Source organism: Ensifer sp. ENS11 (genome assembly GCF_014851895.1).
Taxonomy (GTDB): domain Bacteria; phylum Pseudomonadota; class Alphaproteobacteria; order Rhizobiales; family Rhizobiaceae; genus Ensifer; species Ensifer canadensis.
Window position 1 is genome coordinate 56,627 of record NZ_JACVAN010000014.1, and the last position, 108,048, is coordinate 164,674.

Annotated in this window: 110 protein-coding genes and 1 pseudogene (1 of these 111 running past the window's edge); 48 read left to right on the forward strand and 63 right to left on the reverse strand. The window is 62.2% G+C overall.

Annotated features, from left to right (window positions below):
• The 6 genes from IB264_RS23220 to IB264_RS23245 form a co-directional block, all read right to left on the reverse strand.
• A protein-coding gene (locus IB264_RS23220; protein WP_025427992.1) for a Gfo/Idh/MocA family protein crosses the window boundary here: on the reverse strand, window positions 1-911 show its 5' portion. It extends 136 nt beyond the left edge of the window; 911 of the gene's 1,047 nt are visible here — the first part of the coding sequence; the start codon lies at window positions 909-911; its stop codon lies off the left edge, out of view.
• Window positions 912-1,208: 297 nt separating this feature from the next.
• A complete protein-coding gene (locus IB264_RS23225) occupies window positions 1,209-1,553 on the reverse strand; it encodes a helix-turn-helix transcriptional regulator (RefSeq protein ID WP_025427991.1) in 345 nt (114 codons plus the stop codon).
• A 119-nt stretch (window positions 1,554-1,672) separates the two neighbouring features.
• Window positions 1,673-2,416, reverse strand: a complete 744-nt coding sequence (locus tag IB264_RS23230; protein WP_192434227.1) for a HugZ family protein — start codon at window positions 2,414-2,416, stop codon at window positions 1,673-1,675.
• Between the two features lie 90 nt (window positions 2,417-2,506).
• Window positions 2,507-3,556, reverse strand: a complete 1,050-nt coding sequence (choV, locus tag IB264_RS23235; RefSeq protein ID WP_025427989.1) for a choline ABC transporter ATP-binding protein — start codon at window positions 3,554-3,556, stop codon at window positions 2,507-2,509.
• Window positions 3,553-4,398 (reverse strand): choline ABC transporter permease subunit, encoded by an 846-nt coding sequence (gene choW / locus IB264_RS23240; protein WP_025427988.1) that lies wholly within the window; start codon window positions 4,396-4,398, stop codon window positions 3,553-3,555. The genes choV and choW overlap by 4 nt, the downstream gene beginning before the upstream one ends.
• A gap of 81 nt (window positions 4,399-4,479) precedes the next feature.
• Window positions 4,480-5,436: a choline ABC transporter substrate-binding protein gene (locus IB264_RS23245; RefSeq protein WP_025427987.1), complete on the reverse strand. Its 957-nt coding sequence runs from the start codon at window positions 5,434-5,436 to the stop codon at window positions 4,480-4,482.
• Between the two features lie 270 nt (window positions 5,437-5,706).
• On the opposite strand from IB264_RS23245, the gene IB264_RS23250 reads away from it, so the two are divergent.
• From IB264_RS23250 to IB264_RS23285, 8 genes are all read left to right on the forward strand, one after another.
• Window positions 5,707-6,300: a thymidine kinase gene (locus IB264_RS23250; protein ID WP_025427986.1), complete on the forward strand. Its 594-nt coding sequence runs from the start codon at window positions 5,707-5,709 to the stop codon at window positions 6,298-6,300.
• A 158-nt stretch (window positions 6,301-6,458) separates the two neighbouring features.
• The gene (locus IB264_RS23255; RefSeq protein WP_371412300.1) at window positions 6,459-6,857 is read left to right on the forward strand and encodes a cytochrome c family protein; all 399 of its coding nucleotides are present in this window, start codon (window positions 6,459-6,461) and stop codon (window positions 6,855-6,857) included.
• A gap of 165 nt (window positions 6,858-7,022) precedes the next feature.
• The gene (locus tag IB264_RS23260; RefSeq protein ID WP_025427984.1) at window positions 7,023-8,111 is read left to right on the forward strand and encodes a hypothetical protein; all 1,089 of its coding nucleotides are present in this window, start codon (window positions 7,023-7,025) and stop codon (window positions 8,109-8,111) included.
• 72 nt (window positions 8,112-8,183) lie between these two features.
• Window positions 8,184-9,332 carry a hypothetical protein gene (locus tag IB264_RS23265; RefSeq protein ID WP_025427983.1) on the forward strand — a complete coding sequence of 383 codons (1,149 nt, stop codon included), beginning with the start codon at window positions 8,184-8,186 and terminating at the stop codon, window positions 9,330-9,332.
• Window positions 9,333-9,334: 2 nt separating this feature from the next.
• Window positions 9,335-11,251: an AAA family ATPase gene (locus tag IB264_RS23270; RefSeq protein ID WP_057221003.1), complete on the forward strand. Its 1,917-nt coding sequence runs from the start codon at window positions 9,335-9,337 to the stop codon at window positions 11,249-11,251.
• A gap of 19 nt (window positions 11,252-11,270) precedes the next feature.
• The gene (locus IB264_RS23275) at window positions 11,271-12,560 is read left to right on the forward strand and encodes a DUF6638 family protein (RefSeq protein WP_025427981.1); all 1,290 of its coding nucleotides are present in this window, start codon (window positions 11,271-11,273) and stop codon (window positions 12,558-12,560) included.
• Window positions 12,561-12,563: 3 nt separating this feature from the next.
• Window positions 12,564-13,787, forward strand: coding sequence for a DUF2333 family protein (locus tag IB264_RS23280; protein ID WP_025427980.1), 1,224 nt, complete (start codon window positions 12,564-12,566; stop codon window positions 13,785-13,787).
• 122 nt (window positions 13,788-13,909) lie between these two features.
• Window positions 13,910-15,589: a formate--tetrahydrofolate ligase gene (locus tag IB264_RS23285; RefSeq protein ID WP_025427979.1), complete on the forward strand. Its 1,680-nt coding sequence runs from the start codon at window positions 13,910-13,912 to the stop codon at window positions 15,587-15,589.
• Between the two features lie 306 nt (window positions 15,590-15,895).
• Here IB264_RS23285 and IB264_RS23290 read toward each other — a convergent pair whose 3' ends face one another.
• Window positions 15,896-16,402, reverse strand: a complete 507-nt coding sequence (locus tag IB264_RS23290; protein ID WP_025427978.1) for a DUF1993 family protein — start codon at window positions 16,400-16,402, stop codon at window positions 15,896-15,898.
• A gap of 228 nt (window positions 16,403-16,630) precedes the next feature.
• Here IB264_RS23290 and IB264_RS23295 point away from each other — a divergent pair, with 228 nt between their 5' ends.
• A complete protein-coding gene (locus IB264_RS23295; protein ID WP_025427977.1) occupies window positions 16,631-17,083 on the forward strand; it encodes a YiiD C-terminal domain-containing protein in 453 nt (150 codons plus the stop codon).
• 96 nt (window positions 17,084-17,179) lie between these two features.
• Here IB264_RS23295 and IB264_RS23300 read toward each other — a convergent pair whose 3' ends face one another.
• Window positions 17,180-18,124 (reverse strand): extensin family protein, encoded by a 945-nt coding sequence (locus IB264_RS23300; RefSeq protein WP_025427976.1) that lies wholly within the window; start codon window positions 18,122-18,124, stop codon window positions 17,180-17,182.
• A gap of 295 nt (window positions 18,125-18,419) precedes the next feature.
• Here IB264_RS23300 and IB264_RS23305 point away from each other — a divergent pair, with 295 nt between their 5' ends.
• From IB264_RS23305 to IB264_RS23315, 3 genes are all read left to right on the forward strand, one after another.
• Entirely contained in the window at window positions 18,420-20,525 is a 2,106-nt protein-coding gene (locus IB264_RS23305; RefSeq protein ID WP_192434228.1) for a TonB-dependent hemoglobin/transferrin/lactoferrin family receptor, read from the forward strand.
• 120 nt (window positions 20,526-20,645) lie between these two features.
• The gene (trpLE, locus tag IB264_RS23310; RefSeq protein WP_178385073.1) at window positions 20,646-20,690 is read left to right on the forward strand and encodes a trpE operon leader peptide TrpLE; all 45 of its coding nucleotides are present in this window, start codon (window positions 20,646-20,648) and stop codon (window positions 20,688-20,690) included.
• Window positions 20,691-20,803: 113 nt separating this feature from the next.
• On the forward strand, window positions 20,804-22,993 hold the full coding sequence (locus tag IB264_RS23315) for an anthranilate synthase (RefSeq protein ID WP_025427974.1): 2,190 nt from the start codon (window positions 20,804-20,806) through the stop codon (window positions 22,991-22,993).
• Between the two features lie 76 nt (window positions 22,994-23,069).
• On the opposite strand, the gene IB264_RS23320 is transcribed toward IB264_RS23315, so the two are convergent.
• Window positions 23,070-23,987: a LysR substrate-binding domain-containing protein gene (locus IB264_RS23320; protein WP_025427973.1), complete on the reverse strand. Its 918-nt coding sequence runs from the start codon at window positions 23,985-23,987 to the stop codon at window positions 23,070-23,072.
• 178 nt (window positions 23,988-24,165) lie between these two features.
• On the opposite strand from IB264_RS23320, the gene IB264_RS23325 reads away from it, so the two are divergent.
• The 3 genes from IB264_RS23325 to queF all read left to right on the forward strand — a co-directional run bounded on the left by IB264_RS23325 (window position 24,166) and on the right by queF (window position 27,246).
• Window positions 24,166-25,710: an MFS transporter gene (locus IB264_RS23325; protein ID WP_025427972.1), complete on the forward strand. Its 1,545-nt coding sequence runs from the start codon at window positions 24,166-24,168 to the stop codon at window positions 25,708-25,710.
• Window positions 25,711-25,864: 154 nt separating this feature from the next.
• On the forward strand, window positions 25,865-26,785 hold the full coding sequence (locus IB264_RS23330) for a cation diffusion facilitator family transporter (protein WP_025427971.1): 921 nt from the start codon (window positions 25,865-25,867) through the stop codon (window positions 26,783-26,785).
• Window positions 26,782-27,246: a preQ(1) synthase gene (queF, locus tag IB264_RS23335; protein ID WP_025427970.1), complete on the forward strand. Its 465-nt coding sequence runs from the start codon at window positions 26,782-26,784 to the stop codon at window positions 27,244-27,246. The genes IB264_RS23330 and queF overlap by 4 nt, the downstream gene beginning before the upstream one ends.
• A gap of 38 nt (window positions 27,247-27,284) precedes the next feature.
• On the opposite strand, the gene IB264_RS23340 is transcribed toward queF, so the two are convergent.
• The gene (locus IB264_RS23340; RefSeq protein WP_025427969.1) at window positions 27,285-27,863 is read right to left on the reverse strand and encodes a HupE/UreJ family protein; all 579 of its coding nucleotides are present in this window, start codon (window positions 27,861-27,863) and stop codon (window positions 27,285-27,287) included.
• Between the two features lie 244 nt (window positions 27,864-28,107).
• Here IB264_RS23340 and IB264_RS23345 point away from each other — a divergent pair, with 244 nt between their 5' ends.
• A complete protein-coding gene (locus IB264_RS23345; RefSeq protein ID WP_025427968.1) occupies window positions 28,108-28,686 on the forward strand; it encodes an ATP-dependent Clp protease proteolytic subunit in 579 nt (192 codons plus the stop codon).
• 453 nt (window positions 28,687-29,139) lie between these two features.
• On the forward strand, window positions 29,140-30,849 hold the full coding sequence (gene leuA, locus IB264_RS23350; RefSeq protein ID WP_025427966.1) for a 2-isopropylmalate synthase: 1,710 nt from the start codon (window positions 29,140-29,142) through the stop codon (window positions 30,847-30,849).
• 114 nt (window positions 30,850-30,963) lie between these two features.
• Here leuA and IB264_RS23355 read toward each other — a convergent pair whose 3' ends face one another.
• The 5 genes from IB264_RS23355 to IB264_RS23375 form a co-directional block, all read right to left on the reverse strand.
• The gene (locus tag IB264_RS23355) at window positions 30,964-31,344 is read right to left on the reverse strand and encodes a DUF6481 family protein (RefSeq protein ID WP_025427965.1); all 381 of its coding nucleotides are present in this window, start codon (window positions 31,342-31,344) and stop codon (window positions 30,964-30,966) included.
• 37 nt (window positions 31,345-31,381) lie between these two features.
• A complete protein-coding gene (locus tag IB264_RS23360) occupies window positions 31,382-31,606 on the reverse strand; it encodes a hypothetical protein (RefSeq protein WP_025427964.1) in 225 nt (74 codons plus the stop codon).
• Between the two features lie 185 nt (window positions 31,607-31,791).
• The gene (locus tag IB264_RS23365; RefSeq protein WP_025427963.1) at window positions 31,792-32,001 is read right to left on the reverse strand and encodes a cold-shock protein; all 210 of its coding nucleotides are present in this window, start codon (window positions 31,999-32,001) and stop codon (window positions 31,792-31,794) included.
• A gap of 473 nt (window positions 32,002-32,474) precedes the next feature.
• Window positions 32,475-33,302 carry an anti-sigma factor gene (locus tag IB264_RS23370; protein WP_025427962.1) on the reverse strand — a complete coding sequence of 276 codons (828 nt, stop codon included), beginning with the start codon at window positions 33,300-33,302 and terminating at the stop codon, window positions 32,475-32,477.
• Between the two features lie 3 nt (window positions 33,303-33,305).
• Window positions 33,306-33,824 carry an RNA polymerase sigma factor gene (locus IB264_RS23375; protein ID WP_025427961.1) on the reverse strand — a complete coding sequence of 173 codons (519 nt, stop codon included), beginning with the start codon at window positions 33,822-33,824 and terminating at the stop codon, window positions 33,306-33,308.
• A gap of 397 nt (window positions 33,825-34,221) precedes the next feature.
• Between IB264_RS23375 and IB264_RS23380 the strand changes: the two genes are divergently transcribed.
• A complete protein-coding gene (locus IB264_RS23380; protein WP_158268960.1) occupies window positions 34,222-35,013 on the forward strand; it encodes a DUF3313 domain-containing protein in 792 nt (263 codons plus the stop codon).
• A 64-nt stretch (window positions 35,014-35,077) separates the two neighbouring features.
• Here IB264_RS23380 and IB264_RS23385 read toward each other — a convergent pair whose 3' ends face one another.
• Together IB264_RS23385 and IB264_RS23390 are read right to left on the reverse strand one after the other, a co-directional pair.
• Window positions 35,078-35,626 (reverse strand): tetratricopeptide repeat protein, encoded by a 549-nt coding sequence (locus IB264_RS23385; RefSeq protein ID WP_038577333.1) that lies wholly within the window; start codon window positions 35,624-35,626, stop codon window positions 35,078-35,080.
• Between the two features lie 164 nt (window positions 35,627-35,790).
• Window positions 35,791-36,693 carry a metallophosphoesterase gene (locus IB264_RS23390; protein WP_025427958.1) on the reverse strand — a complete coding sequence of 301 codons (903 nt, stop codon included), beginning with the start codon at window positions 36,691-36,693 and terminating at the stop codon, window positions 35,791-35,793.
• Between the two features lie 110 nt (window positions 36,694-36,803).
• Between IB264_RS23390 and IB264_RS23395 the strand changes: the two genes are divergently transcribed.
• Entirely contained in the window at window positions 36,804-37,271 is a 468-nt protein-coding gene (locus IB264_RS23395; protein WP_025427957.1) for an NUDIX domain-containing protein, read from the forward strand.
• A gap of 107 nt (window positions 37,272-37,378) precedes the next feature.
• On the opposite strand, the gene IB264_RS23400 is transcribed toward IB264_RS23395, so the two are convergent.
• Window positions 37,379-38,356 (reverse strand): glutathione S-transferase family protein, encoded by a 978-nt coding sequence (locus IB264_RS23400; RefSeq protein WP_192434229.1) that lies wholly within the window; start codon window positions 38,354-38,356, stop codon window positions 37,379-37,381.
• Window positions 38,357-38,615: 259 nt separating this feature from the next.
• On the opposite strand from IB264_RS23400, the gene IB264_RS23405 reads away from it, so the two are divergent.
• Window positions 38,616-39,173, forward strand: coding sequence for a GNAT family N-acetyltransferase (locus tag IB264_RS23405; protein WP_025427956.1), 558 nt, complete (start codon window positions 38,616-38,618; stop codon window positions 39,171-39,173).
• Between the two features lie 13 nt (window positions 39,174-39,186).
• Here IB264_RS23405 and IB264_RS23410 read toward each other — a convergent pair whose 3' ends face one another.
• The 7 genes from IB264_RS23410 to IB264_RS23440 are packed head-to-tail and all read right to left on the reverse strand — an operon-like array spanning window position 39,187 to window position 48,157.
• On the reverse strand, window positions 39,187-39,609 hold the full coding sequence (locus IB264_RS23410) for an N-acetyltransferase (protein ID WP_025427955.1): 423 nt from the start codon (window positions 39,607-39,609) through the stop codon (window positions 39,187-39,189).
• Window positions 39,609-40,811, reverse strand: coding sequence for a glycoside hydrolase family 5 protein (locus IB264_RS23415; protein WP_025427954.1), 1,203 nt, complete (start codon window positions 40,809-40,811; stop codon window positions 39,609-39,611). The genes IB264_RS23410 and IB264_RS23415 overlap by 1 nt, the downstream gene beginning before the upstream one ends.
• A 54-nt stretch (window positions 40,812-40,865) precedes the next feature.
• Window positions 40,866-41,339: a GNAT family N-acetyltransferase gene (locus tag IB264_RS23420; RefSeq protein WP_038576313.1), complete on the reverse strand. Its 474-nt coding sequence runs from the start codon at window positions 41,337-41,339 to the stop codon at window positions 40,866-40,868.
• Window positions 41,336-43,405 (reverse strand): membrane protein, encoded by a 2,070-nt coding sequence (locus IB264_RS23425; RefSeq protein ID WP_025427952.1) that lies wholly within the window; start codon window positions 43,403-43,405, stop codon window positions 41,336-41,338. The genes IB264_RS23420 and IB264_RS23425 overlap by 4 nt, the downstream gene beginning before the upstream one ends.
• A gap of 10 nt (window positions 43,406-43,415) precedes the next feature.
• Complete coding sequence (locus IB264_RS23430; protein WP_025427951.1) at window positions 43,416-46,223, reverse strand: DUF4159 domain-containing protein; 2,808 nt, start codon at window positions 46,221-46,223, stop codon at window positions 43,416-43,418.
• Window positions 46,220-47,140, reverse strand: coding sequence for a DUF58 domain-containing protein (locus IB264_RS23435; RefSeq protein WP_025427950.1), 921 nt, complete (start codon window positions 47,138-47,140; stop codon window positions 46,220-46,222). The genes IB264_RS23430 and IB264_RS23435 overlap by 4 nt, the downstream gene beginning before the upstream one ends.
• A 3-nt stretch (window positions 47,141-47,143) precedes the next feature.
• Window positions 47,144-48,157 (reverse strand): MoxR family ATPase, encoded by a 1,014-nt coding sequence (locus IB264_RS23440; RefSeq protein ID WP_025427949.1) that lies wholly within the window; start codon window positions 48,155-48,157, stop codon window positions 47,144-47,146.
• A gap of 195 nt (window positions 48,158-48,352) precedes the next feature.
• On the opposite strand from IB264_RS23440, the gene IB264_RS23445 reads away from it, so the two are divergent.
• The 3 genes from IB264_RS23445 to IB264_RS23455 are packed head-to-tail and all read left to right on the forward strand — an operon-like array spanning window position 48,353 to window position 50,861.
• Complete coding sequence (locus IB264_RS23445; RefSeq protein WP_025427948.1) at window positions 48,353-48,976, forward strand: DUF1285 domain-containing protein; 624 nt, start codon at window positions 48,353-48,355, stop codon at window positions 48,974-48,976.
• Window positions 48,973-49,605 (forward strand): CoA pyrophosphatase, encoded by a 633-nt coding sequence (locus tag IB264_RS23450; protein WP_025427947.1) that lies wholly within the window; start codon window positions 48,973-48,975, stop codon window positions 49,603-49,605. Before IB264_RS23445 ends, IB264_RS23450 begins: the two co-directional genes overlap by 4 nt.
• Window positions 49,602-50,861 carry a CCA tRNA nucleotidyltransferase gene (locus tag IB264_RS23455; RefSeq protein WP_025427946.1) on the forward strand — a complete coding sequence of 420 codons (1,260 nt, stop codon included), beginning with the start codon at window positions 49,602-49,604 and terminating at the stop codon, window positions 50,859-50,861. The genes IB264_RS23450 and IB264_RS23455 overlap by 4 nt, the downstream gene beginning before the upstream one ends.
• Before the next feature lie 108 nt (window positions 50,862-50,969).
• Here IB264_RS23455 and IB264_RS23460 read toward each other — a convergent pair whose 3' ends face one another.
• Both IB264_RS23460 and IB264_RS23465 read right to left on the reverse strand, forming a co-directional pair.
• Window positions 50,970-51,275, reverse strand: coding sequence for a hypothetical protein (locus IB264_RS23460; protein ID WP_025427945.1), 306 nt, complete (start codon window positions 51,273-51,275; stop codon window positions 50,970-50,972).
• Between the two features lie 381 nt (window positions 51,276-51,656).
• Window positions 51,657-51,842, reverse strand: coding sequence for a DUF1059 domain-containing protein (locus IB264_RS23465; protein WP_025427944.1), 186 nt, complete (start codon window positions 51,840-51,842; stop codon window positions 51,657-51,659).
• A gap of 202 nt (window positions 51,843-52,044) precedes the next feature.
• Between IB264_RS23465 and IB264_RS23470 the strand changes: the two genes are divergently transcribed.
• Window positions 52,045-52,590: an adenine phosphoribosyltransferase gene (locus tag IB264_RS23470; protein WP_025427943.1), complete on the forward strand. Its 546-nt coding sequence runs from the start codon at window positions 52,045-52,047 to the stop codon at window positions 52,588-52,590.
• Between the two features lie 6 nt (window positions 52,591-52,596).
• Here IB264_RS23470 and IB264_RS23475 read toward each other — a convergent pair whose 3' ends face one another.
• The 3 genes from IB264_RS23475 to IB264_RS23485 all read right to left on the reverse strand — a co-directional run bounded on the left by IB264_RS23475 (window position 52,597) and on the right by IB264_RS23485 (window position 53,997).
• Window positions 52,597-52,809: a hypothetical protein gene (locus IB264_RS23475; protein WP_025427942.1), complete on the reverse strand. Its 213-nt coding sequence runs from the start codon at window positions 52,807-52,809 to the stop codon at window positions 52,597-52,599.
• Window positions 52,810-53,074: 265 nt separating this feature from the next.
• The gene (locus tag IB264_RS23480; RefSeq protein ID WP_025427941.1) at window positions 53,075-53,545 is read right to left on the reverse strand and encodes a MaoC family dehydratase; all 471 of its coding nucleotides are present in this window, start codon (window positions 53,543-53,545) and stop codon (window positions 53,075-53,077) included.
• Window positions 53,545-53,997 carry a MaoC family dehydratase gene (locus IB264_RS23485; protein ID WP_025427940.1) on the reverse strand — a complete coding sequence of 151 codons (453 nt, stop codon included), beginning with the start codon at window positions 53,995-53,997 and terminating at the stop codon, window positions 53,545-53,547. The genes IB264_RS23480 and IB264_RS23485 overlap by 1 nt, the downstream gene beginning before the upstream one ends.
• Window positions 53,998-54,249: 252 nt before the next feature.
• Between IB264_RS23485 and IB264_RS23490 the strand changes: the two genes are divergently transcribed.
• A complete protein-coding gene (locus IB264_RS23490; protein WP_025427939.1) occupies window positions 54,250-55,356 on the forward strand; it encodes a hypothetical protein in 1,107 nt (368 codons plus the stop codon).
• A gap of 150 nt (window positions 55,357-55,506) precedes the next feature.
• Here IB264_RS23490 and ychF read toward each other — a convergent pair whose 3' ends face one another.
• Window positions 55,507-56,610 (reverse strand): redox-regulated ATPase YchF, encoded by a 1,104-nt coding sequence (gene ychF / locus IB264_RS23495; RefSeq protein ID WP_025427938.1) that lies wholly within the window; start codon window positions 56,608-56,610, stop codon window positions 55,507-55,509.
• A 204-nt stretch (window positions 56,611-56,814) separates the two neighbouring features.
• Here ychF and clpS point away from each other — a divergent pair, with 204 nt between their 5' ends.
• Window positions 56,815-57,126 (forward strand): ATP-dependent Clp protease adapter ClpS, encoded by a 312-nt coding sequence (gene clpS / locus IB264_RS23500; RefSeq protein WP_025427937.1) that lies wholly within the window; start codon window positions 56,815-56,817, stop codon window positions 57,124-57,126.
• Window positions 57,127-57,129: 3 nt separating this feature from the next.
• On the opposite strand, the gene IB264_RS23505 is transcribed toward clpS, so the two are convergent.
• The 6 genes from IB264_RS23505 to IB264_RS23530 form a co-directional block, all read right to left on the reverse strand.
• On the reverse strand, window positions 57,130-57,582 hold the full coding sequence (locus IB264_RS23505; protein WP_025427936.1) for a GNAT family N-acetyltransferase: 453 nt from the start codon (window positions 57,580-57,582) through the stop codon (window positions 57,130-57,132).
• Between the two features lie 3 nt (window positions 57,583-57,585).
• Window positions 57,586-58,305: an aminoacyl-tRNA hydrolase gene (pth, locus tag IB264_RS23510; protein ID WP_025427935.1), complete on the reverse strand. Its 720-nt coding sequence runs from the start codon at window positions 58,303-58,305 to the stop codon at window positions 57,586-57,588.
• A gap of 62 nt (window positions 58,306-58,367) precedes the next feature.
• Entirely contained in the window at window positions 58,368-59,102 is a 735-nt protein-coding gene (locus tag IB264_RS23515; protein WP_025427934.1) for an ABC transporter substrate-binding protein, read from the reverse strand.
• Between the two features lie 30 nt (window positions 59,103-59,132).
• Window positions 59,133-61,505, reverse strand: coding sequence for a bifunctional diguanylate cyclase/phosphodiesterase (locus IB264_RS23520; RefSeq protein WP_025427933.1), 2,373 nt, complete (start codon window positions 61,503-61,505; stop codon window positions 59,133-59,135).
• 283 nt (window positions 61,506-61,788) lie between these two features.
• A complete protein-coding gene (locus IB264_RS23525) occupies window positions 61,789-62,397 on the reverse strand; it encodes a 50S ribosomal protein L25/general stress protein Ctc (protein ID WP_025427932.1) in 609 nt (202 codons plus the stop codon).
• Window positions 62,398-62,630: 233 nt separating this feature from the next.
• Window positions 62,631-63,812, reverse strand: a complete 1,182-nt coding sequence (locus tag IB264_RS23530) for a benzoate/H(+) symporter BenE family transporter (protein WP_025427931.1) — start codon at window positions 63,810-63,812, stop codon at window positions 62,631-62,633.
• Between the two features lie 248 nt (window positions 63,813-64,060).
• Between IB264_RS23530 and IB264_RS23535 the strand changes: the two genes are divergently transcribed.
• The 3 genes from IB264_RS23535 (at window position 64,061) to IB264_RS23545 (ending at window position 67,385) form a co-directional block, all read left to right on the forward strand.
• Window positions 64,061-65,017, forward strand: coding sequence for a helix-turn-helix domain-containing protein (locus IB264_RS23535; RefSeq protein WP_025427930.1), 957 nt, complete (start codon window positions 64,061-64,063; stop codon window positions 65,015-65,017).
• A 267-nt stretch (window positions 65,018-65,284) separates the two neighbouring features.
• A complete protein-coding gene (gene adh / locus IB264_RS23540) occupies window positions 65,285-66,793 on the forward strand; it encodes an aldehyde dehydrogenase (RefSeq protein WP_025427929.1) in 1,509 nt (502 codons plus the stop codon).
• A gap of 199 nt (window positions 66,794-66,992) precedes the next feature.
• Window positions 66,993-67,385: a DUF779 domain-containing protein gene (locus IB264_RS23545; RefSeq protein ID WP_025427928.1), complete on the forward strand. Its 393-nt coding sequence runs from the start codon at window positions 66,993-66,995 to the stop codon at window positions 67,383-67,385.
• Window positions 67,386-67,470: 85 nt separating this feature from the next.
• Here IB264_RS23545 and IB264_RS23550 read toward each other — a convergent pair whose 3' ends face one another.
• From IB264_RS23550 to lgt, 8 genes are all read right to left on the reverse strand, one after another.
• Entirely contained in the window at window positions 67,471-67,824 is a 354-nt protein-coding gene (locus IB264_RS23550; RefSeq protein WP_025427927.1) for an EF-hand domain-containing protein, read from the reverse strand.
• Window positions 67,825-67,841: 17 nt separating this feature from the next.
• Window positions 67,842-68,081: a membrane protein gene (locus IB264_RS23555; protein WP_025427926.1), complete on the reverse strand. Its 240-nt coding sequence runs from the start codon at window positions 68,079-68,081 to the stop codon at window positions 67,842-67,844.
• Window positions 68,082-68,597: 516 nt separating this feature from the next.
• Window positions 68,598-69,530, reverse strand: a complete 933-nt coding sequence (locus tag IB264_RS23560; protein ID WP_025427925.1) for a ribose-phosphate pyrophosphokinase — start codon at window positions 69,528-69,530, stop codon at window positions 68,598-68,600.
• Window positions 69,531-69,738: 208 nt separating this feature from the next.
• A complete protein-coding gene (locus tag IB264_RS23565) occupies window positions 69,739-70,554 on the reverse strand; it encodes a hypothetical protein (RefSeq protein WP_025427924.1) in 816 nt (271 codons plus the stop codon).
• Between the two features lie 89 nt (window positions 70,555-70,643).
• Window positions 70,644-71,795 carry a Xaa-Pro peptidase family protein gene (locus IB264_RS23570; protein ID WP_025427923.1) on the reverse strand — a complete coding sequence of 384 codons (1,152 nt, stop codon included), beginning with the start codon at window positions 71,793-71,795 and terminating at the stop codon, window positions 70,644-70,646.
• Window position 71,796: 1 nt separating this feature from the next.
• Window positions 71,797-72,591, reverse strand: a complete 795-nt coding sequence (gene pgeF, locus IB264_RS23575; RefSeq protein ID WP_025427922.1) for a peptidoglycan editing factor PgeF — start codon at window positions 72,589-72,591, stop codon at window positions 71,797-71,799.
• A 255-nt stretch (window positions 72,592-72,846) separates the two neighbouring features.
• The gene (locus IB264_RS23580) at window positions 72,847-73,950 is read right to left on the reverse strand and encodes a class I SAM-dependent methyltransferase (protein WP_025427921.1); all 1,104 of its coding nucleotides are present in this window, start codon (window positions 73,948-73,950) and stop codon (window positions 72,847-72,849) included.
• A gap of 12 nt (window positions 73,951-73,962) precedes the next feature.
• Complete coding sequence (gene lgt, locus IB264_RS23585; RefSeq protein ID WP_025427920.1) at window positions 73,963-74,808, reverse strand: prolipoprotein diacylglyceryl transferase; 846 nt, start codon at window positions 74,806-74,808, stop codon at window positions 73,963-73,965.
• Window positions 74,809-74,999: 191 nt separating this feature from the next.
• Here lgt and IB264_RS23590 point away from each other — a divergent pair, with 191 nt between their 5' ends.
• The 5 genes from IB264_RS23590 to IB264_RS23610 all read left to right on the forward strand — a co-directional run bounded on the left by IB264_RS23590 (window position 75,000) and on the right by IB264_RS23610 (window position 77,953).
• Window positions 75,000-75,260: an accessory factor UbiK family protein gene (locus IB264_RS23590; protein ID WP_025427919.1), complete on the forward strand. Its 261-nt coding sequence runs from the start codon at window positions 75,000-75,002 to the stop codon at window positions 75,258-75,260.
• Between the two features lie 447 nt (window positions 75,261-75,707).
• Window positions 75,708-76,208: a YbjN domain-containing protein gene (locus IB264_RS23595; RefSeq protein WP_025427918.1), complete on the forward strand. Its 501-nt coding sequence runs from the start codon at window positions 75,708-75,710 to the stop codon at window positions 76,206-76,208.
• A gap of 1 nt (window position 76,209) precedes the next feature.
• On the forward strand, window positions 76,210-77,028 hold the full coding sequence (gene proC / locus IB264_RS23600) for a pyrroline-5-carboxylate reductase (RefSeq protein ID WP_025427917.1): 819 nt from the start codon (window positions 76,210-76,212) through the stop codon (window positions 77,026-77,028).
• Between the two features lie 15 nt (window positions 77,029-77,043).
• Window positions 77,044-77,385, forward strand: a complete 342-nt coding sequence (locus IB264_RS23605; protein WP_025427916.1) for a tRNA-binding protein — start codon at window positions 77,044-77,046, stop codon at window positions 77,383-77,385.
• A gap of 4 nt (window positions 77,386-77,389) precedes the next feature.
• Window positions 77,390-77,953, forward strand: coding sequence for a protein-tyrosine phosphatase family protein (locus IB264_RS23610; RefSeq protein ID WP_025427915.1), 564 nt, complete (start codon window positions 77,390-77,392; stop codon window positions 77,951-77,953).
• A 158-nt stretch (window positions 77,954-78,111) separates the two neighbouring features.
• On the opposite strand, the gene IB264_RS23615 is transcribed toward IB264_RS23610, so the two are convergent.
• From IB264_RS23615 to IB264_RS23630, 4 genes are all read right to left on the reverse strand, one after another.
• Window positions 78,112-78,615, reverse strand: coding sequence for a tetratricopeptide repeat protein (locus tag IB264_RS23615; protein WP_198956839.1), 504 nt, complete (start codon window positions 78,613-78,615; stop codon window positions 78,112-78,114).
• A gap of 43 nt (window positions 78,616-78,658) precedes the next feature.
• A complete protein-coding gene (locus tag IB264_RS23620; RefSeq protein WP_025427913.1) occupies window positions 78,659-80,041 on the reverse strand; it encodes an ATP-binding protein in 1,383 nt (460 codons plus the stop codon).
• 132 nt (window positions 80,042-80,173) lie between these two features.
• Window positions 80,174-80,875, reverse strand: coding sequence for a response regulator (locus IB264_RS23625; RefSeq protein ID WP_025427912.1), 702 nt, complete (start codon window positions 80,873-80,875; stop codon window positions 80,174-80,176).
• A gap of 45 nt (window positions 80,876-80,920) precedes the next feature.
• A complete protein-coding gene (locus IB264_RS23630; protein ID WP_025427911.1) occupies window positions 80,921-81,403 on the reverse strand; it encodes a MarR family winged helix-turn-helix transcriptional regulator in 483 nt (160 codons plus the stop codon).
• A gap of 271 nt (window positions 81,404-81,674) precedes the next feature.
• Between IB264_RS23630 and IB264_RS23635 the strand changes: the two genes are divergently transcribed.
• Window positions 81,675-82,565, forward strand: a complete 891-nt coding sequence (locus tag IB264_RS23635; protein ID WP_025427910.1) for a branched-chain amino acid aminotransferase — start codon at window positions 81,675-81,677, stop codon at window positions 82,563-82,565.
• A gap of 75 nt (window positions 82,566-82,640) precedes the next feature.
• On the opposite strand, the gene IB264_RS23640 is transcribed toward IB264_RS23635, so the two are convergent.
• Both IB264_RS23640 and IB264_RS23645 read right to left on the reverse strand, forming a co-directional pair.
• Window positions 82,641-82,907: a hypothetical protein gene (locus IB264_RS23640; protein ID WP_025427909.1), complete on the reverse strand. Its 267-nt coding sequence runs from the start codon at window positions 82,905-82,907 to the stop codon at window positions 82,641-82,643.
• 338 nt (window positions 82,908-83,245) lie between these two features.
• Window positions 83,246-83,869, reverse strand: coding sequence for a DUF1236 domain-containing protein (locus IB264_RS23645; RefSeq protein ID WP_025427908.1), 624 nt, complete (start codon window positions 83,867-83,869; stop codon window positions 83,246-83,248).
• A 243-nt stretch (window positions 83,870-84,112) separates the two neighbouring features.
• On the opposite strand from IB264_RS23645, the gene IB264_RS23650 reads away from it, so the two are divergent.
• Together IB264_RS23650 and IB264_RS23655 are read left to right on the forward strand one after the other, a co-directional pair.
• Complete coding sequence (locus IB264_RS23650) at window positions 84,113-84,277, forward strand: hypothetical protein (RefSeq protein WP_164474916.1); 165 nt, start codon at window positions 84,113-84,115, stop codon at window positions 84,275-84,277.
• 271 nt (window positions 84,278-84,548) lie between these two features.
• Entirely contained in the window at window positions 84,549-85,190 is a 642-nt protein-coding gene (locus tag IB264_RS23655) for an MBL fold metallo-hydrolase (protein ID WP_025427907.1), read from the forward strand.
• A gap of 106 nt (window positions 85,191-85,296) precedes the next feature.
• On the opposite strand, the gene IB264_RS23660 is transcribed toward IB264_RS23655, so the two are convergent.
• Together IB264_RS23660 and IB264_RS23665 are read right to left on the reverse strand one after the other, a co-directional pair.
• Window positions 85,297-85,749, reverse strand: a complete 453-nt coding sequence (locus IB264_RS23660; protein WP_025427906.1) for a BA14K family protein — start codon at window positions 85,747-85,749, stop codon at window positions 85,297-85,299.
• A 142-nt stretch (window positions 85,750-85,891) separates the two neighbouring features.
• On the reverse strand, window positions 85,892-86,107 hold the full coding sequence (locus tag IB264_RS23665; RefSeq protein WP_025427905.1) for a cold-shock protein: 216 nt from the start codon (window positions 86,105-86,107) through the stop codon (window positions 85,892-85,894).
• A gap of 219 nt (window positions 86,108-86,326) precedes the next feature.
• Between IB264_RS23665 and IB264_RS23670 the strand changes: the two genes are divergently transcribed.
• Complete coding sequence (locus IB264_RS23670; protein WP_128090426.1) at window positions 86,327-86,734, forward strand: hypothetical protein; 408 nt, start codon at window positions 86,327-86,329, stop codon at window positions 86,732-86,734.
• Window positions 86,735-86,811: 77 nt separating this feature from the next.
• On the opposite strand, the gene IB264_RS23675 is transcribed toward IB264_RS23670, so the two are convergent.
• Window positions 86,812-87,708, reverse strand: coding sequence for a DMT family transporter (locus IB264_RS23675; RefSeq protein ID WP_025427904.1), 897 nt, complete (start codon window positions 87,706-87,708; stop codon window positions 86,812-86,814).
• Window positions 87,709-87,812: 104 nt separating this feature from the next.
• On the opposite strand from IB264_RS23675, the gene IB264_RS23680 reads away from it, so the two are divergent.
• Window positions 87,813-88,265 (forward strand): hypothetical protein, encoded by a 453-nt coding sequence (locus tag IB264_RS23680; protein WP_038576303.1) that lies wholly within the window; start codon window positions 87,813-87,815, stop codon window positions 88,263-88,265.
• A gap of 35 nt (window positions 88,266-88,300) precedes the next feature.
• Here IB264_RS23680 and IB264_RS23685 read toward each other — a convergent pair whose 3' ends face one another.
• From IB264_RS23685 to IB264_RS23695, 3 genes are all read right to left on the reverse strand, one after another.
• Window positions 88,301-89,449, reverse strand: a complete 1,149-nt coding sequence (locus IB264_RS23685) for a PQQ-dependent sugar dehydrogenase (RefSeq protein WP_051509213.1) — start codon at window positions 89,447-89,449, stop codon at window positions 88,301-88,303.
• Between the two features lie 125 nt (window positions 89,450-89,574).
• Window positions 89,575-90,243: a class GN sortase gene (locus IB264_RS23690; protein ID WP_025427901.1), complete on the reverse strand. Its 669-nt coding sequence runs from the start codon at window positions 90,241-90,243 to the stop codon at window positions 89,575-89,577.
• Window positions 90,233-92,578 carry a marine proteobacterial sortase target protein gene (locus tag IB264_RS23695; protein ID WP_025427900.1) on the reverse strand — a complete coding sequence of 782 codons (2,346 nt, stop codon included), beginning with the start codon at window positions 92,576-92,578 and terminating at the stop codon, window positions 90,233-90,235. Before IB264_RS23695 ends, IB264_RS23690 begins: the two co-directional genes overlap by 11 nt.
• A 458-nt stretch (window positions 92,579-93,036) precedes the next feature.
• On the opposite strand from IB264_RS23695, the gene IB264_RS23700 reads away from it, so the two are divergent.
• The gene (locus tag IB264_RS23700) at window positions 93,037-94,239 is read left to right on the forward strand and encodes a pyridoxal phosphate-dependent aminotransferase (RefSeq protein ID WP_025427899.1); all 1,203 of its coding nucleotides are present in this window, start codon (window positions 93,037-93,039) and stop codon (window positions 94,237-94,239) included.
• 135 nt (window positions 94,240-94,374) lie between these two features.
• Here the strand turns inward: IB264_RS23700 and IB264_RS23705 are convergent, their stop codons facing one another.
• The 3 genes from IB264_RS23705 to IB264_RS23715 all read right to left on the reverse strand — a co-directional run bounded on the left by IB264_RS23705 (window position 94,375) and on the right by IB264_RS23715 (window position 96,508).
• Window positions 94,375-94,680: a hypothetical protein gene (locus IB264_RS23705; RefSeq protein WP_025427898.1), complete on the reverse strand. Its 306-nt coding sequence runs from the start codon at window positions 94,678-94,680 to the stop codon at window positions 94,375-94,377.
• 176 nt (window positions 94,681-94,856) lie between these two features.
• On the reverse strand, window positions 94,857-95,723 hold the full coding sequence (locus IB264_RS23710) for an NAD(P)-dependent oxidoreductase (RefSeq protein ID WP_025427897.1): 867 nt from the start codon (window positions 95,721-95,723) through the stop codon (window positions 94,857-94,859).
• Window positions 95,724-95,746: 23 nt separating this feature from the next.
• Window positions 95,747-96,508 carry an SDR family oxidoreductase gene (locus IB264_RS23715; RefSeq protein WP_025427896.1) on the reverse strand — a complete coding sequence of 254 codons (762 nt, stop codon included), beginning with the start codon at window positions 96,506-96,508 and terminating at the stop codon, window positions 95,747-95,749.
• Between the two features lie 114 nt (window positions 96,509-96,622).
• Here IB264_RS23715 and IB264_RS23720 point away from each other — a divergent pair, with 114 nt between their 5' ends.
• From IB264_RS23720 to IB264_RS23730, 3 genes are all read left to right on the forward strand, one after another.
• Window positions 96,623-97,528 carry a LysR substrate-binding domain-containing protein gene (locus IB264_RS23720; RefSeq protein ID WP_025427895.1) on the forward strand — a complete coding sequence of 302 codons (906 nt, stop codon included), beginning with the start codon at window positions 96,623-96,625 and terminating at the stop codon, window positions 97,526-97,528.
• A 93-nt stretch (window positions 97,529-97,621) separates the two neighbouring features.
• Window positions 97,622-98,380, forward strand: coding sequence for an AraC family transcriptional regulator (locus tag IB264_RS23725; RefSeq protein ID WP_025427894.1), 759 nt, complete (start codon window positions 97,622-97,624; stop codon window positions 98,378-98,380).
• Between the two features lie 30 nt (window positions 98,381-98,410).
• A complete protein-coding gene (locus tag IB264_RS23730) occupies window positions 98,411-99,172 on the forward strand; it encodes a sulfite exporter TauE/SafE family protein (RefSeq protein WP_025427893.1) in 762 nt (253 codons plus the stop codon).
• 74 nt (window positions 99,173-99,246) lie between these two features.
• On the opposite strand, the gene carA is transcribed toward IB264_RS23730, so the two are convergent.
• Window positions 99,247-100,452, reverse strand: a complete 1,206-nt coding sequence (gene carA / locus IB264_RS23735; RefSeq protein WP_025427892.1) for a glutamine-hydrolyzing carbamoyl-phosphate synthase small subunit — start codon at window positions 100,450-100,452, stop codon at window positions 99,247-99,249.
• A 324-nt stretch (window positions 100,453-100,776) separates the two neighbouring features.
• On the opposite strand from carA, the gene IB264_RS23740 reads away from it, so the two are divergent.
• Window positions 100,777-101,226, forward strand: a complete 450-nt coding sequence (locus tag IB264_RS23740) for a GatB/YqeY domain-containing protein (protein ID WP_025427891.1) — start codon at window positions 100,777-100,779, stop codon at window positions 101,224-101,226.
• Here IB264_RS23740 and IB264_RS23745 read toward each other — a convergent pair.
• Window positions 101,207-101,464 carry a hypothetical protein gene (locus tag IB264_RS23745; RefSeq protein ID WP_025427890.1) on the reverse strand — a complete coding sequence of 86 codons (258 nt, stop codon included), beginning with the start codon at window positions 101,462-101,464 and terminating at the stop codon, window positions 101,207-101,209. The two genes, IB264_RS23740 and IB264_RS23745, sit on opposite strands and share 20 nt — an antisense overlap.
• Window positions 101,465-101,700: 236 nt before the next feature.
• On the opposite strand from IB264_RS23745, the gene dnaG reads away from it, so the two are divergent.
• Complete coding sequence (gene dnaG / locus IB264_RS23750; RefSeq protein ID WP_025427889.1) at window positions 101,701-103,719, forward strand: DNA primase; 2,019 nt, start codon at window positions 101,701-101,703, stop codon at window positions 103,717-103,719.
• 57 nt (window positions 103,720-103,776) lie between these two features.
• On the opposite strand, the gene IB264_RS23755 is transcribed toward dnaG, so the two are convergent.
• Window positions 103,777-104,616: a hypothetical protein gene (locus IB264_RS23755; protein ID WP_025427888.1), complete on the reverse strand. Its 840-nt coding sequence runs from the start codon at window positions 104,614-104,616 to the stop codon at window positions 103,777-103,779.
• Window positions 104,617-104,814: 198 nt separating this feature from the next.
• Between IB264_RS23755 and recQ the strand changes: the two genes are divergently transcribed.
• From recQ to IB264_RS23770, 3 genes and pseudogenes are all read left to right on the forward strand, one after another.
• Window positions 104,815-106,692: a DNA helicase RecQ gene (gene recQ, locus IB264_RS23760; protein ID WP_025427887.1), complete on the forward strand. Its 1,878-nt coding sequence runs from the start codon at window positions 104,815-104,817 to the stop codon at window positions 106,690-106,692.
• 239 nt (window positions 106,693-106,931) lie between these two features.
• Window positions 106,932-107,218 (forward strand): annotated as a pseudogene (locus tag IB264_RS23765) (GIY-YIG nuclease family protein).
• Window positions 107,219-107,629: 411 nt separating this feature from the next.
• The coding region (locus IB264_RS23770) for an aminotransferase class I/II-fold pyridoxal phosphate-dependent enzyme (RefSeq protein WP_192434230.1) at window positions 107,630-108,048 on the forward strand (419 nt) is incomplete at its 3' end.

Below are 108,048 nucleotides of genomic sequence, written 5' to 3' on the forward strand. Positions count from 1 at the left end.
TTGCCCGGGAACGGCAGATCGAAGCGTTGAAGGCCGGGCAAGGAGACGCGCCTGGCAATGCGCGTCAGCATCTTTGCCCACGGGCCCTGGCCCCGAGGTGCGATGACTTTGCGGACAAGACCGTTGTCGCCAAGAAACAGTCGGCTCGCCTTCAGAAACGGCGCGTCGATGACGAGGGTGCCGCGATCGCCGTCGATGATGAACCGATTGTCGCCGTCGCGGTCGAAGCCGCAGGAAAGATGGGCCTGGAAGCCGGTGTAGGAAAGCCGCATTTCGGCCGAAAGATCGACGCCGGTGGGCGCGCTTTGCCAGCGTCCGTCGACCGCCCGTGGTTGTCCGAACAGGTTGAGGCACAGGGACAGTGGATAAATGCCGAGGTCGAGCAGCGATCCGCCGCCGAGCCTTGCGTCGAAGAAGCGGCTGGTGGGATCGAATGGTTTTTCATAGGCAAGCTCGGCTATGACATGCCGGATGCGGCCGAGAGCCTCTGCGCCGAGCAGGGTCCGGACTTTGGCGATCGCTGGCAGGAAGCAGGTCCACATGCCTTCCATGGCGAAAAGGTTTTTGGCTGCAGCCAAGGCTGCGAGTGAGCGCGCATCGTCGAACGACGTTGCCAGCGGCTTTTCGACCAGCACAGTTTTGTTCGCCGACAGGAAGACGATCGCGTGCTCCAGGTGCACGGCGTTTGGCGAGGCGACATAGACGGCATCGATACCTGGATCGGCGGCAAAGGCATCGATGCTGGAATGGCTGGCGATGCCGCCGAAACGGGCGGCGAAGGCGTTGGCCTTCTCCTTGCTCCGGGAATAGACAGCGGCCAGCTCAGCATTGCCGGTAAACTGGATATCGGACGCGAAGCTGTTCGCGATCGCGCCGGTACCAGCGATGCCCCAACGGACCTTGTCTTGCATTGCGTGAAACCCGATGTCCCGGCAGTAGGTTCAAAATGCTACAGCGTCCTTTGCGCGTCATATTTGAGGCGCGGCGCTGTAATGTCCGGGCGCATCCTGACCCCGAAACCTCAAGGCCGCGTAAACATCGCAGGCAAGCCCCTGGCAACATTGACGGTCGATGTTACCTGGGCAACGAGGCACTTCGGCCGGGCAATGGCTTGCCCCGTCTGCCGATCTTCCAGAAAAGAGTAAGCCCCGCGCGATTTCTCGTGTGGGGCTACTTCAGGGCATGATCCCTGTTACGGACTGAGTAGGTCAGGCCGAGCGGCGGACCAAAGTCTTTTCTGTCACGGCATTTGCTTCGACGCCGTAGATATCGGAGAGCGTACCCAGAATTCTCATGACCGCGTCGGACGAGCTGGAATAGTAGATCGTCTGAGCGTCACGGCGAGTGCTGACCAGATTCTGGGCTCTCAGTTTGGACAGGTGCTGGGACAGGGCGGACTGGCTCAAGCCCACCTTATTGGCCAATGCGCCGACAGCCATCTCTTCCTTGACAAGGGAATCGAGGATGAGAAGGCGCTTAGGATTTGCCATGGCCGAGAGGAAGCCAGCTGCTATCTCAGCTTCATCGTGTTTTTCAGGCGAAAGTGGCTGCATTGCGTGCTCCATGCGAAAATTACATCACACGTAGTTATGGTTGACGAAGGACGATAATTAGTCGTGATGCATAAAAGGGCAACCACCTACTGCAAGAAATGGGGGTATCTGGCGAGCGATTAACCGTAAAGTTCGCGCAAAAGTGGCCGTAACTCCGAGCTGTCCCGCATTGGCGCGGGGAACTCGAGCCGCTTCAGTTGGTCGCCAAGGGCCAGATCCAGGCCGGCAGCGTCGATACCGACCACTTTCCAGTCACCCTCCGGGCCGTTGCAAAGTTTTTCAGCGTAAAATCTGACCGCTTCGGCATGATCGGCGTTCATATGCTCGATAGCGCCTGCTTCCATGGCGGCGAGCGATGCGGTGGCGGGTGATTCGATCACCAGATCCTGCGCGGTCAGCACATAGGCGCGGCCGAAACCACCGTTAAGGCTGGCGCGTAACGGGTTCAGGCGGAAGAAACCGAAATCCGGAAAATCGACATAGAGCTTCGATTTCGGATGGCGGCGAACGAATCGTTCGCGGATGCGGGCATGGGCATCCGAATCACGCGAGATCGCTTCGGCCTCGCACTGAACCGTCAGCCGTGGATGGGCGAGGGGATCGCCCTTGCCGGGGTCGCCCGTCAGCAGCGAGGCGCGCGTGTCGGCAAGCAGTGCCTTGGCATGGGTCGACAGCTTGGAAATCAGGATCAATGGCACGCCGTCGACATCCATGCCGACGAGAACGCGACTGACGAAAGGAAACCCACCGCTCTCCGGTTCGATCGCCGCAAGCGAGCCGCTGCGTGCGCCGCGCAGAAGCGTGTGCGCAAGCTTGCGCGCCTCGTCATCGGTTTCGCGCAATACGTTCGGTTTGTCGGTCATTCGTCGGTCCTTCCAGAAATTCAAGCGCGGTTCCAGACGAAAAAGCCCGGAACTGGTGCCGGGCTTTTATTGGCTTCTTGTGCGTTTTCGTCAACTTTTGTTGCGGTGTCGCGTCAGGCCTTCAACGATGTTTTGCGCGTTGATCGTGCCGACGACGGAGCCGTTGTCGACGACGCCGACGCTGCCCGGCTGTCGGGACATGGCGTCGAGGATATCGACGAGCGGCGTCGTCGGCTTGGCGGTCGCCGTCACGCCGGCCACGGCCGCTCCGCGTTGGATGCCGGTCTGCATCACGTCCTTTGCCGTCAGCATGCTGATCGGGTTCATGTGCTGGACGAAATCGGCGACATACTGGTTCGCCGGGTTTCTGACGATGTCCTGCGGGGTTCCGCACTGGATGATGCGGCCACCTTCCATGATGGCGATGCGGTTGCCGATGCGGAACGCCTCGTCGAGGTCATGGCTGACGAAGACGATTGTCTTCTTCAGGCGGCGCTGGAATTCGAGCAGTTCGTCCTGAAGCCGGGTGCGGATCAGCGGGTCGAGGGCCGAGAACGGTTCATCCATCAGGAGGATCGGCGCGCCGGTTGCAAAGGCGCGGGCAAGACCGACACGCTGTTGCATGCCGCCTGAAAGCTCGTTGACCTTGCGGTCGGCCCACTTCGTCAGGTTGACGAGCTCTAGCTGCTCGCCGACGCGGGCCTTGCGTTCCGCGTCGGGCATGCCGGCAAGCTCTAGGCCGAAGCCGACATTGTCGGCGACGGTGCGCCAGGGCAAGAGCGCGAACTGCTGGAACACCATCGACACAGTGTGCATGCGGAAGTCGCGCAGCGACTTTGGTGTGGTGCGATAGGGGTTGAGCGGCCCGTTTGCGGTCTTGACCTCGACCTCGCCGCGAACGACGGGCGCAAGGCCGTTGACGGCGCGGAGCAGCGTCGACTTGCCAGAGCCTGACAGCCCCATCAACACGAGGATTTCACCCTCGTTGATCGCGAGCGACGCACCGGCGACACCCAGCACCAGGCCGGTTGCGGCGCCGATTTCGTCACGGGTCTTGCCCTGGTCAACCATCTGGAGCGCGGTCTGCGGATTGTTGCCGAAGATGATGTCGACATTCTTGAAAACGACGGCGTCGGTCATGCACCCTCTCCTTCGTCGGACGAGCGGAACAGGCGGTCGAGGATGATGGCGAGGATGACGATGCAGAGACCAGCCTCGAAACCCTTGGCGACGTTCACCGAGTTCAGTGCGCGAAGCACGGGAACGCCAAGGCCGTTGGCGCCGACGAGTGCGGCGATGACCACCATCGACAGGGAGAGCATGATCGTCTGGGTAAGGCCCGCCATGATCTGCGGCATGGCGAAGGGAAGCTCGACCTTGCGCAGCACCTGGCCGGGTGTCGCGCCGAAGGCCTGTGCCGCCTCCACCAGCGAGGGCGGCGTCGAGATGATGCCGAGACGGGTGAGGCGGATCGGTGCGGGAATGGCGAAGATCACCGTTGCGATCAGGCCCGGCACCATGCCGAGACCGAAGAGAATGAGCGCGGGGATCAGATAGACGAAGGTCGGGATCGTCTGCATCAGGTCGAGGATCGGCCGCATGACGGAGTAGACCCAGGCCCGGCGCGCGGCGGCAATGCCGAGCGGAACGCCGACGGCCATGCTGACGACGCTGGCCGCCAGCACCAGCGCCAGCGTTTCCGTCGTTTCCTTCCAGTAGCCCTGATTGATGATCAGCAGCAATCCGAGGCCGGTGAACAGTGTCACGCCGAGCGAACGGCGGAACCACCAGGCGAGTGCGGTGATAACCGCAACGACGATCAGCGGGTGCGGCGTCTGCAAGATATAAAGCAGAACGCCGACGACGCCGGACAGGAAGCGAGCGAGCTGGTCGAAGAACAACTCGAAGTTCGTCGTCAGCCAGTCGACGAACGCCTTGGCCCAGCCGCCAATGGGAATGCGGTATTCTGTCAGAAATTCCACAGGGTGAATCCGTCTCGTCAGATCAACACTATCGCGCGATGCGGTGAAAAAAGGCGGGGACTTCCCCCGCCTTGCTGCCGGTCAGAGCCCGAGCGCGGTCTTGACAGCGGCGAGACCTTCGCCGCCATCCTTGGTCGTGACGCCGGCAAGCCATGGGTCGATCGCCGTCGGGTTGGCCTTCAGCCATTCCGTTGCGGCAGCGTCCGGCTCCTTGCCGTCATTCAGGATCTTGCCCATGATCTCGTTTTCCATCTGCAGCGAGAACTTGAGGTTCGTGAGCAGCTTGCCGACATTAGGGCATTCGGTGGTGTAGCCGGCGCGCACATTGGTAAAGACGCTGGCGCCGCCGAAATTGGCGCCGAAGATGTCGTCGCCGCCGGAGAGATAGGTGAGCTTGAAATTGGCGTTCATCGGATGCGGTTCCCAGCCGAGGAACACGATCGGCGCGCCATCCTTCTCGGAGCGGGCGACCTGAGCCAGCATGCCCTGTTCGGAGGATTCGACAACTTCGAAACCCTTGAGCCCGAAGGTGTCCTTGTCGACCATGTCGATGATCAGGCGGTTGCCGTCATTGCCCGGCTCGATGCCGTAGATCTTGCCCTCGAGCGCGTCCTTCTTGGTGGCGATGTCCTTGAAGTCCTTGATGCCGAGTTCGGCACCCTTGGCGTTGGTCGCCAGCGTGTATTTCGCGCCTTCGAGGTTCGGTCCGAAGGATTCGACCGACTTGTCGTCGAGATAGGGGCGCACGTCGTTTTCCTGGGTCGGCATCCAGTTGCCGAGGAAGATGTCGATGTCCTTGTTTTTGAGCGAGGTGTAGGTGACCGGAACGGAGAGAACCTTGATATCCGTCTCGTAGCCCAGGCCCTTGAGGACAGCGGAAACCGTAGCGGTGGTGGCGGTGATATCGGTCCATCCGACGTCGGAGAACCGGACGGTGCCACAGTTTTCAGGCTCGGCTGCCGCGGCGTTTCCGGCAACAAGGGCAGCCACCGAAACGGCGCCCGCGAGCATGAATTTGAGAGAGAGTGCTTTGTTCATCGTTGTCGTTCCCCTGCCTCTATTATTGTTTTAGCCAAACACATTGGAGCTTTAGCCAAACACCATTGGATAGCGAATTCAAGCGCTTTGATGTCGAAGGAAGTGTATTGCGTCAATACGCGGACGGGATGCACGCTGCGACGCAGAATGTCGCAATGCCCACGAAATGGTCAAGTTGGGCGAAAAACTGTGGGTCGCGCAAACGGGCTCTGGCCTTCGGGCCCAAGCCTCGTCATGAACCGGCAAGACGATTTCCGGGAACGGCAGGATATGGCCAAACTCTATTTCAGCTATGCGACGATGAATGCGGGCAAGAGCACATTGCTGCTGCAGGCATCCTACAACTACCAGGAACGCGGCATGCGCGTCGTCATGCTGATCGCAGCGTTCGACGACCGTGCCGGCACCGGGCGCATTTCGTCACGCATCGGCCTCGATGCGGATGCCATTCCGTTCCACGGTGGCGACGATCTCTACGCGTTGATCGAAAAGCTCAACACCGATGGTGCGGGCCAGATTGCCTGCGTCTTCGTCGACGAAGCGCAGTTTCTCGACGAGGAGCAGGTCTGGCAGCTGGCGCGGGTCGCCGACCGCATCGGCGTTCCCGTCATGGCCTACGGGTTGCGCACCGATTTCCAAGGCAAGCTTTTTCCGGGCTCGATGGCGCTGCTGGCCATTGCCGACGAGCTGCGCGAAGTGCGCACGATCTGCGACTGCGGCCGCAAGGCGACCATGGTCGTCCGTCTCGACGGGCAGGGCAACGTCGTTCGCGAAGGCGCCCAGGTCGAGGTCGGCGGCAACGAGAAATATGTCTCCTATTGCCGGCGCCATTGGGAAGACAAGATGCGCTGCGACCCCGCCTGAAGCCGATAAACCGGATTCGATTCAGGGCGTTATGCCGCGAGTTTGCAGTGCTACAGCATCCTTCGCTCGTTCTATCGGACGCGCGGCATCGCGGTGCGACTGCATGGCGTCTTGAAAGCCACGCATTCTGGATGCCATGCTGATCCCGGTTTTCCCCGATGAGGTTCGCGATGCCGCGTCTGCTTCCCTATCTTCTGCTCTGTCTCTGTCTCGGAGCGACGCCCGGCCATGCTGGCGGTGACGCCAAGGCGGGGGCATCAGTCTTCCGTAAATGCGGCGCCTGCCACACGGCGACCGAGCCCAACAATAGGGTGGGGCCGAGCCTGATGGGCGTGATCGGCCGTCCGGCCGCCTCGGTCTCCAGCTACAGCTATTCGGAAGCGATGAAGGCCTTCGGATCCGAGGGGCATGTCTGGGACGAAGCGACGATGAGCGAATATCTCCTCAGCCCCAAGGCGATGGTCGGCGGCACCAAGATGAGCTTTGCCGGGCTGAAGAAGCCGCAGGACATTGCCGACGTCATCGCCTATCTCAAGGACCCATCCGCGGCCAAATAGGCAATGCCTTCGATATCTCAATCACTTCGACGGGACGGCTGACCAAAAAAGCCGGCCGGCGAGGCTTGTTCTCTTTCGATAAACACCCTTTATATACCTGCAATCGAAGGCTGAACAATTTGGCCCGGATGGCATCTGTTGCCTCAACCGATCCAGGGGGATGATATGGCGACTCTTCAGAATTTTGACGCGGAAATCGAGAAGACGAAAAGCGTTGTCGAGCAGATGCGCGGCAAGCTTGAGCAATCCGGCGTCGTGCTGGAGCAATTCGCCAAGGCCGAGACCAAGCTCGGCGACGTCAATTTCGATATCGAGAACGCCCGCATCCAGGACGTCATCAGCCAGCAGAAGGTGATGGAGGCCAACATCGCCGACCTGATCATCGGGCTCGAAGATGCGACCAACGTCTTCGGCTCCGAATTCGAGAGCATGAAGAACTATACCGGCTACGAGAAATTCATCGGCATGTTCTCCAAGCAGAAGATGCAGCGCATGCGCACCGACCGGGTGCGCAACATGTCGCTCGCCGGCAACCTGCAGGAGCTGCTGTCGAAATCCGATACCATCGTCGGCATCCTCAAGGACCAGAAGTCGATCCTCGACCAGCGCTACAAGACCTCCGAGCAGAGCCTGATCCAGGTGATCGAGCGCCGCAAGGGCACGATGTCCAATCTCGAAGCGGTGCAGAAGCGTATCGAGGAGCTCAACCCGCTGCTGCTCGACATCGAGAACCGCATTGCTGCGTCGACCGAGCAGAAGGTGCGCACCGAGCTTGAAGGCGAGCGCTCGGCGCTGGCGACGGAATACAACGAGAAGCAGGCGAAGGAGCAGGAGCTGCTGGCCGAGAGCCAGACGCTCGAGCGCTACACCTCGATGTTCCAGACCTTCGTCGATTCGCTCAACAACCAGATCGCCGCACAAAACACTCTGATCAACAAGCTGACGATCGATACCGAGCAGCGCATCGTGCTCTACAAGGCGCTCGAGGATTCGTTGAAGACCGCCGCCCAGCAGGATGTCGCCCACAAGATCAATACGCTCGGAAGCCAGGTCGATACGGCAGCGGAAGAGACGATGGCGGGCATCGGCGCCGCTGCCCAGCGCCATATCGGCGACTTGCTCGAAATGCACGAGAAGAACATGCTGTCGACGCAGGATATCCAGCGCCGCAAGAAGCTGGCCGACGATGCGTTTGCCCGACGCTTCCAGACGGTCATGGACAAGCACAACACCGCCCACTACGTGAAGCAGTGATCGGCGGCAGGGCACGGGCATGCACATGATAGGGTCCGAGTTTGCCTTGCGGCACGCGCCAGGGGGAACGGCATGAAAGTGGCTGCATCCCCCGCCGTGACGCAGTATTTCGCCTCGATCCATTCGGCTCTTGCCGGGCTCGAGCTGTTTCTCGGTGACCGCAATTCGCCGCTCTATCGCAATACGGTGGTCGGTGAGGTGATCGTTCCCTATCTCGCCCGGCTGAAAGCTTCGATCGCCTGCTGGGAGAACCGCATCGGCTTCGTCGATCAGTTCAGGATCTCCCGGGCCGAGAGCGGCTTCCCGGTTTTCCAGAACGTGCTCGAACTGGAAAACGACCGCCAGGCGGCGCCGAAGCGGCTTGCGGATATTCCCTCGGCCGATGCCCTGCGCGAGGAGATGGCCGACTTCATCCTTAGGCAGAAGGCTTTTCCTGAGGCGCTGCAGTCGCGCATGGCCGAGCGGCTCTATCTCGAGCAGATCGGCAAGGGCGAGATTTTTTCGCCGTTCATCCTGCCGGAAACGATCCGCGTTGCCGTCAACCCGAAGACGATGCGGCCCTATTACATCGTGAGCTGGGGCGCCTTCGACGGCACCCAGACCCTGCCGATGGTCTATATGGCGACGATCGAGGATTCCTCCGAGAAGATCGTCGAGATGCTCGTCACCGCGGATGGCAAGCTCAACCCACAGGTCGAGATTCCGCTGCCGGTCGGCGGCCTGCTCAATCCGGAGCTTGCCAGCCGCTTCGATGATTTCGCCTCTAAGAACAGCACCTACTCGCTGACGCCGGTGACGATCGCGACCAATATGGACAAGGATTTCCCCGAGCTGCACCCCAAGCAGTTGCGGCGCATCGTGCTTGGCCCGTTCTATTCGGCCGGGATCACCGAGAACAATGCGAAGATCAACGAGATCCTGTCCAAGGTGCGCAAGCCCGAAAATGCCTGGCTCTTGACCTGGACCGTGCAGGAGGTGTTTTCGAAGGCCGAACGCGCCGCACAGCGCGGCTTCTGGTCGACGACGCCGGCGCAGGAGGAATTCCACATCGACACCGACAATCTGGAGGCCACGCGCATGGGCGTTTCGTCCTACGAGAAACATGCGCTGGTGCCGCACGACGCCTATCAGGCGCTCTATGCATCGGGCGAGGCGGCCCAGGTGTTCGGTGACTACAAGGTGCATGTCATCTCCGGAAACCAGGTCGTGAGCGAGGTTTAAGCATGACGCTCAATACCGGGCTGACGACGCTGCACGAGGACGAGATCGCCAAGCACCAGGCGGTCGCGCAGGGGCTGGTGACCAAGCTGGTGATCCTCGAGCGGGACGAGGGATCAGCCGGCACACCGCTCGCCGGCACCGGGCGACGGTTTGTTTCGACGGTTTCGACCGGCGGCCAGCGCCGCACCCGCGAGGTCGAGCTTGCGCGCACGGTTCAGGCGGTGCGGCAGGGCGACCAGATGCTGTCGCCGGCGCAGCATGCGGTTCTCTACAGGACCCGTCGCGGCATCCAGGTGGCGCTGGCTGTCGCCGACGTCTTCGCGCGCCAGACGAACCTCGAACAGCTGCAGGCGCGCAACACGACCGCGCCGCTTGCCGGCGAGGACGCCAACCAGTTCAAGGCGCTGCTCAACGCTTCCGCCTATATCTCCGCCTTCACGCTGGCCGCCTATCTCGGCTCGACGCTGTCGGGCGAGGGCGAGCCGGTGGACGATGCCGTCGAGCCGGACTTCCTGTTCGATACGCCGCAGGATGCCCTGAAGGGGCTGATCGCGGCGCTCGACCGCAGCATTTCCGGTGCGGCCGACGATTTGGCGCTGACGGCGCGTGCCCGTGCGTTTTCGCGCGTTGCCATCGAAGGGCTTATTGCGCGCAAGGGCCGCTTTACCGGCCTGCAGAGCTTCGAGAACGTGCATATCCGGCTCGACCAGGACGACTTCACCCTGAACGGCTTCGACGTCGCGCCCGGCCAGAAGCGCAAGCCGCTGGTGATGACCTTCAAGAAACCGGAAGAGATCATCGGCAACCATATCGCCAAGTATCAGGCGCTGAAGCTTGCCAAGATGCTGATGGCCTATGACTTCGACCGACAGATGAACCCGTTCGTCGAACTTGGCGGCTTCCTGTTCACCTTTATCGGCGACGGCATGCCGGGCACCGGCAAGACGATCCTGATCCAGATGCTCGCCGGCATGCTCAACGAATATTGCGAGATCGCCGGCTACGCCTTCCACTACGAAAACTTCGGCGTCGACCAGATCTCCTCCTATCAGGGCAAATCGGGCCAGAACTGCAAGGAGTTCGTCAACAACGTCATCAACCCGCGCGCCATCGGCTTCGGCACCATCGACGATGTCGACCAGGTTGCGGCCAAGCGCTCCGACGACCGGGCATCGGCCGGCCAGCACGAGGTGACGGCGGTGCTGATGGAAAGCTTTGCCGGCGCATCGACGGTGGTGCGCGGCAACTGCACCTTCGGCATGTTCTCCAACTATCCCGAGAATGTCGACGATGCGCTGCGCCAGCGCGCCGGCGCCCGCTGGCTGGTCGACGGGCCGCAGACGGAAGACGACTATATCGACATCTTCGCGCTGCTCGTCGGCAAGAACCACAAGATCCCACTCGGCGAGCACGCGCTGTTCGAGGGACAGGAGATCAAGCGCGCCGTGTCGCAATCCTACGGGGCGCATTCGCGACCGCAGGAGGAGGGGCTGGTTTCCGTCTGGGAGCGGTACCAGAAGGAGAAGGGCGCGCTTGCCACGCTTGCCGATGTCGGCGCCTATCTGCACATGATCAAGGAGGCAGAGCCGCGCTTTACCGGCCGGGCGATCAAGAACATCACCGACGCGGTCAAGCTCAGGGCGATGGACGTCGAATTGCCCGACGACTGGTTCAAGGATGCCGGCTCGTTCATGCACAAGGGCTATGACGAGAAGAAAGCGATGATCGAGGCGCTTCGCGGCCCGATCACCATCGAGATGGTGCTGCAGGAAATCAACCGCTACGCCGACAGCGAATTCCGCTACACCGACAAGTCGGACGATGCCGCCGTCACCGACATCATCCGCCGCGAGCGCCAGCGCGAAAAGGCGATCCGCGAGATCGAGGCGATGAAACGCGACGGCCGGTGGCAGGGCTGATGGCGGGGAGCGCTGAGCTATGAAACGTCTGCTCGAAGCCGAGCTTATCTATGGACGCCTGCTCGATATCGCCGAGCCGCATCTGATCGCGCGCTACAACAAGGCGCTGGAGGGCTTTGGCCTGCGTCCGACGGCGCTGGAACGCTTCAGCATCGACATGACGGGGTTCTCGCCGGAGATTGCCGACGAGCTTGGCGATCGCGACTATCTCGACCCCAACCGGGTGAACCGCCGTTTCATCATCATGACGCCGGATCAGGCGGAACTGCCGGTGGTGCACACAAGCTTTTCCAACACGGCGGCGTTGATGCACGAGTTCTTCAACGCCAACAGTCGGGCGATCAACGCAGTGACGATCAAGGATGCACTCTACGGCGAGATCGAGGATTCGGTTTCCATCGTCGACGACATCGATGATCTGCTGTCGATCAACGAGGTGCGCTTCCGGGTGCTTTCCGCAGAAGACATGCTGGGCAAGGCGGCCGAACTCAGGAGCCTGGTCGACCGACTGAAGAAGGTGCCGACCGCCTGGACTGATGACGAGATGCTGAACCGCATGGTCGAACTGGCGAAGGTGACGGGCGACATCCGCCAGAACGCGCTGGTGCCGGATCAGCTGGTTTTCCGCCACGATGCCTTCTGGGCCAATCACTTCGGCGGCGTCTATGTCTTCCTCGACGAGAAGACGACGACCGTCATCTGCGACCCGTCGGTCCCCGGTTTCCGCCGGTCGCGGCCCTGGCAGGTCAGCTACATCGCGATCGACGATCACGCCCGCATCTACGATTTCCTGGCCTCGACAAAGCGGTTGCAACTGCCCCAGGCGTCCTGGGTCGAGGACTCAGGGCTCTACCAGCATCGCGCCGACATGGTGGTGCGCGGTTTGATCAACGATGCCGATCCGACGACGGATCTTGCCCGCGCCGACCGGATCTGGCTGCAGACCTGGATGCATCGCAACGCGGCACTCGTTGCCCAGGATGCCACCTATCCCTTCCTGCAGGAGATGCAGCGCATGGTGCAGACGACGGGCAGCATCCGGATGCAGGATGTCGCGCCGGCAAACCGCTTCATGCTGGTGAGGGCCGCGCCCGTTCATCCCGATCAGTGGCTGGTCAACCGCTTGATCGCCCAGCTCGTTCCCCGCGATTTCGTTTCCCGCTTCGTCTTCGACAAGCAGGGGTTTTATGACGCCTACGAGCGTTACAGCGAAAAGTTCAGGGAATATGTTGTGACGACCTTGACCGGCACATATCTCAAGGACAAGGCGGCCTTCCGCCGCAAGCTTTACGGCCTCAGAGAGGAATAGGACATGTTTGATCCGATCGTCGCGTTTTTCCAGCGTGTCTTTACCGCGATCGGTCGCGGCATCGGCCTGGCCGTTGCCTGGCTGCTGTGGCCGTTCGTTGCGCTTGGAAACTGGTATCGCCAGCGCAACTGGATCATCAAGGGGCCGATCGGCATCATCCTGCTCGGCCTGATCTTCTTCTACGGCTATTTCATCTGGCAGACCCAGGCCTGGACGAATTTCGATGCCGACTATGTTGATCGCTACAAGCTCGCCGAGCGCAAGGTGCCGGCGGGTTCGCCTGTGGCGGGGCCCGGTGTCACGACCGGACAAACGACGACCGGCGCAGCGGCAGCCAACCAGGCGGCCGCGGTTACGCCGCCGGCCGAAGTTACGCCTGAGGCACTTGCCGCCGTGCAACTGCCCGCCGGGACCCAGTGCCAGACCTCGGCGATCGTCGATGTCGCGGCCGATCTCATCGATTTCAACGTCAATGAGAATGCCTGGATTTCGTCGATGCTGCTCTACAAGGTCGGCTTCTTCGGCCTCGATTGGGACGATACGCCTTGGCTCGACAACAAGGCATCGTTCCAGCGCGGCATCAACCAGGCGGTTCGCCGTACCTCGGTTGAACTGGTCGATTCACTCGGTCGCGTTCGCGGCACGTCAGGCATCAACAACGATCTGCAGCGGGCGCGTGGCAACATCCAGTTCGACGAGGAGACCTGGTACTTCGGCCTCAATCCGTTTGGCCCGAAGACCCCGACACCGAGCTTCTATCGCGCTGCCATGCGGGACATGCGCACCTTCAACACCACGCTTGCCAAGTGCGATGCCGTCTTTGACGGTCGCGCCGATAACCTGGTGGAGTTCCTCGACCGCATCGCCAACGATCTCGGCAACACCTCGGCGATCATTCGCGAGCGCTCGGAAAACCACAATGGCGGCTGGTTCGACACGCGTGCCGACGACCGTTTCTGGTTCGCCTACGGACAGCTCTACGGTTACTACGGCATCCTTTCGGCTGCCGGCGCCGACTTCGAGAACGTCGTCGCCCAGCGCGGCCTGACGCCGATCTGGACGGAAACGATCAAGCAGCTGCGCTCGGCACTTCGCATCCAGCCGTTCATCATCTCCAACGGCGAAGAGGCCGGCTGGATCATGCCGACGCATCTGGCGACCATGGGCTTCTATATCCTGCGGGTGCGCTCCAACATCGTCGAGATGCGCGACATTCTCGCGCGATAAAGATCAGCGCCTGATGGGCGGCAGCTCCAGCCGGAGTTGTGCCTTCCGGCGAAGGTGCAAGAAACGCCTCATCCCGAATGGGGTCAGGCACAGAAATGCAGCTTGGGGGGAGGGGAAAACCCATGGTGGAGGTCAAGTCCGATATCGAAATCGCGCGTGCCGCGAAGAAGAGGCCGATCCTGGAGATCGGTGCAAAGCTCGGCATTCCGCCGGAGCATCTGCTGCCCTACGGCCATGACAAGGCAAAGATCGGCGCGGAATTCATTGCTGCACAGAAGGACCGCAAGAACGGCCATCTGATCCTGGTGACCGCGATCAATCCGACGCCCGCCGGCGAGGGCAAGACGACGACGACGGTCGGTCTCGGCGACGGCCTCAACCGCATCGGCAAGAAGGCGATCGTCTGCATCCGCGAGGCGTCGCTCGGCCCCTGTTTCGGCGTCAAGGGTGGGGCGGCCGGCGGCGGCTACGCCCAGGTGGTGCCGATGGAGGACATGAACCTTCATTTCACCGGCGATTTCCACGCCATCACATCCGCCCACAACCTGCTTGCGGCGCTGCTCGACAACCATATCTATTGGGGCAACGAGCAGAACATCGACATCCGGCGCATTTCCTGGCGACGGGTGATGGACATGAACGATCGGGCGCTGCGCAACATCGTCGGCTCGCTCGGCGGCGTTGCCAACGGTTATCCGCGCGAGACCGGTTTCGACATCACAGTTGCTTCCGAGGTCATGGCGATCCTTTGCCTTTCGATGGATCTGAAGGACCTGGAAAAGCGCCTCGGCAACATCATCATCGGCTACCGGCGTGACAAGAGCCCGGTCCTTGCCCGCGATATCAAGGCGGACGGGGCGATGACCGTGCTGTTGAAGGATGCGATGCAGCCGAACCTGGTGCAGACGCTGGAGAACAATCCGGCCTTCGTGCACGGCGGCCCGTTCGCCAATATTGCCCATGGCTGCAACTCGGTGATCGCGACGACCACGGCGCTGAAACTCGCAGATTACGTGGTAACCGAAGCCGGCTTCGGCGCCGATCTCGGCGCGGAAAAATTCTTCGACATCAAATGTCGCAAGGCCGGGCTCAAGCCCGATGCCGCCGTCATCGTCGCCACCGTGCGCGCCATCAAGATGAATGGCGGCGTCAAGAAGGACGATCTCGGCAAGGAGAACCTCGAGGCGCTGCGCAAAGGCTGCGCCAACCTCGGCCGCCACGTCCAGAACGTCAAGAAGTTCGGCGTGCCTGCGATCGTCGCGATCAATCACTTCACCTCCGATACCGAGGCCGAGGTGCAGGCAATCAAGGACTATGTCGCAACGCTCGGTGCAGAGGCCGTGCTCTGCCGCCACTGGGCCGAAGGTTCTGTAGGCATCGAGGAACTGGCGCGAAAGGTAGCAGCACTCGCCGAAGGCGGCCACTCGCAGTTTTCGCCGCTCTATCCCGACGAGATGCCGCTGTTCCACAAAATCGAGACGATCGCCAAGGACATCTACCACGCCAGCGAAGTGATCGCCGACAAGTCGGTGCGTGATCAATTGCGCACCTGGGAGGATCAGGGCTACGGCCACCTGCCGATCTGCATGGCCAAGACGCAATATTCGTTTTCGACCGACCCGAACCTGCGCGGCGCGCCGACGGGCCACACGGTGCCGATCCGCGAAGTGCGGCTTGCCGCCGGCGCCGGCTTCATCGTCGTCATCACCGGCGAAATCATGACGATGCCGGGCCTGCCGAAGGTGCCGTCATCGGAGAAGATCTACCTCAATCAGCAGGGCTATATCGAAGGCCTGTTCTAGAGCAGTTCCAGGAAAAGTGCGAAGCGGTTTTCCGTCAGGAAATGCGTAAAAACAAAGAGATAGAGCGCTTATGCGATTCCGTCTAAATCGGAAACGCTTGAGCTCCCGGCTACTGTAAGTTTCCGTAAATCGCATTCGATTTAGGGATAAAAGCAGCGGCAATTTAAAGCGCTACAGCGACCTTGGCGCGTCTAACAAGACGCGCGGCGCTGTAGGCATAACGCCTCAAACCGAGATCGATTTGAGGCGTTATGGATTGATTTTAAAGCGTTTCCGCTCCCGTTTCGCTTCCCGAGGCGCCACGTCTCAGTTGAGGCTGATGAAGTCCGCCTTGCCGACGGGAACGCCCTTATGGCGGAGAATGTCGTAGGCCGTGGTCAGGTGGAAATAGAAGTTCGGCAGCACGAATTTCAACAGATAGTCCTCGCCGCTCAACGTCATCTTCAGCTTGGTGAAGGTCAGGGTGACCTCGCGGGTTTCGCTGCCGTCGAGATCGGACGGTCGAACGGTCTCCAGGAATGCGACGGTCTTGCCGATGCGCTCGCGCAGTTCCCCGAACGTCTTCTCCTCATCGGGAAAGCTCGGCACCTCGAGCGCGGTCAGCCGGGCGATGGTGCCCTTTGACGTGTCGCTGGCGCGCTGCACCTGGCCTGCAAGCGGCAGCATGTCGGCGACCAGTCGGGCGTTGACCAGATCGTCGAGCGAAAGACCGGTTTCGCCGGCATGGGCCTCGGCCTTGTCGAGCAATTTGCCGAGGACATTGAAGCCATGGACGAAGGTGGGAACGGAGAGCCTGTACATTGTGAGCGCCATGGAGGTTTCCTCGGGCTTGGGGGGCAGTGATATTCCTGGGCTGCTATCTGGGGAAGGAAACCTGATCCTGCAAGGTATCTACGCCACCTTTGTTGCCGTGCAAGCCGTGCGGGTTGCTCGCTTGATGGTGACGAAAGGGAGAGGGTATTGTCCTGATCAGTGCGTCCGTGCTGATGTTGCGAGTGCCTGCCCACCGATACGATGTGAGCAAAATCGATCTGAGCCGCCATGACCCCGTTGGACCTTGAAGCTTATCTTCACGCCCATATTCCGCTTTCGGCAGCGATGCAGGTTCATGTCGACGAAGCGATTGATGAGCACGTGCGGCTATCTGCGCCGCTCGCTCCCAACATCAATCATCGCGAAACGGTGTTCGGCGGCAGTGCCTCCGCACTCTCCATCCTTGCCGCCTGGTCGCTGCTGCACGTGCGGCTGACGCACGCGGGCGTTCCGGCCCGCCTCGTGATCCAGAGCAACCGGATGGAGTATCTGAAGCCGGTTGCCGGTGCATTCTCCTCTCGGTCAACCCTTGCGGACATGGGGCAATGGCCGAGCTTCCTGCGGCTGTTTCACCGTCGGGGCAGGGCAAGGATCGTCGTTGCCGCCGAGTTGCTGGATGACGGTGAGCTTGCCGGGCGTTTCGAAGGCGAGTTCGTCGCCCTTGGCTATGGTGCGGATTAAAGCGTTCCAGATAAGGCGCGAAGCGGTTTTCCGTCAGGAAATGCGTGAAGCAAAACGATAGAGCGGTTCAGCGACTCCGTACAAGGCGGAAACGCTCTATCGGCAGTAACGATATCCGTTCCCGCGCTCGATCACGTCGAGATGCAGGTGCGTCTCATGCGCCGCGTCGCTGCCCGGATCGAGCACGGTCTTGAAATACAGGCAGGCCGAAGCGGTGATCGCACGCTGGAAGGCGCCGGTCATGGTGCCATCCTCGTCGCGAGGCTGGATCTCGATGGTCTTGCCGTCGCTGAGCGTGAACGAAGCGATGTCGACGGCGTTGCCGTGGGCATGCTCTGAGATCTTGCCTGTCGGGGCGTTGTTGCGCAGGCGGCAGATATAGGTGGAGGCCTGGTTCAACATCTTGACGGTCGTACCCTTGGCAAACGCCACGTCGGCCGCCGGCTGTACTGCTTCCTTGGTCCAGCGCGCCAATGCCAACGCCGCCTCGCAGCGCATCAGCCCCTTCGGCGCCAGTTTCACGTCGGGCAACACGCTTGTCACATCAAGCGGCTTGTCGATGCCGCAGCCCTTGCCATCGTCGATCCGCTTGGCTTCGGTGAAAACGGCACCCAATGCTTTCAGCTCCGATAGGCACTTGGCGTATTCGGTCGGGTTCTCGTTTTCGACCGGCGGGTAGATGACGGGGGGCTCTTCCGCCTTGTAGTCAGTCGGCTTGTCCGTGGTCTTCTCCTCGCTGGCGGCGTCGCCCTTCTTGCCGTCGGCTCCCTTGTCGCCGTCCTTCTCAGTTTCTGTGCCTTCCGCCGGCTTCGGCTCAGGCGTTGGCGCTTGGCTGCCCTGTTGACCGCTGGGAGGCTGCTGGTCCTTGTCTTCGTCACCTTCCTTCACCCGCGTTTCCGGCTTCTTTTCAGGAGCGGGTACCGGCGCCTCGGCCTGTGCGTCCGCAGGTGGTTTGGGTAGGGGAAGGGGGCCGGTTTTGGGAAGGCTCGCGCCTGTGAGGAGCAATGTCGACAGGAAAATCAGGGGGATATGGCAACGCATGCGTTTCCTTTCACATGTCCGCGAGGGCAGGCCTCGACGGGGAGGAACGCATGGGAAGCCATCTGGTTTCATCGGCTTGATGCAAAGAGCGTTGCAGTTCGGCAACGCCCCGAATTGGGACGATCCCATAAATTGTTGGGGAGGCGTTTCTATCTTGACAATAATAGTCATGTTTTTTATGCGGCATAAATGAGGCGACGCAATGTCGCCACGTATTCGAACCCCACGCCCAGCCAGCCCCTTGAGTTCGCCGCTCAACAGCAAGCCCGGCCCATGAATTCAAAAGGATTGGTCCATGCTCAACCGGCACCGTCGCCTGGCACTTTTGGCGTGCACGACTACACTTGCTCTTTCCGCCGCCTCTGGTGCCTTCGCGCAGACCGCGACGACCGCGCCGAAGGCAAACGAACAGAATGCCGAGGCCGCCAAGAAGGGCGAGACCTTCCTTTCGCCGATCGTCGTCAAGGGCGCGCGCACCAGCGACCCCTATGCAAAGGCCGGCCCGGTCAGCGTGGTGACGACCGACCAGATCGACCTGCAGTCCGGGCTTGAAACCGATGACCTGCTGCGCGGTGTTCCCGGCACGTCGACGGCGAACAATCCGCAGAACCCGGGTGTGGCCGTCAACATTCGCGGCTTCGAAGGTTCCGGTCGCGTCAACATGATGATCGACGGCGTGCGCCAGAACTTCCGCTTCACCGGTCACGAAGCGCAAGGTCTCGCCTATTTCGACCCGGCGTTCCTGTCCGAGATCGACGTCACCCGCGGCGCCGTCACCGGTGTCGGCGGTGGCGCATTGGCCGGCTCGGTCAACTTTAGGACCTATGACATCGAAGACCTGATCCAGGACGGCAAGACCTATGGCGGCATTGCCTCCGCCACCTATGGCACCAACGGTGCCGGCTGGTCGGAATCGCTGATCGGCGCCTACCGCTTCAACGACGTCTTTTCGGTACTGGGCGGTATCAGCAAGGCCGACCCTGGCAATTACGACAACGGCAATGGCGTTCAGGTGCCCTATACCGAGGAAGACCTGCTGTCTGGCATGCTGAAGTTCGAGATTACGCCGGATGAGGATCATACCTTCAAGTTCAGCGGCATCACCTATGACAATGACTTCTTCGCCAACTCCTACTTCCAGAACGTGAAGAACCAGACGCTGGCCGCAAGCTATTCCTATACGCCAGACAACGAACTCATAGATTTCCGCGCCAACGCCTATTGGAACCGGTTGAAGATGAAGTACGACACCGACGTCAGAGGTGGCGGTACTGCCGCCGGCCGTCAGATCATCGACACCGGCAAGGGCTTCGACATCTCCAACACCTCGCTGTTCGATCTTGGTGACGTTGCGGTCAGGGCCAATTACGGCGTCGAGTATTTCCGCGATGATTACGACGTCATCAACAGCACGGCGCGGCCGAGCGGTGGTGTCAACGGTGGCGGTCGCAATGCCACGACCGGCGTCTTCAGCACGACGACCTTCACCTACGGTATCGCCGACCTGACGGCCGGGCTGCGCTACGACCACTACAGCCTCGACGGCTCGGGCGCCGTTGTCGCCGGCAACCCGATCGGCCTTCCGGCAGGTCCCTACACAGTTGACAAGTCCGATGGACACCTCAATCCGAGCATCACGCTTGCGCTCAACCCTACGGACTGGTTCCAGCCCTACGTGACCTACGCAGAGACCTCGCGCCCGCCGACGGTCAACGAAACCTTTGCCGGTGGAACACACCCGGGCTCTAGCGGTCAGTCCTTCTTCCCCAATCCGTTCCTGGAGCCTGAAATCTCCAAGGGCTGGGAAGTTGGTGCCAACTTCTCCTTCGACGGTCTGCTCGACTCCAGCGATAGCCTGCGTGTGAAGGCCAACTACTTCCACAACAGGATCGACAACTACATCACCGCGGCAATGCTTGGTGGCGGTCGCCAGATCTTCTTCGTCAACAACCCTGGCACGTCGACGGTTCAGGGCTTCGAACTGCAGGCGGCCTATGATGCAGGCTTCGTCTTCGGCGACCTCGCCTATACCTATACCGACAGCAAACTGCCATCGCAGATCAACGGTTTCGGCGTGCAGACCTACCTGCCGGACACTATCGTCAGCGCGACGCTCGGCGCCCGCTTCCTCGAAGATCAGCGCCTGACGGTCGGCACGCGCTTCTACGCGGTTTCGAGCGCCGACGTCGGTGCGATCAACCGCACGCCGCCGACCGTTCCGGGTTACGGGCTGGTCGATATGTTCGCGAACTACAAGTTCCAGAATGGCTTCGAAGTGACGGCAACGGTCACGAACCTGTTCGACAAGGCCTACACGCCGTCGTCGAGCACCATTGCCGGCAGCACGATCGACACCGGTCGCGGCCGGACCTTCCTGGTCACGGCGAAGGCCAAGTTCTGATCGATCGCAGACGAGCTCCAGTCGGAAAGGCGGCCCTTCGTGGCCGCCTTTTCTTTTGCTCCTGCGGCGGCACTTTTTCCCGCTTGCGCAAGGCTGCAACCCGCGCTAACACTTTCGCCCATGACAAATGCACGCAACATTTCGATCTGGTGGTGGGCTCGCTGAGGCGGCCTTGACCAGTCATGCGTGATTGAGACATCAAGCCGCCCGGAGATTTCGAGGCGGCTTTTTCGTATTCTGGCCGCGTGGAAAAACCGGGCTTTTACGGAGCGAGACGAATGGCAACGGTAATTCTCGAAGACGGCGCGGAAAGCTATACCACCAGGGGCGGGATCGTCGTCACCCGCAGGCGGCGCGAAGCCTCCTATGCGGATTCGATTTCAAGCTATGTCGACAGGCTGGACGAACGTCGCGGCGCGGTGTTTTCGTCCAACTACGAATATCCGGGCCGCTACACGCGCTGGGACACTGCCGTCGTCGACCCGCCGCTCGGCATTTCCTCCTTCGGCCGCTCGCTCTGGATCGAAGCCTATAACGGCCGCGGCGAAGTGCTGCTGTCGATCATTTCGGACCATCTGAAAACCGTCGCCGACATCACGCTCGGCACCTCGACGGCGACCCGTCTCGACCTGACGATCAACGCGCCCGACCGTGTCTTCACCGAGGAAGAGCGCTCGAAGATGCCGACGGTCTTCACCGTGCTTCGGGCCGTCACCAACCTCTTCCATTCGGCAGAGGATGCGAGCCTCGGCCTTTATGGCGCCTTCGGTTACGATCTCGCCTTCCAGTTCGACGCCATCGAGCTGAAGCTGAAGCGCCCGGACGACCAGCGCGACATGGTTCTGTTCCTGCCGGATGAGATCCTGGTCGTCGACCACTATGCCGCCAAGGCCTGGATCGACCGCTATGACTTCGCCAAGGACGGTGTTTCGACTGAAGGCAAGACGGAGGAGATCGCCAGCGAACCCTTCCAGACCGTCGACATCATTCCGCCGCATGGGGACCACCGGCCCGGCGAATATGCCGAGCTTGTGGTCAAGGCGAAGGAAAGCTTCCGCCGCGGCGATCTCTTCGAGGTCGTTCCCGGCCAGAAGTTCTTCGAGCGCTGCGACAGCAAGCCGTCGGAGATCTCCAAACGGTTGAAGGCGATCAACCCGTCGCCCTATTCCTTCTTCATCAATCTCGGAAACCAGGAATACCTGGTCGGCGCCTCGCCGGAAATGTTCGTGCGCGTGTCCGGCCGCCGCATCGAGACCTGCCCGATTTCCGGCACGATCAAGCGCGGTGACGACCCGATCGCCGACAGCGAGCAGATCCTGAAGCTGCTGAATTCCAAGAAGGACGAGTCCGAACTGACCATGTGCTCGGATGTCGACCGCAACGACAAGAGCCGCGTCTGCGTTCCCGGCTCCGTCAAGGTCATCGGCCGCCGCCAGATCGAGATGTATTCGCGCCTGATCCACACGGTCGACCACATCGAGGGGCGCCTGCGCGACGATATGGACGCCTTCGACGGCTTCCTCAGCCACGCCTGGGCCGTCACCGTCACCGGTGCGCCGAAACTCTGGGCGATGCGCTTCATCGAAGGCCACGAGAAGAGCCCGCGCGCATGGTATGGTGGCGCCATCGGCATGGTCGGCTTCAACGGCGACATGAACACCGGCCTGACGCTCCGCACCATCCGCATCAAGGACGGCATTGCCGAGGTGAGGGCGGGCGCGACGCTGCTCTACGATTCAAACCCGGAAGAAGAAGAAGCCGAAACCGAACTGAAGGCCTCTGCCATGATCGCAGCCATTCGTGACGCGAAATCCGCCAACAGCGGCAAGGCCGGCCGTGACGTCGCCGCCGTAGGCGCCGGCGTCAACATCCTGCTTGTCGACCACGAGGACAGCTTCGTGCACACGCTGGCGAATTACTTCCGCCAAACGGGGGCAACGGTGACGACGGTGCGCTCGCCGGTGGCCGAAGAGATCTTCGACCGGGTGAAGCCGGATCTCGTCGTGCTGTCGCCGGGACCCGGCAACCCGAAGGATTTCGACTGCAAGGCAACGATCAAGAAGGCGCGTGCCCGCGATCTGCCGATCTTCGGCGTCTGCCTCGGCCTGCAGGCGCTTGCCGAAGCCTATGGCGGCGATCTCAGGCAGCTGGCGATCCCGATGCACGGCAAGCCGTCGCGCATCCGCGTGCTCGAACCCGGCATCGTCTTCTCCGGCCTCGGCAAGGAGGTGACCGTCGGTCGCTATCACTCGATCTTTGCCGATCCATCGAGCCTGCCGCGCGATTTCATGATCACCGCCGAAAGTGAAGACGGCACGATCATGGGCATCGAGCATACCAAGGAGCCGGTGGCAGCCGTGCAGTTCCACCCGGAATCGATCATGACGCTCGGCGGCGATGCCGGCATGCGCATGATCGAAAACGTGGTGGCGCATCTGGCCAAGCGGGCGAAGGTCAAGGCCGCCTAAGAAACGAACCGCAGACAATCAGGCGCCGCCTCCGTATCAAAGGGCGGCGCTTTCGTTGTCGGGCTGGCAGGTGCCTTCATGGGGCGCTTGGCGCGCCCGGAATTTCGCAGCGATCGGCAAACAGCCGCTCGCTGAGGAAATCGACGAAGACCCGGACCTTGGGCGAGAGGTGCCGGTTCGAGGGCCAGAGAAGGTGAAACTGGCCGGGTGCGTTGAGATGGGCGTCGAGCACCGTTTTAAGCGCGCCGTCGGCAAGCGGCCCGCGCGCCAGAAAGTCCGGCATGCAGCCAATGCCGAGACCGCTGATCACGGCGCCACGCAATGCCTCCATATTGTTGCAGGTCAGCACTGTGCACATCGGCGGCATGGTGCCTGACATGACAATCGGCCAGTCCTGCAGTTTGCGGCTGTTGGGAAACCGGAAGCGGATTGCCCGGTGACCATCGAGATCCCGTGGGCATTCGGGCGTGCCGTGATCGGCGAGGTAGCTTGGGGCGGCGCAAAGCAGAAGCCGGAACGGGCGCAGGGCTCTCGACATCAGCCGGGAATCCGGCAAATCGCCGCTGCGGATAGCGACATCGACCTCCTCATCGATCAGGTCGACGATGCGATCGTTGAAATCGAGATCGAGTTCGACTTCGGGATAGCGCTCAACGAATTCCGGCAGCACCGGCAGCAGCAGGTGATAACTGACGATCGGAACGCTGACGCGCAGGCGCCCGCGTGGAGCCGCGACGGCTTGGGCTAGCGATGCCTCGGCATCGTCTAGATCGTCGAGGACGCGACGGCAGCGCTCGTGAAACAGCCGCCCTTCCTCCGTCAGCCGGATGCTGCGTGTCGAGCGTTGAAACAGGCGAACGCCAAGCTGTCTCTCGAGATTGGTCACCGCCTTGCCAACGGCCGAAGCGGATAGGCCAAGGACCCGTCCGGCAGCGACAAAGCTGCCGAGATCGGCGGTTCGAACAAAGGCCGTCAGTCCACCCAAGCGATCCATTGCCTCTCCTATTCGAGCGTTTTTTTCCGCCAAGAGTGGAATGATGGCGGTATTTCCCAGCCATTCTGTCCAATCTATCCTCCTCAAGTCAATCGATACCCACCGACCGGCGACCGGTCGCCTCACGAAGTGCGACCGGCGGGTCCTTCCTTGCTCGAACACATCGGGACTGCAAGACATGAGAGAAAAGACCAGGAGTAGGAGCAACGCCGGACGGTTGTGCGTTCTTGTTGCTGTTTGTTGTGCGGCCGCCGCCATGCCGCTGACCTTCACCGGGCCGGCGGTGGCACTGCCCGCGATCAGCCGGACGCTGGGTGGAAGCCCGCTGGCGCTCAACTGGGTCACGAACGCCTTCATGCTGACCTTCGGCAGCACCCTGATGGCGGCGGGCGCGCTTGCCGATAGCTATGGCCGCAAGCGCATGTTCCTCGGCGGGCTTGCAGCCTTCGGCCTGTTCTCGCTCGGCCTTGCCTTCGCCAACGATATTGTCTTGTTCGACATTCTCAGGGCCTTGCAGGGTGTCGGGGCGGCGGCAGCGTTTTCGGGCGGCATGGCTTCACTGGCACAGGAGTTTGAAGAGGGGCAACGGCTGCGGGCGTTCAGCGTCGTCGGTGCGAGCTTTGGCGTCGGCCTGGCATTTGGCCCCATTGCCTCCGGCCTCGTGGTCGAGGCGCTCGGCTGGCCGGCAATCTTCCTGCTTGTCGTCGCGCTCGCGGCCTTTGCCTTTGCGCTCGGTGCCGTTTTCCTGCGGGAAACGCGCGACCCGAATGCGGGCGGCCTCGACTGGAAGGGGGCGGTGACGTTCACGCTGGCGCTGGCATTCCTGACATTTGGCATCCTGCAGCTGCCCGAGGCCGGCTGGAGCGATCCTTTCGTCCTCGCTGTGCTGGTAGCTGCGGTTGTCTTCTTCTTTGTCTTCTACCGAATCGAGCGTTCCGTGGCGCGGCCGATGCTGGATCTGTCCTTGTTCAAGTATCCGCGCTTTGTCGGCGTACAACTGCTCGCGGCGGCGCCGGCTTATGGTTTCGTCGTGCTGCTCATTCTTCTGCCGGTGCGGTTCATCGGCATCGAAGGCATGAGCGAGATTGCCGGGGGGCGGATGATGATTGCGCTCTCGGCTCCGCTGCTCCTCCTGCCGATCGCCGCCGGTCTGTTGACGCGCTGGTTTGCGCCGGCCGTCATCTGCGGGACCGGATTGCTGGTTTCAGCCGCCGGGCTTGGCTGGCTCAGCCAGTTTCCCGTGGGCTCGGCGCCGGGGCTGCTGGTCCCACCATTGCTGCTCGTCGGCATCGGCATCAGCCTGCCCTGGGGTTTGATGGATGGGCTGGCGGTCAGCGTGGTGCCGAAGGAGCGGGCGGGAATGGCGACGGGTATCTTCAGCACCACCCGTGTTGCGGGCGAAGGGATCGCCCTTGCGGTGGTGACAGCGCTTCTCTCTGTCTTCACGCAGATCAAATTGGGGTCGGCAGCCGGCGGCCACGCCGCCGATGTCGCCCAGAGGCTCGTCACCGGCAACGTGGCTGCGGCCGGCAGCATAGTGCCGTCGGTTGAGCGCCTTGCACTGCTTCAAGCCTATAGCAGCGCGTTCGGGACGCTGCTCTGGCTGTTGACGGCCATTACCACGGCAACGGCCGTGGTCGTCTTCCTGTACCTCGGCAAGGGCGCCGAAGAAGTCGAAAGCGCCGAAACCGATCTGATGCCGGGTACGATTACGGACCCTTAAAAAACGGGCAGGAGCCGAACGCACCTTTGACAAGCCGGCATCGATGGCACATATGTTTCCCATTGACCGCCTGCGCGAAATTCGCGCGGGCGGTTTTGCGTTTCAATGGGCTTGCGTTTGCAACTCGTTTGCATCTGCATGAGGAATGAAGAAGATGTCTCTATCCGATAACCGAACCGTCCTGCGGCTTGCCTTCTGGGGCATTCCGCTTTCTCTGGCTGTGCTGGGGCTGAAGCTGCTTGCCTGGTGGCTTACCGGCTCGGTGGCCCTTTTGTCGGATGGTCTTGAGTCGACAGTCAATGTGATTGCGGCGGTGATCGCCTATCTGATGATCGGCTATGCGGCGAAACCGGCGGATGCCGGCCATCCCTTCGGGCACCACAAGGCGGAGTATTTTTCCGCGGTTATCGAGGGCGTGCTGATCGTCGTTGCCGCATTGCTGATCGTCTGGGAAGCGGTGCCGGCGATGATGGCGCCGGTGATGTTGGAAGCTCCGGCGCTCGGCCTGGCGATCAACTTTGCTGCTGGTGTCGTCAACGCCATCTGGGCCTATGTGCTGATCAGCGCCGGTCGGAAGCATCGCTCGCCGGCTCTCAGCGCCGACGGCCATCATATTCTGTCTGACGTCGTGACCTCGATCGGCGTTTTGATCGGCCTTGGTCTTGCCATTGCCACGGGTTACGCGATCCTTGATCCCTTGCTGGCCGTCATCGTCGCCTGCAATATCCTGTTCCAGGGCTGGATGGTGATCTCGCGGTCGATTGACGGGTTGATGGACCGGGCGGTGCCGGCCGAGGAGGAGGAGGCGATCAAGCAGGCGATCGCCGCCAACGGCAAGGGCTCGCTTGGAGTGCACGATCTCAAGACCCGCCAGGCAGGCCCGGTGATTTTTGTGGATTTCCACATGGTCGTGCCGGAAATGATGCCGGTCGGCGAGGCGCATGATATCTGCGATCGCATCGAGGACGCGATACGCGCCGTTCAGCCCGGCGCCAAGATCGCGATCCATGTCGAGCCGGAAGGTGAAAAGGCGCACGGCGTGCGCGTAAAGGTAAGTGGAGCACCACGCAAATGAGCAAGACTGACGTATCCGGCCTGTCGCAACTGGGCGCCAAGGTCGACCTGCCGCAGAGCCCCGACGAAGCGGTGCTCGAGCGCGTGCCGAGCGGCAATCAGGGCGCGGACTTCCTGGTGCGGTTCACCGCGCCGGAATTCACCTCGCTTTGCCCGATGACCGGCCAGCCGGATTTTGCCCACATCGTCATCGACTACGTGCCGGATGAATGGCTGGTGGAATCGAAGTCGCTGAAGCTGTTCCTGCATTCCTTCCGCAATCATGGCGCCTTCCACGAGGACTGCACCATTGATATCGCCAAACGGCTGGTCAGCCTGTTGTCGCCGCGCTGGCTGCGCATCGGTGCCTACTGGTATCCGCGCGGCGGCATTCCGATCGACGTTTTCTGGCAGACCGGCAAGCCGCCGGAAGGATTGTGGCTGCCCGATCAGGGCGTGCCGACCTATCGCGGTCGCGGATAAAAATGGCGGGCATGACCCGCCATTCCCCGTTCGTTTCGTCAGCCGAAGATCAGGGCCGTGCCGGCAAGTGCCGTAAGGCCGCCGAGAATGCGCGCCAGCGTGCCGCCGCCTGAGAGGCGACCAAGCGCCACGCCAAGGCCGATGCCGGCCGCGTGAAGGGCGGCGGTGGCAAGCATGAAGCCGATGGCGAAGGGAAGGGCGCCGGCGCTGCCGAGTTCGCCGCCATGGGCATGGCCGTGAAAGAGCGCGAAGAGGCCGACGACCGCAGCCGACGCGGCCGCATCGAGGCGCACGGCCATTGCCACCAGCAGGCCCAGCGCGACAACCGAGGCGAGGATCGCGGGCTCGACAAAGGGAAAATGGATGCCGGCCGTTGCCAGCGAAAAGCCGGCCGCCATCATCGCGACGAAGGCCGACGGCACGAGCCACAGCGCCCGGCCGCCGATCTGTGCGGCCCAGAGGCCGACGGCGACCATGGCCAGGATATGGTCGAGGCCGAAGAGCGGATGCGAGAAGCCGGCGGCAAACGAGCCGTGCTCATCAGGGTTGAGGTGAGCGAAGGCCGGTGCCGCGGATGCCATCAGCACGGCCGCTGCAATCAGGATGCGTCTGTTCATATCTGTCCCCATGGATCGACAGGACCTGGGAGGGAGCCCTGTCCTTGCAGTTTTTTGACCGGCTCGATCTTATTGGGCTCTGTGTCTCTGTCCATACGGCATTTGGCGGTGGCGCCGTTTACCATAGGCGCAGTGCAATCCGCTTCGCCCTTTGTCGCCCTTTCGGTTTGTTGCATTGTCTTCGCTGTCGAGTCGCATTATCTGACTTTGACAAAGAAATTCATGAGACGCCGGAGAACAACGGATGAGCGACGAGGAAGACAAGAACACCGAACTGCCCTTGGGCAAGGAAACGGAGGCGAACCTTTTCAAGTCGCGCTCGATTTTCATTTACGGCACCATCACCCAGGAGTTGGCGCAGAAGGTTTGCTCGCAGCTCGTGGCGCTTGCGTCGGCCAGCGATGACGACATCCGCCTCTTCGTCAGCTCGCCAGGCGGCCACGTCGAATCCGGCGACAGCATTCACGACATGATGAAGTTCGTGAAGCCGAAGGTCTGGACGATTGGCACCGGCTGGGTCGCGTCCGCCGGCGCGCTGATCTATGTCGGCGTTCCCAAGGAGCGTCGTCTCTGCCTGCCGAATACCCGCTTCCTGCTTCACCAACCGTCGGGCGGCACCCGCGGCATGGCTTCGGATATCGAGATCCAGGCCCGCGAAATCATCAAGATGAACGAGCGCCTGAACAAGATCTTCTCCGAAGCGACCGGCCAGACGGTCGAAAAGATCGCCAAGGATACCGAACGTGACTATTGGCTGTCGGCTGAAGAGGCCAAGAACTATGGCCTCGTCTCGCGCATCATCACCTCGGTTTCGGATATCTGAGACCGATATACCGTCGGCAACGGCGTTGAAATTGCAAAGGGCATCGGCGGCAGCGCCGGTGCCTTTTTCGTTTGGCGGGGCTCGCGCCAGAGGGATGGTCGCACTCCTCACGTTTCCGCACGGGCATGCCTTGCTCCGGTTCGGCAAGCCGTGTATAGGCTTTGTCATGACCAAGGCCAGCGCATATCGGATCGCTACGATCTCTGCCGCACACGATGACAATCGTGCGCCGCTGCACGCCTTCGCCTCGCTTCTTCTTCTCGGCCTTACTCGCGGTTGCCGGGTTCGCTGAGGAGCGCCCGGCGGCCGAAAAAGCCACGCCGGCAGATGCTCCTCGAATCCAATAGAGTTTTAGGACAAACGCGCGCCCGCCACGGCATTTGCCATCGCAATCCGATCCCCGATCGGTTATGGCAAAGCGGCCAGAGCGCTCAGTGATGAAGAGAAGCTGCAATGATCCAGAAATCCCATTCCATCAAGAACGGCATGCCGGAAGCGGCGGTGAAGTATCAGCCTTACCCGCAGATCGCGCTCGCCGACCGGACCTGGCCGTCGAAGACCATTTCCCAGGCGCCGATCTGGTGCTCGGTCGACCTGCGTGACGGCAACCAGTCGCTCGTCGACCCGATGGGCCATGACCGCAAGGCGCGCATGTTCCAGCTGCTCCTGGACATGGGCTTCAAGGAAATCGAGATTGGCTTCCCCTCGGCCTCGCAGACGGACTTCGACTTTGCCCGCTGGTGCATCGAAGAGGGCAATGTCGCCGAAGACGTGTCGCTGCAGGTGCTGGTGCAGTGCCGGCCGGAGCTGATCACCCGGACCTTCGAGGCGCTGCAGGGCGCCCATAAGCCGATCGTGCATTTCTACAACTCGACCAGTGAGTTGCAGCGCCGGGTGGTGTTTGCCAAGGATGTTGCCGGCATCAAGCAAATTGCGACCGATGCTGCCAAGATGATCACCGACATGGCCGCCAAGGCCGGTGGCGATTTTCGCTTCGAGTATTCGCCGGAGAGCTTCACCGGCACCGAGCTGGAAGTGGCGCTGGAGATCTGCAACGCGGTCACCGCGATCGTCAAGCCGACGCCGGATAACAAGCTGATCCTCAATCTGCCGTCGACCGTCGAGATGGCGACGCCGAACATCTATGCCGACCAGATCGAGTGGATGTGCCGCAACCTCGACAATCGCGAGAGCCTGATCATTTCCCTGCACCCGCACAACGACCGCGGCACGGGCATTGCGGCGACGGAGCTCGGCCTGATGGCCGGTGCCGACCGCGTCGAAGGCACGCTGTTCGGCAATGGCGAGCGCACGGGCAATGTCGACGTGGTGACGCTGGCGCTGAACATGTTCACGCAAGGCGTGGACCCGCAGCTGGACTGCTCCGACATCGAGCGGATCAAGGAAGTCTACGAATATTCCAACCAGATGGTGATCCCCGAGCGCCATCCTTACGTCGGCGAACTGGTCTACACGGCCTTCTCCGGCTCGCACCAAGATGCGATCAACAAGGGCATGAAGGCGATCAAGACCGCCAACAAGCCATTGTGGGAAGTGCCTTACCTGCCGATCGATCCGCGTGACGTCGGCCGCTCCTACGAGGCGATCATCCGGATCAACTCGCAGTCGGGGAAGGGCGGCATCGCCTATATCCTGCAGGAAGACTACGGCATCAACCTGCCGCGCAACCTGCAGGTGGAGTTCCGCGAGGACATCCAGCACATCACCGACGAAGAAGGCAAGGAGCTACCCTCCAAACGCATCCATGAACGCTTCATCGAGCGTTATGTCGAGCAGCCCGGCGCGCGCATCAAATTCGTCGATCACAACACCTATCCGGTCGGCGAGCACAAGGGCGTGCGTGTGGTTTCGGCCGAGATCACCGACAACGGCGAGCTCAAGCGCATCGAGGGCAAGGGCACCGGTCCGATCGACGGTTTCATTAACGCGCTGTCGATCTATCTCGGCGTCGATCTCTCGGTCGCCGACTATTCCGAGCATTCGCTGCAGCACGGCTCGAACGCAGCCGCCATCGCCTATGTCGAGATGGAGCACCCTGATGGTAAGCTGTTTGGCGCCGGCATCAACACCAACATCGTTGCAGCCTCGCTGGAAGCGATCGTCTCGGCTGCCAACCGCGTGTTGGAAATGAAACGTAGCTGATCATCAAAACGCCGCGCGCCCTGAGGACGCGCGGCGTTTTCGATCGGTACTTGACGCTACCCTCAATCACGGCTCGCCATGGTGGGGGCTTCAAAGTCCATTTGCGGGCTGCGGTTAAGCCTGCCGCGCCTTGCGGTTGGCGTAGCGCCGGTCGCGCTCGGCCTTGCGGGCAGCCTCGTCCTCGATCACGCGTGAAATGCGGTTCTTGTCGGCGGCTTCGCGCGCTTCGGCCTCAGCTCTTGCAGCAGCCGTGAGTGCCGCCTCGCGCTCAGCGGCCTCGGCCTGCAAGCGCTCGCGCTCCTCATTCTTTACCCGTTCGCGTTCGATGCGCCGCTCTTCGCGGGCTGCAGCGACCGCCTGACGCTCGGCCTGGCGGGCGAGTTCGGTCGGTTCTGCGGCTTCCTTTGCCGCGCGGTAGGCTTCAAGAAGCGCTTTCTTCGCATCGGCCGCGGCGCTGCGACGGTCGGTGAGTTCACTGTTTCTGATGTTTCTCAAGTCTCTATTCCAGTTGAGGTGTCACCCTGACTGAAAGTCAGGTTTTTCTGACGCGTTTCGAAGCGGGGGCGGCAGCCGCCGCCAGGCGGTCCTGCAATTCCTTCGCCAGCCGCGCTTCGCGCAGACGCAGGGTCTTCTCTTCGCGAGCCTGGACGATGGAGTCGAGTTCTTCAACGGCGCTGTCGCGGGCAAAGAACTGCGATTGCTCTTTGGCAAAGGCGATCTCGGCCCGCTGGCGCGATTTGTTGTGTGTCTCTGTCATGGGATATCCCCGACTTTGGCGCGCGTCTACGGTGTTGCACGTCACTCCCGATGCATAATGCAGTTGCGGGATCGTGCAGTCGGCGCGCGGAAATAAAAAAGGCCAGGCATGTTGCCTGACCTTGATGGGTATCATGCTCTCGACAGTGCCAGTACATCCGTGGTCAAGGGAGAGCCGATACCGATTTAGGCTGCCTGCAGATTGCAGGCAGACATCTTGCCCGACTTGTTGTCGCGCTCCATGTCGTAGGCGATCTTCTGGCCTTCGACGATTTCGCGCATTCCAGCACGCTCGACGGCGGAGATGTGGACGAATGCGTCCGGACCGCCGTTGTCAGGCTGAATGAAGCCGAAGCCCTTGGTGGAATTAAACCATTTAACTGTGCCAGTGGTCATGATGAACCCTTTCATAGCATATTGAATGACCGCCGCGCACAAGCGCTGCGGATGAAGATAGCGATTTTTGAAAGGAAGGTTCGTCAGGGCGCAGTTGCTAAATGCGCGGTAACCAAAGTTCAGCAAGCAAATATCGATTTGTCAGAGATATAGACAAAGTATTGATATGTCAACCGTTGGTTTTTTCTTGCCGGGTTTTGCCAATTTTGCGGGTGTTGCGAAACGGCAATTCGGAGCGAAATTTTTTTCGGTGCAGCATATGTATTTTAGGCCGGGAAAGCAGGTGTAACTATTTGGTTGCCTGCAAAAATTTCCGCTTGAGCTAACATCAGCCCGGCTCGGCATAGGGCCGCTCGCGCGGATGATGCAGTCTGCCGCGCTGCGGTCGATGTCTGATTTTGACGGCAACACGATCCACCCTGGCAACAGGCGCTGCCATGGTTCCGTTGCCTGGTTCAGGCGGAGGTCGCGGCTCAGATTGTCGTGGAGACCGCTTCGGCCAGATCGTGCAGACCGATGCTGGCCGACGGGCCGACGAGCACGAAAGACGCGCCGCCGCGCTGCCAGGAAACCATGCCGAGATTGTCGCGGATGCTTTCGGAGAACTTGTCTGACTGCGGGCTGTCGCTGTCCTTGAGGAAGCAGATGGCAAACACGTCGCCATCGGCATTGCGATAGATAAGTTGCGCGACGGGTTTGCTGTTGGCGACGAGCAGACGCGCACCCTCGAAGTTCAGACCCTTGCCGGTGAGGTTGGGAATGGTGAACGGGACGCCGACGCTGGAGGCGAGCCAAGTCTCGATCTTCGGCGCTTCGGAGGCCGGGACCTCGACGAGCCGTTCCTTCTGGCGGGAATAAATGCGGTGGTAGTCGGCGATGTCGTCAAGCCAGGTGCGGGCGGAGGCGACCCTTGTCGGCTCGCCGGCGTGGTTGGCCGTGCCGATGATAAACCCGGTGAAGCCACCGACCAGCACCAGCGCCACGGAAGCAGCCATCACCCGCGGCCAGATGCGCACGCTGCGCACATTGGCGGCAGCGATCGTCACGCGTTCCGCCTTGGGATTGATGCCGGAGCCCTGCTTGATCTGACGCACCAGCGCCAGCGGCACGGGATCATGAAGGAAATCCTCGAATGCCGTGTTGCCGAAGGCGCTGCCGGCCTTCAGCTTTTCAAACAACGCCTTGGCTTCCTCGTCGCGGGCGAGGAGCGTCTCGAGTTCAGTCTTTTCTGCCTCGCCGAGTTCGCCATCGATATAGGCGCACAACCGGACTTCGAGCGCGTGACCTTTTGTTTGCTGCAACGGTCATGCCCTCCTTTCGGTGTTTTCGGAGATCATCGCGGCGAGCCTCAACCGCGCGGTCGACAGCCTGCTCATCACCGTGCCGATCGGGATACCGAGGATATCGGCAGTCTCGCGGTAGCTGTGGCCTTCGACATTGACCAGCAGGAAGGTGCTTGCCAGGCCCTCAGGCATCGAGAGGATCATCTTCTGCAATTGGTTGGCGTAGACGGCTTTCTCGGCGGAGGCCTCGATGCTCAGTTCGTCCTGGTCGGACACGTCGACCGTACCGCTGCCGGTGCGGACTTTCCGTTTGCGGATCTCGTCGATCCAGAGGTTGCGCGTCATGGCGTAGATCCAGCTTTCGAGCCGGCCTTCTCCGTTCCAGAGGTGACTGCGCGTAATCGCTCTTTCGCAAGCTTCCTGGACAAGATCATCGGCATCATGTGCATTGCGCGTCAATGTCATCGCGAAGCGGCGCAATTTGGGCAGCAAGCTGACCAAGTCGCGTCTGAAGTCCTTCGTTTCTGCCGCTGGGCGCATTGCTCTTCCAAATGAAACGTGCGGGATCGTGTCTTTATTCGCCAGGTAATTCCACGGTGAATGATATGAAACATTTGACCGTTAGTCTGCAAGGGAAGTCACGGATCGGAAAGCGAAATCTGCTCTTTCTTTCGCCGTTATCCCAAAAACCCTTGCCGATCCGCATGTCGTCTCGCAGGGCGGTCGTTACCGTAAACTGCAAGGGTGGGCCGGCATTGCGTCAAAGTTCGGCCCGAATCTGATCGGCACTCATCCGCACAACTCCAGGTCGATCACAGAGGACGCGTCAATGAACGAGCATGCATGCGGCGAGAGACGAAATGACGGTCGACCTTCCACAGGGCGACCGCGTGATGGCGGGTGGCGCCCCGCTCCGAAATTCTTGCGGGTGGCCGGCTTGACCGTATCCCTGGCGGGCCTCGCCGGTTGCCAGAGTGCGTCTCTCAGCGAAACCGGTTCGCTGTCCTCCTACAAGGATTTCGTCGCAAGCGACGGGATGGTAACCAAGACCAAGTATCGGGTGGATGCCGCTTCGACCAAGACGGTCAAGACCGTGCATCTGATCCCGACGACCTTTGCCTCCAATGCCGATGTCGGCACCCTCGGCGACCCCCAGAAGAAGCTGGTGGCGACGGCGATCGACCGCTCGCTGTGCGAGGCGCTAAGCGCGCATTTCGATGTCGTTCCGGTGTCGAAGCCGGCGGATATGGCGGTGCGTTCCGTTGTAACGAAGGTGAAAGCCACCAACGCCGTCGTTGCCGGCGTGTCGAGTGTCGCTTCGAAAGTCTCGCCTGTCCCGGTTCCGCGCCTTCCGATCGGTCTCGGCAATCTATCGGTCGAAGCCGAGGCCTTCGATGCCAGAGGCAAACAGATCGCGGGTCTGACCTGGGCGCGGGGGGCAAACATCGTCACCAGCGGTTCGCGCGCGTCGACTGCCGCCGACGCCTTCGAGCTTGCCGGAGACTTTTCCGACGATTTCAGCGCGATGCTGGCAAAGTCGAACGATCCGATGAAGTCCGACTTCGAGCTGCCGTCGATGAAGAACGTCTCGAATAGCGTGTCCTATGCGGTTACCGGCAAATCGACCGATCCCGATTGCGCGGTTTTCGGGCGTGGCTCGGGGGTCACGGGCATTGTCGGCGGCGCGCTGGGCTTGCCGCCGGAATGGACCGAGAAGAAGCGCAACTGAGGAGACGCTTCAAGGATCGATGCCGCGGCTGCCTTCCCAGGTTCGGGAAGGCAGTGGGCATGCATCAATATTGCCTGACGCCGCCCAAAGACTGCAGCAGCGAGCGATAGGCCCAGGTGTCTTCGCCGCCGCGATCGCGAATCTCGACCAGTTGCACGCGGGCATCCTCTACCTGACCCTGTTCGATCAGGGCCTGGCCCATGTAGGAGCGGGCGAGGATATAGTTCTCGTCGGCTTGGAGCGCGCGCTTGTAATACTGCATGCCGAGCTCCATGCGCCCGGCCTTGCGGTTGGCATAGCCGAGATAGTTCAGCACGCGGGCGCTCTTCTGATCCTTGACGGCGCCGAGGACCTTGATGGAGTTCTCATACTGGCCGGCATAGGCAAGCTCGCGGGCGGCCTCGAAGAGGATGTCGTCGCTAAGATCGCTCTTCTTGGCATTGACGCAGGCGTTCTTCTTGGCATCCCAGATCTTGCCGTTGGTGCATTCGCTGCTCGTCTTGGTTTTCTTCGGCGGTTCGCTGGTGTCCTCGCCGGCGGCCATGGCGGTCTGCCCTGCAAAAACGGCCGCGCTGGCGGCAAACAGGGCGCATAGAATGGTCTTGCGGTTCATCATGCCTATCTCCCAACATATGCAATGGCGCCGAGCACACCATTCACGGCACAGAGGATAGATCGCTCTGCCGGTCGTGGGAACCCGAACGGGAGTGTGACGCACGAATAGGGGCATTTATTCGCCCGGCGATGGGATTTCGGCGAAAAGTCGGGCGAGCGGGCCTAGAAGCGGGTGGTTTCGACCAATGTGGCGCCGGTCGCATCGGCGTTGAGCGCGTAGCGCTCGCGGGTGAGGAACCAGTTGCCGGCCTCGCCGGCAATCGTGAACAGATTGTAGGCAGCCTGTGGCTTGTGTCCGCCCGGACCCTGCGACGCCGAGGAGATACCGACGACCGGCACCGGGCCATTCGGGCCCTGCAGCGAGTAGACCGTATTGAGGTGGGTGTGGCCGTGGATCACCAGCTCGGCGCCGCCCGACGAGATCGTTGCCGCAAACCGGCGGATGCCGAGCATGCGCTTGTGCAGCGAGGCGGCGCCGTGGATCGGCGGATGGTGGATCATCACCACGCGGAAAAGACCGGCGTCAGCGGCCTGGCGAAGCAGGTTGACGGTGGCGCGCGCCTGCCGCTGGCCGAAATAGCCGCTGGCGGCAAAGGGCGGCGTCGCGACCGCAGTCGAGCAACCGATCAGCGCCACCGGGCCGCGCACCCGCAGATAGGGGAAGCAGCGATGGCCCTCATGCCACTCGGCCGGTGCGCCATCCGCCCGCATAAAGGGATACCAGGCGCGCGTCGTCTTCTCGTAGGCGCCGGGCACATAGGCATCGTGATTGCCCGGGACGATCGAGATGTTGGCCGGGTCGCCAGCGTCCTCGAGCCAATCGGTCACCGTTGCGATCTCCCGCGACGAGGCGAGGTTCACCAGGTCTCCGGTGATCGCCATATGGTCGGGATCGCGCTTCTCGATATCGGCCATCAGGCAGTCGAGCGTGCCCGTGAACAGGTGCCGGCTGCGGTTCCGGTGCCAGTTGACGAAGCCGGTGATGCGCTTGGAGGCAAGTTCCCTCAAGGAGAGATCGGGCAGGGGGCCGAGATGGATATCGGAGATATGGGCAAGTTTGAACATCGTCCCCGTCTAGCGCATATTCCGGTTGAGGGGAATCATGTCGCCGGATTAATCCGGTCTGACAGTCAATGCGGAAGGATAGGCATCTGAAGCAGGAGCGGCCACCGGAGATGCGACGCTGGTATCTCCGCGTCCTGATGCGCCTGGTGCACGGCTATTACGCGTTGTCGCGCGGCATGACGATCGGCGTGCGTGCCGCTTGCTTCGACGTTGAAGGGCGCGTCTTCCTGGTGCGGCATTCCTACCTGCCCGGCTGGCATTTGCCGGGTGGCGGGCTCGACCGCGACGAGACCGCGCTCGAAGGGTTGCTGCGGGAGTTGCACGAGGAGGGCAATCTGGAAACGACCGCCCCGCCGACACTGGTACAGGTCTATTACAACAGGCGCACGAGTCGCCGCGATCACGTGGTCTTCTACCGTTGCGACGGCGTGCGCCAGACCTTGCCGAAGGTGCCGGATCTGGAGATCGCCGCGAGCGGTTTCTTCGCGCTTGATGCGCTGCCTGACGATACGACGCCGGCAACGCGCCGCCGGCTTGGCGAGCTTGCGGGCAGCACGGCTTTCGACAGCTACTGGTAGGGCCGGCCGCGCGCCGCCGCACGCGTGAACGCGCGGCGGCGGCTTAAGGCTCTTTTTTTGCGCATGTCATGATCGCAAAACCGCTACACACTTTTGCGCGACATGCGTTAGGCAGCCTGCCGCCCATGCGGCGCATCCAGATCGATGATCGGGCCGACGGGTACGACGCCGGTCGGATTGATCATCGTGTGGCTGCGGTAATAGTGTTCCTTGATGTGGTTCATGTTGACCGTCTCGGCCACGCCAGGCACCTGGTAAAGGTCACGCAGATAACCCTGCAGGTTCCTGTAATCGGCGATCCGGCGGATGTTGCACTTGAAGTGCCCGACATAAACGGGATCGAAGCGCACCAGTGTCGTGAACAGCCGCCAGTCGGCCTCGGTGAGCCTGCTGCCGGTCAGGTAGCGCCGGGTGGCAAGCCGCTCCTCCAGTTCGTCGAGCATGTCGAACAATGGGGTGACGCCTTCCTCGTAAGCTTCCTGGCTCGTGGCGAAACCGGCCTTGTAGACGCCGTTGTTGACCGCGCCATAGATGCGGGTGTTCAGCTCGTCGATTTCGCCTCGCAGTTCCTCCGGGTAGAAATCGTCGTTCGAGCCTGTCAGTTCGTTGAAGGCGGAGTTGAACATGCGGATGATTTCGGCGGATTCGTTCGAGACGATCGTGTTTTTCTGCTTGTCCAACAGGACGGGCACGGTCACCCGGCCGGAATAGGTTGGGTCGGCGCGGGCGTAGACCTGCCAGAGGGCGTGGAAGCCGTAGAGGTGGTCGACAGTGCCGCCATCCTTGCCCTTGAACTCCCAGCCCTTCGTCAGCATCAGCGGATCGACGATCGAGACCGAAATCAGGTCTTCGAGCTTCTTCAGCTTGCGGAAGATCAGCGTGCGGTGCGCCCAGGGGCAGGCAAGCGAGACGTAGAGATGATAGCGCCCGGCCTCGGCCTTGAAGCCGCCCTCGCCGGATGGGCCTGCCGACCCGTCGGCGGTGATCCAGTTGCGAAACTGCGATTCGCTGCGCTTGAAATGGCCTTTCGTCGCCGCCGTGTCATACCAGACGTCCTGCCAGATGCCGTCTACAAGCCTGCCCATGGGCGATCTCCTTTGTCGTTTCGTCGTTCATAGATAGCGTCTTTGCCGGTCTTCGATAGGTATCGATTTCTGAACAGTGCGTTTTGGGCTTTGACATCGGGCAATTTTCTGGTATCGGCGATTTCAGAAAATTTCTCTGTGTCCGGAACGAACCGTACTCATGACCTTCTCGGGAAACCTGCGACGACGCTGATGCTGCCAACGCCCTCTTCGGGTGACGCCATCCCCATGTCCGTTCGTATGCCTGGTTCCTGATCCCATGAAAAAGCACGACCTCGTCTACCTGACCGAAGACGCGTCCCATGACGCAGCCATCGAAATCATCAACGAAGAAGCCTTTGGCCCCGGCCGGTTTGCCCGGGCGGCTGCGCGCATTCGCGAGCAGGGGCCGCACGATCGGTCGCTGTCCTTCATCTGCGCCGACAATGGCGGGACGATCGCCTCGGTCAGGATGACGCCTGTGATGGCCGGTTCGATCAAGGGCCACCTGCTTGGACCGCTTGCTGTCAGGCCGTCGCACAAGAACATGGGCATCGGCCGGGAACTCGTGCGCATCGCCGTGGAGGCGGCACGGCGGAAGGGGTCGCAGGCCGTCATCCTCGTCGGCGATCCGCCCTATTATCAGCCGCTCGGCTTTGAAAAGGTCCGTTACGCCGCACTGGAATTTCCGGGCCCGGTCGATCCGGCACGGGTGCTGGTGGTGCCGATGGCTGAAGGCGTTCACGCCGGCCTTGCCGGCGTCATCGGCTGGCGGGACGACGCGGCCGCCCATGACGCGGCCGAGTTGGCCGATATCGAACTGGCGCTTGCCGTTTGATGGCCTTCGGGCCTTACTGCGAAACCAGCAGCTTTTTCAGGAAGACGCGGCTGCGGCCCGGTGGAAAGTCGGGCAACTCGCCGAAGGTCTCATAGCCCTGGCGCTTGTAGGCGCGCAGCGCCTGCGGGTTGAACGTGTCGATCCAGGCGCCGTGGCAGCCGCGACGAATGGCCTCTTCCTCGGCCGCCGTCAGCAGCTTGCCCGCAAGGCCCTGTCCGCGCAGGTCTTCCGGTAGCCACAGCCATTGCACGAACAACCAGCCCCAGGCGGTGTAGCCGCTGAGGCCGCCGCGTTTGCCCGCCGCATCGGGTCCACCGACGAGCACTGCCAGCGGCCGCCGCTCGGATGGGCCGACATCGGCGGCGTTGAACGCCGTCAGCCCGTTGCCGATCGCCTCGAGTGCTTCGGCCGGCGGTGCGTCGGTGATCTCGAACATCACTGCTCCTCCTTTGCCAGCCGTTTGGCTATCGGTTCGAATTCCGGTGTCGCCGTGCGCTTGACCGGATCCGGCGTGCCGGCGTCGATCGCGTCCCAGTATTTCCAGTGGACCTTCTTCGATCCCAGTTCGTAGTCCATGCCGTCCCAGCTGTCTTCGCGGAAGCTGTAGAAGGCCCAGTGCAGGCTGTTCTTGTCGAGCGTCGTCAGCACGTCTTCGAGGTAAGCCTTGCAGCCGGTCCAGCGGCGCATGCAGCCGAACTCGCCGGCAACGACGCGATTGAGCGGTATGCCCTTGTCTTTCGCCCATTGCACCGGTTGGTCGAGATAGGATGCGACCCGCGCCTTGTCCCAGTCCTCATCGCCTTCGCCGAAGGGCACCTTGCCGGGATAGGTATAGGGCTTCTCGCGCTTCATGTTGGGTGCGCTCGTCGCGGCGTAGGGCTCATACATGTGGAAGCTGTAGACCACCTTCTGGTCGCTGAGGCCCGACGGCCAATAGGTGAAGCCGTCGGCTGCCGCGTACCATCCGGCGTCGGCCATGATCGGGGTGGCCGGATCGACCTCGCGGATTGCGGCGATGACCGTTTCGTAGAAGGCCACGAGGTCGGATGCGCTGCCTTTCTTGCCGGCATACCAGTCGAGCATCGCCTTCCTGTCGGCATGCTCGGCAAGGCCGTTTTGCTTTTCAGGCGCCGGTTCGTTGATGATGTTGTAGGCGGCAACGCCAGGATGATCCCTAAGTTCGCGCGCGAGATCGCGCCAGAAGCTTGCGGCCTCAGCCCACCAGGCCTTGTCTTGCCAGATGCGCCCATCGAACTTGTTGCCGTTGTTCTGCGACCAGCGCATGCCGGGCAGCGACAGGGGAGTGATGACGACCTTCAACCCGGCCTTGTCGGCCCGGTCGAGCGTTTCCTTCAGCATCTTAAGGTCGGCCGCAGGAATGCCCTCGTATTTGTCGGCATCGCCGATCAGATAATCGCGCTTGGCCGGCTTCCACTTGTCGTAGGAGAGCCGGACCCAAGTGGCGCCGTAACCGGACAGCGCCTTGAAATAGGCCTCGTCCGGCGGCAGCCGGTTGAAGCTGTTGCCGCCGTGCTGCGGCTTGTCCCAGAAGCCGATGAGATCGGCCGCATGAGCGGGCCCGGTGACGACAGAACCGGCTACGGTGAGAGCGAGGAGGGAGGAGACGATCAAACGCATGTACAGGGCTCCTAAAAACTATCCCTGCGATTTCGACAGTCATTGTGGCCTAAATCAGGAACGGCGCATGCTGAAGACGTCGAGCCGGCTTTCACCCACATCGTTTTCGTCGAGCTGCCAGCCGCCGCGTTGATAGAATGCTCGCTTCTCCGGCAAGGAGCAGAGATGCACGCTCTCGACGCCGGTGGCCAAAGCCGCGTCCGCGGCATGGCGAACGATGCTCGCGCCGATGCCGAGTCCACGAAAGGTCGGCTCTACCCAGACCGCCGCGACCCAGGGACGAAGTGCCGGCCGCTCGTCGAGATCGGATTCGATTACCGATGCGGTGCCGATGAAGGTCGCGCCGCGATGGGCGACGATGGCAAACGGGATGTGGTGGTCGCCAAGGCTTCCGGCAACCAGTTCGGCGATATGGCCAAGCGGAAAGCCACGCGGCTCCCACCAGGCCCGCCAGACACGGTCGGCGATATCATCGGCGAAATAGGGCACATCGCGCAGGTTGCTGATGGCGACGCTCGGATCGGTCATCGACCCTCGCGGTACCAGGTCGCCGATATCAGGAAGAGCAGGACGGCAAGGCCGAAGAGACCGGTAAACAGCGACAGCGAGTTGATGCCCCTGAGCACGGTTTCATCCGTCATGCGCAGCGACAGCCGCTGGTCGTCGGCGACACGGACGGCGCCGCGCACCGGCAGGATCGATGGCAGGTCGATGGCGCCATCGGCACTTGCCAGCCGGCGCACAAGCCCCTTGGTCTTGTCAGCCCAGGGGCGCAGCTTGTCCTCGGTCGAGATCGCCGCCCTGAACTCCGGTGCGTCGACATTGCCGACATGCACAAGCGTCGTCAGTTCGTCGTTGGCGACTTCGAACAGGCCGGTTTCCGTGGTCTTGATTTCGGCGCTGTAAAGACCCGGCTCGCGCTGGGCGAGCGTCAGCTCCTCGGTCTTGCCGGACGGGTAGGTGAGGGTCGCATGGCCGGGGTCACCTTCGATGGTCTGACGGGTGATCTCCAGCGTGCGGCCGGCGGCACGCGCGGTCAGCGCTTCTTCTTCCAGCGCCGGCTCCTGCATCAGCCAATGGGCGGTGCGGCGATAGAGCGAGACGTGCGGACCGCCGCCCTCGAAACCGCGCGCCCAGAGCCAGCCCTGGTCGGACAGCAGCATGGCGACACGGCCCTTGCCGACGCGGTTCAGCACCAGCAGCGGCTTGCCGTCAGCCGCTTCCATCACGGTCTGACCGAGCGGCCTGTCGACGTCGACGGTGCGGAACCAGCGGCCCCACTGCGGCGGTTCGCTTGCCGCACCTTCGAGGCCACGGGTGACCGGATGCTTCTTTCCCTCGTCCGACAGGCGGGGGTAAAAGCCTTTTTCATTCATCACGCCGGTCGGGTTTGCCGGCAGCACGGCCGACAGGGGCGTTGCGGCAATGGAATCGTTGCCGGCATGTTCGGGACCGGCGGCGATCAGCAGCGCACCGCCGTTCTGAACATATTGCGCGATGTTGTCGTAGTAGAGGATCGGCAGGACGCCGCGGTGCTGGTAGCGATCGAAGATGATCAGGTCGAACTCGCTGATCTTGTCCACGAACAGTTCGCGCGTCGGAAAGGCGATCAGTGACAACTCGTTGATCGGGGTCCCGTCCTGCTTTTCCGGCGGGCGCAGAATGGTGAAGTGCACGAGATCGACGGCGGCATCAGATTTCAGCAGATTGCGCCAGGCGCGCTCGCCCGCATGCGGCTCGCCGGAGACGAGCAGCACGCGCAGGTTCTCGCGGATGCCGTCGAGCACATGGACGGCACGATTGTTGGTCTCGGTGACTTCACCGGGGACGCCGTTGACCGCGAATTCGAGAATGTTGTTGCCGCCGCGCGGCACGGTGAAGCTGAAGGGCACGTCAGTGCCGGGCTCGACCACTTCGGTTGCGATCTCGTTGCCGTTGAGGCGGATGGTCACCTGCGCGGTTCCGCCCGGTGCCGCACCGTCATCAACGACGCGGAAGGACAGCTTCTGCTGTTCGCCGACGATGCCGAAACGCGGCGCGCTGACGATCTCGATGCGGCGGTCGAACTCATCCGGCTTGCCGCTGATCAGCCCATGGATCGGCGCGTCGAAGCCGAGCTTCTGGTTGATATCGGGGACGTCGTGGATCTGGCCGTCGGTGATGAAGATCGCACCGCCGACCCGTGCCGGCGGCACATCGGCAAGCACGGAGGTCAAGGCGGAGAAGAGCCGCGTCGATGGCGCTTCGCTCTCTTCGCTGTCGGCAGCCTCGACGATGCGGGTCTCGATCTGCGGGAAGCGCGACAGCCGGTCCTTGAGATCGGCAAGCGCCTTGTCGGTCTGCTCGCGCCGGCCGGCATAGTCCTGGCTCTGGCTGCGGTCGACGACAACAGCGACGATGGTCGACAGCGGCTCGCGCTCCTCCTGGAAGAGGATCGGATTGGCCAGTGCCAGGCAGAAGGCGGCAAGGGCTGCGGCACGCACCCAGGCTCCGCGCACGCCGCGCCAGATGCCAAGCGCAGCCAGAATTGCGGCTGCAACGGCAAGCACCGCCAGATAGGGCCAGGGGATGAAAGGCGAGAAGTCGGCGGTCATCGATCGGCCCTCATTGTCCGAGCCGTTCGAGCAGGGCCGGCACGTGCACCTGGTCGGCCTTGTAGTTGCCGGTCAGCATATACATCATGATGTTGACGCCGGAACGGAAGGCGTATTCGCGCTGCATTTCGTCCGGCGGCACCGTCGGCAGCAGCGCGACGCCATTGGCGTCCACCGCCCAGGCGCCGGCAAAGTCGTTGCCGGTGATCATGATCGGCGTCACGCCGTCGCCCGAGCGCGCTGGGCGGTTGCTTGGCTCTTCGCGATTGTCGAGCTGCGCCTCGATCCAGAGCGGGCTGCCGGTATAACGGCCTGGGAAGTTCGCCAGCAGGTAAAAGGCCTTGGTCAGCACGTGGTCGGTAGGAACCGGCTCCAACGGCGGGATGTCGAGGTTGGCAAGGATCGCCTGCAGCCTCTCGGTGTTGGGGCTGGTGCCACCGGATGACGCGCCGAGCGAGGAGAACTGGTCGCGCGTGTCGAACAGCACCGTGCCGCCGGCGCGCATATAGGCGTCGATGCGGCTGACGGCCTGTGGGCTCGGCATCGGCGCCGAGGCGGAGACCGGCCAGTAGATGATCGGGTAGAACGAGAGCTCGTCCTTGGTGATATCGAGGCCGACGGGCGTGCCGGGCTCCAGCGTGGTGCGATAGGTGAGGAAGTCGGTGAGCCCCGTCAGCCCGCGCTCGGACAGGCGGTCGACTTCACTCTCACCGGTCACCACATAGGCCAGATGCGTGGTGTCGAGGCGCTCGAGAATGGCGGCGTCTTCCGGTCGACTGTCATCGGCCAGACTATCCGGCGGCGAAACGAGAAAGGCGCTTGCCGCCAGCAACAGGACCGCGGTCATGGCCTTTGCTGCGCGCAGCCGCGAGAAGGCCCCGCCCATGAACAACACGATCAGCGCGTCGACGAGCAGCAGCAGCAGGGCCAGTGTGAACAACGCCGGCTTCAGCGACCAGCTCTCGGACCCGGCCAGTTGCTGGGCGGTGTGAGCGCCGGCGGCCGTCATGTCGATCGGCTGCAGCTCGGCATTGCGTGGCAGCAGGTTGAGCGCGGTGAAACCGTCTTCGGAGCCATAGAGACCCGGAGGGTTTTCCGGTGTGGCGACCGGCACCTTGCCGGGGATGACGTCGAGCGGCCGGGCGTTGCCGGTCTCGGCCACGAGCACGCCGTCGGCATTGAGCAGCCGATAGGGCGCGAGCGTCTGCTGTTGCGCCTTGCCCTCGTTGGCAACGCCGCCGCCGCGCGAAAGCTGGACGCTGCGGCGAAGCATTTCGACGAAATCGCCCGAGATCGGCAGGTTCGACCAGGTGGCCTCGGCGCTGACATGGAAAAGGATGATGCGACCGGCGCCGTGAGCTGAGGTCGTTACCAGCGGCGTGCCGTCGGCAAGGCTTGCCCAGGTGCGCTCGGCAAGATCGGAGGTCGGCTCGGCCAGCACCTGCCGCTTGACGAGAATGTCTGTCGGGCGTGCCATGCCGGCAAACGGGCTGTTTCCGGGGTAGTCGGCAAGCGGCTGCGGTTCGGACCAGGACAGCGCGCCGCCAAGCGCGCGTTCACCCTGGCGCAGCGTCACCGGCACGAGCGGATCGTCTGCGGGGGCAGCGGCAAGCCGCGGGCCGGCAAAGCGGATGAGCATGCCGCCATTATCGATCCACTTCGACAGCTTCGGATAAATCTCCTCCGGCAGCCGGCCGATATCGGCCATGATCAGTACGGACGGCTTCTGCTCCAACAGTTCCGGAATGGCGACGGCGAGATCCGTCTCGTGCGGTTCGACGAGATCCGCATAGGGGGTGAGCGCACGGTTGATGTAGTAGAGCGGCGATAGCAGCGGCTGCGACAGGTCGCGGGCCTCGCCGCTCAGCAGGGCGACGCGGCGACGGCGGAAGCCATCGTCGAGCAGATGCACGCTGCCGGCGGTCGCTGCATTCTCGATGCCGATGCGGGCAAAGTCGTTGCGCAGTTCGAAGGGCGCTTCGATGCTGCCCTTGGCAACGCCTTCGCCCGAGGCGAAGGCGATCTGTCCATCGGCGATCGCGCGCCCACGCGTATCGTAGGCGACGATCGGCAGGGTCAGCGCGCCGTCCTTGCGCAGGCGCGTTGCCGTCACCGACATGCCGGTCGAGCCGTTGCTGGTATCGGTCAGCGCTACGGTGCGGCTACCATCGGCCTCGACGACCCGCAGTTCGGCAGCTCCCACGTCAGCAAGCGCTGCCATCGTCTTCTGATCCGCAGCCTCGATGCCGTCGCTGACGAAGGCGAGCGTGCCGGGATTCGTGCCCTCAAATGCGGTTTTCAGCGCGGCTATCGCCTGGGCTCGGTCGACGGCAAGGGGAATGGGGGCGGCAGCGGCAAGCCTGTTGCGCGCGGTTGCTGCCGAGCCTGGCGTGGCGTCGTGCTGGCGATCACCGGTGAAGGCGATGGAGACTGCAAGGTCGCGCGCTTCCGCGTCGTCAATCAGCGTGCTCACGGCATCGACGCGCTGTTCCCAGTCGGTGGCGGTTGCCCAGCTGTTGTCGACGACGATCGCCAGCGGGCCGCCGGTAGCAAGTGTGTTCTGACGCGGGTTCACGACGGGATCGGCGATCGCGAGGATGACGGCGGCCGCCATCAGCATGCGCAGCAGGGTCAGCCACCACGGGCTTTTCGATGGGGTTTCCTCGCGCTTCAACACGGAGGCGAGAATGCGCAACGGCGGGAACACTTCGGCCGCCGGTTTCGGCGGCGTCATGCGCAACAGCCACCAGATCACCGGCAAAGCGATCAGGGCTGCCAAGAGTGCCGGATTGGCGAAGAGGAAGGGAAGGCCGGTCATAGCTGGCCTCCATGCGTAGCGCGTCCTGGCATGCCGGACAGATACATGTGGACGGCAACCAGCGCCTCGGAGGCGGGCCGATCGGTCCTGTGCGGCGTGAAGGTCCAGCCGAGATGGCGCAGCGTGACGCCGAGGCTTTCGCGGCGGGCGAGGTAGGCGCGCTGATAGTCCTCGCGCAGGACCTCGGCGCGGCCGGCCGTCAGTTTCTGGCCGGTTTCCGGGTCGCTGAATTCAGTCCGCCCGGCATAGGGGAAGACTTCCTCCGCCGGATCGGCAACCTCGACGACATGACCGCGCAGGCCGCGGCGGGCGAGCGGGCCCAGCCGCTCCATGATCCTGTCGGTCGGATCGAGAAAATCGCCGATCAAGACGAGATCGCTGGCGCTGCGGATCATCCCCGTCTCGGGCAGCCCTTCGGAGAGCGGGCTCAGCATGATCGCGGTTGCCAGCCGTTCGGCGGCGTTGCGGGCGGAGATCGGCTCCATCACGCCGGGGCATCCGATGCGTTCGCCGGAGCGGGCGAGGATTTCGGCGAGCGCCAGCATCAAGACCAGGGCCCGGCTTTCCTTTGACACCGAACCGAGCGTTGACTTGTACATCATCGACGGAGACAGGTCGGCCCAGAGCCAGATGGTGTGGGCCGCTTCCCATTCGCGGTCGCGCACATAGGTATGGTCGTCGCGGGCCGAACGGCGCCAGTCGATGCGCGACAGGCTTTCGCCGTCGCTATAGGGGCGAAACTGCCAGAAATTCTCGCCGATCCCGCGCTTGCGCCGCCCATGCCAGCCGGAGATCACCGTATTGGCGATGCGGCGGGCCTCGACCAGGCAGTCAGGAACGAGCATCGCGCGCTGCTGCGCACGGGAAAGAACCTCACCAGCGGGGGTACGCGCAACTATGTGCCCGATGGAGGCCATTCTTTATCCCTTGGCTTGCTTCACCAGCTCGGCGACGACATCGCGCACGGTCATGCCTTCGGCACGGGCAGCGAAGGTCAGCGCCATGCGGTGCTGGAGAACGGGCTCGGCGAGCGCCAGAATATCGTCGATCGACGGCGCCAGGCGACCGTCGTAGAGCGCACGGGCGCGGGCGCAGAGCATCAGCGCCTGTCCGGCGCGCGGACCCGGGCCCCAGGCGACGTTCTTGTCGGTGGCGGCATTGCCGTTGCCGGGGCGGGCGGAGCGCACGAGATCAAGGATGGCATCGACCACCTTCTCGCCGACCGGCATCTGCCGGATCAGGCTCTGGATCTGCTGCAGGCGGGCGGCGTCGATCACCGGCCGGGCCGAGGCCTCCGTGACGCCGGTGGTCTCAAGCAGGATCTGTCGTTCGGCGGCAAGCTCGGGATAACCGACGTCAACCTGCATCAGGAAGCGGTCGAGCTGGGCTTCCGGCAGGGGGTAGGTGCCTTCCTGCTCCAGCGGGTTCTGGGTGGCCAGCACGTGGAACGGCTGCGGCAGGTCCTTGCGGGCTCCGGCAACGGTGATGTGATACTCCTGCATCGCCTGCAGCAGCGCCGACTGCGTGCGCGGCGAGGCACGGTTGATTTCGTCGGCCATCAGCAGCTGCGTGAAGATCGGACCGGGGATGAAGCGGAAGGAGCGGTGGCCGGCGGCATCCTGGTCCATCACTTCCGAGCCGAGAATGTCCGATGGCATCAGGTCGGGCGTGAACTGCACGCGGCTGGAATCAAGGCCGAGAACGGTGCCGAGCGTCGCGACCAGCTTGGTTTTCGCAAGGCCGGGAACGCCGACGAGAAGGGCGTGGCCGCCGGACAAAACGGCAAGCAGCGTCTGCTCGACCACGTTCTCCTGACCGAAGATGACCTTGCCGACTTCGGCCCGCACGAGCGCGATCTCCGCGAGCGCGTTTTCCGCCGCGGCAACGATCGCCCTTTCGTCGGTCGCTTCCGTGGCGCCCTTCATCACACTCATGGTCGTACTCCCCGGTCGCCCGTTGTTGAACCGAATCGCCCCGCGGGGGATTTTCAGTTGCCTTATTCCAATTTAGACCCTGGCTGACGGCTGACAAGTCGCCGCAGACGCACTATCTCGTGACAGCATACACGCCGCATCTCGCGACGACATACACGCCTCCGGTGCAAAATCGGGGCCAATCGGGACGGAACGATGGCAGAAGCCGAAATTCAGCGAACCGGGGACGCGGCCGGACTGGCGGCCCTGATCGCGCGTGCGGCCGGCCAGACAGGCGACCGCAAGCGTGGCCTGCCGCCGGTGGAGCGCTGGAATCCGCCGTTCTGCGGCGATATCGACATGGAAATCCGCGCCGACGGCACCTGGTTCTATCTGGGCACGCCGATCGGCCGGCAGCCACTGGTGCGGCTGTTCTCCACAGTTTTGCGCAAGGACGAGGATGGCGTCACCTATCTGGTGACGCCTGTGGAAAAGGTGGCGATCCGCATCGTCGACGCGCCCTTCGTTGCCGTCGAAATGAGCGTGACGCAGGCGGACGGCGTGCAGGTGCTGACCTTTCGCACCAATGTCGGTGACGTTGTCGAGGCCGGGCCGGAGCATGCCCTGCGTTTTGTCATTCATGGCGAGAACCGCGAACTGAAGCCGTACCTGCACGTGCGCGGCCGGCTCGAGGCGCTGGTTTCCCGGCCCGTCATGTACGATCTCGTCGAACTCGGCGAGACCGTGGTGGTCGACGGCGTCGAGATGTTCTGCGTGCGCTCGGGTGGGTCCATCTTCCCGATCATGAAGGCTGCCGAACTGGAAGCGCTGTCGCGATGAACCGGCATCCCTATTCTGCCGACGAATTTCGCCGCCGGGCCCTGACCCAGATGGGCGGGCCAGTGGAAAGCGCGTGGCGGGAACACGGAGATTTCCTGCTCAATCCCAGTATCGTGCCGCATCTTGAAACCCTGCATCTGAAGGATGCGGCCGTGCTGGTGCCGGTGGTCGACGACGGCGAGGATGCGCATGTCATCTTCACCCAGCGGACCGCAAGCCTGCGCAAGCATTCCGGCCAGGTGGCGTTTCCCGGCGGCGCGGTCGACCCGGAGGACCGCTCGATCGAGTCCGCCGCCCTTCGCGAGGCGCAGGAGGAGATCGGTCTTGACCCGCGGTTCGTCGAGACGATCGGACGACTGCCGCACTATATGGCGTTGTCCGGTTTCAAAATCACGCCGGTTCTGGCGGTGGTGCAGCCCGGCTTCGAGCTGGTGCCCAACCCCGACGAGGTCGAAAGCGTCTTCGAAGTGCCGCTGTCCTTCCTCATGAACCCCGGAAACCATGGGCGTGGAAGCGGCCACTGGCAGGGTGAAGACCGGCATTTCTATCGCATGCCCTATGGCGACAGGAATATCTGGGGTATCACCGCCGGCATCGTCCGAATGCTTTATGAAAGGCTTTATGCATGACCTCGGTTGCCGGTGAGAGCTGGTTTTCGGCTCCATCCCTTCGTCGCGTCTTCGATCTCCTGAATGTCGAGGGCGGGGAGGTGCGCGTCGTCGGCGGCGCCGTGCGCAACAGCCTGATGGGGGTGCCGGCCGGCGATGTCGACATGGCCACCACCTGGCATCCAGACGAGGTCGTTGCCCGCGCCAAGGCAGCCGACATCAAGGTGGTACCGACAGGCATCGACCACGGCACGGTGACGCTCGTCATCGACGGTACGCCCTATGAGGTGACGACGCTGCGCCGCGATGTCGCGACCGACGGGCGCCGCGCTGAAGTTGCGTTCGGAACCGACTGGAAGGTGGATGCCGAGCGGCGCGACTTCACCATCAACGCGCTCTACGCGGACCATGAGGGCGAGGTCGTGGACGACGTCGGCGGCCTTGCCGATATTAAGACCCGCACTTTGCGCTTCATCGGCAATGCTGCCGAGCGGGTGGCCGAGGATTATCTTCGCATCCTGCGCTTCTTCCGCTTCTTCGCCCATTACGGCAACGGTCGCCCCGATGCCGATGGCCTGAGGGCCTGCGCCCAGGCGCGTTCCAAGCTGTCGACACTTTCGGCAGAGCGGGTTTGGGCCGAGACGAAGAAGCTGCTTTCAGCCGAGGACCCGGGCCGGGCGCTGCTCTGGATGCGCCAGGCGGGCGTGTTGACCGAAATCCTGCCCGAGACCGAGAAATGGGGCATCGACGCCATTCCGGAACTGGTTGCTGCCGAGAAGGCCTTTTCTTGGGCACCGGATCCACTGCTGCGCCTTGCGGCAATCGTGCCGCCGGATGAAGATCGGCTCGAAGCCATGGCCGCGCGGCTGCGCCTGTCGAAGGCCGAGGCAGCGTATTTTTCGCGCTTTGCGAATGCGCCAGCGCTACCGGCAAAGACTGTGGATGCGGCGCTCGATCGCTTGCTCTACCGCCACGGCGCTGAGGGTATTTCCGTCCGGCTTCGCCTCGCGCTCGCCTCGGCCAGACGCAAGTCCGAAAACGATCCGGCCTTGCTTGCCGAGACGGCGGCGTTCCAGCGCCTCTTGACGCGCACCGAGGCATGGAAGCGCCCGAGCTTCCCGCTGACGGGCGCCGATGTGCTGAAGGCCGGCATCCCCGCCGGGCCTCGCGTCGGCCAGATCCTCGGTGAGCTGGAGGCCCTGTGGGTAGACCGCAATTTCAGTGTCGACCGGGCAAACCTTGTCGCCCGCCTCGAGACGATGGTGCCGCGCGCGTAAAGCGCGTGGCGCGCGACCATGTTAGATGTAGATGACCGATCTTTCCTGGCACCAACTGCCGGTATTGAGCAAGCTGTGGGCTCGTAGAGCGAGGGAGCCGAGAGGCTGTTACTTGGTCGGCCTCACCAGCGAGACGACCCGTGGCTTCGATGGGGCGTCCAGCCATTCGATCCATTTGTCCCTTTCCTCGAGCGTGTCGAAGAACCGCCAGAGCTTGTACTCTTCGTCGGTGGTCTGCAGCATCTCGCCGATGGATACGAGCTCCAGAGGCAGCATTACCTCGTTGCCGTCGAAGCGAATGAAGTAAATCCCTTCGGCAGCGAGGCGAATAACTTGACCCGTGCCGTAACTTCCATCGGGATCGTCGACCGTGAAGTACATGCCGGTCAAAGTGTCAAAAACTTTGTCGTTCATAGGTTCCGAATGCCAGTTAAAAAGAATGAGGGCATGAGACGTTGGCGCAGCCCACCGGTAAACGCAAGAGATCGCCATACAGGTAAGGACAACAGGCCACGTGCTATAGAGCGTGAGCACCGCGCGGGTCAAATCTTCCTTCGCGTCATTGCCATAGCATAGGGATCGGCGAATGCGGTGCCGTGTGCCTCAGATCCAGACCTGGATGACGGTCACGGTCAACTCGGCCTGAAAATCCAGATCGGGCGGCTCGCCGGGACAGACTTGGTCCCTCGCACCGGTTCGATGCGACGCACCATCATTCGGTGTCAGGGCAAACGGCACGCGTCGCGGGCGTTGTCATTGCAAGACCCGCGCGCGTTCGGAGTAGATGTAGTTTCGTCAGGCGGCCTTGGTTTCTTCGACGATGCGGGCCTTGATGTTATCGATCATGTTTTCGCGGATCATCGTTTCACCGTGGGCCTGGCGCATGTGTTCCACCACGCGGCGGACGATTTCGGCGTCGTTATCGGCGCGGGTGTGCCATTCGCACCCCGGGACAAGAGAACCGCATTCAAACAGGCGCATGATGTTCCTCCTTCCGATGTGGGCTCAACGTGAGGCATGCGGCGCGCGCATCTCCTCCGCGTGCCATGGGCCTCAGCGTAGCATCAACCCCCGGCACGACCAAATTGTTCCAGCCATCCGTGCGGCAGAAACCGTTATAGACATGCGGGTCGATGGTGTTATGGGTTTGCGGTAACAAGAGACACAAAGGCCTTCTTTGCCCATGACCACTACCGTTCAATCGGAACTGATCGCCGCCATCCGCAACATTCCGGACTATCCGAAGCCGGGCGTCATGTTCCGCGATATCACCACCCTGCTCGGCAATCCCAGGGCGTTCCGCCGTGCGATCGACGAACTGGTGCACCCCTATGCCGGTACCAAGATCGACAAGATCGCCGGCATCGAGGCGCGCGGCTTCATTCTTGGCGGCGCGATCGCCCACCAGCTTTCCTCCGGCTTCGTGCCGATCCGCAAGAAGGGCAAGCTGCCGCACGACACGGTGCGCATCGCCTATAGCCTCGAATACGGCGTCGACGAGATGGAGATGCACAAGGACGCGATCAGCCCGGGGGAGAAGGTCATTCTGGTCGACGACCTGATCGCGACCGGCGGCACAGCGGAAGCGGCCGTCAAGCTGTTGAAGCAGATGGGCGCCGATATCGTCGCGGCCTGTTTCGTCATCGACCTGCCGGAACTCGGTGGCCGCAAGAGACTCGAGGCGCTCGGCGTCAATGTCCGCACGCTGATCGAATTCGAAGGTCACTGACACCGCTCAGGCGCGGTTGATCGTCGGCAGCATCAGTTGCACCTCGCGCTGCGTTGCCGGCGTCAGTGTTTCCACCTCTTTCCGCCAGAAGGCGTCGGCTTCCGGCGGTTCGTCTTCCCAGCTTCTGATCGAGGTTTCGTTATCGTCGATGGCCACGCGCCGGTGGCCGCCGAGGCGAAGATATTCCTCCGCCAGTTCGCGAACATGGGTCTTTTCCATCGATAGCCCTCCGTTCCTTTCTGTCGAAGTTCCCACGCGTGCTGGCCTTTCGGCCACTGGCGCGGAACTCTGAAGGTCCGAACGGATTTTACGCCCAAATCGTTCCTGATTTAAGGAATAACGGGGACGCGCGTCGTTTGGACGGGCGACGGTCGCTCAACAGAGCGTTTCCGGGTTAACCGGAGTTACGGAAACGCTCTATCTCTTTATTTCCAAGCATTTCTTGACTGAAAGCCTCTTGGCGTTTTTCCTGGAGATGCCCTGGCTAAACGAACTCGATGACCTTGCTTTCGAAACGGATGACCGCCTCGCCGTGCTGGTTTTCGCCTTCGCAGAGGATCGTGTTGATCCGCCAGCCCGGCCGCGAAGCGAGCGTGCGGCTTTCGAGGAACGTGACGGCATAGGTCACGGTATCGCCGGCATAGACCGGCTTCAGCCATTTCAGATCCCGGAAGCCGGGCGAGGGGCCGAGCCGTGGCGCGTGCAGGCCTTCGGCCGCAAGCCGCCGCTGTTCGTCCTTCCAGAACCGGACGAAACACTGCATCCATCCGGCCGCGGTGTGCCAGCCGGAGGCGCATAGACCGCCAAACAGCGAATGCCGAGCCTCTTCCGCGTCGAGGTGGAACGGCTGCGGATCGAAGTCACGGGCGAAGCGGACGATATCCTCGGCGGTAAAGGCCAGGGTGCCGATGACGGTCCTGCGACCGGTGGCGTAAAACTCCTCCATCGTCATCATTAATTCTGACCTTTGTCGCGGCAGCGGAAGAGCACGGTACATTCCGAAACCGCCACCGGTTCGCCGGTCTGGTTGACGATTTCGTTGCGGAACTTGACGATGCCGAGGCTCGGCTTGGACTTCGACCGGCGCGCTTCGAGCACCTGGCTGAAACCGGTGAGCACGTCGCCTGCTATCACCGGCTTCTTCCAGTCCATGAAATCGATGCCGGGAGAGCCTTGAGACGAAGAATGGCCCATGAAGGCGTCGAGCATCATGCGCATGCCGACGGCGCTGGTGTGCCAGCCGGAGGCAGAGAGGCCGCCAAGGATGCTGAGTTTGCCAGCTTCCTCGTCGAGATGCATCGGCTGCGGGTCGAATTCACGGGCAAAGGCGATCATGTCCGCAGGCTTCATTTCGACCGGCTTGTAGTCGAAGCGTCGCCCTTCGGAAAAATCCTCGAAATACAGCATGCTGAGTTGTCCCGTCTGATTTGCTGACGCTTTACGTACTGCATAATTTCTCAAACCGGAATCGATTTAAGCGGGAAATTAAGCAGTGGCTTTCAAACGTTAGAGCGTGCCTCATTCGTCATCTCTGACCTGTGGCGCTCTCGTGTCGGTTGATGCCACCGTATCGTGGAATTTCCAGGTTGCGCATGCCGATTGTTCATGCAACCACCTGATTTATGGGTGTATCGACCGGCTTTTGATTGAGGAATGCTCGTGACCGAACTGAACAGGGCGCTCGCAGGCGCTGCCGAAAAAGGGATCATCTCTGCCCGTCAGGTGAGCGATCTCGAAGCCTATCTCGCTGACCGTGGCATCAGCTTCGGGCCGGTGGCACCGGATGCTGCCGCCGACCGGGACGATGCGGCGTTCGATGCCCGCGCCGCCGAAGACAGCGAACAGCCGCGGTTCGTCAGGGGATTTCACGATATCCTGATCACGATCGGCGTCGTTGTCGTGCTGATCGGCCTCTGGGGCTTGGGCGGCCCATTCGTAACGCTGCCGGTCATTCTTGGGCTCGCGGAAATCCTGGTGCGGCGCCAGCGGCTGGCGCTGCCGTCGGTGGCGCTGACGGTTGCTCTCGTGCATTGGGTCGGGACGACGTCACTGTTGTTCGTGAGCGAGCATGATGATGCCTGGAAGCCGATGGTCTTTGCACTCGCCTATCTATCAGCGTTCCCGATCCCGCTTGGTCTGTTCTACTGGCGCTATCGCGTTCCGCTGGCGCTGGCCGGTCTGATGGTGTCGGTCGCACTCATCTGCGTGGTCGCGATCCTTCTTGCCTTCGAGAGGAGCTTGGGGATCGACCTCGCCAACGACGACCATTTCATGCTTCTCGCGCTCACCGTTCTTGTCGGAGCCCTGGGTCTCTTTGCGACCGCCATGCGCTACGACGTTTCCGATCCACAGCGTGTGACGGCGCGCTCCGATACGGCGTTCTGGCTGCATCTGGCCGCCGCGCCCGCATTGCTCTACTCGCTGATCGGTCTGGTCTTCGTGTCGAACGGCCGCGGCACGTGGTGGGACGGGCAGGCCGGGCTTGGCCAGGCGATTGCCGCCATTCTGATCGTTGCCCTGTTCATGCTGGTCGGATTGGTCATCGACCGCCGCGCCTTCGTCACTTCAGGGCTGTTGTCGCTCGGAGGCGCGATCTGGACGATGCTCAACCAGACCGGCGCGTCGCTTGACAACTACGTCTTCGTTGCCTTCGCGGCGGTCGGCGTCACCGTGCTTTTCATCGGCATTTTCTGGCAGAAGCTGCGGCGCATTGTCATGAACCTGTTGCCGGAAATGATTACGGCGCGGTTGCATGCCGCGCCGTAATATCGGGTAACGCGCGTTGCGATCTTTCAGATCGCTTTCTGCGCTTTAAGCTCTTGTTCTTTGCGCATGTCGTTATCGCAAAACCGCAGCACACTTTTGCGCGACATGCTTCAATGGCTGCGCGCGTGAAGCGCGCCTCATCTCATTGTCTTACGTGTTGAAGCGGAAGTGGATGACGTCGCCGTCCTGGACGACATATTCCTTGCCTTCGTCGCGGGCCTTGCCGGCTTCCTTGGCGCCGACTTCGCCGCCGAGCGCAATGTAATCGTCGAAGGCGATGGTGTTGGCACGGATGAAGCCGCGCTCGAAGTCGGTGTGGATGACGCCGGCGGCCTGCGGTGCCTTGGTGCCGCGCGGGATCGTCCAGGCGCGCGTTTCCTTCGGACCGACCGTGAAATAGGTGATGAGATCGAGCAGCTTGTAGCCGGCGCGGATCAGGCGGTCGAGACCAGCCTCCTCGAGACCGAGCGCGCTCAGGAACTCCTTGGCTTCCTCTTCCGGCAGCTGCGCCACTTCGGATTCGATCGCCGCCGAAATCACGACGCTTTCAGCGCCTTGGGTCTTTGCCATTTCGGCAACCGCGCGGGTGTGCTCGTTGCCGTCGACGGCATCGCTTTCCGCGACGTTGCAGACGTAAAGCACGGGATGGGCGGTCAGGAGATTGAGGCCCTGCAGAATGCGCAGTTCTTCGGCATCAAGCTTGGCAAGCAGCGTGCGCACCGGCCTGCCGTCCTGCAGCAGCTTCAGCGACGCGTCCATGATCGGCAGCTGTGCCACCGAATCCTTGTCCTTGCCGCCGGCGCGCTTGCGGGTCTGCTCGGTGCGGCGCTCCAGGCTGTCGAGGTCGGCGAGCATCAGCTCGGTCTCGATCGTCTCGGCATCGGCGACCGGGTTGATGCGGCCTTCGACGTGGGTGATGTCGTCATCTTCGAAGCAGCGCAGCACGTGCACCACCGCATCCACTTCGCGGATGTTGGCGAGGAACTGGTTGCCGAGGCCTTCACCCTTCGACGCGCCGCGCACCAGGCCGGCGATGTCGACGAAGGAGATGCGCGTCGGGATGATTTCCTTCGACTTGGCAATGTCGGCCAGCTTGCGCATGCGCGGATCGGGAACCGCGACTTCGCCGGTGTTCGGCTCGATCGTGCAGAACGGATAGTTGGCAGCCTGAGCCGCCGCCGTCTTGGTGAGTGCGTTGAAGAGGGTGGACTTGCCGACGTTCGGCAGCCCGACAATACCGCATTTAAAGCCCATGGCTAAAACCTGTCGTTCTCGAATTCGTTGGGCGTGGCTATGGGATAAAGGAGCCGAACGGTCAAGCCTTCGCGCGTTTCGGCGCGGTGAAGGAGCGGGCTTTTGCTTGATTGGCGGTGTCTGGCGTACGATATTGAGTGGCAGCGTCCTGGGGCCGGATGGCCAACCGCGACCGCCTTCCTGTCATCAACGGGTGGATTTCCGATGAGTGACGACGATCTTGCCGCAAAACCGAAGCTGAAGCCGAAACCGAAGCTGGAGCGGCCGAAGCTCTACAAGGTCATTCTCGTCAATGACGACTACACGCCGCGCGACTTCGTCGTCATGGTACTGAAGGCCGTGTTCCATATGAGCGAGGAGGCGGGCTACCGGGTGATGATGACGGCGCACAAAATGGGGGTTTCCGTCGTTGTCGTCTGCGTGCGCGATATCGCCGAGACCAAGGCAAAGGAGGCGACCGACCTCGCCAAGGATGCCGGCTTCCCGCTGATGTTCATGACCGAGCCGGAGGAGTGACGGTCAGGGGCGGCGGATCTGATAGCCGGTCTTGTCCTGCCGGAAGCCACAATTTTCGTAGAAACGCAGCGTCGCGGGATCCTTCGACCCCGTCAGCAGCATGACTTTGTAGCAGCCGGCGGCCCACGCATCGCCGATGGCATGCAGGATCAAAGCGCGGGCAAAGCCGCGCTTGCGAAAGGCGGCCGAAGTGACGACGTTTTCGATGAGAGCGTAGGGTGCGCCGCCCCGCGTCAGGTTCGGCACGACGACCGACGTGACCGATGCGGCGGCGACATCGCCGGCAAACCCGATGAAGACCGTCATGCCGGGTTGTGCAAAGATTGCCTGAAAGCGATCGGTGGCGAGGGTTGTGTCGAGCGAAGGGTCGTCCGGGTTCAGTTCGCCATAAAGCGCAAGAAGTCCCGGCAGATCGTCTGCCGATGCCGCACGGATCGCGAAGGGCAGGGGCGACACCTGTCAGTCGCCCTTGGGGCCGAACAGCTTCTTCAGCATGTCGGCCATCGGACCGCTCGTAGGCAGCTTCTTCGGCTGAGCCGAATTGCGCGCCTGATGGATATGGGATTGCGCGCCCTGCTTCTTTTGCGCCTGCGGCTTGTCCTCGTCCGGCTTGCCGCCGGTCGCAAGCGCGATCTTGTTCAGAAGCTGCGAGTCCTCACCGCGCACCAGCATGTCGGCATTGTCGGCGATGGCGTCGAGCAGCGGCACCAGCCAGGTCTGGTCGACCTTGGCGAAATCGCCGAGCACATGGGCGTGGACGAGGTCCTTGACGCCAGGATGGCCGATGCCGAGCCGCAGACGGCGATACTCCTTGCCGCAATGGGCGTCGATCGATTTGATGCCGTTGTGGCCGCCGTGGCCGCCGCCGACCTTGATGCGGGCTTTTGCCGCCGGCAGATCCAGCTCGTCATAGATGACGGTGATATCCTTCGGATGCAGCTTGTGGAAGCGCATGGCTTCGCCGACCGCCTCGCCGGAGAGGTTCATGAAGGTCTGCGGCTTCATCAGCAGAACCCGTTCGCCGCCGATTTCACCCTCGGCGATCTCGGACTTGAATTTCTTCGACCAGGAGGAAAAGTTATGGCGGCGATGGATGACGTCGACAGCCATGAAACCGATATTGTGGCGGTTTGAGGCATATTTCGAACCTGGATTGCCAAGTCCTGCAATGATCAGCATGTCGTTACGCTCCGTCGGGCTTTCCCCGCTTCACGAGCGCGAAACGCCATCAGAGTCAATCCTTATTTCGTTGCCTGTTCGCTTCCGCTCGGCCGAACGCCGTAACGATCGAAGATCGCATCCTGGGTGCCGTTGCCGATCAGGCGGTCGAGTTCGCGCTGCATCTTCTCGACCGTTTCCTTGTCCATGTCGCGATGGCAGGCGATGCCGTAATATTCTCCTTCCAGCATCAATGCCGCCTCGACGGGCTTGCCCTCGGCACGCATGCTTTCGAAGGTCTTCTCCGATGTCATCATCAGGTCGATGCGGCCGCCGATCAGTTTCTTCAGCGTCGAATCGAGATTGGTCGCATAGTCGATCTTCTCGAAGCCGTGTTCCGTGAGGTAGGTGGCGGAAAAATCTTCCCGCTGGGTGCCGATGGTGAACCGCTTTGCCGCATCGATCGAACCGGGGGCGGTGTCAGATCCCTTGCGCCGGACCATGATCATGTGGTCGACGAGCAGCGGCTGCACCCACTGGAACAGCTTTTCGCGCTCGGTGTTGCGGCCGGTGGTGAAGACGCAATAGGACGCATCGGTTTCTGCCAGCATGTAGGCCCGCGCCCAGGGCAGGACTTCGATCGTATAGGGAAGCTTCAGCCCCTCCATGATCGCGGTTACCTGCTCGACCGAGGCGCCGCTTGCGCCGCTCGAAGTCGAGAAGTTGTAGGGCGGGTAGTCCTCGGTGACGAATTTGATCGTCTGTGCTTCGGCGGCGGTGGAAAGGCCGAGGAACAATGCCAGGATCAGCTCTTTCACGCCTTGCTCCTTCGCGCCAGTGTCTGGCCGTTATGCCTGGATGTTGGCCTTGACTTCGGAATCGCTCTCCAGCATGGCCAGCATCTTGCCGATCGGCATGGGGCGGCTGAAAAGATAACCCTGCCCACAATCCACACCAAGCTTGCGCAGGAGTTGCCACTGCTCCTTGGTCTCGATGCCTTCCGCGACCACGGTGCAGCCCATCTGGTGCGAGATCGTGCGGATGCCCTTGATCAGCATCCGGCTCTTGCGGCGGATATCGGCGGTGCCGGAGCTGAGCGAACGGGTGAAGGACTGGTCGACCTTGACGATGTCGACCGGGAAGCGGTTGAGGTAGCTCAGCGACGAGTAGCCCGTTCCGAAATCGTCGAGCGCGATCCGGCAGCCGAACTCGTTGAGCTGCTTCAGCACCGCGTGCACTTCCGGATTGTCGAGCATCAGCACCGCCTCGGTGATTTCGATGACGATCCGGTTCGGCGAAATATGGTGCTTGAGGAGCAGGGCCGCGAGCTTGTGCGGCAGCGTAAGCTCGAACTGCAGCGGCGAGAAGTTTACCGCGAGATAGGTGTTCTGCGTGCCGTCGAGGGCGGAGATATCAGCCAGATGCCGGATAGCCTTTTCGAGAATGCAATCGCCGATGCGGGCGATCGTTCCCGTTTCCTCGGCAATGCCGATGATCTTGCCCGGCGGCATCACGCCCTTTTCCGGGTGGTTGAGGCGCATCAAGGCCTCGAAGCCGGCGATCTGGCCGTCGCTGAGGCTGACGATCGGCTGCAGCCACGCCTCGAAGTGATCGTCCTTGAGGGCCGCTTCGATGCACTGTTCGATCTCGTGGCGCTCGCGCGCGGCATCGAGCATGCTGGCGTCGAAGACCTGCAGACCGTTCTTGCCGTCGCGTTTGCGCGCATACATCGCCATGTCGGCGTTGAGCAGCAGGTCCGAAGCATTCTCGGCGTGCTCGGGATAAACGGAGATGCCGACGCTGGCGCTGACGAAAAGTTCGTTGCCGGCAATCGGCATCGGCTCGCGCAGGGCACTGACGATGCGCTCGCCGATTTCAGACGCAAGAGTGGCGACGTCCTTATCCGATACCAGGATCGCGAACTCGTCACCGCCGAGGCGTGACATGACATCGTCAGGGCGCAGGGTTGCGCGGATCAGCTCGACCGTGTGGCGCAGAACCTCGTCGCCGGCGGCATGGCCGAAATTGTCGTTGATCCACTTGAAGCGGTCGAGGTCGATGAACAGGCAGCCGACCTGGATGCCGCAGGCATCGGCGGTGACGATCGCCTCGTCGAGTGCCGCCTCGAAGCCCTGGCGGTTGAGAAGGCCGGTGAGGTGATCGGTGATCGCCTGGGCATGGTTGCGGCTTTCGGCCTGCTTCAACGCGGTGACGTCGGTCATGACGGATAGCGACAGGTCGCCATCGCCGGCCGTTTCCGTCTCCAGGATCAGCACGGTCATGAACGCGCCGTCTGCTTTGCGGAAGGGGACTGTGACCTCGCAGATGTCGTGGTCGCCGACGGCAATCGCCTTGGCGTGGCTGCGGTAGGTCTCGTGCCAGTGCGGGTCGATGAAATCGGTGAAATCCTCGCCGATCACCTGTTCGCGGTGATAGCCGGTTGCCAGCAGCCAGTAATCGCTGACGGCGCAGAGGCGGTTGTCGGTGTCGAGCGAGAACAGCATCGCCGGGGTCAGGTTGTAGATGTCGGTGGCGCGCTCATGCGCGCTCTTCAACTCCATCGACTCACGCTCGAGCCGGTCCTGCATCTCGTTGAAATTGGCAGCCAGCGCGCCCATTTCGTCGTCCGAGGTCCAATCGACCCGGTGGCGCGAGCCCAGGCGCCGGGTCGCCTCTATGGCGGACGTCAAGCGCATCAGTGGGCGAATGACGGTGAAGCGGTTGCCGATGAGCGCGGCGGCAAAGACGGTGGCTACGGCAATCAGCAGGATGGCGAGGATAGCCAGCTCGTCCTTGCTGAACTGCGATAGCAGGCCGGGTGTCGGCGCGCGCACTTCGATGCTGCCGATTTCCTTGATGCCGTCGATCGAGTCGTAGGAAATGGGTGTTTTCAGGCTGCGGCTGTCGCTGTCGATGCCGAGGCCGCCGGAGGGCATCTGCGCGAGGATCGAGCCGGAGGTGTCGCGGATGGTGACAGCGACGATATCGGTGTCGTTCATCAGCGAGCGGGCGATGCGCTTGATGCCGTCGCTGTCGAAATCCCAGATCGGCTTGCCCAACGCTTCGGCGCTTGCGCCCATCAGAAGCTCGATGTTGTGCAGGCGCTCACGGGCGGCGCGTTCGCTGGAGATGCTGAGGAAGAGCACGAAGAGTGGGGCAACGAAAACCAGCATTGCACCGCAGACAATCGCAATAAATCGGTTCTCGACGGAATGCATCACTGGACGCATCCCCCAGGCGTTGCCACTCGTGTCATTTCGGATTCTCTTTAGACGCTTGCTTACAAATTTCCCCGGCGCAAGAACATCATCAAAACCTTAAATGTTGCTGAAATTGCTACGTGACAATTCGTGAGGAAGCCTGCTCGATTGCAGGACAGGGACAGCACGGCGGCAACCGGTGCGTTCAACGCAAAAGGCCCGCCTCGTTTGACGGGGCGGGCCTTTCAATGGGTACCGCAGGGTATCCGGCCGATGCCGGATCGCCGCTTCACCTCAAGGTGAATCAGGCTTCTGCTTCGCCTTCTTCTTCTTCCTTCAGACCGCCAGCCGGAGCAGCGATCGTGGCAACCGTGAAGTCGCGGTCGGTGATAACCGGGGTCGCGCCCTTCGGCAGCTTGATGTTGGAGATGTGGATCGCGTCGCCGACCTTGTGACCCGACAGGTCAACGGTCAGGAATTCCGGAATGTCGTCGGCAGCAACGGCCAGTTCGACTTCGTGGCGAACGATGTTGAGAACGCCGCCGGCCTTGAGGCCCGGGGACTTCTCTTCGTTGACGAAGTGAACCGGAACCTGAACGGTGACCTTGCTGTCCTTGGAGACGCGCAGGAAGTCAACGTGCATGGTGAAGTCGCGGACCGGATCCAGCTGGTAGTCCTTCGGCAGGACGCGGATCTTTTCGCCGTTGACGTCGATGACCGCAACGGTGGTCATGAAACCGCCGGCGTGGATCTTCATCGTCACGTCCTTGGTGGACAGCGCGATCGAAATGGGGGCCTGCTTGTCACCGTAGATGACAGCTGGGATAAGACCGTTGCGACGGAGTTCACGGGAGGACCCCTTACCAACCCGTTCGCGCGTCTCGGCCTTGAGCTCATAAGTTGCGTGGCTCATAGGTAGACCTTTCTATGTCTAATTCTGGAGAGTTCATCCGCAATGCGGAAAAACCGAAGCCGCATGGGCTTCATCCGCGTTGCCTCCAAGGGTGTCTACGCGGACGGGCGGTGCATAGACGAGATCACCCGCAAATGCAAGCTTTGCCGCGGTTTTAAAGCATGTGGCGCAGAGTGCACAGCGGTTTTGCGATAACGACTTGCGTGAAATCAAAGTGCGAAGGCGCGTCGCGCTCAGGCCTTTTTGCGCGTGAAGCGCGCCAGCGCCAGCATCAGGCCACCGGCGATCAGCCCCCAGAAGGCGCCCGAAACGCCGCCGAAGCTGACGCCGGAGGCGGTGACCAGGAAGGTGATTGCGGCCGCCTCGCGTGTCCTGGCGTCGGTGAAGGCCGCCATGGCGGAGCCGGCAAAGGCGCCGACAAGCGCAAGACCGGCGACTGCCTCGATCAGCACCGATGGTGCGAGGCTGACGAAGGTGGTGACCGCGCCGGCGAGCAGGCCGAAGATGACATAGAAGATGCCGGCATTGATCGTCGACCAGTAGCGTCGCGCCGGATCCGGATGGCTGTCGGCGCCGGCACCCATGGCCGCCGTGATCGCCGCAAGGTTGACCGCATGGCCGCCGAAGGGCGCGCTCAGCATCGAAAACAGGCCGGTCGTCGCGAACAGCGGGCCGGGGGTGGGGTTATAGTCATTGACCTTCATGACGGCGATGCCGGGAATGTTCTGCGACGCCATTGTAACGATGAACAGCGGCAGCGCGATGCTGATCATCGCAGGCGTCGTGAAGGCGGGCATCACGAATTCCGGCCGCGGCACCAGAGCCGAAGACAGCTCGGCCAGGGCATCAGCAGGCATTTCGACGCCAAAGGCGATCACCAGCACGAAGGCGAGCAGGGCGGCCGGCACCGCATAGAGCTTGTTGACGCTGCCGACGATCGCCCAGGCCAAGAGGATCGGCAGGCCGAACAGCGGATTGAAGCCGATCGCCTTGACCGGGGCAAAGCAAAGGCTGAGCAGGACGCCGGCCAGCATGGCATTTGCCAGTGTCGCCGGAATGGACGAGACCATGCGGCCGAGCGGCTTCCAGAGGCCGGCAATAACGATGAGCAGGCCGCAGACGAGGAAGGCACCGACCGCGGCGTTGAAGCCGCCCTCGACCATGCCGGAACTGGCGAGCAGCGCGGCACCAGGCGTCGACCAGGCGACGCTGACCGGCAGCCGGGTCACGGCACTGAGGATGACGGCGCATACGCCCATCGAGATCGACAGCGCCATCAGCCCGGATGCGGCCTGTGCTTCTGTCGCACCGACGCCGCCAAGGCCGTGAAGGACGACGGCGAAGGAGCTGGCGAAGCCGACAAAGGCGATCAAGAGACCCATGAAGAGGCTCTGGAGCGAGAAGTCACGAAGCATGGCTGGCAACCGGTTGTTGTGAATGAGTGTCGGATGATGCTCGAACTCGCGTATCATATTCCGCCGGCGTGTCGATACCGCCGGCGTGATGAACGCATCAAACGCGCTGATGCGGGCATGAAGGTGGACCTTCGTCTTGCTGGACCTCTCATCCAATCGATGCCTATAGTATGGCCAAAGCAGGCTCAGCCGTTTGGGAGATCGGGTGGGACTTGCGTTGCCGGACGTGGCTTGCAGGGAGGAAACCGATGCCTGCCGTCAGGGATCATACGGAATACGTCTATCAGGTTGCGCACCGGTCCTCGGCGGCTGCAAGCTCGCCGGTGGCCGCATCCTGGCGCCGCTGCATGACGCTCCATGGCCTGGCACCTGAGGATCGGCGCACACCGGTTCGACTTTCCGATAGCGAGTTCCGATTGGCGCGGCAGCGATCGGCCGAACTGATCGCCGAGGCGGGCGGCGAACTCGACCGGCTGTTTGCGACGGTCGGCAAGGCCGGCTGCTGCCTGCTTCTGACCGACGACAAGGGCGTGGCGCTGGAGCGGCGTGGTGCGGTCGGTGACGATGCGGATTTCCGCGATGTCGGACTGTGGTCAGGAACTATCTGGAGCGAGGCCAGCGTCGGCACCAACGGCATCGGCACGGCGATCGCCGACGAGCGCGCCGTCATTATCCAGCGTGATCAGCATTTCCTCAGCAGCAATATCGGGCTTAGCTGCACGACCGCGCCGATCCGCGATCACCTCGGCCGGCTGGCGGCGGCGATCGACATCTCCACCTGCCGCGATGATGCGTCGGAGATCACCGTCTCGCTTTTGTCACAGGCCGTGCGCGATGCGGCCGCGCGTATCGAGGCGGGGCTCTTCCGTCGAGCCTTTGCCGGATCGCGGATCGTGCTCGTGCCGATCGACCGGGCAGGGCCGGCACTTCTGGCTGTCGATCGCGACGACCTCGTCAAGGGCGCGACACGCGCGGCGCGGCAATGGCTCGGACTCGACGACAAACGCATCGCCTCGGGCATTCCGGCATCCGATCTTCTCAAGGAGGATCCGTCCGGCGACGGGAGCGAGCTTCCCGATGCCGAGCGGGCCGCGCTTCGGCGCGTGCTGTCGCGCGCCAATGGCAATGTGTCGATGGCAGCCGAACTGCTCGGCATCAGCCGCGCCACGCTTTATCGCAAGATGAAACGGCTTTCGGTTAACTGAACTTTTACCTCATCTGAGGCTGCCCCCTCATCCTAACCCTCTCCCCGCTGGCGGGGAGAAGGTCCCGGCAGGGGGATGAGGGGCGGAAGCGGCTCGAATCACTCATCAACGCGCCGCTTATTGCGCTGCAGCACGCTGACCTCGGCCCAGGTGTCTCACATCTGAAACAGATCGCGTCGCTGGCGATCGTGCCTCACTATCGAACACGCACGTTCGGCTTCACCTTCCTCTCACAGCTTTGGTTGCTGTTCACAGGGAGGAATGAACATGTTGCATCAGAAGATCGTCGAGAGCCCGTTCAAGCAGAAATACGGCAACTTCATCGGCGGTGAATGGCGCGAGCCGGTGGCCGGGCGCTATTTCGACAATACGACGCCGGTGACCGGCGGCGTGCTGTGCCAGGTCGCGCGCTCGGATGCGGCCGACATCGAGCTTGCGCTCGACGCTGCCCATGCCGTCCGCGAGAAGTGGGCGCGCACGTCGGCTGCGGAGCGGTCGAACATCCTGATGAAGATCGCCAGCCGCATGGAAGACAATCTGGAGCTTCTGGCGCGCGCCGAGACCTTCGACAACGGCAAGCCGATCCGCGAAACCATGGCCGCCGACATTCCGCTGGCGATCGATCATTTCCGCTATTTCGCCGCCTGCATCCGCGCCCAGGAAGGTTCTATCGGCGAGATCGACCACGACACGGTTGCCTATCATTTTCACGAGCCGCTCGGCGTCGTCGGCCAGATCATCCCCTGGAACTTCCCGATCCTGATGGCCGCATGGAAACTCGCGCCGGCGCTGGCCGCTGGCAATTGCGTGGTGCTGAAGCCGGCCGAGCAGACGCCGGCCTCGATCCTGGTCTGGGCAGACCTCGTCGGCGACCTGTTGCCGGCCGGCGTGCTCAACATCGTCAACGGTTTCGGTCTTGAAGCCGGCAAGCCGCTGGCCACCAGCCCGCGCATCGCCAAGATCGCCTTTACCGGCGAGACGACAACCGGGCGGCTGATCATGCAATATGCCAGCCAGAACCTCATTCCGGTCACGCTCGAGCTTGGCGGCAAGTCGCCGAACATCTTCTTCGCCGACGTGCTGGCCGAGGACGACGACTATTTCGACAAGGCGCTCGAAGGTTTCGCGATGTTCGCGCTCAACCAGGGCGAAGTCTGCACCTGCCCGAGCCGCGCCCTGGTCCAGGAAAGCATCTATGATCGCTTCATGGAGCGGGCGTTGAAGCGTGTCGAGGCGATCCGACAGGGCAACCCGCTCGACAGCGCCACGATGATCGGCGCGCAGGCGTCGAGCGAGCAGCTCGAAAAGATCCTCTCCTATATCGACATCGGCAGGCAGGAGGGCGCTGAGGTGTTGACCGGCGGCGGCCGCAACGTGCTCGAAGGCGAGCTGGCGGAAGGCTTCTACGTCAAGCCGACCGTCTTCCGCGGGCACAACAAGATGCGGGTGTTCCAGGAAGAGATCTTCGGGCCGGTGGTGTCCGTCACCACCTTCAAGACCGAAGCCGAAGCGCTGGAGATCGCCAACGATACGCTCTACGGCCTTGGCGCCGGGGTCTGGAGCCGTGACGCCAACCGTTGCTACCGCTTCGGCCGCGAGATCCAGGCGGGCCGGGTGTGGACCAATTGCTACCATGCCTATCCGGCCCATGCGGCCTTCGGCGGCTACAAGCAATCGGGCATCGGTCGCGAGACCCACAAGATGATGCTCGACCATTACCAGCAGACCAAGAACATGCTGGTGAGCTACAGCCCGAAGGCGCTCGGCTTCTTCTGAGGCTTCGCCATCGTTCCCTCTCCCCTATGGGAGAGGGCCTCCCAGGTGTGGCCGAGGGCTCTTCTCCAGCTCTCGCCCTCGGTCCACCCCGACTTTGAAAACGCAAGGCGCGGCGCTTGTTTCAAGGCGCTTGATTCGCGCATATCGTCATCGCAAAACCGCTGCACACTTTTGCGCGACATGCGCAAGGAGGCTCAACATGACCACCACCGAACCGCGCGTGCTGGCGACCGACGCGGCGCTCGAGTTCATCGCCGAGATCAGGCGCGATCATCCCGACATCCTGTTCCATCAATCGGGTGGCTGCTGCGACGGCTCGTCGCCGATGTGTTATCCCGCCGACGACTACATCGTCGGCGACAATGACGTGAAGCTCGGCGAGATTGGCGGCGTTCCCGTCTATATCAGCGCCAGCCAGTTCGAAGTCTGGAAGCATACGCAGTTGATCATCGACGTGGTGCCGGGCAGGGGCGGGATGTTCTCGCTCGACAATGGTCGCGAGCGACGCTTCCTGACGCGTTCGCGCCTCTTCGGTGGTGGCGAGGCCTGCCCGCTGGCGGCCACAGCCACGGCGACAAGCGCCGGCGCATGACCGCTACTTCCGCCAGCGTGAGCTGACAGCCGTGTCCTCTGTTGCGCTGCCTTCGCGACCGTTTTTCGTCCGATCCGCGCGCGTTCTACTGCAGACTGCCGTCGCCGCCGCGGTCGGCCGCCTTGAAATCGGCCATCACGCTGTTCAGGAACTCGCTTTGGGTGATCTTGCCGTCGCGGTTCACGTTGATGGCGGCAAACTGTTGGGCGTTAAGGACAGGCGCTACCTCGTCGGCGCTTAGAGTGCCGTCCTTGTTCTTGTCCAGATTTGCGAAAGCCGTTGTCATGAAGGCCTGATATTCGGACCGGCTGATCACGCCGTCGCCGTCGCGGTCGAGCCGATCCATTTGCCCCTGATACATCGCCGCAGGCTTATCCTGTGCGGCGACCGGAGCGAACTGGCAAAGCACGGATGCCATAAGGAGAGTCACTTTTCGCATCTCGTAGCCTTTCGCAATCAGCGGCAAGTCAAGGCATTACCAACCGCACCGCCAAGGGTGGCGCCGCCGCCGACAGCCCAGAGCTGACCGGTGCCTGCGCCGATGGCCGAGCCGGCGAACCCGCCAAGGATTGCGCCGCTGACGGTCCCGGCAAGGCAGCCGAAATCGCCGGTGCTCGTCCGAGAGTACGTAGCAGATTGGCAACCAGACAAGGCGAGGCCGCCTGCAAGAATGAGGGTTAGCGTACAGTTACTCATCTTTTCCTCCAAAATTATCCGGGGTGATCGGGATAGATCGGGGAGCCGCCATTTGCGTGGCGCTGCATGGAAGTAACGTTCCGATTATGTTCTTCTAAGAATCAAAAAGGCTTCTGTTCGATCAGAAGCACGTCATTGATGAACAATGCTGTCTGCAGAGAAAGGTGTCAGCAACAGCGGGCAGATGTTACCCCTTGGGATGGAAGATGACAACTCTCGGGGGCCGTTGCTACAGCGCCGCGCCTCCAACTAGACGCGCAAAGATTGCTGTAGCGCTTTGATTTACTGCATAATTCTTTCGCTAGACCGTTTTCGATTTAACGAAAGAATTATGCGCTAAGGCATGTCGCACAAGAGTGCACAGCCGTCTTGCGACAACGACATGCGTGAAATCGAGCCTTGGAAGCGCGTTGCATAGGGCTGCCTAAACGCAACGCGCTTTTCAGGAACGACAGAAAATGGGCGCCAAATCCCGCTTGACGAAGACGGATGCTTTTGCGGGCGGCCGAGCCTCTCTCAGTCGAAGAGGCTCGAAACCGATTCTTCCTGGCTGGTGCGGTTGATCGCCTCGCCGAGCAGAGTTGCCGTGGTGATGACGCGGATGTTGTGCGCCGACTGAACCGCCGTCGTCGGCTGGATCGAGTCGGTGATGACAAGTTCCTTAAGCATCGACGAGGTGACGCGGGCAACCGCGCCGCCGGAAAGCACGCCGTGGGTGATATAGGCGGTAACGCTCGTTGCGCCGTTCTTCAACAGCGCTTCGGCCGCGTTGCAGAGCGTGCCGCCGGAATCGACGATGTCGTCGATCAGCAGGCAGTCCTTGCCCTTCACGTCACCGATGACGTTCATCACTTCGGATTCACCCGGGCGGTCGCGGCGCTTGTCGACGATGGCAAGCAGACAGTCGAGACGCTTGGCGAGCGCACGGGCGCGTACCACGCCGCCGACGTCGGGCGAAACGACCATGACGTTCTTCAGGTCGTAGTTTTCCTTGACGTCGCGGGCGAGGATCGGGATCGCATAGAGGTTGTCGGTCGGAATGTCGAAGAAGCCCTGGATCTGGCCGGCGTGAAGATCGAGGGTCAGCACGCGATCGGCGCCGGCCTCGGTGATCAGGTTGGAAACCAGCTTGGCCGAGATCGGCGTGCGCGGACCGGGCTTACGGTCCTGGCGGGCGTAGCCGAAATAGGGCAGCACCGCGGTGATGCGGCGGGCCGAGGAGCGGCGCACCGCGTCGATCATGATGAGCAGTTCCATCAGGTGATCGTTGGTGGGGAACGAGGTCGACTGGATGATGAAGACATCCTCGCCGCGCACGTTTTCGCCGATCTCGACGAAAATCTCCTGATCGGCAAACCGCCTTACGGTCGCTTTTCCAAGAGGCAGGTTGAGATAGTTGCAGATCGCTTCGGCCAGCAGCCGGTTCGAATTGCCTGCGAAAACCTTCATTGACGGACCGCCTTGAGCTGGCGCGGCTACCGTCCGGGTTCATTTCCGGGAGCGGCATTTTCCGCGCAGATTCCGAGAGCCATTCCAATCGCGGACATTCATTGCGGATGGCCGCCGTTCAGAGCTGATCGGCCGCTTTTTAGCGACACTGAACTTGAATGCAAGGGGAATGCTGCGCCGCGAAGCGCATTATCCTAAAAACTTTGTATCAACCGGGTCTGGATTGCCGCCATTCGAGGTAGGCGCTGATGGTTTTGGTGGCGATTGCCTGCATGGTTTCGGCCGGAATGCCCTCCCAGAGATCGGCACCGACAGTGGCAACTGAGTCCTGCCCCTGAATGCGGTGCAGCCGATTGCCGCTGCCGTCGAGCACATCCCAGACGTAGACGATCGTGGTCTTGCCATTGTCCTTCAGGGCCGAGAAGTAGCCCTTGAGGATATGTTCGCTGCTGGCATCGGCCGAACCCTTGATCGTCAGGCCATGGCTGCGCGCCTCGGCGCCGAGCTGTTTCGACAGCGGCGTGACGGCGGCGACAGGCGCGCCGATGATCGGCAGGAAGCGGATCGTCCCGCTCGTCGCCGTGCTTGCGGAAGGCACGGAGGCAACGGCCGGCTGCTGCTGCTGAACCTCTTCGGCAACAGGTTCGGATGTTTCCACAGGCGCCGGCTCGGCGAGCATCGTCGTGTTCTGCACCGGTTCCACACCGGAAGCCAGGCGACTTGCCTGCGCCTCAAGCGAGCCGGCGGGATCGGTGTAGGTGCTGTCGCCGGTCGCATATTCCGTCGGCATGCTGGCAGGTGCCGGCTGGGAGGCGAAGGCCCGGGTCCGCTGCACCGGCGAGCTTTGCACCGGAACGACGGCGGTCTGCGTCGACATCGATTCGAGGTCGGACTGCGTCACCGGCGGCGAGCGGAACGTTCCGCCGCCGACATCGACCTGCGGTATCAGCGCGTCCGTGCTGTTACAACTTGCCAGGGCCGCTACAAGGCCAAGGCTTGCGATGGGCGTGATAAGCTTTCGCATCGTTCAAACCGTCCGTCTTTCCTTCGCGGCAGTTCTGTGAAGTCATCTCCTGTTGTCTGCCATTTCAGCGCGAGTGTAGGCGGATTTCCCTAAGCAGAAATGAAGTCCAGCCCATAACGGGAAAGAGCACGCGGCGTATCGGTGGTTGTGATGTAGGTCTGGCCGAGCGTCATGGCCGTGCCGCTGTCGGAATCCATGATGATCATGTGCACGAACAGCGACATGTCAGGCTCGATCTCCTGCGGGTTGCCGACATGGAACATCTGGTGCTCCATCCAGGACGGCGAGAAGCGCGCGCCCAGCGAATAACCGCAGGTGTTCAAGCGGTGCCGGGCCAGGCCGCGCTCGTCCATGATCTTGGCGTGCACGTCGAAGACCGTGCCGAAGGTGTTGCCGGGGCGCAGCACCATCTCGATCGCCTGGATGGTCTCACGGCAGGCGCTGTAAAGCTCGCGGTGGCGGTTGGTCGGTTCGCCGATCACGACGGTGCGCATCATGGCGGCGTGATAATGGGCGCTGACGCCCGCCCATTCCAGCGTCAGCTGATCCTGGCTGTCGAGCAACCGGCGGCCGGCCTTGTAGCGGCAGAGCAGCGCGTCGGCGCCCGACCCGATGATGAACTCGTTGGCGGGGTAGTCGCCGCCGCCGGCAAGGATCGCTCCCTGCATCGCGGCAAGGATGTCAGCTTCGTTGCCGCCGGGGCCGATCAGCGGCAGCGCGGCGTCGAGCGCGTCATCGGCAAGGCTTGCGGCCTTTTCCACATGGGCGATTTCGGCCGGGCTCTTGATCAGGCGCAGCCGGCTGACGAGCAGCGAGGCATCGACGAGCTCGCCGAAGGTCGAAAGCTGGTTGTCGACAAGGCGTGCGGTGCGGCCGGTCATGCCATGGGTGTCGTATTCGACGCCGATGCGGCTGCCGAGCAGGTCCATTTCGCTCAAGAGGTTCTTCAGGTCCATCGTCGGGTCGGCGTTGACACGGTCGACCCAGATCTCGATGCGCTCGATATTGGAGGTGTGACGGGCCTGGCGCAGGTCGGCCGAGCGCGTCAAAAGCACCATTGAACCGTCCTTCTTGACCACCAGCGTCTGGAAGAAGCAGTAGCCGAAGGTGTCGTAGCCGGTCAGCCAGTACATGCTTTCCTGGGCAAAGAGCAGAACCGCGTCGAGCTTGTCTTCGCGCATCTTCGCGGTCAGCCGCTCAAGGCGGGCGGCATATTCCTCCTGGGCAAATTGAAGCGCCATGTCAGGTCTCCCGTATGCAAATTGCGGATATCTGCCGGCCGTAGTCCGGCTCCTGCCGATGCGTGGTGCGGCGGTAGGAGAAGAAGCGATCCTCGTCTGCATAGGTGCAGATGTCGAGGTTTTCGGCGGTAACGCCGGCTGCGGTAAGGCGTGCGATGGTCAGGCCCGGCAGATCGAACATGGCGTGGCCGTCGCGTTCGGATGGGTTGAAGAATTGCGCATAGCTGCCATCGGTCGCCAGGAACCGATCGACGAACTCGGCGCCGACTTCGTAGTTGCGCCGGCTGATCGAAGGTCCGAGACAGGCGACGATGCGTTCGCGGCTGGCGCCGAGCGTCAGCATCGCCTCGATCGTGCTTTCGAGCACGCCGCCGAGCGCGCCCTTCCAACCGGCATGGGTCGCGCCGATAACACCGGCGTCGGCATCGGCAAACAGAATAGGTCCGCAATCGGCCGACAGAACGCCAAGCACGATGCCGGGCGTCGCCGTCACCAGGGCGTCGGCCGTAGGTCGGCTGCCGTCGTAGCTTGCGTCCACGACGATGGCGTCGGGGGAATGGACCTGATGGACGGTGGCAAGCTGTTCCGGAGCGGCGCCGAACCAGCGGCTGACACGAGCGCGGTTCTCACCGACCCGCTCCTTGTCGTCATTCGAGCCGAGACCAACATTCAGTCCGCGATAGATGCCTTCGGAAACGCCGCCTTGGCGGGTGAAATAACCATGTGCGATCGCCGGACCGGCCTTGTCGCTAAAGAGCGAGCTTTGCACGGGGGAAAGCGCGGCATCATGCTGCATCGGTGTTTTCGCCCTTTGCTTTGACGTGAGTTTCAATGGGGTTGGGGGCACGTGTGGCCCGGTGGCTGGCGGCTGATTTGCCAGCGCGATGTTGACCCGCGATGGCGGGGCTGTCAATTGCCGAACGACAGGGGTGCCGTTCGGCGCGGGCTTAGGGCCGATGGCGCAAGGCGCCAATCCCAAGGCTCAAGGGGCGCAGGAACACCCCAGGCCCTCTATATGATTTTCACCCTTGGCCGGCCACGCCCGAAGCAATCATGCCTTGGGTTTGCGAAACGGCGGAAGCGCGATTGGCGGGCTGCTGACGGCGAGCACCTTGAAAAGTTCGCCCATCTTGCCTTCGCCGGATCCGGCAAGCCTTTCGACGTCCTGGCGGATGCCTTCCTGGATCATTGCATCCTTCTCGCGGCCCAGCGCCGCGGCGCGCTCCAGAAGACCAAGGCCGATCAGGAAATCGCCCTGGTGAGCAAGCCCATTGATCTGCACGCCGTCGTTCTGCGCGCGCCGCGCCAGTTGCTCGAAGTCGACATGGCTGGTCAGGTCGGCGCGTCCAGGGTTGGCAAGTGGCGGATCGTACTGATGGTCGAGCAGCGCTTGCAGCGTGTCGCCGTAGTTCGTCGCCAGGTGCCCGTAGTCGATGATGACGGCGGTGCCGCCGCCGATCTTCAGCCGTTCGCAAAGGGCGGCCATGACTGCGTCGCGGGCAGGCGCGATCTCGAAGATCGTGCCTTCGGCAACTGCTTGTGCGGGCGTCGGCAACAGTGTCGGGTCGATGCCGGCAATCCCCGCGGCAAATGTCAGCTCGTCCTCAGCGTCGAGGCCGACCATGCGTTCGCGAAACCCTTGCGGCGTTCGCACGAACTGGCGGATCGGGATGGCATCGAAAAGCTCGTTGGCCGCCAGGAGCACAAAACCCTCCGGCAGCGTTTCGAAACTGGTGTGCCATTCCACCTTCTCGCCATGGGCGGCCAGTGTTTCCGCCTGGATCTTGCGCAGGCGATCACTCGTTTCGACGAGATGGACGCTGGCGGTGGCATAGAGTTCGGGGGACAGGCGCCTGACGACCCGTAGGACGTCGGACATCATCGTGCCGCGGCCGGGGCCGATCTCGACGATCACGGGCTGCTCCGGCGCGCCATGCTGCTGCCAGGCATGAACCAGGAAGATGCCGATCATCTCGCCGAAGAGCTGGCTGATTTCAGGCGCCGTGGTGAAGTCGCCCGCTTTGCCGAAGGGTTCGCGAACGCGATAGTATCCGTGCTCCGGATCCGCGAGGCAGAGCGAGAAATAGTCGGTGACGCTGATCGGTCCGTTGGTCCTGATCAGCGTCTTTATCTTGTCCGCGAGTGGTGTCGTCATGCGCCCGTCCAATTATGCAGCAGCGACGGCGGCCCGGCACGCCCGGGCGATGGCCCAGATGCCGGCAAGCGCCATCGGCAGCGAAAGCAGCATGCCCATGGTCAACCAACCGCCGGCGAGATAGCCGATCTGCGCGTCCGGTTCGCGGAAGAATTCGACGAAAATGCGGCTTGCGGCATAACCGAGCACAAAGATGCCGGTGACAAGACCCGGCGATTTCAGCGCATGGCGGCGATAAATGAACCAGGCGATGACGGTGAGCAGCACGAGACCCTCGAGTGCCGCCTCATAGAGTTGGCTCGGGTGGCGGGCAAAGGGGCCGCCGGTCGGAAACACCATTGCCCAGGGCATGGACGACAGCCGGCCCCAGAGTTCGCCATTGATGAAGTTGGCGATGCGGCCGAAGAACAGGCCGATTGGCACCACGGTCGCGACGATATCGAACATGCTCCAGATGGCGATGCCGTTCCTGCGCGCAAAGACGATCATGGCGATGGTCGTGCCGAGGAAGCCGCCGTGGAACGACATGCCGCCATTCCAGATCTCGAGCGCGCGGATCGGGTTTTCGAGAACGGAGCCCAGATCATAGAAGAGGATGTAGCCGATGCGGCCGCCAAGCACGATGCCGCCGGCGGCCCAGAGCAGGAAGTCGTCGAGCTGCGCCAGGGTTGCCGCGGGTTCGCCATTGCGCCAGAGCGACGTGTTCTGCACGAGGCGGCGCGCGTAGTACCAGCCGATGAGGATACCGGCGACATAGGCCAGTCCGTACCAGTGGACAGCGAGCGGACCGATCTGGAAGATCACGGGATCGATTTGAGGGAAGGGGAGAATGGCGAGGCGGGTCGCGATGGTTTCCAAAATGTCTTCTCGTTCCGGACCGGTTGTTTTGCCGGAACATGGCGATCGAATCCGGCGGGGTCAAGGCCGCTTGCGGCCGACGGCCAGCCACAGTTTGGTGATTTTTCTTGCATCCGTTCGCGTCTGACCCTACCTGAAAACCAGGACCGCATCGCAGTGCGAGGCGGCGGCTGAATATGGAGATCAGAACGATGAGCACAGGCGCCAACCGCATCATGGATGATTTTGCCAAGTTGATGACCGATGCCGCAGGGGCGGCCCAGGGTGTGCGTCGCGAGGTCGAGACCGCGTTTCGCGCCCAGGCCGAGCGCGCGATGAATTCGCTCGATGTCGTCAAGCGCGAGGAGTTCGAAGCCGTGAAGGAAATGGCGATCAAGGCGCGCGACGAAAACGATGCGCTTCTGGCGCGTATCGAGGCTCTGGAAGCGCGTCTCGCCGAAAGTGGCAAGTAACGCGATTCTTGCGAAATAACGGCTTTTCAACGTTTCTACTTCGCCCGCGGATCGATTCTGCGGGCGTTTTGCTGTCGTTATTCCTTGGCGGTGTGAAACGCCGCACAGGGAGGTTAATAAAACCTGAAAAGTTTTCCACCTGTGGACACTGGCAAAAAACCCTTATGCCAGAGTCGCTTAACCACCCGCGCTGAATCGAAATGGCAACACGCAAGTGGTTGTACCCGGCTATTTTTCGGCCGGGGGGCTGGCAGCCTGACTCCGCCATTATACACTGATTTTAAATGATGATTCGAAACGGACCACGCAAGCTCCAGGCAGGGTAAGTCAGCCAGGATGGATGTGAGTTCAGCAATCATAGTGTGTTCTTATTCAGTGCCAGGTTTGCAGAGTTGCGTCTTGTAAACGTGATAACGCGCGCCTGTGTCGCGCCTACTAGGGTGATGCATGAGCCTTTTGGAAATGGAAATCGAGCGTCAGTCCAACCCGGTCGATATGATCGAGTTTGTGGCCGCCACCAATGACTGGTCATTCGAACGGTCGGGCGAGGACGAGATCGCCATGACCGTGGAGGGCAAGTGGGCGGACTACCACGTTTCCTTCTCGTGGATGGAAGAGTTCGAGGCGCTGCATCTTGCCTGTGCCTTCGACATCAAGGTTCCCGACAGCCGCGTCAACGAAGTCATCCGTCTTCTGTCGCACATCAACGGTCAGGTGCTCATGGGGCATTTCGATCTGTGGCGGCAGGAAGAGGTGGTGATCTTCCGGCAGTCGCTGCTGCTCGCCGGCGGCGCCGAGCCCACCAATCAGCAGGTCGAAGTTCTGCTTTCGAGCGCGCTTGATGCCTGCGAGTCCTATTTCCAGGCGTTCCAGTTCGTCGTCTGGTCGGGCATGGATGCGCAGCGCGCCGTTGATGCGGTGCTGTTCGAAACGGTCGGGGAGGCTTGAGATGGCAGCCGTCGCTTCCGGTCCCATCGTTCTCATCGGCGCCGGCAACATGGGCGGCGCCATGCTCAGCGGTTGGCTGAAGAGCGGCGTCAAGGGCGCCGACATTCTCGTCATCGATCCCGGCCCGCCGCCGGCGATGGCAAAGCTGATCGCCGACAATGGCGTCAGTCACGCGACCTCGGCTCCCGCTGGCGTCGAGGCTGCGGTGATTTTCATCGCCGTCAAGCCGCAGGTGATGGAGGCGGTGCTGCCGCCGCTGAAGACACTCGTCGGTGCAAGCACGGTGATAGTTTCAGTCGCTGCCGGCAAGACGCTTGCCTTCATCGAAAGCCATCTGGGTGCTACCGCCACCGTGCGCGCCATGCCCAACACGCCGGCGATGATCGGGCGCGGTGTTACCGGCGCCTTTGCCAATGCCCGCGTCAGCGACGCGCAGCGCGGCCAGGTACATGATCTCCTGAAGGTCAGCGGCCCGGTCGAATGGGTCGAGACTGAAGCCGATATCGATGCCGTCACCGCCGTTTCCGGAAGCGGTCCGGCCTATGTCTTCTACCTCGTCGAGTGCATGGCGGAGGCCGGGCGCAAGGCCGGTCTCAAGGCGGACCTCGCCATGCGGCTCGCGCGGGAAACCGTCGCGGGGGCTGGTGAACTCCTTTATCAGTCCCCCGACGACGCTTCGCGGCTGCGCCAGAACGTAACCTCGCCGGGTGGCACGACCGCCGCAGCACTCGCGGTGCTGATGGCCGATGACGGGATGCAGCCACTTTTCGACAAGGCCATTGCCGCTGCCCGCCAGCGCGCCGAGGAACTGGCCGGTTAATTCAAGAGCATTGTCATGTCGGAAACGATTACTTTCGCAGATTTCGAACGCGTCGATATTCGTGTCGGCACCATCATCGAAGCCGAGGTTTTCCCCGAGGCGCGCAAGCCGGCCTACAAGCTGCAGATCGATTTCGGCCCTGAAATCGGCATAAAAAAGTCATCGGCGCAGATCACGGTGCACTACCAGCCTGAGGATCTCATCGGCCGGCAGATCATGGCAGTGGTCAATTTTCCGCCACGCCAGATCGGTCCTGTCCGTTCCGAGGTTCTTACGCTGGGCTTTGAAGACGAGGCTGGCGCAATCGTGCTGGCCGCCATCGACAAGGCGATTCCCAACGGCCGCAAACTGATGTGATCCGATGACAATCCATGTTGATCTGATACCCGAGCGCGTCAAGGTCTCCTGCCTTTGGCGCGCGGCTGATGCTGCGCGCGACTGGCGCGCCAGCCATGTTCTCTCGCTGCTCGATCCGGAATTGCCCGATACCGACGTGCCTGTTATCGCCGAGGCGAGCCACCGCGTCGTGCGCATGCGCGATCAGGAAAACGCCGGTGCGACGCAGCATTTCCCGGATCTGGTCCTTGAAGTGTTCGAAGCGATGCGGCCGGCTGCCGACGACAGGTCGAGCCGCATTCTGGTGCATTGCCATGCCGGCGTCAGCCGTTCGACCGCTTTTGCCTATGGTTTGATCGCCCACCAGCTCGGCGCCGGCCGCGAGGACGAGGCTTTTCGGGCGCTTTTGATGATCACCAGAAAGCCCTGGCCGAACCGCCGGATCATCGAGATCCTCGATGCGTCGCTTGGTCGTGAGGGCCGGTTGCTTGCACCGCTCGACGCCATGCGCGCGCGCCATCCGCGTCGCATCGATGCCTGGCACCGCTTCAACGAGCGGCGCGGCCTGATTTCCATATATTCGCGCTAGAGCATTCCAGGAAAAGTGCGAAGCGGTTTTCCGTCAAGAAATGCGTAAAAACAAAGAGATAGAGCGTTTGTGCGGTTCCGTCTAAATCGGAAACGCTCAAGAATAAACCGGCCGAAGGTGGGCAGCGCTTTCGGGGAAAACGACTTGCTTGGGGATGCTCACGCGTCCGACAGCAACGCGTCGGCGTAGCGCTTGAGCGAGCGATTGTAGCGGGGCAGATGGCGCGCCAGACGGCCGAGCGCCAGGCCCGCCGCCTCCTGCGCTCGTCCGGCATCGACGAGCGAGAGCGCCAGAAAGCCTAAGACCGCATCGTCGAGTTCGTCGGATGGCATTGTCCGTTCGGCCTCCAGCAAGGCAATGCTCTCTTCGATCTGCCCGAGATTGCGCAGCGTGCTTGCAAGCTGGATGGTGGCGCGGCGGCGGCGAATGCCGGAGAGGCCACCGGCAAGCGCCTGCCGATACAGAGGTGCTGCATTTGCTTCGTTGCCGAGGGAATCCTGGGCTGATGCACGCTCGAAGAGGCCGATCGGATCGCCGTCCGGAAGTTCGGCGGCCAGCACATCGAGCCGTGCGATAAACGCGTCCGCGTCCATATGGCCGAAATCCGCCCAGTGCAGCGCCAGCCGCTGTTCCCAATCGTCCCAGTCTAGCGTGTCGGACAAGTCCGGAGCCTCCATATTTGCAGCGCTGACCAGATCGCCCCGCTCACGCCGGCAAACGCACGGTTGCCCGCAGGCCGCCAAGCGGGCTGTCGCCAAGCGTGACGTTGCCGCCGTGGCTGCGGGCGATGTCGCGGGCGATCGCGAGGCCGAGGCCGGTTCCCGAACTGTCGAGATTGCGCGCCTCGTCGAGGCGGAAGAACGGCTTGAACACGTCCTCGCGCGAGCGCTCGGGAATGCCGGGCCCGTCGTCGTCGACCGTGATCGTCACCCATTTGGCGCTGTGGCGTGCCTCGATATTGACCCGGTTGGCGTAGCGATAGGCGTTGGATGCCAGGTTGGCGATAAGGCGGGTGAAGGCGTTCGGGCGAACACGGACCTGGTCCTCCCCCTCGACGGAGGTCGTCAGCGTCTTGCCGTGCAGTTCTGCTTCGGCGGCAAGACGCGTCATCAGGTCGCTGAGCTTCAATTGCCCGACGTCTTCCTCAGCCTCCCCACGGGCAAAGGCGAGGTAACCTTCGAGCATGTTCTGCATGTCGTCGACATCCTGATTGAGGCTTTCGAGGTCGGGGTTGTTGCCGGCGAGCGCCAGCTGCAGCCGGAAGCGGGTCAGGATGGTTCGAAGGTCATGACTGACGCCGGTGAGCATGGCCGTGCGCTGCTCGATCTGGCGCTCGATGCGCTCGCGCATCTGGATGAAGGCAAGGCCGGCGCGGCGAATTTCATCAGCGCCACGCGGTGCGAAGTCGTCGATCTTCTGGCCCTTGCCGAAACTTTCCGCTGCCTTGGTCAGCGCCAGGATCGGCCGGATCTGCCCGCGCAGGAACAGGATGGCGATCGACAGCAACACCAGCGAGGCGGCAACCATCCAGACGATGAAGATATGGGTGTTGGAGGCGTAGGCCCGGTTGCGGCGGGCATAGACCCGGAGCATGCGGCCGTCGTCGAGCTTGATGCGGATTTCGACAAGGTTGGAATTGCCGACCGTGTCGATCCAGAAGGGGCGGCGGACCTGGTCGGAGATCTCCTCGCTCAAGATTTGATCGAGGATCTCGAAGAAGGGCTTGGGCCGCGGCGGCGGCAGTTCGCCGCCCGGTTCGACGGAAATGCTGAGATTGAGCTGGTCGCGGGCGATGCGGACGATTTCCGAAATGTCGCGATCGGCGGGGAAAGTGGCGATCAGATCGACGATTGCCGCGATATCTCCGGTCACGGCTGCCGAGAGGCGCTGTGTCACCAGTTGCCAGTGCCGCTCCATGAAGATGAAGGCGACCACCGATTGCAGCAGCACCATCGGGATGATGACGATGAGCAGCGAGCGGGCATAGAGGCCCATCGGCAACCGCCGGCGCAGCCAGCGGGTGACGCGCTTCCACGGATTGTCGCTCGGGTTTGCCGCCTCGCGCCGCATACTGTCAAAGCTTGCCATCGGTTTCCGCTGCCCTCATCGGGGTCGCCACTCTAAAGCGCGTCGCGATCTCCGGGATTCGCTTCTTGCGCTTTAATTTCTTGTTTCTGCGCATGTCGCGCAAAACCGCTGCGCACTTTTGCGCGACATGCTTTAGTCCACGCTCAATCTATAGCCGATGCCGCGGACCGTCTGTAGCCAAACGGGATTGGAGGGATCGTCCTCGATCTTGCGCCTCAGGCGATTGATCTGGACATCGATGGTGCGCTCGCCGACCTCGGCATCGTCGCCGATCAGTTCGTGGCGCGGGATCGTCTCGCCGGCGCGTTGGGAGAACAGCGTCATGATTTCCTGCTCGCGGTCGGTAAGGCGGATGTGATCGGCGCCGCGTCGAAGCTCCTTGCGTACCACGGAGAAGGTGTAGGGACCGAAGATCACCTGATCGATCTTGGGCGCCTGGGCCGGCTGGTTGCGCCGCAGGATATTGCTGATGCGCAGCACCAGTTCGCGCGGCTCGAACGGCTTGGAGAGATAATCGTCGGCGCCGGCTTCGAGGCCCTCGATGCGAGAATTCGATTCCGCCAGCGCCGTCAGCATCAGGATCGGCACGGTCTTGATCTGGCGCAGGCTCTGCGTCAGGGAAATGCCGCTTTCGCCGGGCATCATCACGTCGACGATCAACAGGTCGAAATCGAGACCGACCAGCTTGCGTCGCGCTTCATCGGCGTCGGCGGCGGTCGTGACGCGAAAACCCTGTTCGACCAGATAGCGGTTGAGCAGATCGCGGATACGCCTGTCATCGTCGACGATCAGTAGATGGGCTGCATCGTCGGAGACTGTCGCTTTTGTTGTCATGCCTAGCTTTCCCCCGTCGCCCGCCGATAGCGGGCTTTCGACATTTCAGTCCCCGGCGCCGTTCTTCATGCAGGCAAGGAAGCGCTTGACGGTTTCGCGCGCGCCGGGACCCGTCTTTGCCAATGCATCGGCTATGCGGCGGGACTGTGGCTCGGCAAGCGCACGGGCAAGCGCCTGGCCTTCCTCGGTGGTATAGAGCATGCGCTGGCGCCGGTCCTCTGGCCCCGTGACCTGCCGGATATAGCCGGAATCGATCAGCTGCTTGAGCACGCGGGCCAGGCTCTGCTTGGTGATCTTCAGCGTATCGAGCAGGTCTGCCACGGTCATGCCCGGCTCGCGGTCGACAAAGTGCACGACGCGGTGATGGGCGCGGCCGAAGCCGCTCTTTTCCAGGATCGCATCCGGATCGGAGGTGAAGTCGCGATAGGCGAAGAAAAGCAGCTCGATGATTTCGAAGTCGATCGTATCATCGTCGTGCGCGACCGTGTCGCCCACATATCGGGTGTTTTCTTTGGATTGGCCGGCCACGCGGTCATTTCCTTTCAGCCAAGTTGCAACTTACGAAACAATCGGAAAAATATGTCAGCTTTATTGACATATTTTTACCGCGTTGGTAGCGTCCATGCTCGGTAAGCGAGACATTTGGCGGCGGTAATACCTCAGGAGGATATGCCGCGCCGCACTGATCGCAAATCCAAAATCTCGAAATTGAATTTTCCCACAATCAGTTTGCCGATAAACTGAAAGCGGGAAGATAATCAACAGCAAGAATGGCGCACAAGCGCCAGAGGACGACATCATGGCAGCGGTTCCTTTTGATCAGTTGGACGGCGAAATCTGGTTCAACGGCGAGTTCGTCGCGTGGAAGGACGCCAAGATCCACGTGCTGACCCACGGCCTGCACTATGCAAGTGCCGTATTCGAGGGTGAGCGCGCCTATGGCGGCCGCATTTTCAAGCTGACCGAACACAACCAGCGCCTTCACAACTCCGCCGAAATCCTCGGCTTCAAGATTCCCTATTCCGTCGAAGAACTGGACGCGGCGAGCGTCGAACTTCTGAAACGTCAGGGCTTCTCCGAAGCCTATGTCCGGCCGATCGCCTGGCGCGGCAGCGAGATGATGGGCGTTTCGGCCCAGAGCAACCGCATCAACGTGGCGATCGCCATCTGGCAGTGGGGCAGCTATTTCAACCCGGCCGAAAAGCTGAAGGGCATTCGTCTCGATATCGCCGAATGGCGCCGCCCGGATCCGAAGACGGCGCCGTCGAAATCGAAAGCTGCCGGCCTCTACATGATCTGTACGATCTCCAAGCATGCGGCGGAAGCCAAGGGCTATGCCGACGCGATGATGCTCGACTACCGCGGCCAGGTGGCTGAAGCGACCGGCGCCAACATCTTCTTCGTTAGGGATGGCGTCATCCATACGCCGGTGCCGGATTGCTTCCTCGACGGCATCACCCGCCGCACGGTGATCGAGCTGGCGAAGCGCCGCGGCTACCAAGTGGTCGAACGGGCGATCATGCCGGAAGAACTGTCCGGTTTCAGCGAGTGCTTCCTGACCGGCTCTGCCGCCGAGGTCACGCCTGTTTCCGAGATCGGCCCCCATCGCTTCACGCCGGCAACCATCTGCGAAACGCTGATGAACGACTACATGAAGGAAGTCTATCCGGTTGCAGCGGCAGCCGAGTAACCGGATTATCCCTGAATGCAGAAAAGGCGGCCCAGGGCCGCCTTTTGTCTTGCTACGGATATCGTTCGGAAGGCGTCAGGCTTGTTTTCCGAGGAATTGCCCGACGATGCCGCTCAACACACCGCCGCCGACGAGGCCGCCGAGTGCCTGCATCGCAAGACCAGTTGCGGCCGCTTCGCCACCGAGCATCTGGATCAGGAACCCCCCGCCGAGGCCGCCGATAGCGCCGACGATCGTGCGTGCGACGACACTGAATGCCCCTTGCTTCAACACTGCGCTGGCCGCGTTGCCGCCGGCCGCCCCCGCGATCAATTGGGTAATGATTGGCATTAATGCTTCCATTGATCCCTCCGTATCCAGGCCCGTCGAAGACGAGCCGCCAAATGCCGATGATCCGGCAAGGACAGGTTGAGGCCGAATTTAGACTCTTGTCAATTTGGGGAAGTCACGGCTGCCTTCTGTGAAGGCGTTACTCGCTAAAATGTTGCTGTTTCATGCCGGAAACCGCGCTTTTCGAGCTTCGAAAGCCGAAAAATGACAGAATTACTGCAGTGTTCGAGGATCGTTTCAGCCGCCCGTGGCTAAAAAAGACTGGTGATTCGCTGCAGTGCAAACGAAAACTCCAGCGGCCAAGCCGCTGGAGTTGGTTGTGTATTCGCCCACGTGGAGGCGTGTTTCGTTTAGCGATAGACGTAGACGATGCGGCGTGTTGTCGGCTCGACCAGAACCGGCTGGCCGTTGATGCTGACATAGTCGTAGCTATAGTCCGGCACGCGGCGCACTTCGACTGTCTGCGGCAGCTCGGCGCCGACCACGACTTCGCCGTCGAGATAGACGGTTTCGCCCGGGTTGGTGGTGATATAGGTGCGCACCGTATCCGGCGGCGCGATCGGATCGACCTCTTCGACAGGGCCGAGCAACTCGTCACCGGGTGCAGGCATTGGCGGATCGCCGGCCTGCGCCTCATAGGTCACGACGGGAACCGCCAGGTCGGCGCGTCGATCCTGAACGACGACAGCAGCGCCGCCGAGATCGGTGGTCAGATATTGGGCATAGACCCAGCCACGAAGGCCGTTGACGTCGACACGGCACCACTTGCTGCCTTCGATGCAGCCATCAAGGACTGCGGTGCTGCCGCGTGTTGCCAGGCCAACGGTGGGATATTGCGGGCCCGGGCCAGCGCGGACATTGAGGTCAGTGACGGTTGTGGCGGTCATGGCTGCGAAGGCTGCCGAGGTGCCAGCTACGAGTACGAAACCCGCAGCCGCGGCAGTTCGCAACAGGGTGCTGGTAAGGTTCTTCATCATCATGCTCCTTCGTTATCCCTGATGAGCAAACGCAGCGATGGTGGGGATGTTCCCGCGGTAACGTCACGAAATGTGAAGATGCGACATACTAACCCTGTCGCAGTTCAACCCGGCGTTACGCCGAGGGAACCGTTTCGCGATCAAAGTATTTTTCCTGTCGATGTCGGGCAGGCGCCCGAGGGAACGATCAGCGATATGCCCGCGCAAAGAAGGTGAGCACGGGCAGGAGAGGGAGGTTCATTGTCGAATTCAGCTGTTAATCCGGTAAATCCTGCCATCAACGGCTTGCGCCCGGTGGTGGCAATCGTCGTTGCGGCCGAACTGCTTGTCTCGGCCTTGCTGCTTACCACCGTGCAGCTCCCCGCACCTCAGTCTCCATCAGCGGAAATTGCCAGCCTGCGTTAAAGCGCGTCGCGATCTCCACTGCATGTTTCCTTAGATCGTATTCGATTTAAGGCAGCATGCAGTCATTTAAGTGCTACCGCGACCTTTGCGCATCTAATATGACGCGCGGCGCTCAAGGATTCGCTTGCTGCGCTTTAAGCTCTTGTTTTTGCGCATGTCGTCATCGCAAAACTGCTGAACACTTTTGTGCGACATGCTTTAATTCGCGCTGTGTCTGATGCCGTTTGGCGCTATAGGTGTGCCAACGACATCTAAGTGAGGCGCAGACGGCATGCTACAGGCGGGCATCATCCCGGTTACTCATTTCCAGCAGAACTGCACGGTTCTCTTCGATGCTGAAACCAAGGAAGGCGTGATCGTCGATCCCGGCGGCGACGTCGATGTGATCCTCCAGACGATCCAGGAGAACGGCATCACGCTGAAGGCGATCTGGCTGACGCACGGCCACATCGACCATGCCGGCGGTGCCAAGGAACTGAAGGAAGCGCTCGGGCTTTCGATCATCGGCCCGCACAAGGACGATCTGCCGCTGTTGTCGCGGCTGGAAGAGCAGGCCGAGAAATTCGGCCTGGCGATGAAGGTCGAGAACGTCGTACCCGACCAATGGCTGGAGGACGGCGATACCGTCTCCTTCGGCAATCATGTGTTTGAAGTGCTGCATTGCCCCGGCCATGCGCCTGGCCACGTGGTCTATTTCAACCGGGTGCAGAATTTTGCCCATGTCGGCGACGTGCTGTTCCACGGCTCGATCGGTCGCACCGATCTTCCCGGCGGCAATCATCAGCAATTGCTCGATTCCATCCGCGACAAGATCCTGCCGCTCGGCGATCAGGTCGGCTTCATTTGCGGCCATGGCCCCGGTGGACAGATTGGTGAAGAGCGGCGCACCAACCCCTATCTGCGTGGTCTCTGACCCCGAAAAGACGCGGGCCCCGGTTCGGGAATATAGGCCGTAATGAAAAAGCGCATGCCCCGGGAAAAGGCATGCGCTTTTTGTTTATCGCATCGCGGCTTTTCAATCAGCCTGCGTCGCAGAAGTAGCTGCGGCCGTCGTAGCCGCGGAACGTACCGTTGTCCGGGTTGAACGAGCGGTAGCGCTGCGAGCAATAACGATACCAGGACGGGGTCCAGGGCTCGAGCGAACCGTAGCCGCCGCCGCCGTAGCCGCCGCCATAGTTGTCGACGACAACCGGACGCGCGCGATAGACAGGGCGCGGACGATAGACCGGGCGCGGCTCGTAATAATCGGGCTCCGGGTCGACATAGACGCGCTCGCTGTAACGCGGCTGCGAAGCAATCGCGCCGCCGATGATCACGCCGGTCGCCAGGCCAAGAGCGCCGAGTGCAACGGCGTCACCGTTGTCATAGTGCCTGCGGCGGTTCCAATCACCAGCCTCAGCCGTGCTGAGGGTCGGGAGAACCGAGGCGGCGGCGATGACCGAGAGAACCGTCGCTTTGATGAACTTGTTCATGGCTTCAATCCTGTGCATGGTCCGGAGCGTTTCCGGCCTTCATGATGAAAGAGTGTTAACCACGCCAAACTGAACGGGGCCTGAACAAAAAAACCCGGCATCGCTGCCGGGCTTCAACTTGAATCTTTCAGCAGAACCGGTGTTAGCCGGAGATCTGCAGGTTGACCGCCTTCGGGCCTTTGCCGCGGCGATCCGGTTCGGTGTCGAAGCTTACCTTCTGATTTTCCGACAGGCCGTTCAGGCCGGAAGCCTGGACAGCGGAGATGTGTACGAAGATATCTGCACCACCGTTGTCAGGCTTGATGAAACCAAAGCCCTTGTCGGTGTTGAAGAATTTAACAGTGCCAGTTTCGGCCATGCGTCAGGTCCTTTTCTCTCCACCCGTTTGACGGACGGGTAGCATTGCAGTTTGCCCGATTGGGCGTTGGGCAGGCAGTTCTCGATATTTGAGGAAAGGTTCCTGTTACCGCAGCCAGCCATCGGAAAGGTTGCAAACTCGCGTCCCCCCCAGTCTGGCCACCCGGAGTTTTTGCGTCTCCGGCCCGCTTTTATTTCAAGATCTTCCCATGCTCGTAGATTGCCCGAACAGAGTAAGATTGATGGGTTTATTTTGAATTGGCAAGCAAAACTTTTTAGAAGTGGTATTGCGTCTTGCCATTGCTCAAAATTCGGTCAGTCGCCGATTTTTCAGGTGATATTGAAGGTGCATCGCAAGCTGTTGAAATCACAGCTTTTTGAACGAATGTGCCGAGAAGTTGAGTGCTTTGCGCCGTTTTTCGCCGCAATCGGCGACGCCGCGATGGCTGCCAAACAGGTCCATTCATTTGTCAAGCGACTGATATGGTTGAAGCTTCTTGCCAAAGTGATGCTGTCGGGCACCGTGGCGGTTCGCTTTGCAGAAATCCTGCAAGTAATAACCGGGAATCGGCAGGTTGCATCGCGGCGCTTTAAAGTGAAGCAACAGCTTTGCGGGGCGGGGCAATAACAAGTAACGCAGCAGTTCAGTACCCGCCAAAATCAAGGGTTATAGTTCTGCAGGTCCCCGCGCATGCCTATCTCGTCTCAGGCTGCGGCTTCCTTCCGGCCACCTTTCGTGATCTCGGGCACGATCTCGACGACCAGCATGGCGGCAAAGATGATGGCGCAACCGACATAGCCGATGGGCGTGATGATCTCCCCGAGCAGCAGCACCCCGAAGAGGGCTGCAAACAGCGCCTCGCTCGACAGGAAGATCGCTGCCTGCGGTGCCGTGGTGTAGCGCTGGCCGACGACCTGGCAGATGAAGGCGACACCACTGGAGAAGATGCCCGCATAGAGGATTTCCGGCAGCGCGCCCTTAACCGCCTCCATGCTCAGGGGCTCGATCGCCAAAGCGACGACGCAGCCGAGTACGGCGCAAACGGCAAACTGCGTCATCGACAGCAGCATCGGCCGGCCGCTGCTCGGTGCGAAGATGCCGACAAGCATCAGCTGCAGTGCCCAGAACAGGGCGCAGACAACAGTCAGATAATCACCACCGGTCAGGCTCGACAGAGCGCCACCACTCAAAAGGAAGATACCGAGCAGGGCCATCAGCGCGCCGGGCCAGATGATCCAGTGCGGCCTGCGGCGGAGGAAGATGATGGTCAGCACCGGGACGAAGACGACGTAAAGCCCGGTTAGAAAGCCGGAGTTGGTGACGCTGGTGGTGAGCAACCCGTATTGCTGCGTAACGGCGCCTGCAAAAAGCGCGAGCCCGACAAACACGAAGTTGCGAAGGGTCCTGCCGGTCAACGGCTGCGGCGCCCGCCTGGTTTCAACGACGGCGAGCGGCAGCGCGACCAGGGTTGCGATGGCAAAACGAAGCGTGATGAACCAGAGCGGTCCGATCGCCTGCATCGCCGTCGACTGGGCGACGAAGCCGGCACCCCAGATGGCGCCGGAAAACAGCAGGAATAGATTGGCCTGGACGCGGGTCATCATTGCTCTCCTCAGATGCTTCGCCGTCTATCAGTTGCGATTTTTCCGGGCAAGGCTCATCGTCGGCGGCCGGCTGATCTGCGCGGCGTGCCGGCGACGGTTGCATGGTGGAGATGGGGACGGTGGAGATGGGCGAGAGCGGTTATTCGGGAACGCCGCTTGTCCGCAAGCTGGGCATGAGGGGCGGGCAGTCAGCGCTGTTGCTTGGCGTCCCTGACGATCTGACCGATATTGCCGGCTTTCCAGGGTTCTCCAGGTGCGAAACCGCCGTCGACGGCCCGGCGTCACGTCGGCACGACTACATCCACGTCTTCGCCGTGGAGAGGGCAAAGCTTGAAGCGCTGGCACTACCGCTTGCGGCGAGCCTCAAGGCCGACGGCATGATGTGGATCTCGTGGCCGAAGCGCGCATCGAAGGTTCCGACGACGCTGACGGAGGACGTCTTGCGCGAGATCTTTCTGCCGCTCGGGCTCGTCGACACCAAGGTCTGCGCCGTCGATGCGGTCTGGTCCGGATTGAAGTTTATGTTCCGCAAGGACGTTCGCGCCGATCTCTGATCCCGAATTTGGATTTATACGAGCGCCGGTTGGTATTACTGCGTCGGTGCCTTGGAGACCCTGAGCAAGGCGCCATCCTCTTCGTCCGTCACCATCAGCAGTGCGCCGTCCGGCGCCACCACGATGTCGCGGATACGGCCGAACTCGCCGTCGAACAGCCGTTCCTCGGAGGTCACAGCGCCGGTGTCGTCCCGCTCCAGCCGGGCGAGGAGCTGATACTTCAGCGCCGCCACCAGCAGGTTGCCATCCCACTCCGGAAACATCTTGCCGCGATAGACCGCGAGCGCGCCTGGCGCAATCGAGGGATCCCAGTAGTAGATCGGCTGGTCGAAGCCGTCCTTGGCCGTGCCTTCGCCAATCTCGGCGCCGGAATAGTCCTTGCCGTAGGTGATCACCGGCCAGCCGTAGTTATGGCCGGATTGCGGGTTGTTGACCTCGTCGCCGCCGCGCGCGCCGTGCTCTGCCGTCAGAAGCGTGCCGTCCTTCGGATCAATGGCGATGCCCTGCGGATTGCGATGCCCCTTGGACCAGATTTCCGGCAGGCCCTCGGTGCCCCCGCGATAGGGGTTGTCGGCGGGAATGCTGCCGTCGGCGTTGATGTGCAGGATGGCGCCGGCATGATCGTGCAGATCCTGGGCGCGCTCGCGCTCGCCGCGGTCGCCGATGCCGAAGAACAGGCTGCCATCAGGCGCGAATGCGATGCGCGAGCCGAAATGCTGGCCGTTGCGGGTCAGCTTGTTCATCCGGAACAGTTCCTTGACGTCGGTCAGGTCCGAATTATCCGCCGACAATGCCGCCCGCACCAGGACCGTTCCGAAACCGCCGTCTCCACTGGCCGCGAGCGTCAGGTAGAGCGTGCGGCTGGTGGCAAAATCGGGGGCAAGGGCGATGTCGAGCAGGCCACCCTGGCCCTGCTCGGCCACCTCAGGCACGCCGGAAAGCGGCGCCGAGGCCTTGCCGTCGCGGATGATGCGCAGCCGACCGGCGCGCTCGCTGACGATGTAACTGCCGTCCGGCAGCACCTCGACGGACCAGGGATGTTCGAGCCCGCTCGCCAGCGTTTCGACGAGAACGTCGCCATGCTGGGAGGGAAACTCACGCGTTTCCTGTGCTGCGGCAGCAAACGGGGCGGCAAACGAAACAAGGCCGGCGAGGAGCGGCAGCGCGCGAATTGTTCCCGCCATCCGGGTCGTTTCCAGCCTTGATGCCTGCGCCTGCCACATTCGATATCTCCGATCAGTTCATGCCGCCACACGCCAAGCTGGAGTGGTCACCCGGTTCGTTCAAGTCAAATCGGATCAAAATGGCTTTATTTCGAAACCGAGCCTGTCGTCAGCGGCACCGGATGCTGCTCGCCGACCAGTTCGGCGGTCACGATGTAGCGCATCGGTCCCGGCTCGATCGCATCGAAAGGGAAGCAGGTGGCAAGCGCCAGCTTGTGGCCACTGGCCGAGGCGTTGATGCCGCTCTCGTCCCAGCGCGCGACCCGGCCTTCGCCGGCGCGGAAGAGAAAGCGCCGCCCGTCCTTGCGGGTCAGCACCAGCAGGTCGCCCGCGGACACATCCTTCAGCCAGCGGAAATGCGTGTCGCGGTGGGCGGCGATGACCGAGGTGCCTTCGTCGCCGGGAAGGGGGGTGTTTGTGAGCCAGGCAGGTCCGAAGGCAAGCGCCTGGCCGCTTGCGCCCTTGAGCACGATCGCCGAGCGGTTGATGCGCGGCGCCATGATTTCCGCTGTCGTTTCGAAGTCGGCCCAGGGCCAGGGCCTGCCATTGGCCTCGCCGTGCAATTGCGCCTCGAAGCTCTTTTTCAAGAGGACTTGAGAGACCTCGGCCTTGGCCTTCATGTAAAATCCCTTGCCGACCAGCATCAGGCCGGCAAGGGCGAACAGGGCAATGAGCGCGACCACGATCGTCTCGATCGCCGAAAGACGGGCGAGGAAGCCCGGGCGTGGCCCGGGCAGGTCGTCGTCAGCGGCCATGGCGTCGAACCCCTGATGTGACGAGGGCGGCGATCTGCCCACGCCAGAAGACGAAGGTGCTGCCGGCAGCAAGGGCAAAGGCGAGCAGCATCAGCCCGATGAGGATCTGCTTGTCTGCTTCGGTTGCCGTCTGCGGCAGGTTCACCTGGTTGTTGGCTTCGGCAATCAGGCCGGCGGCGCGCGCCGTCGGTGCCGCCAGCATGCGGTCGGCGGTCAGCATTGCGAGCTTCGTCTGGCTTTCGGCCGAAGCCTCGCGCTCGTCGACCTTTTCTGTCGCATCGGACTTCTCGCCGAAAACCTTGCCGAAGTCCCAGCCGGCCGGCAGGTTGAGCGGCACAGCGGTTTCCGTCAGGTTTTCGCCGGCGGGCCGCGACGGTGTCGCATCGACGGCGACAAGGCTGGTGACGCGCGAGACCAGGTGATGGGCGAGCGCGACGGTTTCGATCTGCCTGTCGAGCGTTGCCGGGTCGGCGATCGTCGCCGCGCTTGCCTCGAGATCGTCGATCTTACGGCGGGCCCAGAGCTTGGCGACGCCTTCGCCGGTTGCCGCCTTGGCGATGTCCATCTCGACGCGCCAGGGCTGGTCGCCGGCCTTGCCGACGATGCGAAGCTTGCCTTCCGGCGCGGCGCCGTCGAGTTCGGCCGTCAGCACGACCGGCTCGCCGCGATAGAGATCGGGCATCGGGTTCGGGGTGATGTCGCCCGTGGCCGCACCCTCGAAAGTGGCGGAGATGTCGGTCATAACAGGGCTCTCGAGCTTGGTGAAAAGCTCGCCCATACGGGCGGCCACCTGGCTCTCGGAACCGATCAGCGTGAAGGTGCCGCGGCCGTACTCAGCCGCCTTGGTCATGAAATGGCTGTTGGGCGCGGACCCGATGCCGACGGTGAAGACGCGCGCGTCGCCGCGGTTGTTCTGGATTTCCTGGAAAAGCTGGCCTTCATTGCCGATGGCGCCATCGGTGAGGAAGACCACCTGGCGAAGGGCGCCAGCGGCAACCGGTCCCTGCGTGCGCAGGGCCGCTTCCAGCGCCGGCAGCATTTCGGTGCCGCCGTCGGCGGTCAGGCCGCGCACGAAGGAGATCGCGTCCTCGCGCTTGTCAGGTGTCGCCTCGACGAGCCCAGGGAAATGCACAGTCATCGTGTCGTCGAAGCGGATGACGTTGAACCGGTCTTCCGGCTTCAGCCGCGAGATCGCCAGCGCCAGGCTTTCCTTTGCCTGCTCCATCGACGGGCCGGCCATCGAGCCGGAATTGTCGATGACGAAGACCACCTCGCGCCGGAGTGGTTTGTCAGTCGCGGTCGCAGTGACCGGCGGGGTGACGAAAGACAGGAGATAGGTCTTGCCGTCGACGGTCTCGCGGAAGAGGCCAGCATAGGGGCTCTTGCCTGCGACAGCCTTCCAGCTGAGTTCGAAATCCCTGTCGGCCGGAACGCTTCCTGCTTTCAACGTGATCTTGCGAGTAAGCTGGTCGAGGGTGGTCGTTTCGATCTCGTGAAAGGCCGATGTCACTTCGCCGATCGGGAAGCCCGCCTTCAGGTTGATCGTCAACGTCACCGGGTTGATCCTGGCGTTCTCGCGCGGATCAAGCACCGGCGGCTCGATCTTTTGGCGATCGGGGACCGGATCGCTGACGGCATAACCGGAGCGGCTGTCGAGATCGACGGTCTGGACGACCGGCTGCGGATTGTAGCGAGGGGCGACCACCATCGGGAAGCGGAAGGTGAAGGCGTCGTTCGACTGGCGCACACCGCTTTGATATTCGATCTGCACCACCACCGTTTCGCCAGGGCCGATATTGGCGACCTGATTGGTGAAGAGGTTGGGGCGTTGCTGCTCGAGCAGCGCCGCCTTCTTGCCCTCGGCCTTTGCCTGCTCGTAGATCTCCTTGGCCGCCTGGCGCGGCTTGATCTGACCCTCGATGAAGCGGTCGCCGATCTGCATCTTCAGCGTGTCGACGGCGGAATCATCGGGAAGCGGGAAGACATAGGTGCCTTCGACCCATCCCTTGCTCGGGTTCTGGAACCGTTGCGTCACCCGGGTGCGCATGATCGGGCCGTTGACGTCGATCTGAACGTCGGTCGCCAGTCGCGGCGCCTCGACGAAATAGCCGGGCTCCTTGGAGGGGAAGAGCAGGGCGCCGGTGCCCATGTCGTTGGGCCTGACATAGCCGGCCATCTGCTCGGGCCTGGCGTTTGCTGTCTGGGCCGAGGCCTGGGTCATCAGGCCGAGGATCATCACGATGCAGGCGGCGAGCGCTGCGAGCGCCAGATACATGCCCCAGCGCGCTTCGTTTTGCCGTGTCCGTGATTCAGCGATTTCGTCGTCGAGAAACATTGCATACCCCCGTCATGCCATGCGTTCGGATCATGGAAGGAAAGGCCCGGAAATCGGCTGTTGCGGGACGGAATTGCGGCGTTCCGCGACAGTTGTTGTGGCCAAAATATGGCTTTTCGAAAAAAGTCGAAATCCGCTGTTTTTTCTGAATAAATCGGGACCGTGGCACGTGTCTGACCGACCGCGCCTTCATCGGATGGAAGCCCCGGTTTCTTGTCGGTATGCGGACCGTTCTGGCCGGGGCTGCCATCACCTCAGGCGGAGCGCGTCGATCGTGATTGCTGATCACACTCATGAAACTTTGTCATGGTGACGCATTTTGCCCGCATTCCGGCGGTTTTTCAGGCTCTGGCGCTTGCAAGACCGGGCGTCTTTCGACATAGACCTAACCGCTATGGAGCCTGACTTTTTCGTTCCGTAGCGCTCACCGCGTCTCGAAACGATCAGGACCTTTCATCATGGCCTTCCTTGCCGATGCCCTTTCCCGTGTAAAGCCTTCCGCCACCATCGCCGTTTCGCAGAAAGCCCGCGAGCTGAAAGCGAAGGGACGCGACGTGATCGGCCTTGGTGCAGGGGAGCCGGATTTCGACACGCCTGATAATATCAAGAAGGCTGCGATCGACGCGATCAACCGCGGCGAGACGAAGTACACGCCGGTATCCGGCATTCCGGAACTGCGCGAAGCGATCGCCAAGAAGTTCAAGCGCGAGAACAACCTCGACTACACCGCCGCCCAGACGATCGTCGGCACCGGTGGAAAGCAGATTCTTTTCAACGCCTTCATGGCGACCCTGAACGCGGGCGATGAAGTCGTCATCCCGGCGCCCTACTGGGTTTCCTACCCGGAGATGGTGGCGCTGTGCGGCGGCACGCCGGTGACTGTTTCGGCGACGCAGGAAAACAACTTCAAGCTCCAGCCTGCCGACTTGGACAAGGCGATCACGCCGAAGACCAAGTGGTTCATCTTCAACTCGCCGTCCAACCCGTCGGGCGCTGCCTACAGCCACGCAGAACTCAAGGCGCTGACCGACGTCCTGATGAAGCACCCGCATGTCTGGGTGCTGACCGACGACATGTACGAGCACCTGACCTATGGCGACTTCAAGTTCGCGACCCCTGTCGAAGTCGAGCCCGGCCTCTACGACCGCACGCTGACCATGAACGGCGTCTCCAAGGCCTATGCCATGACCGGCTGGCGCATCGGCTACGCCGCCGGCCCGCTGCAGCTGATCAAGGCCATGGACATGATCCAGGGCCAGCAGACCTCGGGCGCAACCTCGATCGCGCAGTGGGCTGCCGTCGAGGCGCTCAACGGCACACAGGACTTCATCCCCGAGAACAAGAAGATCTTCGAAGGTCGCCGTGATCTCGTGGTGTCGATGCTGAATCAGGCCAAGGGCATTGCGTGCCCGACGCCGGAAGGCGCCTTCTACGTCTACCCGTCCTGCGCCGGCCTGATCGGCAAGACCGCACCGTCGGGCAAGGTCATCGAGACTGATGAAGACTTCGTCTCCGAGCTGCTCGAAGCCGAAGGCGTTGCCGTCGTGCATGGCTCGGCCTTTGGCCTCGGCCCGAACTTCCGCATCTCCTACGCGACGTCGGAAGCGCAGCTGGAAGAAGCATGCCGCCGCATCCAGCGCTTTTGCGGCGCCTGCAAGTAAGCTCAGGCATTCCATCTCATGAAAAGCCCGCCGGCAACGGCGGGCTTTTTTGTTCGTAAACGGATTCAACGGGCGGTCAATTTGATTCAAGCGCGGCGGCTAAGGCGTTGAAATCAGAGTCGAACTGCCCTTCGTTCAAGCCCCCGGAACCTCGTCATCGCCGACGACGCCGCCCTCGCTTTCGAGAATGGAGAGGCGACGTGCCTCGGAACGGGTAAACTTCAGGCAGACGCCGATGCCGCGTTCGCCTTCCGGCAGAAAAATGGCGCCGGCATTTTCGAGTGCATGCGTCAGCGACACGATCACCGCGTCGGCGGGCTTTTCCAGCTTGCGCTCGAACTTCAGGATCGTGTCTTCGTCGACGCCTGAAAAGCTCGCCAGCATCTCGCGCGAAATTTCGATCAGAGCCCGGGCGGCGCGGCACTGTGGACCTGTAATCATCGTCACCTCCAGTTGCGGCGAGGATGCGTGAAGCCCGGCGGCGGGTCAACAGCAAGCGAGGGCCCGCGACCTTTCGACCGCGGACCGTTTTGCTCGAGCCGGTTGGTTATGACGATGTTTAGGCGAGCGGCGGACGCTGCTTTCGCCGGCGCCTGCCACCCGTGGACGACAGAACCCTATTTTGCCCGCATTCCCTCGATGATGCCGGAGATCTCGTCGGCACCGAAGCCGCCGGCGAGGCGCTTTTGCGCCAGTCTTTCGATCGGATCCATGAACGCCGGATCGATGCCCTGGCTGCGGCTTGCGGCGACGATATTGGTGATCGCCACCGATTGCATCGCAAGGTTCGACATCACGTCGCGGGCGTGGTCGCCGCTGTCGATCCGCTCGGCAAGGTCGGGCAGAGCCGTCATCATCGCTGCCAGCCAGGGCTCGACGAAGGCTAGGAACTGTATTGCCGTGACGCCAACGCTGCCGGCAAGCGCCGTTGCGTGCAGATAGCCGCCGAAGAGGCCGTACATCGCCGACAGCAATGCGAGGTCGTTGACCGCGGCGAGAACAGGATCTTCGCCGAGATAGTGGCTCTGGCCAAAGGCAGCCAGTTGCTCCTTTGCGCCCTCAAACGCATCGGCGCTGCCGCTGTAGAGAATGAAGGCGTGCGACGAGCCGATCATCGGCGGCGTCGCCATGATGCCGCCGTCGAGATAGAGCGCACCGTATCCGCCAAGACGGCCGGCGGTCGCCCGGACCTCGTCCGGGCGACCATCGGTGAGGTTGACGACGGTCTTGCCGGCCAGCAAGGGAGCGGCGTCGGCAAGCGTGGCTTCGGCGGCGGTATAATCGGTGAGGCACAGCACGATCACGTCGCTGACGTCGATGGCTTCCTGCACCGTTTCGGCTCGGCGCGCGCCGCGGGCAACAAGTGTGTCAGCCCGCGCCTGGGTGCGGTTCCAGACCGTCGTTACGTTGCCTGCTTCGATGAGGGCGTTTGCGAGGGCCGTGCCCATGGCGCCGAGGCCGATGATGGTGATGCAATTGGACATCCGATTCTCCGTTCTGGCTTGTTTCAGGCAGCCGGCGACAATTGCTGGCCGAGACCGCCATCGACCGTCAGCCTCGCGCCAGTGGTAAACGTCGCGTCGAAGGCGAGGAACAGCACGGCGCGGGCCACTTCGTCGGCGGTGCCGTTGCGGCCCATGGGCGTGATCGCGTCCCCCAGCGCCTTGAACTCTGCACGCTCGGCATCGGTGATGCCGGCAACGCCCTTGGTCGGCGTGTCGATGAAGCCGGGGCTGACCGAGTTGACGCGGATGCCGCGTGGCAACAGTTCGGCGGCAAAGACGGAGGCAAACGAGATCAGTGCCGCCTTGCTGCCGCTATAGACAGCCATGCCCGCATGACCGCCGACATCGGCGACAGAAGAGGTGAAGACGATGGAGCCGCCGTCGCGGATGAGCGGCGCCAGCCGCTGCACGGTGAAGAAGGCGCCCTTGGTGTTGATGGTGAACTGTCGGTCGTAGGAGGCCTCCGTCACCTGGTCGAACGGTTCGAGCAGCGACGTGCCGGCGTTGACGTGCAACAGATCGATCGACCCCAGCTTTTGGCCGACGGTCGCCCCGAGCACGGCGATCTCGCCGAGGTCGGAGATGTCGGATTTTACCGCATGGACACGCGCCCCGAAGCGCTCCTGGATCTTGGCGAGGTTGGCCGCATTGTTGCCGGTCAAGAGTACTTCCGCGCCGCCGTTGACGAGCCGTTCGACTGTCGCCAGGCCCATGCCATGCGTGCCGCCGATGACGACGGCTTTCTTGTCCTGATAGCTACCCATGATCTTTTCCTTCGATGTGAGTTCGATGGAGAAGAGATAAATTCATGGACGATATTGCGGAAGACGGGCAAATGTGGATGTATCGTCCACATTTGTAGACATCGGAAAATGGCCATGCGCAATCTCAACGACTTCATCGTCTTTGCCCATGTGGTCGATCACAAGGGGTTCGCGCCGGCCGCGCGCGCGCTCAACATGCCGAAATCGACGCTGAGCAAGCGCGTGGCCGAACTGGAAAAGACACTCGGCGTCAGGCTGATCAACCGCACGTCGCGCCGCTTCACCGTGACCGAGATCGGCGAGGACTTCTATCGACATGCCGCGGCGATGCTGATCGAGGCGGATGCGGCCGAAGCCATCGTCAAGGGCCGGCTCGCTGAGCCGAGCGGCACGGTCAGGATCACCGCCTCAGTGCCGACGGCGCAGATGACGCTGGCAGGCCTTCTACCGCCGTTGGCGCTCGCATACCCTAAGATGCGCGTGATGGTGCACGCGACCGACCGTTTCGTCGACGTCGTCCAGGAAGGCTTCGACATCGCCGTGCGCGATCACTTCGCGCCCTTGCCCGATTCGGGTCTTGTGCAGCGGCGGGTGGCAACGGACGCCATCTGGCTGGTGGCGGCACCGGCCTATCTCGAAAGCCGCGGGGCCCCGCGCGAACCGAGCGAGCTTTCGCGTCATGACGGACTTCTGGCGTCGTTGACCGCCGAGGGATGGACGATGCGCAATGATGCGGGTGTGGTCGTCCGGGTCCGTCCGGAGCCGCGTTTCCTTGCGGACGAATCCAATGTGCTCCGTGCGGCCGCCGTTTCCGGCCTCGGCATCACCGCGCTGCCGCGCAAACTCTGCCGGGCGGAAATCGAGGAGGGCAGCCTCGTTCGTGTCCTGCCCGATTGGGAAGCGGGCAGCGTCACCACGACCCTGCTGATGCCGCATCGGCGGGGGCAACTGCCGTCGGTGCGCGCGGTGGTCGACTTCATCGCCGAGCATCTGCCCGGCGCGCAAGGGTCGGCCGCATAGCTGCAATGATTGGCCAGATGGCGTGCATCACTGCCGTTGCGCGTCGGGCGGCCCCAACCTATCCTTCGCCCGAACGGATGCCCGAGTTGTCGAATGATCCCGCACGAGAACCATCAATGGACTTATTGGCTGGGCCGGGCGTCGCCTGAAGTCGAGTACGCCTTCTGGGCTGGCGGGCCTGCACCGGCACTTGGCATGCATTTCCACCCCGAAAGCCAGCTGACGACGGTGCATTCCGGCTGTCGCGCCTTTCAGGTGGGAAGCGTGATACTCCGGGTCGAGGCGGGGCAGTGCCTGCACATTCCCGCCGGTATGCCGCACCGAAGCCTTGCTGCCGAGCCCGAGGGCGCGCAATGCCTCAACCTCTACGCTGCCCTGCCGGATGCAGGCTGTGGCCCCACAGTATACTCGCTTCGTGAACTCGGGCTTTCCGAAGGGGAGGCCGATCCGCTCGCGCTGCTCCGCGGCGTTGGGGAACGATTGCAAGCGGGTGGCAGGTTGCCGGGACATGCGAGCGACGATCTCTGGCTTGGCGATATCGGTGTAAGCAGCATGACGGTCGGCAAGATCGCCGTTCGTCATGGTCTGAGCCGCGAAGGTTTCAGTCGTCGGTTCACGCGGCTGATCGGTATGTCGCCGCACGCCTATCGGCTGATGCACCGCCTGAACGCGGCCCGGCGCGATCTGCGATCGGAAACGTCGGTGGCCGACATCGCAGCAAAATATGGTTTTGCCGACCAGAGCCATCTCGGCCGTCATTTCCGCCGCGTCTTCGGCGCCACACCACGCGCCTATGGCGAAAACATGCGGGCGGTCACAAACGTTCCAGACGTGGTCACGGCCACAGGCTAGATCTCTTCGCATCATTGCGAAAGGCATGGCATGGACGGACTGATCGCGCCTCTTCTGTTTCTCGCCGGCATAGCCGGCGGCATCATCAATGCGCTAGCAGGGGGCGCAACGCTGATCACCTTCCCGGCGATGCTTGCCGCGGGTCTTCCGCCTGTTGTTGCCAATGCCTCGAATGCCATTGCCATCGCACCTGGGCACCTGCTGGCGGCGATTGCCGATCGCGAGAAGCTGCCGACCTTCGATCGGCGCATGCTGGTCCTGCACGCCCTCTGCGTCGTTGGCGGCGTCATCGGCGCACTGGTTCTGCTTGCGCTTCCCGATCGCCTCTTCGTGCTGCCGGTTCCCGGGCTCATCGGCCTTGCCACGCTGCTCTTTGCGTTTGCGCCGCGCATCGGCCAGTGGACCGTAACGCATCGCGGGAAGGGACAAGCATCAAGGACCGAAGGAATGGCCGCGCTGTTTGCCACTTCGATCTATGGCGGTTTCTTTGGTGCGGGGCTCGGCATCCTCCTGACGGCGGTGCTTTCGCTGCAAGAGCCGGGCGACATCCGCAAGGTCAAGGTGATGAAGAACCTGCTCGGCAGCTGTGTCAGCCTCGCGGCGATCGTCATCTTCATCGCGAAGGGCATGGTGCAATGGCCTGAGACGCTGACGATGTTGTCGGGCGCGCTGATCGGCGGCTATGCCGGCGGTCATCTGGTGCGGGTGCTGCCGGCCCAAGTCGTGCGGCTGTTCGTGATCCTCTCCGGCGCGGTCATGACCTGCGTCTATGCCGGCCGCTACTGGTTTTAAGGATGGCAGAAAGTTAGGGTTCAAATGAAAAAGGCCCGCTTGGAGCGGGCCTCTATGCTGTCTCGGTCGCGCGCTCAGCGCTCGGCAAGCGCCGGTTCGCCCTTTTTCTCGCGCACGAGGTTCATGAACCGGCGGAAGAGGTAGTGGCTGTCCTGCGGGCCCGGCGAGGCTTCCGGGTGATGCTGCACCGAGAACACCGGCTTGCCGGCGACGCGCAGGCCGCAATTGGTGCCGTCGAACAGCGAAATGTGAGTCTCTTCAACACCTTCCGGCAGCGACTTCGAATCGACCGCGAAGCCGTGGTTCATCGAGACGATCTCGACCTTGCCCGTGGTGTGATCCTTGACCGGATGGTTGGCGCCATGGTGGCCCTGGTGCATTTTTTCGGTCTTGCCGCCAAGCGCCAGCGCCAGCATCTGGTGACCGAGGCAGATACCGAACACCGGGATATCGCTCTTCAGCAGGTCCTGGATGACAGGCACGGCGTATTCGCCGGTTGCCGCCGGGTCGCCCGGGCCGTTGGAGAGGAAGATGCCGTCCGGCTTCTGGGCAAGCACCTCTTCGGCGCTCGTCGTTGCCGGCATCACGGTGACGCGGGCGTTGAGGCCGGTGAAGAGGCGCAGGATGTTGCGCTTGACGCCGTAGTCGAGGGCGACGACGTGGTAGTCGGCCTCGGCATCGCCGAGCGTCGAATAGCCTTCGTCCCAGACCCAGGGCTTCTCGGTCCACTGCGAGGACTGGCCGGAGGTCGCGACCTTGGCAAGATCGAGGCCTTCAAGCCCGCTCCAAGCCTTGGCTTCCTTCTTCAGCGTCTCGATGTCGAAGACGCCTGAGGGATCGTGGGCGATGACGGCGTTGGGCATGCCGTTTTCGCGGATCCAGGCGGTGAGTGCCCGGGTGTCGATGCCGCAGAGGCCGATGATGCCGCGGGCTTTCAGCCAGGCATCGAGGTGCTTGACGGACCGGTAGTTCGACGGCTCGGTGATATCGGCCTTGAAGATCACGCCGACCGCGCCGTGGCGGGCTGCCGGCGTCAGGTCTTCGATGTCCTCGTCATTGGCGCCGATATTGCCGATGTGCGGGAAGGTGAAGGTGACGATCTGGCTGAGGTAGGAAGGATCCGTCAGGATTTCCTGGTAGCCGGTCAGTGCCGTGTTGAAGCAGACTTCCGCCTGCACCTTGCCGGTTGCGCCGATGCCCTTGCCTTCGATGACGGTGCCATCGGCAAGAACGAGCAAAGCGGTGGGTTTTTCAGTGGTCCATGCGGGTGTCGCGGTCATCGTTCCTATCCCGTTGCGGCGCGAGGCGGGGCTTGAAAGCCCGACGGCTGATCGCCATTTTATGTGCTCAGGCATGGACGCGCGGAATCCCCGCGAAAAGTGCTCACATGCCAATGTCGTGCAGGTGCGGGAAAATAGCCAAAGCGCAAAGCCCGGTCAACCAGCCGCTGTGAATTGTCTGGAAATAAAATTCCTTTTAATTCAAGCGGTTGTGTAATCCGTTTGATTGCACCTGCCACACTGGTTTAAGACGACGACAACATTGACGCATCGAACCGGTTCCGGGCAAGAGCACCGCGGGCCGGCTTCGACATGGAGAAAGACATGCGCGACCAGTTCGCTGAGGTACTGAAAGAAGCCCTGAAGGCCAAGGACACGCGGCGCACCTCAACCGTGCGGCTGATCCAGGCTGCGATCAAGGATCGTGATATTGCCAACCGTGGCCTGGGCAAGGATCCGGTCGGCGACGACGAGATCCTGCAGATCCTCGCCAAGATGATCAAGCAGCGCGAGGAATCGGCGCGCATCTACGACCAGGGCGGCCGGCCGGAGCTTGCCGAGCAGGAGCGGCAGGAAATCGTCATCATCAACCAGTTCCTGCCGGCTCAGTTGCCAGAGGATAAGGTCAAGGAACTCTGTGCTTCGGTGATCCAGGAAACCGGCGCGCACGGGCTTCGCGACATGGGCAAGTGCATGAACGCGCTCAAGGAACGGTATCCCGGCCAGATGGACTTCGCCAAGGCCTCCGGCCTGGTCAAGGACCTGCTGAAGTAACCGACTGCGCCCGCTCGTCTGCGGCGGGCGCCGTTGCGGCATTGAAATTGCCGGTGAGCCTTTCATGGGCCTGATCGATCAGCGCGAACTTCTCCGCCTGATAATCCCAATATTCCCGGATGAAACCCTGCGACAGCCAGAGGCTGCTGCGACCCGGCGGGCCATCCCATCCCATGCCGCTGGGCACGGCGTTGAAGAAGCCGGCGCTGGATGCAAGTGCTTCGACGGTGATGGCCATGATGCGGGATCCGAGGTCGGGAGGCGAATTCATCCTGTTGTGCTTGGTCGGAGTCAGGGTCGATGCACGGCCTGGGTGTAGAAACATGTTCGCGCTAGACGCGCATCATCCGATGACCTACAGCAAGCGGGGTTTGCAATTGCCTTTTTACAGCCTGTGAATTGCGGGCAAGGCCGGTCAGCGCTGTGGCGTCCGGCGGTTTCGCCGCCTATATGGAGGATTGACCAGAGGTACCCATGCGCTTTTCACAGTCCTTTCTTGACGAGATACGCGACCGCGTGCCGATTTCGGACGTGATCGCCAAACGCGTCACCTGGGATCGGCGCAAGACCAATGTCTCGCGCGGCGACTACTGGGCCTGCTGCCCGTTCCACGGCGAGAAATCTCCGAGCTTCCACTGCGAGGACCGCAAGGGCCGCTACCATTGCTTCGGCTGTGGCGTTACCGGCGACCACTTCCGCTTCCTCACCGATCTCGAAGGCCTGAGCTTCCCCGAGGCGGTGCAGCAGATCGCCGACATGGCCGGTGTTGCCATGCCGCAGCCCGACCCGCAGGCCGAGAAGCGCGAAAAGGAACGCACCAGCCTGCTCGATGTGATGGAGCTGGCGACCCAGTTTTTCGAGGACCAGCTACAGACGGCCAATGGCGCCAAGGCGCGCGCCTATCTGCGCGAGCGCGGGCTGACCGGCCGCACCATCGAGACCTTTCGCCTCGGCTTTGCGCCCGACAGCCGCAATGCGCTGAAGGAATTTTTGGCCGGCAAGGGCATCGGCAAGGAGCAGATAGAGGCCTGCGGCCTGGTGGTGCATGGTCCCGAAGTGCCGGTTTCCTACGACCGCTTCCGTGACCGCATCATGTTTCCGATCCTGTCGTCGCGCGAAAAGGTCATCGCCTTCGGCGGCCGCGCCATGTCGCCGGATGCGCCGGCGAAGTATCTCAATTCGAATGAGACCGAGCTCTTCCACAAGGGCAACGTGCTCTACAACTTTGCCCGGGCACGCCGTGCAATGTCCGGGGGCAGCCGCCCCGGTGATGCCGGGCAAAACGAAAGTGCTACGGCGACGATCATCGCGGTCGAGGGCTATATGGACGTGATCGCGCTCCACCAGGCGGGCGTCGAGAATGCCGTTGCGCCGCTTGGAACAGCACTCACCGAAAACCAGCTCGATCTGCTCTGGAAGATGACGTCGCAGCCGGTGCTCTGCTTCGATGGCGACGGCGCCGGCATCCGCGCTGCCAACCGCGGCGTCGATCTGGCGCTGCCGCATCTGAAACCCGGCCGCTCGGTGCGCTTTGCCATGCTGCCTGACGGCAAGGACCCGGACGATCTGGTGCGGCAAGAGGGGCGGGCGCCCTTCGACCAGGTGCTGGCCAATGCAAGGTCGCTGGCCGAGATGGTCTGGCAACGTGAAATCCAGGGCGGCTCGTTCGATACGCCGGAAAAACGCGCCGAACTTGAAGCGAGGCTGAAGCAGGTCACCGCCGTCATTGCCGACGAAAGTGTGCGGCGCCACTATGGCCAGGACATGCGCGACCGGCTGCACGCCTTCCTGCAGGCCTCAAGCCCCGGTCGCGGCGGCGAGCGGCGGCAATTCGAGCGCGGCGGCCGCCAGGGCGGCGGCCAACGCGGCGGGCAGGGTGGACGCCAGCCCAACACCTCGGGTCCGACGGCAATCTCGGACCGGCTGGCGCGCTCGTCGCTGGTCAGCGGCCAGCAGGCGGTGCCCTCGTTGCGCGAAAGCGTGCTGGCGCTCACCATCGTCAACCACCCGCAACTGCTGTTTGACGAATACGACGAGATCTCGACCATCGAGTTCGACCACCGCGATCTGCAACGCTGCTGGGCGGCGGTGCTCAATGCGGCTGCCGCCAACGGCCCGCGCCTGACGCGTGAAGGGCTGGTGGAACAGCTGGAAGCCGAAGGCTTTGCGCCCTTGATCGCGGCCATCGACCAGCAGATCCGCTATGCCCGGCTGTGGACGGCGACAGCTGCTGCGGCACCCGAGGATGCGCGCGAGGGTTACCTGCAGGCGCTGGCGCTGCACCAGCGCTCCAAGGCGTTGCATTGGCAGCGGCGCGAGCTGGAGCGGGAACTGGCGCATGCGACCGAGGAGGGAGACCTCGAGGCCGTGCCTCAGCTCCTGCGCACACTTCAGGAAGTACAGTTCGAAGTGACGCGGCTTGAAAACCAGGAAGCGATCATCGAAGGCTTCGGTGTGCTCTCCGGCCGCGTGAAGGGACCGGCGGCCCGGTGACCGCCGAAAAGTCGCGCGCCCACGCCGAAATCCGGTCCGGTCTCAACAGTATGCCGACTATTCGCGCCAATGTTCGGCCACCCAGGGAGCTGGGCGGATATAGTGGCGCAGGTAGCGGATTGGATTCTTTTCACGCCGGTCACCGGAAAACAGGCGCCGGATATGCCCGAGCGGCGTGTCCACGCGGCCGCGATAGCCATACTGTCCGTCGATCGCATGCTGCGGCAGCAGGCTGCGGGGGAAAAGCACCACGCGTGCATCGGTCGGCAGGCGCGGCGCGAAGAAGTAGTTTAGGGGGAGCGGCCAGTGGCAGTCCTGCCGGAAATGCAGCACCCAGCGCCTTGGGAAAAGTTTTACGCCGCCCGGCGCGTTGCGCGTCACGAAACGCTGCTCGAAGCGGTATTCATTGGCAACGGCTTGCGGATCGGCCAGGAACTTCTGCTGCAGCGGCACCAGCTTGCCGACCGGGAAGCGAAACAGCGAGGTCTGGCCGAGCCGTTCGAACGGCGTCGTCTGGTTGCGCGCCAGGATCACATCGTCGGGTTCTCCGACCTCGAAGAAGGCGTCGAGCGACCCGACGATGACGATATCGAGGTCCAGAAACAGCACCGGTCCGCTGAGGTTGCCCAGCTTGGCGCCCCATAGCCGAGATTTGTTCCAGATGCCCGGCGTCTTCTCGGGCATTTTTCCAATGTCCAGCGGCGGCAGATCCTCGCAGAGAATTTCCGGGTGCAGACCCTCGCGATTGTCGGTGAAGCAGGTGAAGGTGAAGGGCGGGGTGATGTTGCGCGCCGCCATGGCATAGAGGCGGTTGATGAAGGGCGCGCCGTATTTGGTCCCCCAGTTGATGCAGATTAACTGCTTGACGCCGCCGCTTGCCGCCAGAATGCTAGACATCGTTACTTTCCAGTTTTTTCAATCCACGAGATTGCCGGTGACCGGAAGGGTCGCATCGGCGGCGAGTTCAGCTAACAGGTCCGAAGCCGCCCGTCCAGCCGCCGCGATTTGCCTTGCTCTATTCCGTTGACCGGAAGGCTATGGCATTGCGGTCGCTTGGGGCGATGATGATCAGGTGATTCCCGTAAAGGAGATATGATGGAGATTGGGCAAAGGGCGCAATGCGCCAAGGGCGTCGCCGGCCATCTCTTCGACGGAGCCGCGCCGGCACCTTTGGATGTGCTCAAACGCGTCTATGGCTACTCCGCCTTTCGCGGCCGGCAGCAGGAGGTGGTCGAGCATGTGGCCGCCGGAGGCGATGCAGTCGTTCTGTTTCCGACCGGCGCCGGCAAGTCGCTCTGCTTCCAGATCCCTGCACTCTGCCGTCCCGGCCTCGGCGTCGTCGTTTCGCCGCTGATCGCGCTGATGCGCGATCAGGTCGAGGCGTTGAAGCAGCTCGGCGTCAATGCGGCGGCACTCAATTCGTCCCTGACGCGCGAAGAAGCGGTGGCCGTGCGCCGGCAGATTGCCGATGGCACGCTTGACCTCCTCTACGTCACGCCCGAGCGCATCGTCACCGATGGTTTCGCCGATCTCATCGGCAATGCCCGCATTGCGCTTTTCGCCATCGACGAGGCCCATTGCGTTTCGCAGTGGGGTCATGATTTCCGGCCGGAATATCGCACCCTCGGCCTGCTTGCCGAGCGCTATCCCGGCGTTCCGCGCATCGCGCTGACGGCGACGGCCGATCCGCATACCCGCGAAGACATTATCGAGCGCTTGTCGCTGCAGGGCGCCGAAGTCTTTACCACCAGCTTCGACCGACCGAACATCGCCTATGAAATTGTCGAGCGCGACCAGCCGCGCCAGCAGTTGCTGCGCTTTGTCTCCCGCTTCCGCGGATCGTCCGGCATCGTCTATTGCCTGTCGCGGGCAAAGGTCGAGGACACTGCGGAATGGTTGAACGGGCAGGGCATTCGAGCGCTGCCCTATCACGCCGGCATGGACCGGACGCTGCGCGACACCCATCAGGACGCGTTCCTCAAGGAGGAGAGCCTCTGCCTGGTCGCAACCGTCGCCTTCGGCATGGGCATCGACAAGCCGGATGTGCGCTATGTCGCCCATCTCGATCTGCCGGGCTCGGTCGAGGCCTATTACCAGGAGACCGGCCGCGCCGGACGTGACGGCCAACCGTCCGAGGTCTGGATGGCCTATGGCATGGCCGACGTCTTGCAGCGCCGCCGGATGATCGACGAGGGCGCAGTGGCGGACGAAATCAAGCGCATCGAGCGCGGCAAGCTCAATGCGCTTTTGGCGATCTGTGAGACGGCTGGCTGCCGCCGACAGGCGATCCTCGCGCATTTCGGCGAGGCGCATCCCGGTCGTTGCGGTCATTGCGATACCTGCCTGAAGCCCGTGGAAACCTGGGACGGCACCGAGGCCGCGATCAAGGCGCTCGCCGCCGTCTACCGCACCGGCGAGCGCTTCGGCACCGGCCATGTCGTCGACGTGCTGATGGGGACCGTCAACGAAAAGACCGAGCGTTTCGGCCATGTCGACATCCCGGTCTTCGGCGCCGGCAAGGATCTGCCGGCGCGTACCTGGCAATCGGTGTTTCGGCAATTGCTGGCCGCCGGTCTCGTCAGCGTCGATCACACGGCCTTCGGCGCAGTCAAGCTCGAAGCGGAGGCCCGCGCCGTGTTCAAGCGCGAGCGCCAGGTGCTGTTTCGCAAGGACCGCCCGCAGACGGGCAAGGCGGCGCGGCAGGCGAAATCGGGCAGCCAGCGCGAGCGCGCCGACCTTGCCGGTTCCGACCTCGAACTGTTCGAACTGCTGCGCGCCGAGCGCTTCACCATCGCCAAGGACCTGAACGTGCCGCCCTACGTCGTCTTCCCGGATGCAACGCTGATCGCGCTCGCCAAGGAGCGCCCGCGCGGCTTCGACGAGCTGCTCGACATCCCCGGCATCGGCGAAAGCAAACGCGAGCGGTACGGCGAGGCATTTCTGGCCGTGATCGACGGGTATTTGGAGGGGTGAGGCCCGACGATTAGCTCTCGCGGTTGGGCTTTGTCCCGATTCTCGTATCTTTTCGGCACTGGTGCAGTACGAAGTTGGGGGAGTTCCGCCCTCAGACCAGCTAAGTCGCGCCGCCGACGCGGCGCGGCTGGATTCCTGTGACAAGCACAGGAATGAGGGCGTGGCGGGCGGTCGAAATTCTTTCACCCAACTACAATTTTTACTTGTGCAATAAGCGCGATATCGCCAATTTCCCTTTCATGAGGGGCTATGTCTACATCCTCGCGTCCAAGCGAAAGGCACGCTTTATGTTGGCGTGACGAAGGATCTCGCCACCCGGCTTTACGAACATCAGAACGACCTGACGCCCGGCTTCACATCGAGATACGTCAAGACGCTGGTCTGGTTTGAGGAGTTTGATTTGCTGACCGCGGCGATAACTCGGGAGAAAACGATCAAGAAATGGCCTCGAAAGTGGAAGTTGAACCTGATCGAACGCATGAACCCGGATTGGGAGGATATCTCGCCCTATCTGCATGCCCTCTGACCAATGATCCCGTCTCATTGTCCTGAGCTTGGGATAATATTGCCGCGATTGTTGGGGACCAGATTCTGAATACGCTGGCTGCAACTACGTCCCCTCCCTCATTCCTGTGCTTGTCACAGGAATCCAGCCGCGCTGCGTCGGCGGCGCGAATGGATGGTGCTTGATGGGACAAAGGGTGCCAGCTTCGATCTTCGACCGCTCAAAAGCTGGAGTGGCCGAAGCAATATGTCTCGCACCGCCAAGGGCGCGACATAAAATTTCAGACCAGCGGGTCTGTTGCGAAAGGCCCTGTCGTTTTCCCTCACTACTGCCTCTGCGCATGGCCTGGCCGCTGGAATTTGCTGCAACGGGAAAGCTGTCGTGGTACTCGTCTGGCACGAAACGTCCTTTTCACAGTGAAAGCGGCCCGCCATGACCAATGCTTTTCTTTCCCACCTCCGCTCCGAACTCGATGGCTTGAAATCATCCGGTCTCTACAAGTCGGAGCGGGTGATCGTCTCGAAACAGGCGGGCGAGATCGAGGTTGCCTCGGGCGAGCGGGTGCTGAACTTCTGTGCCAACAACTATCTCGGCCTGGCCGACAATGCGGAACTGACTGAGGCCGGCAAAAAGGCGCTCGACCGTTACGGCTACGGCATGGCCTCGGTGCGCTTCATCTGCGGCACGCAGGAAGAGCACAAGCAGTTGGAGGCGCGCATCTCCGCCTTCCTCGGCCTGGAAGACACGATCCTTTATTCCTCCTGTTTCGACGCCAATGGCGGCCTGTTCGAGACGCTGCTGGGCGAAGAGGACGCGATCATCTCCGACGCCTTGAACCACGCCTCGATCAT

What these genes read in the sequence shown, in the direction of transcription:
- IB264_RS23225 (WP_025427991.1), bottom strand. Translation starts at nt 1,553, where the DNA reads ATGCAGCCACTTTCGCCTGAAAAACACGATGAAGCTGAGATAGCAGCT.
- IB264_RS23230 (WP_192434227.1), bottom strand. Translation starts at nt 2,416, where the DNA reads ATGACCGACAAACCGAACGTATTGCGCGAAACCGATGACGAGGCGCGC.
- choV (WP_025427989.1), bottom strand. Translation starts at nt 3,556, where the DNA reads ATGACCGACGCCGTCGTTTTCAAGAATGTCGACATCATCTTCGGCAAC.
- IB264_RS23245 (WP_025427987.1), bottom strand. Translation starts at nt 5,436, where the DNA reads ATGAACAAAGCACTCTCTCTCAAATTCATGCTCGCGGGCGCCGTTTCG.
- IB264_RS23250 (WP_025427986.1), top strand. Translation starts at nt 5,707, where the DNA reads ATGGCCAAACTCTATTTCAGCTATGCGACGATGAATGCGGGCAAGAGC.
- IB264_RS23255 (WP_371412300.1), top strand. Translation starts at nt 6,459, where the DNA reads ATGAGGTTCGCGATGCCGCGTCTGCTTCCCTATCTTCTGCTCTGTCTC.
- IB264_RS23260 (WP_025427984.1), top strand. Translation starts at nt 7,023, where the DNA reads ATGGCGACTCTTCAGAATTTTGACGCGGAAATCGAGAAGACGAAAAGC.
- IB264_RS23265 (WP_025427983.1), top strand. Translation starts at nt 8,184, where the DNA reads ATGAAAGTGGCTGCATCCCCCGCCGTGACGCAGTATTTCGCCTCGATC.
- IB264_RS23270 (WP_057221003.1), top strand. Translation starts at nt 9,335, where the DNA reads ATGACGCTCAATACCGGGCTGACGACGCTGCACGAGGACGAGATCGCC.
- IB264_RS23275 (WP_025427981.1), top strand. Translation starts at nt 11,271, where the DNA reads ATGAAACGTCTGCTCGAAGCCGAGCTTATCTATGGACGCCTGCTCGAT.
- IB264_RS23280 (WP_025427980.1), top strand. Translation starts at nt 12,564, where the DNA reads ATGTTTGATCCGATCGTCGCGTTTTTCCAGCGTGTCTTTACCGCGATC.
- IB264_RS23285 (WP_025427979.1), top strand. Translation starts at nt 13,910, where the DNA reads ATGGTGGAGGTCAAGTCCGATATCGAAATCGCGCGTGCCGCGAAGAAG.
- IB264_RS23290 (WP_025427978.1), bottom strand. Translation starts at nt 16,402, where the DNA reads ATGGCGCTCACAATGTACAGGCTCTCCGTTCCCACCTTCGTCCATGGC.
- IB264_RS23295 (WP_025427977.1), top strand. Translation starts at nt 16,631, where the DNA reads ATGACCCCGTTGGACCTTGAAGCTTATCTTCACGCCCATATTCCGCTT.
- IB264_RS23300 (WP_025427976.1), bottom strand. Translation starts at nt 18,124, where the DNA reads ATGCGTTGCCATATCCCCCTGATTTTCCTGTCGACATTGCTCCTCACA.
- IB264_RS23305 (WP_192434228.1), top strand. Translation starts at nt 18,420, where the DNA reads ATGCTCAACCGGCACCGTCGCCTGGCACTTTTGGCGTGCACGACTACA.
- IB264_RS23315 (WP_025427974.1), top strand. Translation starts at nt 20,804, where the DNA reads ATGGCAACGGTAATTCTCGAAGACGGCGCGGAAAGCTATACCACCAGG.
- IB264_RS23320 (WP_025427973.1), bottom strand. Translation starts at nt 23,987, where the DNA reads ATGGATCGCTTGGGTGGACTGACGGCCTTTGTTCGAACCGCCGATCTC.
- IB264_RS23325 (WP_025427972.1), top strand. Translation starts at nt 24,166, where the DNA reads ATGAGAGAAAAGACCAGGAGTAGGAGCAACGCCGGACGGTTGTGCGTT.
- IB264_RS23330 (WP_025427971.1), top strand. Translation starts at nt 25,865, where the DNA reads ATGTCTCTATCCGATAACCGAACCGTCCTGCGGCTTGCCTTCTGGGGC.
- queF (WP_025427970.1), top strand. Translation starts at nt 26,782, where the DNA reads ATGAGCAAGACTGACGTATCCGGCCTGTCGCAACTGGGCGCCAAGGTC.
- IB264_RS23340 (WP_025427969.1), bottom strand. Translation starts at nt 27,863, where the DNA reads ATGAACAGACGCATCCTGATTGCAGCGGCCGTGCTGATGGCATCCGCG.
- IB264_RS23345 (WP_025427968.1), top strand. Translation starts at nt 28,108, where the DNA reads ATGAGCGACGAGGAAGACAAGAACACCGAACTGCCCTTGGGCAAGGAA.
- leuA (WP_025427966.1), top strand. Translation starts at nt 29,140, where the DNA reads ATGATCCAGAAATCCCATTCCATCAAGAACGGCATGCCGGAAGCGGCG.
- IB264_RS23360 (WP_025427964.1), bottom strand. Translation starts at nt 31,606, where the DNA reads ATGACAGAGACACACAACAAATCGCGCCAGCGGGCCGAGATCGCCTTT.
- IB264_RS23365 (WP_025427963.1), bottom strand. Translation starts at nt 32,001, where the DNA reads ATGACCACTGGCACAGTTAAATGGTTTAATTCCACCAAGGGCTTCGGC.
- IB264_RS23375 (WP_025427961.1), bottom strand. Translation starts at nt 33,824, where the DNA reads ATGCGCCCAGCGGCAGAAACGAAGGACTTCAGACGCGACTTGGTCAGC.
- IB264_RS23385 (WP_038577333.1), bottom strand. Translation starts at nt 35,626, where the DNA reads ATGAACCGCAAGACCATTCTATGCGCCCTGTTTGCCGCCAGCGCGGCC.
- IB264_RS23390 (WP_025427958.1), bottom strand. Translation starts at nt 36,693, where the DNA reads ATGTTCAAACTTGCCCATATCTCCGATATCCATCTCGGCCCCCTGCCC.
- IB264_RS23395 (WP_025427957.1), top strand. Translation starts at nt 36,804, where the DNA reads ATGCGACGCTGGTATCTCCGCGTCCTGATGCGCCTGGTGCACGGCTAT.
- IB264_RS23400 (WP_192434229.1), bottom strand. Translation starts at nt 38,356, where the DNA reads ATGGGCAGGCTTGTAGACGGCATCTGGCAGGACGTCTGGTATGACACG.
- IB264_RS23405 (WP_025427956.1), top strand. Translation starts at nt 38,616, where the DNA reads ATGAAAAAGCACGACCTCGTCTACCTGACCGAAGACGCGTCCCATGAC.
- IB264_RS23410 (WP_025427955.1), bottom strand. Translation starts at nt 39,609, where the DNA reads ATGTTCGAGATCACCGACGCACCGCCGGCCGAAGCACTCGAGGCGATC.
- IB264_RS23415 (WP_025427954.1), bottom strand. Translation starts at nt 40,811, where the DNA reads ATGCGTTTGATCGTCTCCTCCCTCCTCGCTCTCACCGTAGCCGGTTCT.
- IB264_RS23420 (WP_038576313.1), bottom strand. Translation starts at nt 41,339, where the DNA reads ATGACCGATCCGAGCGTCGCCATCAGCAACCTGCGCGATGTGCCCTAT.
- IB264_RS23425 (WP_025427952.1), bottom strand. Translation starts at nt 43,405, where the DNA reads ATGACCGCCGACTTCTCGCCTTTCATCCCCTGGCCCTATCTGGCGGTG.
- IB264_RS23430 (WP_025427951.1), bottom strand. Translation starts at nt 46,223, where the DNA reads ATGACCGGCCTTCCCTTCCTCTTCGCCAATCCGGCACTCTTGGCAGCC.
- IB264_RS23435 (WP_025427950.1), bottom strand. Translation starts at nt 47,140, where the DNA reads ATGGCCTCCATCGGGCACATAGTTGCGCGTACCCCCGCTGGTGAGGTT.
- IB264_RS23440 (WP_025427949.1), bottom strand. Translation starts at nt 48,157, where the DNA reads ATGAGTGTGATGAAGGGCGCCACGGAAGCGACCGACGAAAGGGCGATC.
- IB264_RS23445 (WP_025427948.1), top strand. Translation starts at nt 48,353, where the DNA reads ATGGCAGAAGCCGAAATTCAGCGAACCGGGGACGCGGCCGGACTGGCG.
- IB264_RS23450 (WP_025427947.1), top strand. Translation starts at nt 48,973, where the DNA reads ATGAACCGGCATCCCTATTCTGCCGACGAATTTCGCCGCCGGGCCCTG.
- IB264_RS23455 (WP_025427946.1), top strand. Translation starts at nt 49,602, where the DNA reads ATGACCTCGGTTGCCGGTGAGAGCTGGTTTTCGGCTCCATCCCTTCGT.
- IB264_RS23460 (WP_025427945.1), bottom strand. Translation starts at nt 51,275, where the DNA reads ATGAACGACAAAGTTTTTGACACTTTGACCGGCATGTACTTCACGGTC.
- IB264_RS23465 (WP_025427944.1), bottom strand. Translation starts at nt 51,842, where the DNA reads ATGCGCCTGTTTGAATGCGGTTCTCTTGTCCCGGGGTGCGAATGGCAC.
- IB264_RS23470 (WP_025427943.1), top strand. Translation starts at nt 52,045, where the DNA reads ATGACCACTACCGTTCAATCGGAACTGATCGCCGCCATCCGCAACATT.
- IB264_RS23475 (WP_025427942.1), bottom strand. Translation starts at nt 52,809, where the DNA reads ATGGAAAAGACCCATGTTCGCGAACTGGCGGAGGAATATCTTCGCCTC.
- IB264_RS23480 (WP_025427941.1), bottom strand. Translation starts at nt 53,545, where the DNA reads ATGATGACGATGGAGGAGTTTTACGCCACCGGTCGCAGGACCGTCATC.
- IB264_RS23485 (WP_025427940.1), bottom strand. Translation starts at nt 53,997, where the DNA reads ATGCTGTATTTCGAGGATTTTTCCGAAGGGCGACGCTTCGACTACAAG.
- ychF (WP_025427938.1), bottom strand. Translation starts at nt 56,610, where the DNA reads ATGGGCTTTAAATGCGGTATTGTCGGGCTGCCGAACGTCGGCAAGTCC.
- clpS (WP_025427937.1), top strand. Translation starts at nt 56,815, where the DNA reads ATGAGTGACGACGATCTTGCCGCAAAACCGAAGCTGAAGCCGAAACCG.
- pth (WP_025427935.1), bottom strand. Translation starts at nt 58,305, where the DNA reads ATGCTGATCATTGCAGGACTTGGCAATCCAGGTTCGAAATATGCCTCA.
- IB264_RS23525 (WP_025427932.1), bottom strand. Translation starts at nt 62,397, where the DNA reads ATGAGCCACGCAACTTATGAGCTCAAGGCCGAGACGCGCGAACGGGTT.
- IB264_RS23530 (WP_025427931.1), bottom strand. Translation starts at nt 63,812, where the DNA reads ATGCTTCGTGACTTCTCGCTCCAGAGCCTCTTCATGGGTCTCTTGATC.
- IB264_RS23535 (WP_025427930.1), top strand. Translation starts at nt 64,061, where the DNA reads ATGCCTGCCGTCAGGGATCATACGGAATACGTCTATCAGGTTGCGCAC.
- adh (WP_025427929.1), top strand. Translation starts at nt 65,285, where the DNA reads ATGTTGCATCAGAAGATCGTCGAGAGCCCGTTCAAGCAGAAATACGGC.
- IB264_RS23545 (WP_025427928.1), top strand. Translation starts at nt 66,993, where the DNA reads ATGACCACCACCGAACCGCGCGTGCTGGCGACCGACGCGGCGCTCGAG.
- IB264_RS23550 (WP_025427927.1), bottom strand. Translation starts at nt 67,824, where the DNA reads ATGCGAAAAGTGACTCTCCTTATGGCATCCGTGCTTTGCCAGTTCGCT.
- IB264_RS23555 (WP_025427926.1), bottom strand. Translation starts at nt 68,081, where the DNA reads ATGAGTAACTGTACGCTAACCCTCATTCTTGCAGGCGGCCTCGCCTTG.
- IB264_RS23560 (WP_025427925.1), bottom strand. Translation starts at nt 69,530, where the DNA reads ATGAAGGTTTTCGCAGGCAATTCGAACCGGCTGCTGGCCGAAGCGATC.
- IB264_RS23565 (WP_025427924.1), bottom strand. Translation starts at nt 70,554, where the DNA reads ATGCGAAAGCTTATCACGCCCATCGCAAGCCTTGGCCTTGTAGCGGCC.
- IB264_RS23570 (WP_025427923.1), bottom strand. Translation starts at nt 71,795, where the DNA reads ATGGCGCTTCAATTTGCCCAGGAGGAATATGCCGCCCGCCTTGAGCGG.
- pgeF (WP_025427922.1), bottom strand. Translation starts at nt 72,591, where the DNA reads ATGCAGCATGATGCCGCGCTTTCCCCCGTGCAAAGCTCGCTCTTTAGC.
- IB264_RS23580 (WP_025427921.1), bottom strand. Translation starts at nt 73,950, where the DNA reads ATGACGACACCACTCGCGGACAAGATAAAGACGCTGATCAGGACCAAC.
- IB264_RS23590 (WP_025427919.1), top strand. Translation starts at nt 75,000, where the DNA reads ATGAGCACAGGCGCCAACCGCATCATGGATGATTTTGCCAAGTTGATG.
- IB264_RS23595 (WP_025427918.1), top strand. Translation starts at nt 75,708, where the DNA reads ATGAGCCTTTTGGAAATGGAAATCGAGCGTCAGTCCAACCCGGTCGAT.
- proC (WP_025427917.1), top strand. Translation starts at nt 76,210, where the DNA reads ATGGCAGCCGTCGCTTCCGGTCCCATCGTTCTCATCGGCGCCGGCAAC.
- IB264_RS23605 (WP_025427916.1), top strand. Translation starts at nt 77,044, where the DNA reads ATGTCGGAAACGATTACTTTCGCAGATTTCGAACGCGTCGATATTCGT.
- IB264_RS23610 (WP_025427915.1), top strand. Translation starts at nt 77,390, where the DNA reads ATGACAATCCATGTTGATCTGATACCCGAGCGCGTCAAGGTCTCCTGC.
- IB264_RS23620 (WP_025427913.1), bottom strand. Translation starts at nt 80,041, where the DNA reads ATGGCAAGCTTTGACAGTATGCGGCGCGAGGCGGCAAACCCGAGCGAC.
- IB264_RS23625 (WP_025427912.1), bottom strand. Translation starts at nt 80,875, where the DNA reads ATGACAACAAAAGCGACAGTCTCCGACGATGCAGCCCATCTACTGATC.
- IB264_RS23635 (WP_025427910.1), top strand. Translation starts at nt 81,675, where the DNA reads ATGGCAGCGGTTCCTTTTGATCAGTTGGACGGCGAAATCTGGTTCAAC.
- IB264_RS23640 (WP_025427909.1), bottom strand. Translation starts at nt 82,907, where the DNA reads ATGGAAGCATTAATGCCAATCATTACCCAATTGATCGCGGGGGCGGCC.
- IB264_RS23645 (WP_025427908.1), bottom strand. Translation starts at nt 83,869, where the DNA reads ATGAAGAACCTTACCAGCACCCTGTTGCGAACTGCCGCGGCTGCGGGT.
- IB264_RS23655 (WP_025427907.1), top strand. Translation starts at nt 84,549, where the DNA reads ATGCTACAGGCGGGCATCATCCCGGTTACTCATTTCCAGCAGAACTGC.
- IB264_RS23660 (WP_025427906.1), bottom strand. Translation starts at nt 85,749, where the DNA reads ATGAACAAGTTCATCAAAGCGACGGTTCTCTCGGTCATCGCCGCCGCC.
- IB264_RS23665 (WP_025427905.1), bottom strand. Translation starts at nt 86,107, where the DNA reads ATGGCCGAAACTGGCACTGTTAAATTCTTCAACACCGACAAGGGCTTT.
- IB264_RS23675 (WP_025427904.1), bottom strand. Translation starts at nt 87,708, where the DNA reads ATGACCCGCGTCCAGGCCAATCTATTCCTGCTGTTTTCCGGCGCCATC.
- IB264_RS23680 (WP_038576303.1), top strand. Translation starts at nt 87,813, where the DNA reads ATGGTGGAGATGGGGACGGTGGAGATGGGCGAGAGCGGTTATTCGGGA.
- IB264_RS23685 (WP_051509213.1), bottom strand. Translation starts at nt 89,449, where the DNA reads ATGGCGGGAACAATTCGCGCGCTGCCGCTCCTCGCCGGCCTTGTTTCG.
- IB264_RS23690 (WP_025427901.1), bottom strand. Translation starts at nt 90,243, where the DNA reads ATGGCCGCTGACGACGACCTGCCCGGGCCACGCCCGGGCTTCCTCGCC.
- IB264_RS23695 (WP_025427900.1), bottom strand. Translation starts at nt 92,578, where the DNA reads ATGTTTCTCGACGACGAAATCGCTGAATCACGGACACGGCAAAACGAA.
- IB264_RS23700 (WP_025427899.1), top strand. Translation starts at nt 93,037, where the DNA reads ATGGCCTTCCTTGCCGATGCCCTTTCCCGTGTAAAGCCTTCCGCCACC.
- IB264_RS23705 (WP_025427898.1), bottom strand. Translation starts at nt 94,680, where the DNA reads ATGATTACAGGTCCACAGTGCCGCGCCGCCCGGGCTCTGATCGAAATT.
- IB264_RS23710 (WP_025427897.1), bottom strand. Translation starts at nt 95,723, where the DNA reads ATGTCCAATTGCATCACCATCATCGGCCTCGGCGCCATGGGCACGGCC.
- IB264_RS23715 (WP_025427896.1), bottom strand. Translation starts at nt 96,508, where the DNA reads ATGGGTAGCTATCAGGACAAGAAAGCCGTCGTCATCGGCGGCACGCAT.
- IB264_RS23720 (WP_025427895.1), top strand. Translation starts at nt 96,623, where the DNA reads ATGCGCAATCTCAACGACTTCATCGTCTTTGCCCATGTGGTCGATCAC.
- IB264_RS23725 (WP_025427894.1), top strand. Translation starts at nt 97,622, where the DNA reads ATGATCCCGCACGAGAACCATCAATGGACTTATTGGCTGGGCCGGGCG.
- IB264_RS23730 (WP_025427893.1), top strand. Translation starts at nt 98,411, where the DNA reads ATGGACGGACTGATCGCGCCTCTTCTGTTTCTCGCCGGCATAGCCGGC.
- carA (WP_025427892.1), bottom strand. Translation starts at nt 100,452, where the DNA reads ATGACCGCGACACCCGCATGGACCACTGAAAAACCCACCGCTTTGCTC.
- IB264_RS23740 (WP_025427891.1), top strand. Translation starts at nt 100,777, where the DNA reads ATGCGCGACCAGTTCGCTGAGGTACTGAAAGAAGCCCTGAAGGCCAAG.
- IB264_RS23745 (WP_025427890.1), bottom strand. Translation starts at nt 101,464, where the DNA reads ATGGCCATCACCGTCGAAGCACTTGCATCCAGCGCCGGCTTCTTCAAC.
- dnaG (WP_025427889.1), top strand. Translation starts at nt 101,701, where the DNA reads ATGCGCTTTTCACAGTCCTTTCTTGACGAGATACGCGACCGCGTGCCG.
- IB264_RS23755 (WP_025427888.1), bottom strand. Translation starts at nt 104,616, where the DNA reads ATGTCTAGCATTCTGGCGGCAAGCGGCGGCGTCAAGCAGTTAATCTGC.
- recQ (WP_025427887.1), top strand. Translation starts at nt 104,815, where the DNA reads ATGGAGATTGGGCAAAGGGCGCAATGCGCCAAGGGCGTCGCCGGCCAT.